The sequence below is a fragment of the Paraniabella aurantiaca genome, assembly GCF_050309965.1.
Classification (GTDB): domain Bacteria; phylum Bacteroidota; class Bacteroidia; order Chitinophagales; family Chitinophagaceae; genus Niabella.
This window is the reverse complement of sequence record NZ_JBLOSY010000001.1, coordinates 980413-1095755: the sequence shown is the minus strand read 5'-3', so window position 1 is coordinate 1095755 and position 115343 is coordinate 980413. Positions and strand designations below refer to the sequence as shown.

92 protein-coding genes (2 of these 92 only partly in view) are annotated in these 115343 nt (G+C 40.4%); 37 read left to right on the top strand and 55 right to left on the bottom strand.

All coding sequences use genetic code 11. The annotated features are described in order from the left end of the window. The 3 genes from ACLOAU_RS04825 to ACLOAU_RS04815 all read left to right on the top strand — a co-directional run. Window positions 1-1059: the 3' end of a SusC/RagA family TonB-linked outer membrane protein gene (locus ACLOAU_RS04825; RefSeq protein WP_427860716.1), read on the top strand. 2181 nt of this gene lie to the left of the window's left edge; the window shows 1059 of its 3240 coding nt (coding positions 2182-3240); its start codon lies off the left edge, out of view; its stop codon occupies window positions 1057-1059. A gap of 11 nt (window positions 1060-1070) precedes the next feature. Continuing rightward, on the top strand, window positions 1071-2825 hold the full coding sequence (locus ACLOAU_RS04820; RefSeq protein WP_427860715.1) for a RagB/SusD family nutrient uptake outer membrane protein: 1755 nt from the start codon (window positions 1071-1073) through the stop codon (window positions 2823-2825). Between the two features lie 139 nt (window positions 2826-2964). After that, entirely contained in the window at window positions 2965-3387 is a 423-nt protein-coding gene (locus ACLOAU_RS04815) for a DUF2541 family protein (protein ID WP_427860714.1), read from the top strand. A gap of 65 nt (window positions 3388-3452) precedes the next feature. Here ACLOAU_RS04815 and ACLOAU_RS04810 read toward each other — a convergent pair whose 3' ends face one another. Then, the gene (locus ACLOAU_RS04810) at window positions 3453-5273 is read right to left on the bottom strand and encodes a M60 family metallopeptidase (protein WP_427860713.1); all 1821 of its coding nucleotides are present in this window, start codon (window positions 5271-5273) and stop codon (window positions 3453-3455) included. Between the two features lie 218 nt (window positions 5274-5491). On the opposite strand from ACLOAU_RS04810, the gene ACLOAU_RS04805 reads away from it, so the two are divergent. Beyond that, window positions 5492-7588, top strand: coding sequence for a glycoside hydrolase family 97 protein (locus ACLOAU_RS04805; RefSeq protein WP_427860712.1), 2097 nt, complete (start codon window positions 5492-5494; stop codon window positions 7586-7588). Window positions 7589-7779: 191 nt separating this feature from the next. Continuing rightward, the gene (locus ACLOAU_RS04800; protein ID WP_427860711.1) at window positions 7780-16452 is read left to right on the top strand and encodes a GH36-type glycosyl hydrolase domain-containing protein; all 8673 of its coding nucleotides are present in this window, start codon (window positions 7780-7782) and stop codon (window positions 16450-16452) included. A 306-nt stretch (window positions 16453-16758) separates the two neighbouring features. On the opposite strand, the gene ACLOAU_RS04795 is transcribed toward ACLOAU_RS04800, so the two are convergent. Further along, complete coding sequence (locus ACLOAU_RS04795; protein ID WP_427860710.1) at window positions 16759-17265, bottom strand: hypothetical protein; 507 nt, start codon at window positions 17263-17265, stop codon at window positions 16759-16761. A 262-nt stretch (window positions 17266-17527) separates the two neighbouring features. On the opposite strand from ACLOAU_RS04795, the gene ACLOAU_RS04790 reads away from it, so the two are divergent. Further along, on the top strand, window positions 17528-19111 hold the full coding sequence (locus ACLOAU_RS04790) for a glycoside hydrolase family 28 protein (RefSeq protein WP_427860709.1): 1584 nt from the start codon (window positions 17528-17530) through the stop codon (window positions 19109-19111). Between the two features lie 71 nt (window positions 19112-19182). On the opposite strand, the gene ACLOAU_RS04785 is transcribed toward ACLOAU_RS04790, so the two are convergent. Next, window positions 19183-21552 carry a TonB-dependent receptor gene (locus ACLOAU_RS04785; RefSeq protein WP_427860708.1) on the bottom strand — a complete coding sequence of 790 codons (2370 nt, stop codon included), beginning with the start codon at window positions 21550-21552 and terminating at the stop codon, window positions 19183-19185. 196 nt (window positions 21553-21748) lie between these two features. On the opposite strand from ACLOAU_RS04785, the gene ACLOAU_RS04780 reads away from it, so the two are divergent. Then, complete coding sequence (locus tag ACLOAU_RS04780; RefSeq protein ID WP_427860707.1) at window positions 21749-22693, top strand: LytTR family transcriptional regulator DNA-binding domain-containing protein; 945 nt, start codon at window positions 21749-21751, stop codon at window positions 22691-22693. Here ACLOAU_RS04780 and ACLOAU_RS04775 read toward each other — a convergent pair. The 7 genes from ACLOAU_RS04775 to ACLOAU_RS04745 all read right to left on the bottom strand — a co-directional run bounded on the left by ACLOAU_RS04775 (window position 22690) and on the right by ACLOAU_RS04745 (window position 34300). Continuing rightward, window positions 22690-23679, bottom strand: coding sequence for an FAD:protein FMN transferase (locus tag ACLOAU_RS04775; RefSeq protein WP_427860706.1), 990 nt, complete (start codon window positions 23677-23679; stop codon window positions 22690-22692). The genes ACLOAU_RS04780 and ACLOAU_RS04775 overlap by 4 nt on opposite strands. Window positions 23680-23877: 198 nt before the next feature. Continuing rightward, window positions 23878-26067: a PepSY domain-containing protein gene (locus tag ACLOAU_RS04770; RefSeq protein ID WP_427860705.1), complete on the bottom strand. Its 2190-nt coding sequence runs from the start codon at window positions 26065-26067 to the stop codon at window positions 23878-23880. A 74-nt stretch (window positions 26068-26141) separates the two neighbouring features. Further along, the gene (locus ACLOAU_RS04765) at window positions 26142-26621 is read right to left on the bottom strand and encodes a DUF2271 domain-containing protein (protein ID WP_427860704.1); all 480 of its coding nucleotides are present in this window, start codon (window positions 26619-26621) and stop codon (window positions 26142-26144) included. 9 nt (window positions 26622-26630) lie between these two features. Further along, window positions 26631-28181, bottom strand: coding sequence for an ankyrin repeat domain-containing protein (locus tag ACLOAU_RS04760; protein WP_427860703.1), 1551 nt, complete (start codon window positions 28179-28181; stop codon window positions 26631-26633). A gap of 330 nt (window positions 28182-28511) precedes the next feature. Continuing rightward, a complete protein-coding gene (locus ACLOAU_RS04755) occupies window positions 28512-30155 on the bottom strand; it encodes a S8 family serine peptidase (RefSeq protein WP_427860702.1) in 1644 nt (547 codons plus the stop codon). Window positions 30156-30387: 232 nt separating this feature from the next. Continuing rightward, the gene (locus ACLOAU_RS04750; RefSeq protein WP_427860701.1) at window positions 30388-31800 is read right to left on the bottom strand and encodes a DUF4374 domain-containing protein; all 1413 of its coding nucleotides are present in this window, start codon (window positions 31798-31800) and stop codon (window positions 30388-30390) included. Between the two features lie 73 nt (window positions 31801-31873). Beyond that, a complete protein-coding gene (locus ACLOAU_RS04745) occupies window positions 31874-34300 on the bottom strand; it encodes a TonB-dependent receptor (RefSeq protein ID WP_427860700.1) in 2427 nt (808 codons plus the stop codon). Between the two features lie 286 nt (window positions 34301-34586). Here ACLOAU_RS04745 and ACLOAU_RS04740 point away from each other — a divergent pair, with 286 nt between their 5' ends. Beyond that, on the top strand, window positions 34587-35651 hold the full coding sequence (locus ACLOAU_RS04740) for an AraC family transcriptional regulator (RefSeq protein WP_427860699.1): 1065 nt from the start codon (window positions 34587-34589) through the stop codon (window positions 35649-35651). Window positions 35652-35656: 5 nt separating this feature from the next. On the opposite strand, the gene ACLOAU_RS04735 is transcribed toward ACLOAU_RS04740, so the two are convergent. From ACLOAU_RS04735 to ACLOAU_RS04725, 3 genes are all read right to left on the bottom strand, one after another. Then, window positions 35657-36436, bottom strand: coding sequence for a hypothetical protein (locus tag ACLOAU_RS04735; RefSeq protein ID WP_427860698.1), 780 nt, complete (start codon window positions 36434-36436; stop codon window positions 35657-35659). A gap of 145 nt (window positions 36437-36581) precedes the next feature. After that, window positions 36582-37547: a Fic family protein gene (locus ACLOAU_RS04730; protein WP_427860697.1), complete on the bottom strand. Its 966-nt coding sequence runs from the start codon at window positions 37545-37547 to the stop codon at window positions 36582-36584. Window positions 37548-37832: 285 nt separating this feature from the next. Then, on the bottom strand, window positions 37833-38714 hold the full coding sequence (locus tag ACLOAU_RS04725) for an alpha/beta fold hydrolase (RefSeq protein WP_427860696.1): 882 nt from the start codon (window positions 38712-38714) through the stop codon (window positions 37833-37835). Window positions 38715-38978: 264 nt separating this feature from the next. Here ACLOAU_RS04725 and ACLOAU_RS04720 point away from each other — a divergent pair, with 264 nt between their 5' ends. The 3 genes from ACLOAU_RS04720 (at window position 38979) to ACLOAU_RS04710 (ending at window position 41456) form a co-directional block, all read left to right on the top strand. Then, window positions 38979-39428, top strand: a complete 450-nt coding sequence (locus ACLOAU_RS04720; protein ID WP_427860695.1) for an SRPBCC family protein — start codon at window positions 38979-38981, stop codon at window positions 39426-39428. Between the two features lie 272 nt (window positions 39429-39700). Continuing rightward, on the top strand, window positions 39701-40555 hold the full coding sequence (locus ACLOAU_RS04715) for an AraC family transcriptional regulator (RefSeq protein WP_427860694.1): 855 nt from the start codon (window positions 39701-39703) through the stop codon (window positions 40553-40555). 70 nt (window positions 40556-40625) lie between these two features. Continuing rightward, on the top strand, window positions 40626-41456 hold the full coding sequence (locus tag ACLOAU_RS04710) for an NAD-dependent epimerase/dehydratase family protein (protein ID WP_427860693.1): 831 nt from the start codon (window positions 40626-40628) through the stop codon (window positions 41454-41456). Window positions 41457-41754: 298 nt separating this feature from the next. Here the strand turns inward: ACLOAU_RS04710 and ACLOAU_RS04705 are convergent, their stop codons facing one another. The 4 genes from ACLOAU_RS04705 to ACLOAU_RS04690 all read right to left on the bottom strand — a co-directional run bounded on the left by ACLOAU_RS04705 (window position 41755) and on the right by ACLOAU_RS04690 (window position 44526). After that, window positions 41755-42249, bottom strand: a complete 495-nt coding sequence (locus ACLOAU_RS04705) for a hypothetical protein (protein WP_427860692.1) — start codon at window positions 42247-42249, stop codon at window positions 41755-41757. Between the two features lie 47 nt (window positions 42250-42296). Then, complete coding sequence (locus tag ACLOAU_RS04700) at window positions 42297-42713, bottom strand: OsmC family peroxiredoxin (protein ID WP_427860691.1); 417 nt, start codon at window positions 42711-42713, stop codon at window positions 42297-42299. Window positions 42714-42798: 85 nt separating this feature from the next. Next, on the bottom strand, window positions 42799-43653 hold the full coding sequence (locus ACLOAU_RS04695; RefSeq protein WP_427860690.1) for an AraC family transcriptional regulator: 855 nt from the start codon (window positions 43651-43653) through the stop codon (window positions 42799-42801). A gap of 342 nt (window positions 43654-43995) precedes the next feature. Further along, window positions 43996-44526, bottom strand: coding sequence for an NAD(P)H-dependent oxidoreductase (locus ACLOAU_RS04690; RefSeq protein ID WP_427860689.1), 531 nt, complete (start codon window positions 44524-44526; stop codon window positions 43996-43998). 76 nt (window positions 44527-44602) lie between these two features. Between ACLOAU_RS04690 and ACLOAU_RS04685 the strand changes: the two genes are divergently transcribed. Beyond that, on the top strand, window positions 44603-44965 hold the full coding sequence (locus ACLOAU_RS04685; protein WP_427860688.1) for a winged helix-turn-helix transcriptional regulator: 363 nt from the start codon (window positions 44603-44605) through the stop codon (window positions 44963-44965). A 518-nt stretch (window positions 44966-45483) separates the two neighbouring features. Here ACLOAU_RS04685 and ACLOAU_RS04680 read toward each other — a convergent pair. From ACLOAU_RS04680 to ACLOAU_RS04650, 7 genes are all read right to left on the bottom strand, one after another. After that, window positions 45484-47202 (bottom strand): autotransporter outer membrane beta-barrel domain-containing protein, encoded by a 1719-nt coding sequence (locus ACLOAU_RS04680; RefSeq protein WP_427860687.1) that lies wholly within the window; start codon window positions 47200-47202, stop codon window positions 45484-45486. Between the two features lie 712 nt (window positions 47203-47914). Further along, the gene (locus ACLOAU_RS04675) at window positions 47915-48514 is read right to left on the bottom strand and encodes a hypothetical protein (protein ID WP_427860686.1); all 600 of its coding nucleotides are present in this window, start codon (window positions 48512-48514) and stop codon (window positions 47915-47917) included. Further along, window positions 48495-48740, bottom strand: coding sequence for a hypothetical protein (locus ACLOAU_RS04670; protein ID WP_427860685.1), 246 nt, complete (start codon window positions 48738-48740; stop codon window positions 48495-48497). Before ACLOAU_RS04670 ends, ACLOAU_RS04675 begins: the two co-directional genes overlap by 20 nt. A gap of 22 nt (window positions 48741-48762) precedes the next feature. Continuing rightward, window positions 48763-49548, bottom strand: a complete 786-nt coding sequence (locus ACLOAU_RS04665) for a DUF4339 domain-containing protein (protein ID WP_427860684.1) — start codon at window positions 49546-49548, stop codon at window positions 48763-48765. A 56-nt stretch (window positions 49549-49604) separates the two neighbouring features. Beyond that, entirely contained in the window at window positions 49605-50114 is a 510-nt protein-coding gene (locus tag ACLOAU_RS04660; RefSeq protein ID WP_427860683.1) for a hypothetical protein, read from the bottom strand. A 436-nt stretch (window positions 50115-50550) separates the two neighbouring features. Then, on the bottom strand, window positions 50551-51810 hold the full coding sequence (locus tag ACLOAU_RS04655) for a hypothetical protein (protein ID WP_427860682.1): 1260 nt from the start codon (window positions 51808-51810) through the stop codon (window positions 50551-50553). Between the two features lie 225 nt (window positions 51811-52035). Then, window positions 52036-52428: a hypothetical protein gene (locus tag ACLOAU_RS04650; protein ID WP_427860681.1), complete on the bottom strand. Its 393-nt coding sequence runs from the start codon at window positions 52426-52428 to the stop codon at window positions 52036-52038. 373 nt (window positions 52429-52801) lie between these two features. Between ACLOAU_RS04650 and ACLOAU_RS04645 the strand changes: the two genes are divergently transcribed. The 11 genes from ACLOAU_RS04645 (at window position 52802) to ACLOAU_RS04595 (ending at window position 73480) form a co-directional block, all read left to right on the top strand. Then, on the top strand, window positions 52802-53689 hold the full coding sequence (locus ACLOAU_RS04645; RefSeq protein ID WP_427860680.1) for a MerR family transcriptional regulator: 888 nt from the start codon (window positions 52802-52804) through the stop codon (window positions 53687-53689). A gap of 230 nt (window positions 53690-53919) precedes the next feature. Next, window positions 53920-55467 (top strand): recombinase family protein, encoded by a 1548-nt coding sequence (locus ACLOAU_RS04640; protein ID WP_427860679.1) that lies wholly within the window; start codon window positions 53920-53922, stop codon window positions 55465-55467. Between the two features lie 208 nt (window positions 55468-55675). Continuing rightward, window positions 55676-56932, top strand: a complete 1257-nt coding sequence (locus tag ACLOAU_RS04635) for a tyrosine-type recombinase/integrase (protein ID WP_427860678.1) — start codon at window positions 55676-55678, stop codon at window positions 56930-56932. Between the two features lie 463 nt (window positions 56933-57395). Beyond that, window positions 57396-58121, top strand: coding sequence for a DUF6577 family protein (locus tag ACLOAU_RS04630; protein ID WP_427860677.1), 726 nt, complete (start codon window positions 57396-57398; stop codon window positions 58119-58121). A 22-nt stretch (window positions 58122-58143) separates the two neighbouring features. Further along, complete coding sequence (locus ACLOAU_RS04625; protein ID WP_427860676.1) at window positions 58144-58314, top strand: hypothetical protein; 171 nt, start codon at window positions 58144-58146, stop codon at window positions 58312-58314. 4 nt (window positions 58315-58318) lie between these two features. Further along, window positions 58319-60391, top strand: a complete 2073-nt coding sequence (mads2, locus tag ACLOAU_RS04620) for a methylation-associated defense system DNA methyltransferase MAD2 (protein WP_427860675.1) — start codon at window positions 58319-58321, stop codon at window positions 60389-60391. A gap of 8 nt (window positions 60392-60399) precedes the next feature. Beyond that, entirely contained in the window at window positions 60400-61788 is a 1389-nt protein-coding gene (gene mads5, locus ACLOAU_RS04615; protein ID WP_427860674.1) for a methylation-associated defense system restriction endonuclease subunit S MAD5, read from the top strand. After that, window positions 61776-65873: a methylation-associated defense system protein kinase MAD6 gene (gene mads6 / locus ACLOAU_RS04610; protein ID WP_427860673.1), complete on the top strand. Its 4098-nt coding sequence runs from the start codon at window positions 61776-61778 to the stop codon at window positions 65871-65873. The genes mads5 and mads6 overlap by 13 nt, the downstream gene beginning before the upstream one ends. Before the next feature lies 1 nt (window position 65874). Further along, the gene (mads7, locus tag ACLOAU_RS04605; RefSeq protein ID WP_427860672.1) at window positions 65875-67425 is read left to right on the top strand and encodes a methylation-associated defense system protein MAD7; all 1551 of its coding nucleotides are present in this window, start codon (window positions 65875-65877) and stop codon (window positions 67423-67425) included. Between the two features lie 6 nt (window positions 67426-67431). Next, window positions 67432-72780, top strand: coding sequence for a methylation-associated defense system ATP-binding protein MAD8 (gene mads8 / locus ACLOAU_RS04600; protein WP_427860671.1), 5349 nt, complete (start codon window positions 67432-67434; stop codon window positions 72778-72780). After that, a complete protein-coding gene (locus ACLOAU_RS04595) occupies window positions 72752-73480 on the top strand; it encodes a PP2C family protein-serine/threonine phosphatase (RefSeq protein ID WP_427860670.1) in 729 nt (242 codons plus the stop codon). Before mads8 ends, ACLOAU_RS04595 begins: the two co-directional genes overlap by 29 nt. A 78-nt stretch (window positions 73481-73558) precedes the next feature. Here the strand turns inward: ACLOAU_RS04595 and ACLOAU_RS04590 are convergent, their stop codons facing one another. From ACLOAU_RS04590 to ACLOAU_RS04575, 4 genes are all read right to left on the bottom strand, one after another. Then, window positions 73559-73930 carry a helix-turn-helix domain-containing protein gene (locus tag ACLOAU_RS04590; protein ID WP_427860669.1) on the bottom strand — a complete coding sequence of 124 codons (372 nt, stop codon included), beginning with the start codon at window positions 73928-73930 and terminating at the stop codon, window positions 73559-73561. Between the two features lie 112 nt (window positions 73931-74042). Next, window positions 74043-79670 carry an Eco57I restriction-modification methylase domain-containing protein gene (locus ACLOAU_RS04585; RefSeq protein ID WP_427860668.1) on the bottom strand — a complete coding sequence of 1876 codons (5628 nt, stop codon included), beginning with the start codon at window positions 79668-79670 and terminating at the stop codon, window positions 74043-74045. Between the two features lie 79 nt (window positions 79671-79749). Then, complete coding sequence (locus ACLOAU_RS04580) at window positions 79750-80439, bottom strand: hypothetical protein (RefSeq protein ID WP_427860667.1); 690 nt, start codon at window positions 80437-80439, stop codon at window positions 79750-79752. A gap of 17 nt (window positions 80440-80456) precedes the next feature. Then, entirely contained in the window at window positions 80457-81443 is a 987-nt protein-coding gene (locus tag ACLOAU_RS04575; RefSeq protein ID WP_427860666.1) for a DUF4099 domain-containing protein, read from the bottom strand. Between the two features lie 55 nt (window positions 81444-81498). Between ACLOAU_RS04575 and ACLOAU_RS04570 the strand changes: the two genes are divergently transcribed. Next, window positions 81499-82086, top strand: coding sequence for a M23 family metallopeptidase (locus tag ACLOAU_RS04570; protein WP_427860665.1), 588 nt, complete (start codon window positions 81499-81501; stop codon window positions 82084-82086). On the opposite strand, the gene ACLOAU_RS04565 is transcribed toward ACLOAU_RS04570, so the two are convergent. From ACLOAU_RS04565 to ACLOAU_RS04475, 19 genes are all read right to left on the bottom strand, one after another. Beyond that, complete coding sequence (locus ACLOAU_RS04565) at window positions 82087-84033, bottom strand: type IV secretory system conjugative DNA transfer family protein (protein WP_427860664.1); 1947 nt, start codon at window positions 84031-84033, stop codon at window positions 82087-82089. A 4-nt stretch (window positions 84034-84037) separates the two neighbouring features. Continuing rightward, on the bottom strand, window positions 84038-84523 hold the full coding sequence (locus ACLOAU_RS04560) for a hypothetical protein (protein ID WP_427860663.1): 486 nt from the start codon (window positions 84521-84523) through the stop codon (window positions 84038-84040). Window positions 84524-84534: 11 nt separating this feature from the next. Continuing rightward, window positions 84535-85428 carry a conjugative transposon protein TraN gene (gene traN / locus ACLOAU_RS04555; RefSeq protein WP_427860662.1) on the bottom strand — a complete coding sequence of 298 codons (894 nt, stop codon included), beginning with the start codon at window positions 85426-85428 and terminating at the stop codon, window positions 84535-84537. Beyond that, complete coding sequence (traM, locus tag ACLOAU_RS04550) at window positions 85418-86683, bottom strand: conjugative transposon protein TraM (RefSeq protein ID WP_427860661.1); 1266 nt, start codon at window positions 86681-86683, stop codon at window positions 85418-85420. The genes traN and traM overlap by 11 nt, the downstream gene beginning before the upstream one ends. A 31-nt stretch (window positions 86684-86714) precedes the next feature. Then, on the bottom strand, window positions 86715-87299 hold the full coding sequence (locus ACLOAU_RS04545; RefSeq protein ID WP_427860660.1) for a hypothetical protein: 585 nt from the start codon (window positions 87297-87299) through the stop codon (window positions 86715-86717). Beyond that, complete coding sequence (traK, locus tag ACLOAU_RS04540; protein ID WP_427860659.1) at window positions 87277-87891, bottom strand: conjugative transposon protein TraK; 615 nt, start codon at window positions 87889-87891, stop codon at window positions 87277-87279. Before traK ends, ACLOAU_RS04545 begins: the two co-directional genes overlap by 23 nt. Window positions 87892-87910: 19 nt before the next feature. After that, window positions 87911-88969 carry a TraJ family protein gene (locus ACLOAU_RS04535; protein ID WP_427860658.1) on the bottom strand — a complete coding sequence of 353 codons (1059 nt, stop codon included), beginning with the start codon at window positions 88967-88969 and terminating at the stop codon, window positions 87911-87913. A gap of 4 nt (window positions 88970-88973) precedes the next feature. Next, window positions 88974-89741 carry a hypothetical protein gene (locus ACLOAU_RS04530; protein ID WP_427860657.1) on the bottom strand — a complete coding sequence of 256 codons (768 nt, stop codon included), beginning with the start codon at window positions 89739-89741 and terminating at the stop codon, window positions 88974-88976. Window positions 89742-89773: 32 nt separating this feature from the next. Beyond that, a complete protein-coding gene (locus tag ACLOAU_RS04525; RefSeq protein WP_427860656.1) occupies window positions 89774-90463 on the bottom strand; it encodes a hypothetical protein in 690 nt (229 codons plus the stop codon). 10 nt (window positions 90464-90473) lie between these two features. Next, window positions 90474-91124 carry a hypothetical protein gene (locus ACLOAU_RS04520; RefSeq protein ID WP_427860655.1) on the bottom strand — a complete coding sequence of 217 codons (651 nt, stop codon included), beginning with the start codon at window positions 91122-91124 and terminating at the stop codon, window positions 90474-90476. Window positions 91125-91135: 11 nt separating this feature from the next. Continuing rightward, on the bottom strand, window positions 91136-91798 hold the full coding sequence (locus tag ACLOAU_RS04515) for a hypothetical protein (protein WP_427860654.1): 663 nt from the start codon (window positions 91796-91798) through the stop codon (window positions 91136-91138). Further along, window positions 91795-94257, bottom strand: a complete 2463-nt coding sequence (locus ACLOAU_RS04510; protein WP_427860653.1) for a TraG family conjugative transposon ATPase — start codon at window positions 94255-94257, stop codon at window positions 91795-91797. The genes ACLOAU_RS04515 and ACLOAU_RS04510 overlap by 4 nt, the downstream gene beginning before the upstream one ends. After that, complete coding sequence (locus ACLOAU_RS04505; RefSeq protein ID WP_427860652.1) at window positions 94254-94559, bottom strand: hypothetical protein; 306 nt, start codon at window positions 94557-94559, stop codon at window positions 94254-94256. The genes ACLOAU_RS04510 and ACLOAU_RS04505 overlap by 4 nt, the downstream gene beginning before the upstream one ends. 15 nt (window positions 94560-94574) lie before the next feature. Further along, window positions 94575-94880, bottom strand: coding sequence for a DUF4134 domain-containing protein (locus ACLOAU_RS04500; protein WP_427860651.1), 306 nt, complete (start codon window positions 94878-94880; stop codon window positions 94575-94577). A 36-nt stretch (window positions 94881-94916) separates the two neighbouring features. Next, a complete protein-coding gene (locus ACLOAU_RS04495) occupies window positions 94917-95102 on the bottom strand; it encodes a DUF4134 family protein (RefSeq protein ID WP_427860650.1) in 186 nt (61 codons plus the stop codon). Continuing rightward, a complete protein-coding gene (locus tag ACLOAU_RS04490) occupies window positions 95103-95369 on the bottom strand; it encodes a DUF4134 family protein (protein WP_427860649.1) in 267 nt (88 codons plus the stop codon). A gap of 22 nt (window positions 95370-95391) precedes the next feature. Then, window positions 95392-95775 carry a hypothetical protein gene (locus ACLOAU_RS04485; RefSeq protein WP_427860648.1) on the bottom strand — a complete coding sequence of 128 codons (384 nt, stop codon included), beginning with the start codon at window positions 95773-95775 and terminating at the stop codon, window positions 95392-95394. Window positions 95776-95904: 129 nt separating this feature from the next. After that, window positions 95905-97017 carry a relaxase/mobilization nuclease domain-containing protein gene (locus tag ACLOAU_RS04480; protein WP_427860647.1) on the bottom strand — a complete coding sequence of 371 codons (1113 nt, stop codon included), beginning with the start codon at window positions 97015-97017 and terminating at the stop codon, window positions 95905-95907. Window positions 97018-97076: 59 nt separating this feature from the next. Next, window positions 97077-97445: a hypothetical protein gene (locus ACLOAU_RS04475; protein WP_427860646.1), complete on the bottom strand. Its 369-nt coding sequence runs from the start codon at window positions 97443-97445 to the stop codon at window positions 97077-97079. A gap of 300 nt (window positions 97446-97745) precedes the next feature. Here ACLOAU_RS04475 and ACLOAU_RS04470 point away from each other — a divergent pair, with 300 nt between their 5' ends. Next, a complete protein-coding gene (locus ACLOAU_RS04470; RefSeq protein WP_427860645.1) occupies window positions 97746-98090 on the top strand; it encodes a hypothetical protein in 345 nt (114 codons plus the stop codon). A gap of 20 nt (window positions 98091-98110) precedes the next feature. Next, window positions 98111-98824: a P-loop NTPase family protein gene (locus ACLOAU_RS04465; RefSeq protein ID WP_427860644.1), complete on the top strand. Its 714-nt coding sequence runs from the start codon at window positions 98111-98113 to the stop codon at window positions 98822-98824. 308 nt (window positions 98825-99132) lie between these two features. Here ACLOAU_RS04465 and ACLOAU_RS04460 read toward each other — a convergent pair whose 3' ends face one another. After that, a complete protein-coding gene (locus ACLOAU_RS04460; RefSeq protein WP_427860643.1) occupies window positions 99133-99591 on the bottom strand; it encodes a JAB domain-containing protein in 459 nt (152 codons plus the stop codon). 275 nt (window positions 99592-99866) lie between these two features. Between ACLOAU_RS04460 and ACLOAU_RS04455 the strand changes: the two genes are divergently transcribed. From ACLOAU_RS04455 to ACLOAU_RS04440, 4 genes are read left to right on the top strand one after another with little or no spacing between them, the layout of a single operon-like run. Continuing rightward, window positions 99867-100160, top strand: a complete 294-nt coding sequence (locus ACLOAU_RS04455) for a hypothetical protein (RefSeq protein WP_427860642.1) — start codon at window positions 99867-99869, stop codon at window positions 100158-100160. Further along, window positions 100157-100420, top strand: coding sequence for a hypothetical protein (locus ACLOAU_RS04450; protein ID WP_427860641.1), 264 nt, complete (start codon window positions 100157-100159; stop codon window positions 100418-100420). The genes ACLOAU_RS04455 and ACLOAU_RS04450 overlap by 4 nt, the downstream gene beginning before the upstream one ends. Further along, the gene (locus ACLOAU_RS04445) at window positions 100421-101305 is read left to right on the top strand and encodes an SOS response-associated peptidase (RefSeq protein ID WP_427860640.1); all 885 of its coding nucleotides are present in this window, start codon (window positions 100421-100423) and stop codon (window positions 101303-101305) included. It abuts the gene before it with no gap. Between the two features lie 23 nt (window positions 101306-101328). Next, a complete protein-coding gene (locus tag ACLOAU_RS04440; protein ID WP_427860639.1) occupies window positions 101329-102213 on the top strand; it encodes a hypothetical protein in 885 nt (294 codons plus the stop codon). A 180-nt stretch (window positions 102214-102393) separates the two neighbouring features. On the opposite strand, the gene ACLOAU_RS04435 is transcribed toward ACLOAU_RS04440, so the two are convergent. From ACLOAU_RS04435 to ACLOAU_RS04420, 4 genes are all read right to left on the bottom strand, one after another. After that, complete coding sequence (locus ACLOAU_RS04435) at window positions 102394-102834, bottom strand: hypothetical protein (RefSeq protein ID WP_427860638.1); 441 nt, start codon at window positions 102832-102834, stop codon at window positions 102394-102396. A gap of 31 nt (window positions 102835-102865) precedes the next feature. Next, window positions 102866-104005, bottom strand: coding sequence for a hypothetical protein (locus tag ACLOAU_RS04430; protein WP_427860637.1), 1140 nt, complete (start codon window positions 104003-104005; stop codon window positions 102866-102868). A 66-nt stretch (window positions 104006-104071) separates the two neighbouring features. Further along, window positions 104072-105229, bottom strand: coding sequence for a DNA polymerase IV (dinB, locus tag ACLOAU_RS04425; RefSeq protein WP_427860636.1), 1158 nt, complete (start codon window positions 105227-105229; stop codon window positions 104072-104074). After that, a complete protein-coding gene (locus ACLOAU_RS04420) occupies window positions 105216-108170 on the bottom strand; it encodes a DNA polymerase III subunit alpha (RefSeq protein WP_427860635.1) in 2955 nt (984 codons plus the stop codon). The genes dinB and ACLOAU_RS04420 overlap by 14 nt, the downstream gene beginning before the upstream one ends. 111 nt (window positions 108171-108281) lie before the next feature. Here ACLOAU_RS04420 and ACLOAU_RS04415 point away from each other — a divergent pair, with 111 nt between their 5' ends. Then, entirely contained in the window at window positions 108282-108524 is a 243-nt protein-coding gene (locus tag ACLOAU_RS04415) for a DUF6965 family protein (protein WP_427860634.1), read from the top strand. An 80-nt stretch (window positions 108525-108604) separates the two neighbouring features. On the opposite strand, the gene ACLOAU_RS04410 is transcribed toward ACLOAU_RS04415, so the two are convergent. Continuing rightward, window positions 108605-109501: a helix-turn-helix domain-containing protein gene (locus ACLOAU_RS04410; protein WP_427860633.1), complete on the bottom strand. Its 897-nt coding sequence runs from the start codon at window positions 109499-109501 to the stop codon at window positions 108605-108607. 200 nt (window positions 109502-109701) lie between these two features. On the opposite strand from ACLOAU_RS04410, the gene ACLOAU_RS04405 reads away from it, so the two are divergent. From ACLOAU_RS04405 to ACLOAU_RS04380, 6 genes are all read left to right on the top strand, one after another. After that, entirely contained in the window at window positions 109702-110265 is a 564-nt protein-coding gene (locus ACLOAU_RS04405) for a sugar O-acetyltransferase (protein WP_427860632.1), read from the top strand. A 9-nt stretch (window positions 110266-110274) separates the two neighbouring features. Next, window positions 110275-111321 (top strand): alpha/beta hydrolase, encoded by a 1047-nt coding sequence (locus ACLOAU_RS04400; protein WP_427860631.1) that lies wholly within the window; start codon window positions 110275-110277, stop codon window positions 111319-111321. A gap of 4 nt (window positions 111322-111325) precedes the next feature. Continuing rightward, window positions 111326-111808, top strand: a complete 483-nt coding sequence (locus tag ACLOAU_RS04395; protein WP_427860630.1) for a cyclophilin-like fold protein — start codon at window positions 111326-111328, stop codon at window positions 111806-111808. A 127-nt stretch (window positions 111809-111935) separates the two neighbouring features. Continuing rightward, entirely contained in the window at window positions 111936-112352 is a 417-nt protein-coding gene (locus tag ACLOAU_RS04390) for a cupin domain-containing protein (RefSeq protein WP_427860629.1), read from the top strand. An 81-nt stretch (window positions 112353-112433) separates the two neighbouring features. Continuing rightward, the gene (locus ACLOAU_RS04385; RefSeq protein WP_427860628.1) at window positions 112434-113096 is read left to right on the top strand and encodes a carboxymuconolactone decarboxylase family protein; all 663 of its coding nucleotides are present in this window, start codon (window positions 112434-112436) and stop codon (window positions 113094-113096) included. A 100-nt stretch (window positions 113097-113196) separates the two neighbouring features. Continuing rightward, window positions 113197-113556, top strand: coding sequence for a putative quinol monooxygenase (locus ACLOAU_RS04380; RefSeq protein WP_427860627.1), 360 nt, complete (start codon window positions 113197-113199; stop codon window positions 113554-113556). Between the two features lie 365 nt (window positions 113557-113921). Here ACLOAU_RS04380 and ACLOAU_RS04375 read toward each other — a convergent pair whose 3' ends face one another. Both ACLOAU_RS04375 and ACLOAU_RS04370 read right to left on the bottom strand, forming a co-directional pair. Continuing rightward, window positions 113922-114725, bottom strand: a complete 804-nt coding sequence (locus tag ACLOAU_RS04375; RefSeq protein ID WP_427860626.1) for a PRTRC system ThiF family protein — start codon at window positions 114723-114725, stop codon at window positions 113922-113924. Continuing rightward, a protein-coding gene (locus tag ACLOAU_RS04370; RefSeq protein WP_427860625.1) for a PRTRC system protein B crosses the window boundary here: on the bottom strand, window positions 114722-115343 show its 3' portion. The gene runs 92 nt beyond the window's last position; 622 of the gene's 714 nt are visible here — the last part of the coding sequence; its start codon lies off the right edge, out of view; the stop codon is at window positions 114722-114724. Before ACLOAU_RS04370 ends, ACLOAU_RS04375 begins: the two co-directional genes overlap by 4 nt.

Sequence of the window (115343 nt, the reverse complement as noted above, 5' to 3'; positions counted from 1 at the left end):
GATGTACCCATACCACCCACTTCAGGTTATACTACCCAATTGCAGAATGTAGGAAGCTTGTCGAACAGAGGTCTTGAAATACAGCTAAGCGCTACACCCATTCAAAAAACAGATTTCACCTGGGTTGCAGAATTTAATATTTCATTCAACCGTAATAAAATTGAAAAGTTAGCGAATGGGTTAGGCCAGTATTTTGCTTATTCAGGCTTTGGCATTTCTGGTCAGCCGGCAGATTATATTGTGAAAGCGGGAGAGCCATTAGGTATTATGTATGGCTATGTATCAGATGGCTTTTACAGAACCAGTGATTTTAATTATGATGCGGCAACCAGTACCTATACATTAAAAGAGGACGTGGCAGATGTGGCGCAGGCCATTGGTATAGCACAGCCGGGTTGGATGAAGCTAAAAGATCTGGATGGAAATAATATAATTGATGAGAAGGATAAAACCATTATTGGTAATGCTAACCCGAAATTTTCAGGGGGTATTAACCAGCGGTTTAACTACAAGAATTTTGATTTAAGTGTGTTCCTCAATTTTGTTTATGGTAACCAGGTGTATAATGCTAACAAAATTGAATTTACCAATGGTTATGGTTCTCATACCAATTCCCTTGCTTTGATGAAAGATCGCTGGCGCACCGTTGATGAAAATGGTAATGTATTGCAGCAGGTAGTTACGGTGTCCGGTAATCAGGTCGTAAGAGGCGTTGCTCCCGGGCAACTGGAGGCCATTAACAAGGATGCACAATATTGGATTCCCATCAGTGGCGCGGGTGCCTGGTATCCTACTTCATGGGCTATGGAAGATGGATCCTTCTTGAGAATTAATAATATTACCCTGGGATATACATTACCCAGGAATATGCTCAACAGGATCAAATTTAAAAATGTAAGGGTATATGGTACTGTCAATAACCTTGCGGTGCTTACAGGTTATTCCGGTTATGACCCTGAAGTGAATACAAGGATGGCCACACCGGTTACGCCGGGAGTAGATTACTCTGCCTACCCCAGGAGCCGGACATATATTGTCGGATTAAATATTTCATTATAATAACACAGGCTATGACATATAAAAGATTAGGAATATCGATGCTGATTGCCGTTACATTGCTGTTTACGGCATGTAAAAAATATCTTACCCTGGAGCCGGAGTCTGCCTTTGGTGAAGATTACATGTTCAGCAGTACTATTAATGCAAGAAGCGCTGTGTTGGGTGTATATGATCAATTGGCAGGTGACCAGGGATATGGCAGTCGTTTTAGCCTCATCTATCCTTACGATAATGATGAAATGATTGGTGTAACCAATGCTTCCGCACCTGACAATAGCTCCCGCGATATGGCACGCTACAATGTACAGCCAACCAATGCTCAATTACTGGCCCCGTTTAACCAGTTGTATGCAGGGATAGAAAGGGCCAATATCTGCATCAGGAATATACCGGCTATGAGTTTATATAAAGATGGAGCTGAAGCTGACAAAAAAGAGTTGCGAAGATTGTACGGCGAAGCCTTAACACTAAGAGCGCAGTTTTATTTTGAGTTAATTCGTAACTGGGGCGATGTACCTGCCTCATTTATTCCGTCTATTGATCAACCCAATCTGTTCCTGGAGAAAATGGACCGGAATGTTATTTATGATAGCCTTATCTCTGATTTAAAAAGAGCTGAAGACCTGGTGCCATGGCGTACCGAAGTAACATCAGATGAACGCATTACCAAGGGGGCAGTAAAAGCACTCAGGGCAAGGCTGGCCTTGTTCAACGGAGGATATTCACTTCGTAAGTCAGGAAGTATGGAGCGGCGGCCTGATTATACAGCATACTATAAAATTGCACGTGATGAATGTTACGAGTTAATGCAGAAAAGAGATCAACATACATTAAATCCCGGTTTTCAATCGGTGTTTAAGGATGCTTTGGATGCGTACAAAATAGATCCCTATGGAGAAGTGATGTTTGAAGTGGCTATGGCGAGGGAGGTGGACAGTAAGCTGGGGTACTACGATGGTCCGCGGTTTTATGTACCGGGAAATACAGCATTGTTGGGGAATGGCTCCATCCGTGTTATACCGGTATATTTCTATTCCTTCGATTCTGTAGACACACGTCGCGATGTGACCTGTGCGCTTCACTATAATAACGCAGATAATTCAAAAACGCTTCAAACGCTGGTTAATATGACGAGTGGTAAATTCCGGTCAGACTGGATAACGCCTGCATTAAGCTCCGCAATCCAGGCCACTGGCATTAACTGGCCGGTTATTCGCTTTTCAGATGTTTTGCTGATGTTTGCAGAAGCCGACAATGAATTAAATAACGGTCCTACAGCTGATGCGAAAATCGCTTATGAAGAAGTACGGAAAAGAGGGTTTAAAGGCAATGAATCTAAAATCGGCACAACACCCGGAGATAAGGAAGGCTTCTTTAAAGCCCTTGTTAATGAGCGATCTTATGAGTTCGGGGGAGAAGGTATCCGCAAGTATGACTTGATCCGCTGGAACCTGCTGGCTGAAAAGATCATTTCGGTTCGTAGTAATTATACAAAGATCATGAACCGGGAGGCTCCCTACAATAACTTACCGCAGTATATGTTCTTTTTACCGGGAGCACAACAATTAACACTGGGTAATTCATTGTATAAACCATCGCCCACAGCTATTACAGGCTATACACGTGTTAACTGGACGAGAGCCATTACCGAGGCCTGGATCACTAATGTGGCACAACTCTACAAACCGAATCGCAGTGAACTCCTGCCCATACCACAGGCGGTTATTGATGCCAACCCGAAAATTACACAGGATTATGGATATTGATACCAGCTACATAAATTCAATGAATTACCGCCCCGGGGCGGTAATTTTTTTGCAAAATCTTAAGGACTTGCACACAACGTTAATGAACTAAGTGCTGTCTGATAAATGTAGAACCATTAAGAAAAATAAAACTGAGTATATGAACAAGCAATTGAAATGGATAGCGCCGGTGTTGGTAATTGTTACACTATTGGTAAGCTGTGGTAGTCCGCAGTATGTTCAAAATGACAGGGATTATGGTCGTGGGCGTAACGACAACTGGGCGCTCCTGGGTGAACGCCGTGCAGATTCAAGAAACAGAAGTGAAGCTATTTATCCGCGCGGACGATACAATAATTTTTCACAACTTCGGTTTACAACAACAGGGAGGGATATTAATTTATATGGCGCAACGGTAATATATGATAACGGCAGACGTGAATCTTATAAACTGAACGGAAATAATCGAACTGTAAGGTTAAGAAACCGCAATAGTAATATCCGCCAGATCGATTTAGATTATAATACCAGCAGGTACGACCGGCGGTCTAACCAGGGTTCTATTTTAGTTTACGGCAGATAAAAGAAAAAATAGGAAAACAGCCGCTGGGGATGAACCGGCGGCTGTTTAATTTTTCCATTATTGACTTATAGCTTCACCAGTTTGAATTTTTGCGCGTTGCCGGTATTTTTACTCCATATTTGAATTTTAGTTCCGTTGGTACTAAAGCCTCCGTTAACATCCAGGTTTTTATCGGTGGCACAGGCGGGCGATAAATTATAGTAGCCGTCACCTACATAAGCAGGTGTCCATCGTTGAGCTGCAGCATTGGTATAACTGTATACCTGTATTTGTGTGCCATTAGCAGATGCACCACTCCTTACATCCATCGCTTTAGCGGTATCCGCCAGGGTTTTTAAGGCAAACTCACCATTGCCGAGGCTTCTTAATAACCATTTTTGATTATTGGATAGTGGATTGTTAGCTGTCCATAAAGCTACAACAGTGCTATTGGCCGGAACGCCACCACCGCTTACATCCAGAATGCTGCTATTATTTACCGCAGATACGATCTTATAAGTAGCTCCGTTTTCTATAAGCCCTGCGTTATCGTCTGTTAATGTACTGGGCTCTGTGGCTGGTGCCGGCAGGTTCAGGGCTGCTATTTCGGTATAAACGCTCTCGTTAACTTTAAAACCCCATTTTCTGAAAAAGGTCGTCAGGTTCCTGCCGCTGATAGTGCATGCTTTCAACATAAAGTACCGCATCTTTTGTTCATCGTTAGTTACCACAGGCTTCTCTACACGGGTTTGTTTATGCAGGTTAATATAAAAGGCATCTCCAAAAGCCAGCCACAACTGGTGAAACATGAATAAACGGATAAAGTTTCCATCCGACATATAGGTATTGGAATTGAAGTCCTTGTCGGTATTGGTATTGGCGATATAGTTTAATGCGTTAGTGGTGGTCGTCCCTTTCAAACGATTAACACCGCCCCCGCTTATGGCCCGTTCTGCTGCAAGAGAATAGATATTCACGGTTACCTCTCCCAGCGTTGACCATTTCCAGGGTTGTTGCTGGCGCATATGCCCCAGCTCATGCCAGGATCCCCAACCATTGTTCACCATACTAGGGTAGGTTAGGCAATCATTCCACAGGCCCGGCGCAAACCAGGTGCGGTAGTAGCTGGCAGCACCCCATAAATTCCGGGCCGGTGATTCAACCATAGCAATCTTATGCGTCGGTTTCATGTGTTCGGGAGCCGAGTTGTCGAAGCCGGAGATATAATCTTCACCAAATTCTACAGCCCTGTCTATAATCTGCAGAATGTTATTGGCATCGCTGTTGCTGGTTGCACCGGCACGGCTCCTGCCTGTTACCAGGTAGGTACTGTTGTTTACCAGTAGCACATCCGGGGAGGTAGTGTAAGCGGCTACCTGGGATTCCCAGTCGGTGGTCTGGTCTTTTATAAACAGAGGCGCCCGTACAGCCCCGCTATTGAAAGTAATTTTAACTTTACCCGCCGGGGTACCGCTGGTAGTATAGCGTATCCAGATTAACCCGCCATAAGTATCTGATGATATGGTATTGCTGCCGGCTGTCAGCTGCACCGAACGTGGATCCCATCTAAGGGTATCCCTCGAATAAGTGCCTATGAGTAGTTTGGGCAGCGCGGTGCCGCTTAGCTGTTGTACGGTAAGCGTCATGGCAACACCCGGTGGCAGGTAAAAACCAGTGGGGTCAAAATCCGACCAGGGATTGCCTAATTGCAGCCTGTTAAAGGACTCGGTGGTTCCCATGATTTTTTCACTAAATTCCTGTTCTGTGCTACCTAATGCACCTAATGGCACAGGGTTGACGGATCGCCTGATTGTGTTTTCTGACCCGGTGGTTTCCGGAATCTGGCTTTTCTTACAAGACACTACAGCAAATGCAGTGATCATTACTACGGTTAGTAATTGTTTCATTTTTTGGTTTTAAGAGTTTAAAAAAAGACATACAGCAAACTACCGCGGGTAGTGCAAGAGCAAGGCAACATTGTTAACCTAAGTTATACACAAGACATGCTGATTCGCTCAGACAAACGTTTGCGCATATTTGAGAACGATCTTTGTATTTGTAATGTGTTTTTGGTACACATTAATTAAAAAAACCTATTTTCGCTGGCACATATAAAAATGGACACATGAAAAAATGGATTGCGATTGCGTTAATGATGCTTGCTGCTATTACAACAGATGCTCAAAAGATATACTCACCGGATGGGGCGCTGCAACTTACGTTCGCGATAAAGGACAGTGTTCCTGTTTATAGTGTAAACTATAATAACCAGCCTGTCTTATTGCAAAGCAAGCTCGGCCTTGAGATCGACAATGGGCCTTCTTTTACAAAAGGATTCGGTATTAGGGATTTCAAGATCAACAAAGCGGATGAAACCTGGCAACCGGTTCTGGGTGAGGTAAAACAAATCAAGAATCAATACACTGAATTAATTGTTTACCTGGCGCAACCGGCCCAACAGCGGGATATCGCTATACGCTTTCGCTTATTCAATGAGGGCCTGGGCCTGCGTTACGAGTTTCCTGAACAGGCCAACCTGAACTATTTTGTAGTGAAGGAAGAAGCTACGGAATTTGCGCTTCCCGGAGATGCCAAAGCCTGGTGGATACCGGGCGACTACGATACACAGGAGTATAATTATACTACATCGAAATTATCAGAAGTGCCTAAGTTATTCGATAAAAGTTATGATGGCAATGCATCACAAACCATTGCACCGGGAACCCTGCAAACGCCGTTAATGATGAAGACCGACAATGGTTTTTATCTTAACTTTCATGAAGCAGCGTTAACGGGTTATCCTGCTTTACACCTGAGCCTGGATGCCGGTAAATTTATATTGACATCTCATTTAACACCTGATGGGCAGGGAAAGAAAGGATATATACAAACACCTTTTCATACACCCTGGAGAACCGTTATTATAGCGAAGAAAGCTGAAGATATACTGGCTTCTAAGTTAATACTTAACCTGAACGAACCCACAAAATATGAAAGCACTGACTGGATCAAACCCGTAAAGTACGTAGGAGTATGGTGGGAGATGATCATGGGTAAATCTACCTGGAGCTATGCCAATATTAATAATGTGCACCTGGGCAAAACGGATTACTCCAAGTTGCAAACCAATGGTACGCATGCTGCCAATACCAATTATGTAAAGAAGTATATCGACTTTGCTGCAAAACATGGCCTGGACGGTGTTTTAGTGGAGGGCTGGAATGAAGGATGGGAAGACTGGTTTGGTAAATCGAAAGAATATGTATTTGACTTTGTAACGCCTTATCCCGATTTTGATGTAAAGACATTAACGGATTATGCCAAAGCCAAAAATGTACAACTGATCATGCATCATGAAACCTCCTCTGCCGCAACTAATTATGAGCGTCATCTTGATACAGCTTTTGCCTTTATGGATCAATATGGTTACAAAGCCGTAAAAACAGGTTATGTAGGCAATATTATTCCGCGGGGAGAACACCATTACAGTCAGTGGATGATACAGCATTACCAACGTGTGATTGATAAGGCTTTACAGCATAAAGTAATGGTTAATTCTCATGAATCGGTGCATCTTACCGGTCTGCATCGCACCTATCCTAACTGGATTGCAGCAGAGGCGGCGAGGGGTACTGAATATGAGGCTTTTGGTGGTAACAACCCGGAACATACCACCATATTGCCTTTTACAAGGTTAATAGGTGGCCCGATGGACTATACGCCCGGTATTTTTCAAACCCAACTGGATTACTATTTCCCTGGAGACAAGCGTTTTGTGCAAACCACGCTAACCAAACAACTGGCTTTATATGTTACCATGTATAGTCCTTTGCAAATGGCTGCGGATATAATTGATAATTATGAAAGATTTCCTGATGCCTTCCAGTTTATAAAAGATGTAGCGGCTGATTGGGATGATACTAAAATACTAAGCGCAGAACCAGGTGATTATGTTTTAATTGCCCGTAAGGCCAAAGGAAAAGATGAATGGTTTGTTGGGGGTATTACGGATGAGCAGGCAAGGACTTTGAACATCGATTTTAGCTTTCTGCCTGCCGGTGGCAATTATGAGGCAACCATTTATGAAGACGGTAAAAATGCTGACTATATAACAAATCCGCAGAGCTATCATATTTACAAAAAGAAGGTAACCAGTAAAACAAAGCTGGCAACTAAACTTGCCCGGAGTGGAGGTGTTGCTATCAGCATTCGAAAAATCTAACTAAACATAAAATATTTTTATCCGCAGGCTGCCTCTATTAGGGCGGCTATTTTATTGATTAATAGTAGGATTGCTTAATCTCGGCTTGAAAATTGTAATTGTGTAAACCGTTAAATAATTGCGGTGGAATTGGAGAGTGTGTAAAAATTTCCACAGTATAAACTATTAAGAACTTTATAAATAATAGCCGGATGAGAATTACAAGGCCCGTTGATGATTTTGTGGCGAGGATGAGGGAGTATTTTACCTCCGAAGGTACCTATCCTTTTAAAAATGAAGACCCTTTTCGTTTAGACCTGTTGAGCAACGCCCAAATGGAGTCTCACGGTATACGGGTGGCTGCTCAGCACGAAGTACTAACGACCAGGCAGCCGGATAAAGTGTTGAAGCGCTTGAATGATAACGAAGATGTAATCGTAAAAGTGCAGGAAATGCTTGCTGAAACAATAAAAGAAAAACAAGCGATAGCCCCTGCAAGTGAATGGTTTTTAGACAACCTCTATCTTATTAAAGAGCAGATCAATATTGCACGGAAACATTTGCCGAAAGGCTATAGCCAAACGCTGCCTATTCTGGCCAAAGGCAAATCGACCGGTATGCCCCGTGTATATGATATAGCGCTTGAAATCATTTCTCATAGTGATGGCCGCATTGATGTAGCCAACCTTACTGCTTTTATCAATGGTTATCAAACCAAAAATGTACTCACCCTGGGTGAACTATGGGCGATTCCTATTATGTTGCGGTTTGCTATTATAGAAAACATAAGGCGTATCGCTTCAAGAATTGCTATCGACCGGCTGGATAAGAACGACGCTATTTACTGGTCTGATGAATTTATAAAAATTGCACAAACCGAACCCCGTAGCATTATTATAGCTACTGCTGAAATGGCGAAGAGTGATGTGTCGTTGAACAGTGCTTTTGTGGCTGAGTTTACCAGGAGGATGCAGGGAAAAGGTCAGGGATTGGCGATACCCTTATCCTGGATCGAGCAGCAACTTTCTGATACCGGTCATTCTGTAGCAGAGCTGGTGAATGTACACAACCAAAGCCAGGCGGCAGACCAGGTGTCTATGCGTAATAGCATCGAAAGTATCAGGCTTTTGAAAACAACTGAATGGAAGGAATTTGTGGAAAGCGTAAGCGTAGTGGAGCAGGTACTGCAAAAAGATATTACAGGCACCTACCCGCTAATGGATTTTGAAACCCGTGACTGTTACAGGCACGTAGTGGAATGGATGGGTAAAAAATCAAAAATTGCCGAGCACGAAGTAGCTGCATTGGCCATCAATCTTGCCACAAAAAGAAAAGAAACAGGAGCTCCCGAGCGGCAACATCATGTGGGCTATTTTTTAGTAGATAAAGGACGGGATGAGTTGCTGAAGACGGCCCGCACGCAATTAGATTTTAAAGATCAGCTAAAATACTTTTTAAGAAAGAACAGGCTGTCCATCTATGCGGGTTCAACCTTCCTGTTTGCGTTTGTTATAAGTATTTTGTTGGCACGAAATGTTTACTATGAAACAAGAGTGATCTGGTTAAGTATCGTAACAGGCATTTTACTATTCGTGATATTGGGTCATTTCGCAACGGTGGTTATCAACTGGCTATCTACCATGATGGTAAAACCCAGGCCATTGCCCAAGCTCGATTTCTCAGGAAGGATACCCGATGTGTATAGCGCGGTAGTTGCTGTTCCCTGCCTGATCGGAAGCAAGGCAGGTATTGACGAATTGGTGAGCGACCTGGAGGTAAGATATCTTTCCAATCCTCAAAAAAACTTATACTATTGTTTGCTGACAGACTTTGCAGATGCGCCGCAGGAAAAAATGCCCCAGGATGATGAATTGCTGGATTATGTAAAAGATGAAATTAACCTGCTCAATAAGAAGTACGCCAGGCAAAATACCAGTGACCGTTTCTTCTTAATGCATCGTTCGCGTAAGTGGAATAAGAAAGAAAAAGTTTGGATGAGCTACGAGCGTAAAAGAGGAAAGCTCGGAGAACTAAACAGTTTACTCAGGAATACAGGACATGATGATTTTTCTGTAATAGTGGGCGATGTATCTGCATTGTCCAATGTAAAGTATGTGATCACTTTGGACGCCGATACTTTACTGCCGCGGGAATCGGCCTGGAAGATGATTGCTACTATGGCCCACCCGCTCAATCAGCCGGTGATCAACAGCAAGAAGAAAAGGGTAGTAGAGGGCTATGGTATTTTACAGCCCAGAACGGCGATTAACCTGCCTGCCAAAACCAGCTCTGTTTACGCGCGTATGCATAGTAATGATTCAGGTATTGATCCTTATACTCAATTAGTATCAGATGTATACCAGGATCTTTTTGAAGAAGGTTCTTTTATCGGCAAAGGTATTTATGATATAGATGTGTTTGAGCAGGTATTAGGAAAAGCGTTCCCTGAAAATCGTATACTGAGCCATGATCTTTTAGAAGGGTCTTATGTGCGATCGGGTTTGCTGACAGAGGTACAGTTATTTGAAGATTATCCTGAAACCTATTGGACGGATGTCAGTCGCAGGCATCGGTGGATCAGGGGCGACTGGCAAATAGCTACATGGGGTTTGCCTTTTGCGCCCGATGAAAAAAACAAACTGAGACGGAACTATATTTCTTCCTTATCCAAATGGAAAATATGGGACAATATTAAACGAAGCCTGCTTACACCGGCCATGCTGGTTTTGTTGGTACTGATCTGGCTGCTATTCCCTAACCCCGCCATCTGGATGATTGGTTTTATAGTGTTTTGGTTTTTTATGCCCGTAGTTACGGGAGCCATACAGCTTTTCAGGAAACCCGATGACCTGGACACCCGGTCGCATATAACTGAAGTAGCAGATGCATTTAAAAAGAGTGTAGCGCAGGTGTTGTACAACATTGTAGTATTGCCATTTGAAGCCTATAAAAATGCGGATGCCATTTTTTTAGCCAATTGGCGTTTATTGTTTTCCAGGAAGAGATTATTACAATGGACTCCTTATGCTGCTCAAAAGGCCGGCGGTAAAAAAACAGTTGCCGACGCATACAGTTATATGTGGCAGGCCATCTTGCTGGTAATAGCGATCGCCGTATTGATAATGATCTTTCAGCCTTCTTCTGTTTTTATAGCTGCTCCTTTTTTATTGGTTTGGTTATTTTCGCCGGTTGTTGCCTGGAGCGTGAGCCGCCAAAGAACCAGGAGCGATTTTGAACTATCTGATTCCGAAGCCAATTTTCTACAAGTGATCAGCCGTAAAACATGGGCTTTCTTTGAAGACTTCGTGGTAGCAGAAGATAATTACCTGCCACCCGATAACTATCAAGAAAAGCCCATCGAGGTAACGGCGCATCGTACTTCTCCTACTAATATAGGCCTGTCTACACTGGTAAATTTATCAGCCTATGATTTTGGATACATTTCGTTATGCAAGCTGGTAGAGCGCACGCAAAATACTTTTAATGCATTAAGCGACATGGAGCGTTACAGGGGGCACTTTTATAACTGGTATGATACCACTAATCTGCAACCCCTCTATCCACGGTATATCTCAGCGGTGGATAGCGGCAACTTTGTGGCAAACATGATTGTGTTAAGACAGGGCTTGTTAGAGCTGCCCCATCATAAAATCCTCAGTCAAAAATTTTATGAAGGATTACATCATACCTGGAAGGCCGCAATAAACGCGGCACCCGACGCTGCAGCGATTTTTGAAGAGACGGACGCTTACCTGGATCGCCTTTCCCAATCACCGGTGCAAACAATCGATATTCAGAAAACCTATTTTGACAAATTACTACAACAGGCCGGATCGGTAAAAGCCGAGAAAGTCGTAGCGGCCAATAAAGAAGTGCAAAGCTGGCTATCAAAGTTTGAGGCGCAGATAGCGGATGCAGAATTTTCATTATCGCTTTTAACACCATGGGTGGATTTGCTACCAGTGCCGGCTGGGCTTGAAGCATTGAGCGCCTTAGATGATATTCCTTCCCTGGTGGAGATCAGGGATCTGGATCGTACTATATTGCCGCAAATCAGTCAGTTGAAGGAAGAGCGGTCTGAGCATCGCGAATGGCTTCAAAAAGTAGAGGGAGCTATCCAATCTGCACATAGTCATGCACTGGAAAAATTAAGCAAAATTGAAAAGCTGGTGAATGAGTGTTTGGGCTTTGCTGAAGTAGAGTATGACTTTCTGTATGACGAGGATAAGCACCTGTTCCATATCGGCTATAATGTAAGTGAAGATGTAAAAGATAAGAGTTACTATGATATACTTGCGTCAGAAGCCCGCCTGGGTATTTTTACAGCCATTGCACAGGGCAAAATACCACAGGACAGCTGGTTCGTATTAGGCCGCCTGATTACCAATGACGGCACTGCACCTGTATTGCTTTCATGGAGCGGGTCGATGTTTGAATACCTGATGCCCGAGCTGGTAATGCCATCGTATGAAAATACTTTACTTGAACGTACAGCCAGGGGTATTATACAAAACCAGATTGATTACGGACGTAAGAAAGACATACCCTGGGGTATATCAGAGTCAGGCTTTAACCTGGTAGATGCTCATCTGAATTACCAGTACCAGGCTTTTGGCGTTCCGGGTACCGGTCTGAAACGAGGACTGGGACAGGACCTCGTGATTGCACCTTATGCTACTATGCTGGCATTAATGGTGGAGCCGGAGCCTGCATTGAAAAACCTGTTGGTGTTGTCGAAAAACGGCTTTGAGGGGCGTTATGGGTTTTATGAGGCAGTAGACTATACGCCTTCCCGTATGCCACGCGGCACAACCAATGTGATCATACGATCTTTTATGGCACACCACCAGGGTATGGGATTTTTATCTATAGCTCGTTTGCTGCTGGGCGAGAAAATGCAGCAAAGGTTTGAGCGAGATCCGCAGTTTCAATCGGCCCTGTTGTTGCTAAAGGAAAAAGCACCCAAAGCAACTAACTATTACACTCAGGATGATAGCGCCACAAGCAAGACGGTGGCCAGCCATGAGTCACATATACGCGTAATCAGAACACCTAACACTACAACTCCTGAAGTACAGCTGTTGTCGAACGGTCGTTATCATATGGCGATCAGCAACTCAGGCGGCAGCTATAGTCGCTGGAAGAATTTAGCCGTGTCGCGCTGGCGTGAAGATGTGACAGAAGATAACTGGGGCACTTTCTGCTATATTAAAGAAGTATCCAGCCAGGAACTCTGGTCGAATACCTATCAGCCTACGCGCAAAAAGCTGGATGTAGATGAAACCATTTTCTCACAAGGTCACGTTGAGTTCAGGCGTGTGAACAAAGACTTTGAGACAAAGACCGATATTGTTGTTTCACCGGAAGACGATGTTTCTATACGGCGCATTAAGATAACCAATAAAAGTAACAGTGTCAAAGTACTTGAAGTAACAGGTTATACTGAAGTAGTAATAGCGCCACAGGCGGCAGATGAAGCGCATCCGGCATTTAGCAACTTGTTCGTCCAAACAAAAATCAGTGAGGACAGTAAGGCTATTCTTTGTACCAGAAGGGCAAGGTCTAAAAATGAGCAGCCGCCATGGATGTTTTTTATGATGAATGTGACGGGCGTTGAGCAGGAAGAAATTTCTTTTGAAAGCGACCGGATGCGTTTTATTGATCGAACACGCTCGTTAGCGTCGCCGCAATCGGTAGTTAATAACGGACCTATGTCCGGCACTGATGGATCTGTACTGGATCCTGTGGCTGCAATAAAATATAAGATCACGCTGAAACCAAGACAAACAGCTACGTTTGAAATTGTTATTGGTATAACCGAAACCCAAGACACCTGCCAGCACCTGATAGGCAAGTATGATGACATGTATCTGAAGAACCGTGCTTTTGAATTATCATGGACACATAGCCAGGTGCTGCTAAGACAGATCAATGCCAGCGAAGAAGAAGCGCAATTGTTTAATTCCATGGCAGGGCATATACTATATGCCAATGGTATTCATCGTGCCGAAGCTAATATTATTGCAGGCAATAGAAAAGGCCAGTCGGGGCTATGGGGCTATTCCATTTCTGGTGATCTTCCTATTGTATTGGTAAGAGTACAGGACAGTGATAATACAGCATTAGTAAGGCAGCTGATCAAAGCACATTCTTACTGGCGGATGAAAGGATTAGCTGTTGACCTGATTATATGGAATGATGACTTCGGTACTTACCGGCAGTTGTTGCACGATCAGATCATGGGCTTTGTAACGGCCATGGGTGGCGCTACAGTGGATCAGCCAGGAGGTATATTTATTCGACAGGGTGACCAGCTTTCTACCGAAGACCGAATTTTATTTCAAACCGTAGCCCGCCTGATTTTTTACGATAATGCCGGTAGCCTGCAGGAGCAGATGACAAGGCAAAAACCAGCCAAGGCGCTCCCTCCTGCATTGAAGGTCACGGGGCATAACCTGTTCGATTCAGATGAGCAGCTAAGCCTGCCGGAGAATCTTGTATTCAATAACGGTATAGGCGGCTTTACCGAAGATGGTAAAGAGTACTTTATATTAACCAGGCCGGGGCAAACTTCTCCGGCACCCTGGGTAAATATTATAGCCAACCCGGAGTTTGGTACTATGATATCGGAGAGCGGATCAGGATACACCTGGGCCGAAAATGCCCATTCCTACAGGCTTTCACCCTGGAAGAATGATCCCGTTTCTGATAAAACAGGAGAAGCTTTTTATATCAGGGATGATATCAGCGGTAAGTATTGGTCGCCATCTCCGCTGCCTTCAACAAGCGGTAAGCCTTATATAACCCGTAATGGTTTTGGCTATACGGTTTATGAGCACGTCGCGTTTGGCATTAAATCGGAAATGTGGGTTTTTGTTGATGTGGAGGATGCCGTGAAGTTTACGGTTATAAGAGTGAAAAATATATCAGCCAAGCCAAGGAAAATTTCTGTTACCGGATATGTGGAATGGGTATTGGGAGATACTGCTACCAGCACACGCATGCACGTGGTTACGGAGAAGGACCTGGAAACAGGGGTACTCTTTGCACGTAATCATTACAACAGCACATTTGCTGAAAGGATTTCTTTTTTTGATGCTGATGGCACCAGCAGGTCTTATACCTGCGACCGTACGGAATTTATTGGCAGAAACGGGTCGCTGGCTAATCCGGAAGGATTGTTTAGGGAGAAGTTGTCCAATAGGTATGGTTCGGCACTTGATCCTTGTACCGCTATTCAAATAGGCGTAGAGCTATTACCGGATGAAGAAAAAGAAGTTATTTTCAGGCTGGGTAGTGGCAAGTCAGAACATGATACGAGGGTACTGGCCACGAAATATAAAAATACAGATAAGGTTCATGAAGCACAATCGAAGATACATGATGCCTGGAACCAGGTATTGGGTAACGTGTATATTAAAACACCCGATGAAGCATTTAATGTAATTACCAATGGTTGGCTGGTTTATCAAACACTGGCATGTAGAATCTGGGGCAGAAGCGGCTTCTATCAGTCTGGTGGCGCCTTTGGGTTCAGAGATCAGTTACAGGACACCTTGGCATTGATGCATACCCGTCCGGATGTTACAAGAGGACAAATATTACTGGCGGCATCCCGGCAATTTAAGGAAGGTGATGTACAGCACTGGTGGCATCCGCCAACTGGGCGCGGGGTACGCACTACCTGTTCCGACGATTACCTCTGGTTGCCTTATGTAACCGCCCGTTATATTGAGGCAACCAATGATAAAGAAGTGTTAGATGAATATGTGTCTTACATAGAAGGCCGGCCTTTACGTCCCGATGAAGAAAGCTATTATGATCTACCTGTGTTTTTGAACGAGTGGGAAACGGTATATAATCACTGTAAAAGGGCGATCGAATTCGGATTGAAGTTTGGCGAACACGGCTTGCCGCTGATCGGATCCGGAGACTGGAATGACGGAATGGATAAAGTAGGTGAACATGGTAAGGGCGAAAGTGTATGGCTGGGCTTTTTCTTATATGATGTATTAATGAAATTTGCAGTAATTGCCAAAGATTATGGCGACCAGGAATTTCATATTAAGTGCATCAGCCAGGCCGAAAAGCTCAAAGAAAACATCAATCATAATGCCTGGGATGGAGAATGGTACCGCCGTGCTTACTTTGATGATGGTACACCTCTGGGATCATCTCAAAACGAGGAATGCCGTATCGATTCCATTTCACAAAGCTGGTCGGTAATTTCAGGGGCCGGTGAGCCAGAAAGGATTGAGCAGGCAATGGCATCCTTAAACGAACATTTAATAGACCGCGAGAACGGTATCATCAAATTGTTGACACCTGCTTTTGATAAGTCAGATCTGTATCCGGGTTATATTAAAGGGTATGTACCCGGTGTAAGAGAGAATGGCGGACAGTATACCCATGCTGCTGTCTGGACGATGATGGCTTTTGCGATCAAGAAAGACAGGGAAAGAGTTTGGGAATTGTTTTCTATGGTCAACCCGGTTAACCATGCGGTGAATAATGTTGAGTCTCAAAAATATAAGGTAGAACCTTATGTAATGGCAGCCGATGTTTATGGCGTAGCTCCGCATGAAGGCAGGGGTGGCTGGACCTGGTATACAGGTTCTGCAGGCTGGACCTACCAGTTGGCATTGGAGCATATATTGGGACTGAAGAAAAAAGGAAATGAACTTTATATTGATCCTTGCATACCAGATAGCTGGCCGGAGTTTGACGTGAACTATAATTTTGGAGCTACACTTTATAAGATTAAGGTGGTAAATGAGCTGAAGAATGGTAGTGTTCGGATAACGATCGATGGAAACGAGACCAACGATTCATTTATATTGTTGACTGATGAAGGAGGGGAACATGAAGTGCTGGTAACATTATAGGTGCTTGCATCACATAAACAACCGTTAAATCAAAAAGAGGCGAATCATGCGCCTCTTTTTGATTTAATAGCCAGGGTAAAAATTTTTAGAACCTGCTAGTTGTAGTTTGCAAGCTTCCTGGTTGACTTCTGAACGAGCGGGGACATCGGTGTAATGCAGTTCTTATTTTAAAGATGCGGAAATGCTCGCTGGAAGCATCAGCTGGTATCAGCTATTTATAAGTTTAAATATGCATAAGCAATAGGGAAAAAGCAAAAAGCGGCCGAAGCCGCTTCTCAACATATTTATTCGGGGGAATCAGCACAATTATTGATTGATCGTAAATCCATTGTCAGCGGCAAATTTAGCCTGAGCCGATTGCAGGTTGGCCATCACTGCGGCCTGACCGTTGATAATATTGGTCATCTCATCAGCCCCCTTCATTCTTTCCTCTTCGGTTTTCGCTTCACCTATTTTCTTGTAGGCAGTATAAATGCTTTTGATATATTCGAAATAACGGGTGGCGATCAGCTTAAAATCCTCGCCTCCTTTTCCAACAGGTTCCAGTTTCTTCAATGCGTTGATCCTGAGATCAACAGTGTCTTCCATTGCTTTGGCAGACCGGGCTATCCCTTCAAAATCTTTTTTATCGCCTCTTGCTTTTATGGCAGCTTCTGTTGTTAACAATGGCTCAGACATGGTTTCTTCCAATTCTGCTACTTTTTCATAATACTGGCTGGCAGTAGCCGGCGCTTCGCCCGTTTCCGTCGATTTAGACTTGCAGGCTGTAAAAGAAAATGCGGCAATGGCAGCAATTATAAATAATTGTTTCATTTTTAATTTTTTTAAGAAATAAGAATTTCAAAAAGTATGCCCGAAAGATAAGGATATTCAGAATCAATAAGGTATAACTGTTAGTTTATTTAAATAACAAGATAAGTAAGGATGCCCGGGGAATAATTTCTTTCGCAATCGATTGCGTTTTTTGTAAGGGCTGTAGCCCGTGAATCGTTTATTTTTGAATCAATTCCGGTTGGTTTGCCATAGCTGTCATCGATTGAAACCGATTCCGGTTTTTCTTAACAAACAAAGTGAAATGATCAAAAACATTTTTGCAGCCATCACCCTTGCTGCTTTTTCTACAACGGTTCATGCACAGTTTAGCTGGAGTAAATTACCTGAAGTAAAGCCAACCTCGTTTAAAAAAGACAGTTTTAATATAGTAAAGTATGGAGCAGTATCTAACGGAACCATATTGAATACGGAAAGCATTAGTAAGGCTATTAAAGCCTGCAATGCCAATGGAGGTGGGGTAGTGGTAGTGCCATTTGGTATCTGGCTTACCGGCCCACTGGAGCTGAAAAGCAATGTAAACCTGTATGTGCAAAAAGGCGCAATGCTGCTGTTTACAGACGATAAAACAAAGTATGAAATAGTAGCCGGTAGTTATGAGGGCAGAAGTTCAGCACGTAACCAGTCGCCCATATGGGCCAAAAATGCAGAGAATATTGCAATCACGGGTGGTGGTGTGATAGATGGCAATGGCGATATATGGAGGGGGTTAACCAAATCTGCGGTTACTGAATCATTCTGGAATGCCAGGGTAAAGTCTGGTGGAGTTTTAAGTACGGATGGCAAAAAATGGTATCCTTCAGAACAATTCAAACAGGTAAGCGAGAGTAAGCGAAGTATGCTGCTCGAACCAGGTAAGCCCTTAAGCGACTATGCCGACATGAAGGATTTTTTAAGACCCAACTTACTGGTGCTTACGCAGTGCAAACGTATTTTGCTGGAAGGTGTCACCTTTCAGAACTCAGGCGCATGGAACCTGCATCCGTTGATGAGCGAGGATCTGATCATCAGGAATGTAACAGTTAAGAACCCGGACTATTCACATAACGGAGATGGTTTGGATATCGAGTCCTGCAAAAATTTTATCGTGGAAGATTGTGTATTTGATGTGGGTGATGATGCTATCTGTATTAAGTCGGGCAAAGATGAGGAAGGGCGCAAACGCGGCATGCCTACTCAGAATGGAATCATCAGGAACAACCTGGTGTATAAAGGGCATGGTGGAGTAGTAGTAGGTAGCGAAATGAGTGGTGGTACTAAAAATATCTTTATAGAAAACTGCCTTTTTATTGGAACCGATAAAGGACTGCGATTCAAATCGGCGCGTGGCCGTGGGGGTGTGGTAGAAAAGGTTTATGCCCGCAATATCCAGATGCGCAATATAGACCAGGAAGCTATTTTCTTTGATATGCATTATGCGGTAACATTCGCCACAGATGGTGTGAGAAAAATAGATACTACTTTTGGAGAAGGCACACCTGTTTTCAGGGATATGGAGTTTGAAAATATTGTTTGTGATGGAGCAAAGAAAGGCATTTTTGTACGCGGGCTACCAGAGGCAGCTATACAAAACATTCGTATTAAAAATACAAAGCTGATTACAGATATAGGCGCAGAGCTGATCCTGGCTGATGGGATTGTTCTTGATCATGTAACATTCGAGAGTAAACAAAAAGACCCGGTGGTATTGGTGGATAACAGTAGCAATATTGAGATCAATAAATCTCTTTATCCAACTGACACTAAATTATTTCTCAAGGTTTTGGGCAGTAAGAATATCAAAGTAGACAAGACCCTGGTAAATACAAGGGATGTTGCGAAATGGTAGCAGGTAGATCGGTTAACGCAAAATATTAAAACCCCGGAAACTCTGTACTCCGGGGTTTTGCATGCTATTGGTTAAAACTGTATACGGTAATTGAAATTAGGCCAGAAACCCAACTGATTTTGAGTACGGATGGTACCCGAACGGCTGTCGTACCATTGATTGAATATATTTTTATGATTGGTTACGTTCTGGAAGTCCACAAAAAACTCCTGCATAAATCCCTTATTGTTCATGCGATACGTAAGCTTAAAATCCAGGCGAAAATAGGCCCGTGTTTTTTCTTCAAATGACCGGGACTCGTAATAAATAACCCTGCCGGCAACTTTCGAAGCAGCCTCATCGATTGCGGTGAACCTTCTGCCTCCCGCAGTAACTACTTTCAGGTCAGCACCGATGGTATGCATCCCGGCAAGGCTCCATTCTTTTCCTGCCAGGGCATTGGCTACATAGTTCCCGTTAAATACAGTATTGTGTTCCATACCATTGCTTCCTTTATATTTCGAATCAAATACAGAAACGGTTGCCAATGCGTAATACCCCTCAGCAAAAGGTCTTTCCACCGTTAATTCCAGGCCATAATTGGTGCCGGATCCTTTGTTGACCAGGCTGTCTTCCAGTCCCGATCCATACCCGGCTCCTACATTAAGGGCCGACCAGTCAGACAATCTTTGTTCCACCGGTACTTTACGCAACAATTGTGTGTAGGCTTCCAGTTTATACTTCCAATTATTTTTTAAAGCTTTTTCCCAGCCGGCCACCATATGATGACTTTGGGTAAAATCCAGGTCGCGGTTGGTTTGTATATATTGATCTCCTGCTCTGGTCTCGTGGAAATAGCTCATAAGTGATTGCATTTGGCTGTGTTTGCCGTACGCCAGGGTAAGGACGCCGGCTGCCGTAAGCGCGTACCGGAGCCCCAGGCGGCCTTCGACTGAAGTGTTGCTGTTGAGCGCCAGGTATTGGCTGTACACTCCTGTATTCAGTGTAAGCCGCGAACTAAAACGGTGCTGCCATTGCGCAAAGCCGCGTAATAGCTGTGTATGGTTTTTTTCAACCGCAAAAGGAATAAAACCGTAATCGGCATTCCTGCTGCTATCATTATAGCTGTAATGCAGTTGGTCGACGGTAATACCGGCAGTGAGCCTGTCGCTGGCCGAAAACTTTTTATTTGCTACTAAACTGACGAGGTACCGCCACTCATTGCCATTTTGCCTGAAGTTTTTATGAGCTATTCTTTCCGTATCCAATGAATCCTGCCTGGTGGTGACATTAGTGCCTGTAGCCGCTACAGTTAAAGTATAAGAGGTAGTGTTATTGAAAAAATAACTGTGCTTTATACCTACAACGCCCATTTTTGTAGCATTGTACAAATTGCTATAAGGATCATTATAGAAATTAGCTGTGTCTTTCAGTTCTCCTTTAAAATCAATATTACTGGTGCCTCCCATCCCAAACAGTGTGAATTGTCCGGTTTTTTTTGTAGGTAGATTCACCTTAAAACTAATATCCTGGTAAGCCGGAATGGCAGCGCCGGTACCTACATCCAAGCCTAATGAGCTGATCAGTCCGGGGATACTATACCGGTAATAAATCAGGTAAGAGGCTTTGCTCTTCTTGTTGAATGGACCTTCTGCGCCCAATTCCAGACCATTAAAGCCGATCTGGCCTGTAAATTCTCTTTTGCTGTTATTGCCGCTTCGCAGGCTCAGATCAAAAGCGCCGGCCGTAGCATTCCCAAACTGAGCCGGGAATGCCCCTGTGTAAAAGGTAGACTGACCAATAACATTATTATTCAGCATGCCTACGGGCCCGCCCGTGGCGCCCAGGCTGCCAAAGTGGTTGGGATTAGGAATATCCACGCCTTCCAAACGCCATAATAAACCAAGTGGTGAGTTGCCACGGATAATGATGTCGTTACTGCCATCATTCAGGCTGTTGACCCCGGCGAAATTGGACGCCATACGGGCCACATCATTACGGCTGCCGGCAAACCGGCGGGTATCTTCTGCGTTAAATTCCATAGAACTTGCTGTGGCCATTTGCCGAGCCGCCAGTTTTTCATGTCTACCGGTAACCAATACTGCTTCTTCCGATACCCCTATTTTTTCGAGCAATTCAATATTAACAATCGCTTCCTTCCCCGCTTCAACAACGATGTTGAACAGGTGCACAGGCTCATAACCAATATGAGTGACTTTCAGGCTTACCCGCCCAAGAGATACCTGTTGTATAGAAAAATAACCCAGGCTGTCGGTGGCAGCCCCTAAATTAGTACCTGCAATCAGTACGGATACCTGCGCCAGCCCCTTTTTGGATTGCTGGTCAACGATCCTGCCTCTCACGGTTTGATGTTGTTCCTGGCCATGCGTAACAAGCGCTATTGATACAAATATTAGTAATAGTAAACATGTTTTTCTTTTTAGTTTTCCTGGCCACATCATTTTTTGTTTTTGGAGTGATTTTTTGATTTCCGCAAAACTAGTTTTCCTGTAACCGGCCGGGCTTTTTTAGGGGCAGATAGCAAGCTCTAAGGGGTAAATGGCATTTCGGGACGAACGGTGCGGTCAAATCCCTCATAATTAATAGCTTTGTCAGCGCTGTATAGAAAATTGTTGTTTCAGTAACCCTCCAAAAATCATGCACTGGAAAATTTTAAGCGAGCCTTTCCCAATCAATACCTGGAAATGGTACCGGCTGCGGGGACTCGGATTCGGTTTGTTTGTGTTTCTTTTTCTCCTCTTGTTCCAGCCTTTTAGTTTGAACCTGTTTGATACCCCAAAGCTACTATATGTTACCCTGGTATATGGAGCCGCTACGGGTGCCGTTATTTTATGTGGCGGATGGATATTTAGTAAGTGGATAATCCCAAGACTGGACGACGAGAAATGGACCCTGGGCAGACAAATTTTTTGGAACCTGTTGTTAATGATTGGTATCACATTATTGAATGTTTATGTAACCCAGTTGATGCATCAAACTGTTTTGCCTTTATGGTGGTGGTTTGTGATGTTAAAATGGGTGCTAATGTTGGGTGTGTTACCCGTAGTTGTGGCAGAGCTCATTGCTTATAACCAGCATTTGCGTTACAACCTTAAAGCGGCTACCCAACTGTCTCAATTAGTACAACAGCAAACGATAATTTCGGATGGAAATTTATACAGCGCCTCCTCTTCAGGGAGTTTAGCACATCAGAATTTTACTACACCTTTACCCGATCACAAGGCGCCCATTATATTAATGGGCGAAAACCAGGGAGAAAAGCTCGAATTATTGCACGACAATTTACTGGCGGTTCAGGCCCTGGACAATTATGTAAATGTTTTCTGGGAGGCAGACGATCAGCTGCAGAGTGCCTTGTTGCGCAATACGCTTACCAATATTGCCGAACAGGTGAGTGATGCTGCGTATATATATCGTAGTCATCGAAGCTGGCTGGTAAACGTGCAACGTGTGGCCCGTGTAGATGGTAATGCGCAGGGATTAAAGCTTTCTGTTGAGTTGATGGACCAGCAGGTACCGGTGTCGAGAAGTAATATTCCCGGCTATCGACAGCTAGCGGAACTGCAGCACCAGGTGAATTAGCGATTAATTTTTTCCATATTAAAACCGGGACTGGTTATATATTTTCCGGCGTCAGTGATCATAAAGGCTTTGTACTCCGGAAAATTTTGGAGTAGTTTCAGCCCCGCGTCTTTCCCCAAAACCATAATAGAAGTACTGAAGGCATTAGCCATTTCTGTGTCAGGTCCCGTAATGGTTACACTGGTCAGGCCTGTGGCCGGATACCCGGTTGCGGGGTTGATGATATGTGTGTAACGCTTGCCGTCTATCAGGGCGTATTTTTCATAGCTGCCTGACGTAGTGATAGCACCGTTGACGGCTATGGCACCCACCAGGTCGTTACTTTTAAACGGATCATTAATACCGATACGCCAGGGCCTGCCATTGGGTTGTTTACCCCAGGCCTGTATGTCCCCGGTTGCATTGATCAGGCCGGCTGTGATGCCTCTTGCCAGCATCATAGCTCTGCATTTATCAGCAGCATAGCCCTCGCCCAGTGCACCAAAACCTATTTTCATACCGGGCAATCTTAGGAAGATGGTCGAACTTTCTTTGTTGATGATAATATTTTTATAACCCACTTTTTGCCGGGCTTTTTTTACAGCTTCCGGCGATGGCATGGTAGTCATGGTTCCGTCAAACTTCCATATCTTTTCCATAGCAGCAAAGCTGATGTCGAAAGCGCCGTTTGTGATTTCGGAGATCTTCAGGGCGCGCTCGGTGAGTTCCAATACTTCCTGGTCTACTTTCACTGGTCGTATGCCTGCGTTCTGGTTTACCCTGGAAACCTGGGTTTCAGGCTTCCAGTCGGAGATCAGGTATTCAATCCTGGATATTTCTGCAATAACCGTATCGATATATTGTTCGGCAGTAAGCGAGTCTTTAGCTACTATAGTAATGTCGAAACGTCCGCCCATCAGGAAGGCATCGCGGGTACGCTTTACCTGAGAAAAGCTATTGCCTCCTGCCGCTACAACTAAAGCCAGTAAAAGAAATAAACGTATCATTAATCGTGATCATTATAAAACGCAAGACCTGTTATTTGTCGTCTCAGCCTTGTTCTTTATGCAGCTGCAAGCCTTTGAAACCACATTGCCAGTAAAAATAATATTGTTAAACGAATAAGCATGATGGAACTTTCTGATATCTCCGCGTCATCTCCATTTCTCATGTTTTCCCCGGTTAATACACTGTATGGCTGCTCACTAATAACAATCCGTCAAAATCCTACCCTGCTTAAGCAACACTTCTGTACTAAGGTTGTCTTCAGGTTTATAAATATCTTCGAGAATCTCAAGTACATCTTTCTGCATCGATAAAGATCCGCAAAGCATGATGACGCCACCTTCTTTCAGGCATTGTAAAACCGCATCGCTATCTCTTAATAAACGATGGCTTACATATTCTTTTTCTTCTTCCCGCGATAATACCAGGTTGAGCCCGGCGAGACTCCTCTTGCTCAACTGTTCTTTTAAAAAAGGTTCATACAAAGTAAAGGAAGACCGGTTACGAAACCCGCAATAAAGTTGAATGGGAATTTTCCTGCGGTTTTCACTGATCATACCTAAGAAGGGTGCAATGCCCGTTCCGTTGGATACCATGATAATTTTTTTAGCCATCTTAGGAAAACGGAAGTGCTGGTTTTTCACCAGTTTTGCTTTCATGACGTCACCCTGTTGTAGATTATTAAGGAAAGAAGAGCCTAAACCATGCTCGTGAAGCTTAATGCTTAGCTGGATATTCTTATCAACCTTCCCGATTGAATAGAGTCGCTCCCGATGGTCATTCCTGGGATAAATGGCCAGCAGATCGCCAGACATAGCGTGCTTTAGTTGGGCAGATTTAAACTGAATGATAAAGCTGGATTCCTCATCTAGGTTGGTGCGGCTGGTTACTAAAAGTTTTTTTAAATCAGCGGTATTGGGTTCCAGTAATTCGCGGGGCATGATCATGCTAAAGCCAGTTTTGCGGGTCCACTCCGTTATCCAATCACTAAAGTCCTGGGGCGATTTATCGTTCACAGTATAAACAGGCAGGATTGCCTTTGCCCATGTAGTGTTTTGCAATAGCTTTTCCACATCGAATGCAAATTGACAAAACTGGCTGTAACTCCTGGATCCGAAACCTATAACAGCATATTGAATGCTTTTGCTTTGCGGATTTTGTTTTATTCGATCCGCCAGTTTTTTCGCATTGGAGGGCGCATCACCCTGGCCATAGGTACTGGTCATAACAATCAAGTGCTCGGCATTGGGGAATGCTGTAAAATTAGAAAGGTCGGTTAAAAATACTTTTTCGCCGTGCCTGATCAATTGTGTGTAAATGGCATCAGCAAATTTAAAAGTACCCCCGTTTTCGGAGCCTACCAGAATAACGATACGGGCCTCTTTAGCTTTGAATTTGTTTTTAGACCGGCTACGCCTGCGTTTTAAAGTAATGGCGAAGCCGGAGTAAATGAAGAACAGTATATAAGCGGATGCCAGCGCGAGCAATAGCGACCAGATAGTTCCCGACCGGCCTGTATGCCAGCGCAGGCTGAAATTAGCTAATTGATAGGTTTGGGTATAGTTCTGTTGGGCAAGTACATCGCCGGTAAACTGGTTGATACATAGTTCGCGGTCTTTTAGCTGAACAGTGTAATAGTCTTCCGGGAAGTCGGAGAAAGGATATTGTAGTTTCTGAAGGTTGGTAAGCGCGGTTTCGCGGAGAACCGTGAAATCAACCAGATTCTTTAAAGGCTCTTCCCTGATTTGTGTTTCATCAACCAGGGCGCTGGCTTTGCCCGGTGTTGGCATAAACCGGTAAACCGCCATATAGGTTCCGGTGAGTGCAATAGCCAGGATAAAAAATAGTGATAACCGGCCCAATACTACATGATAGTACTGAGCAAAGCCGGTTTTTTCTACGTTAGAGAAGAAGTTTTTCCAACCGTTCTGCCTTTGCACTACCAGGAAGATGCCTGACACCGCAATCAGTATGAGTAGAAAGGCGGTTATGCCCATTAGAATCCTTCCCGTTTCGTGTATGAACAGCGAGCGGTGTAAAGTGGTCATCCACTGGAATAGCGGCAGTTTTTCCGTAGGTGTACCTAATACCTTGCCCGTTGCAGGATCCACATATACCTGCTTATCGCCGCCTTCTTCAGTGGCGTATTTAATCAAAACAAAACTGTGGTCGTCTACTGATATCTCCTGTATACCGGGAAATTTTTCCTTTAATAAGGGTACGGTTTGGGCTAAAGTGAGCGTATCAAAGCCAGTAGCTTTATAGTCACGCGATTTTTCAATAACCGGTTCAAATGCTAAAAAAATACCAGTTACGGATGCAACTGTCAGTAATAAAAAAGAAGATATAGCCAGTGTTAAGTGGCTATATCTCCATATGGAGATGATCATCGTTATTTATGAATGGTTAACTAGTTAATTTGTTGACTTGTTAACCAGTAAACCAGTCAACTTTTCTCTAACCTTTAACTACCACTAAACCTCACATACCTGATATAACCTTTACCATCTGTTTTTGCCGCCAGGCCTGCGGTAGTTAAAGGCACTTCTGCATCTTTGGTGTGATATTGCTTTTCTTCTACAGCAGTTTCAAAACGCAGGGTGTAGCCGGCATTTATTTTTTTGCTGTCGATTGCCAAAGTCACTACAGCACGATCGCCACCGCCTATAGAAGCACCGGTTACAGCGCTTATCTTTTCTTTGCTTTTGGTCTGGAACTTATACCATTCTTTCAGGGTATTAAACCATTGCTTATCCGGACCCATCACCCTGAGCGTTTTTTCGTATGCTCCATTAGGATTGATCAATGATATAATAACGTAAGCTTTTTCGCCCTGGTAACTATTCATCTGTATCATGCATTTGTAGGAGCTGGTTTGCGCCATACATGCAGGGCTAATGAAAAACAAACCAATAGCTACTATGCTTTTTATAAATAATTTCATGTTTATATTTTATTGTAAAAAAGTTATAGAGACATTGTTGTTTTTCAAAAACTCATTTTCCTTCGCCAGGTCATAAGCTGTTTCTTCAAATCCTGTTTTCAGATCTTTCTTTACACCTAATGCAATTAAGGATTTTAAGATCTGGTCGTCTTTGGCAATTAATGCCGCCTTATGTAATGCCGTGGCTCCTTCTTTGTCCTGCGCATTAATATCAGCACCCAGTTCCGCTGCTTTTTTGATCAGGGCCGCATTTTCTTTGGCTACTGCCAGGTGAAACAGTGAGCTGCCATCACCCTGCGGAGCTGTTATATCAAGGCCTTTGCTTTTTAATATAACGAGCTTCTCAGCGAAATCATCACCCTGTGGTTGTGCCTGGCCACCCCCCATTGGGCCGCCGGGTCTGCCTTCCCTGAAGGAGTTAAACCAGTGATAAGCCAGGTTATGACTATCTTTATCTACCACCTTAATATCAGCGCCTTTTTGCAATAGCAAATTCACCACTTCTGCCGATCCATTGGCAACCGCCTTGGTTAAAGCCGATTCGCCCTTATCGTTTACTGCATTGATATTGGAAGTCTTAGCCAGTAAGGTTGTAATCAGCGCTGCATCGCTTCCGGCTGCTGCATTGATCAGCACGGTATTGCCTTCACTGTCTTTTTTGTTGATATCAACACCTTTGGCCAGGAAGTAGTCAATCAGCTCTTTGTTAGGGCGACGTACCAGGTTGTGTAAAATGGTAGCGCCATCTTTAGAATTGATAGCTTTTGGATCCAGTTTTAACTGCTCTACCAGATATTGATAAACCTCGATACCATTTTGAGTCATCCTCGAACCTTGTGTAGCAAAGAACAATGCACGGTTAGTAGGCTTAAGACCCTTCGCCATCAGCTTTTGCATGATATCGCGGTTACCTAGTTTTGCGGCATAGTCAACTGCAGTGCTGCCATACTCATCTTTATCGTTAAAGGATAGCCCTTTTTTTACCAGGTAATCAGACAGGCTTAAATCTTTGTCATTCGCAACACCCATTAACAATAAGGTGGCGCCATCATCGTATCTTTTTTTAGGGTCTACTCCGGCTTTAAACAGGGCTTCCAATACCGGAATGTTTTTACTCCCTCCCGTAAGCGCATTAGCCACAACGGAAGTACCGTGGCTGTCGTTAAGATGTACGTCTGACCCTTTTTCGATCAGGTAGTTGATCAGGTCTATATTGCCCCTGGATGCAGCCCAATGTAAGTAAGAAGCACTGTGGTGTGTTTTCTTCTTTACGCCATTGCCTTCCTGCTCCACCATAAATTTAATGGTTTCCAGGGGCGCTTCATTTAAGATCGCTCTCGCTGTGGGATCCCATGAAGCAGCGTCGGGTTGTGAGGGACTATTGCCTTTTGCGATTTCCGCTTTTACCTGGTCCACCGTCGGTTGCGTTTTCCAGAAATCAGGGCTCATCAATGTATTGGTTGATTGAGCTGCTGAAGGGCCTCCCGGGCGACCACCCCCTGGCTGGGCGTAAGAAATAATAGTAAGGAGCGTGAATGCGCTCAAAAATATTTGCTTCATGTTGACTTATTTCAATGTTTTTTCTGGTTTCCTGTAAAGGAAAATTGAAACGCAAAGGTAAAACCTGTTGGCGGCGGGCAGGTTACGAAATACGGAAAATTTAGGACGTAGACCGGAAGAATCTGAATTGAAATAAATTGTTGGTATTCAATAAGATGATGTTTAAATGCCTTGTGAAGTCGTCAACTAATCTGGCAGGAGTCAACGGCGGGGGGCATGAGGGTGCAGCCGGGATGATACCATGAATGTTCATTAACCCCTAAATGGTTAAAAAAAATATCAGCATTGTGATCGGCAAAATGCTCTCTTTAAATTGACCGGATCATCAAACTAGTTTAGATGCTGAGCCAGGGTATAGGCCTTTTGCATATCCGGCAGACCGTAGCCATAGGGCAATGCAGGATTGGCATATCTGTCGGATGACTGCCGTATAATATCTCTTATTTGTAGATTGGTTAGATTAGGGAAAGCCTGCCATAAACAGGCGGCCATGCCGGTGATCGCCGGTGCGGCGAAAGAAGTGCCGGTTCCGGTAGCAATGTTACCCAGGCTGGTAATCCTGTAGCTGCCGGCGCCCATGGCTATTACATCCGGCTTGATGCGGCCATCTACCGTCATGCCCCTGGAGCTGGCAGTTGTTACTGTCCCTGCAGCGTCAGTCATTCCTATTGTCAATGCGCCGGGCGAGTCGGCAGGACTTCCTACAAAGCTGCCATCGTTTCCCGCAGATACTACTACCAATATACCTTTTGAGAAAGCCATAGATACACCCCGGGAAGCGTGGGCCGTTGCACCATTTAGTATTTCGAATGTATTGGTCATGTCCGGGAAAGAATACCCTTTATATCCCAGGGAGGTATTTACAATATCCACACCCACGCTGTCTGCATATTCCAATGCGTTTACATAATAATCTTCCTCAATGGGATATTCGTCGGTATTATCTTCTGATGTAAGCAATAAATAACTGGCTTCGGGAGCAGCGCCAACATACTGGGTCGGTTTCGCACCCCCTATAATAGATAATACAGCAACCCCATGCTCATCCATAAAAAACGGGTTGGGCTGCTCGTAAATAAAAGATTTAGCCCCCAATAGGTGAACATTATTGAACATCGCGTTTTTATCAACATCCTTGTAGCCCGCATCAATTACCGCGATGGCTATATTACGGCCTTTAAAACCCAACTGGTGTAAGGCATTGCCTTTATTTTGCCTGATATTTTCGTAGGCAGGTCCGTAAACGTTATTGTCGGTGGATATAGTTATGTTGGGAGCCGCTGATGCGTTACTTCCGGGAAAATTCCAGCCAACTGAAGGACCCTTGTAAACATTGCTTCTTTTGGCCCATACTACTTTTACATCTGCTACAAAAGGAAGTGCTTTATATTTTTGGAGTAAGGTGGGGTCGCTAACATGTACACTAACTGTTTTGAGCCATTTGCTTTTGGCCACAATGGTGCCACCAATTTTGGTGATCTCCTGCAGGTATTCATCTGCGATGGGCAGGTCATTTTCGTCTACGTTGATCGATTGTTTTTGCCTGCGTTGCAGGGCTTTGGCCGAAAGAAATCCCGAAGGATTACTTAATGACAATGTCGTATGCTTTCCTTTATCCTTCAGTATGAGTCGTAGTTTATAAACATTAGAATCGGTAACAGTTACGGCACAGCGGGCCAGTTCTTTGCCGTCTTTGCCCTGGGCTATAACATTCGTTTGTCCGGCCCATTTGGCTGTTATAACACCCGGAGAATAAAACCCTACGATCTCGTCATTCTCCGATTTCCACACTACTTCTGTTGCAGGCAGGGTGTCTTTGTCTTTAAGCACATAAAGTGGTATCAGGTAAGAATCATTTAAATTGAGTGTGATGCTGGAGGGTGTGACAGAGAAGTTCGGTGCAGGCGGTTCTGCTTCCGGCAGCTTTTCTTTTTTACAGGCGGTAAAGTATAGCAACATCAAAAAGGAAGACATTACTCCAAAAGCAAAACGCTTAGAAGTTTTTGTAATTGTTATTAGATGGGTACTATTTGTGAAGGGCCTGTTGTTCAATTTGTGTTAGTGTTTATACAATAAAATTACGACAAATTTTACATCTTGTTTTTGCAATAGCCTGTTCTTCCATCAGCTCTACTGAAGTTGCCATAAAAAAGCCCGCTGCATCATGACTAGACGCAGCAGGCTCTTATGATAATGAGAGGTATTGTTAGTAAGCGCCTAGGTAGAAACTACCAGATTGGTTTTTCAATTTCGCACCTTTGGTAACCTGTTTCGTTTTCCAATTAATCAAATACAAATTCCCATCTACGCCGTTTGGAGTCATCGGAACATATGCATAATCACCTGCCAATCCAATATGTTGGAATTGACCAAATGTTCCGGTTAAGGCTTTCCCGCCATTTTGAGCTGCAGTAAGTCCGGAGAATCCGGCATCTGTCTGGTTGTCTGTTACCAGTTTAGTAGCTGTTCTTGCATTTAAATCAACCAAAGCAATGTATCCGCCGGCTACTCCTGTTTCTGTATATAAGACAATGCCAATGCCATCTTTAATATATCTCCATGAAGCAATAGCTACGTTATTGGCAGCTCCTAAGGCAGTTTTTAAATTAAAATTATAGCTGTTGTCATATTCATTAGTAGTGCTGCTAATTCGTAGGATTTGAGAACCTGAAGTAGCCGTTGCCTGGTAAACGTGTCCGTCAGTACCTACATACTGGGTCATCGTGCGGTAAGAGTGATTGTTAACTTTGCTGATAGCCGGATCCACATAAATCAATTTAGGATTAGATAGAGACGGATAATCAACAACCAAAGTAGCGGTTCCTAGCTCTCTTGTTCCTGAAGTCCAGGTTTGAGCACCTGTAGTAGCATTAACGCCTGATTTTTTGGTAGGATCCGTTCTGCTTAAGTTACATCCAATAAAAAGTTTAGTTTTTGCTGCGTTTAATACAGGTACATCAATGCGACCTATCTGATACCCGGCTTTAGTTTGCTCCGGAGTAAACGGAATAGTAAATTCAGTTTGGCGGGTAATTTGAGGATCATTTAAATTAAGTACCGCGATTTTTGCTGTGCTTTTTACATCAATGAAGTCTGCACCCGCACCTGCACCCGAAGCTTCTATAACGGTAGAAGCGTATACACCCACTCCAATACCATCGGATGCAACCACCCAACGTGGAGAAGATCCGAGGATAGGTTCTGTGTTTACTTCTTCGCGGGTATCAACAAAATTCTTTTGACCTTCCACTTTGTATTTATTAAAAATACCGCCGTCGGTTCCGGTATACTGGATATTATAGAGGAAGTTGCCATTGGCAGATCCTTGCACACGGGCCGTACGCTGAGATCTTAATCCATAACCATTTGCGATTGCACTTACTTCAAAATTAGGATTGATGGCCTGGTCAAGGGTAATCGCATACGCCATGGTACCGCCATTTCCTGCTGTGCCTTCACCGTCAGGAATAGCAGCGGTTAATGTAATATATTTTCTGTCCCATGCATCAGGACCTGACGGGCCTTCCGTAACAGGATTATCACTTTTTTTACAAGCGCCCAAAGCACCGGCTACCAGTACTGCGCCAAACATAACTTTTGTTAAAAGTTTATTGTTCATAATTATTGGTTTTATCTCATGGAATTGCCCGAGCGAACATTGAACATTGTATATCCTGGCTTATTCCACATTTTTATTTATTAAAATTGTTGATGGTATAATTTAATTTTATGAAGAAGGCTCTTCCGGGTTTTTGAACTCCGAAATTGTCATATACTTCTGCGTTGAAAATATTTTTGCAATCGAGGCTCACCACCAGTTTGCCGGTAGGGAAGCGATAGCTGGCGCCCATGTCATTGGGAAATTGTGCCGGTGTGGTAAACCATTCCGATTCTATCCAGATCGTACTAAAAGGAGCTACATAGCCAACATTATAGTAAAGATTCAACACCGAGCGTTTCTGAAAAATATTGTTCAAACGGTACTGCAGATTGCCGTTTACAGTGAAAAAAGGTTCATTAGGTACCTGTCTGTCATACAGGCTATGAGGATTTCCCCTTTCGTCAGTTTCTACTTTGAACAGGGAGTTGAACTTAGACAGGTTGAACATGGCATTCAGCCGGTTGTTGAAAATGTAGTTCACTTCCGCCTCAAAACCCACGGATTGAGTTTTGGATAGATTCACAAATTGTGTCACCTGTATATCTTCTACCTGGTTTTCACGCCCTTCAATTACCGGATCTACACGGGTTTGCTGAATGATTTTATCGTACCCGTTTCTCCAGAATGCATTGGCATAGAATGACCATTTATGTTTAGTGGAACGTGAAATATTATAACGGGCTCCCAGGTTATAGTTGATGGCCATTTCAGGCAGAATATCCGGGTTAGGTAACAGGTTGTTTTCCGGCTCACCATAAATATGACGGTCGGTAGGCATGATAAAAGACTTTTCTGCAGATATGATTAAAAAACCGTTTGTAATGGGCTGGTAAGAAAGGGTACCACCAAAACCCCGGTTGTCTCGTTTTGTTTTATTGTTTTCATACACCAAAACGCCCTCTGTTTCCCTTACAGGGATAGTCTGGTCGGTTAGATAAACAGCATATTTACCAAAAACATTCGTTCTTAACTTGCCTTTAAAAAGCTCTGATTCATAGTTCAGCGCCCAGATATTCGTCGTTAACTCGTTCTGGGTGATCCATCGGCTTCTTGCGGGGTTCAGCAGATCTTTATCGTTTCTGTTAGCGTTCTCAAACTTATGATTTAATGAAACCCGGTGACCTGAAACAATCGTATAAGCCAGGTTGGAACGTATATTGGAAATGGTACGGTCAATATCACTGATCACAGCCTCCCCCTGCTGACCTCTTCCTGGCTCGTAGCCATAAGTTTCGGGCGGACCTTCTGAGTTCTTTACCAGCAAGGTTCCATCCCAATTGTACCTTAAGCTAACGGTATCCTGCAAGTAGGTATTCCGCATGCTATGTACAGCGTTTACTGTTAAGGCAAGCCCATCTACAAAGAGATTCCTTTTGGTATAGTTTAAGCTGAACACATGCGCCTGGTACTCGTTGAAGCGACCAAAATAAGGTTTGGTCATAGTAACACCATGAGGAATTTCTTTATAGGAGTCCGATATATTATAGCCAACAAAAAACTGGTCAGCCCATTTTACATCGGTAAAGCCCAATTCAAAATGTCCGCCGATGGTTTCAAATTCGTCGTTAGGTCTGCGGGTACGGTAATTACGAATAATGCGTCCTCCCGGTAAGGTGTACTTCGAGAATTTACCCCACATTTCATAGTTGTTATCCGAATGACTGAAGAAACCTGACGCGCGTCCCGTTAGCCCATTTTTTTGATTGCGGTACAAAGTGCTTACGTCGGCCCGGTAGGTATTAAAAGATCCGTAGGAAAGGGCCGCGGTAATATTATTGGCCGATGCGTCTTTCTTCATTACCACGTTGATCGCTCCACCTATATAGTTGCCGCTCAAATGCGCGGGTAATACTCCTTTATATACTTCTATCCGCTCAATCATCGCCGGAGGGATATTATTCAGGTTAAAAGAAGAGCCATAGGTAGATATTTCTATACCATCGAGAAATAAGCCAATGGTGCTTCCCGACATACCGTTCAGGTTATATTCAATAGGCGAACCCTCGCCGCCATTTTGTCTCACCCGCACACCCACAGCCCTGTCGAGCAGCTCATTAGTAGTTAAGTTTCTCAACGAAGCCTCTTTAGTTTCGATAACGGTTACTGCAAACCCCTGGGTTTCCAGCGCTCTCTTTTTAGTAACGCCTCCAACTGTCACTTCCTCGAGGTCTTCTGGCTTAGACTTTTTAAGCCGGATATTCAGGATAATGGTCTTGCCTTCGGCTACTTCAATATCGGCATGCTGCGATTCGTATCCTACCATCGTAGCGGTAACAGTGTGCTTGCCGGCGGGAAGAGATAATTGGTAACCTCCTTTGGCATCGGTAACCGTAAAATTGGATTTTTCAGAAACGCCGATGGTTACTTTTTCTGCAGGTTGTCCTTTTTCGTTGCTCACCGTGCCTTTTACCACAGCGGGTTGTTGCGCCTGCAGGTTTAAGCAAAAAAAGATTGCCATGCTGCAACCTATTACCCACACCATTGTTTTGTTATATCCCATCTGCTTACGCTATTTATTCCAGTGGAGGGTTGTGGAGTCTGCCCGGCGTTTGAAAACGGAGCTTAGTGGTTGCAGATCCTCCAGCCACTTTCAGGGTGCAAAGGTGAAATGGTTCATTTACTGGAAACGGAAAAGCAATAACGCAATCGGGAATTTTGAAAAAAATTCCGCATCCCGTAAATGCCCGGGAAGAAAATAGCGGATTTTTGCAATGAGATCGAAACCTTTAAGGCAAGAATAAGTAATGGAAAGTGTAGAAACTATGCTTAATGGTGAGGCGTTGAAAACAACTGTTGTTCCCTACTCAGACCTGTTCCGGATGGAAGAGCATGAAGTAGTGGAATCGCATAACAGCGACCTTTTCGATCCTTATAACTGCGATTTTTACGAGTTTCTTACCAAAGACATTCATTTTATACGCATATTGGGTAATTCTGTTCAAACCCAGTCTTTCTCCATTAAAAGCTGTAAACCGTATGTAAGCCTGGTGTTTTGTTTTAAATGCCGCGGCGTTTTTAACAACGGGCTTACAGGTAAAAGCTTTGCAGATGTGCAGCATAACCAAAGTGGCCTGATATTTATCAATACCCAGGTATTTGATAACGTCTGGACCCGGGAGGCAGATTCGGAACTGTATATAATCAACATCGAGGTGGATTATTTTAAGCGGTTCCTTTCGTCAGACAACCCCATGCACGAAACTTTTTTCAGTAGTCTGAAAGAAAATAACCCCGTGCTATTGAATGAAAGAAGCATAGAAGTTACTTCCCGCATGAAGTCGCTTTTATACGATATGTTTTTGTTTGAGCATAAGAACTACTACAAAACGCTTTACTTAAAATCAAAATTTATTGAGTTGCTGATGCTGCAGTTCCAGGAGTATGAAGCGCTCTATAAAGCGATGCCTGAAATTTATACCAGCGACAGCAACCTGGAGAAAATGTACGATGTAAAGGATATTATTGATGCTGATATAAGCCGTTCGTGTACCTTACTCGACCTGGCACAACAGGTAGGTACCAACGAGTGCTATTTGAAGAAGCATTTTAAGCAGGTATTTGGAACTACCGTTTTCGGGTATGTACATACCCAGCGCATGAACCGCTCCAAAGAATTGCTGATTAATGAGGATATGAAAATTGCAGAGGTAGCCAGGCTTTCAGGCTATAAACATGCTTCGCATTTTACCACGGCTTTTAAAAAATATTTCGGTTACCTGCCTCACCAGATCAAATTGTTACTCGTAACACTATTGCATGAATCTGAATTGTTGTTGGGATTGGAAAGTGTACCGATGCTTCCTCTTTAAATAAGCTATTCTGCCGTTTTTGACGAGTCTGGTTGCTGCATGGTCGCTTCTTCAGGCTCTACGTCTGGCTCATCGCTTTCTTCGTGGTCTCTCTCTAATTCCTCTTTGGTATATTGATGATAAGGTTCAAATGTTTTTAACTGGCTATTGTATACCAGGGCGTCCTTACTGTATTTGAATTGTATGATGATGCCATCCAGGGGCGATGGCTCCAGGGTAGGCTCGTCTATAAATATTTTGCTGCCCTTTTTGAAAGCATTAATAATAGGAAGGTCTGAGCTATACTCTTTCCAATATAAAATATCACCCAGGCTCGAAATAACGAAGAGTGCGCTGCTCTGAAAATCCTGTTTCTCTAATAAGAAAGCCATATCGGGTTTACCTTCCTGGCTACGGCCTGTAAAATTGCCAAAGGCATAAATTTTCGGCGCCCGGTCCTTGATGGATGTCAGGTGGTATTGATCTTCCCCATCCCTTTCGTAATATTTATTATCCATAAATATTTTCACAATAGCTCTTTTATAATTAACAGGGATATTATCATATTCGCTGATACGGAAGGTAGCGCCTTTCCAGTATTCATAATCCTGCATGGTAGCCAGGCCATGCTCATCTGCAGTTGCATCTGTTGCATAAGCTACATTATCGCCTGATAAGGCATCTATTTCGCCATTTCTTTTGCCAGCATTATAGATAAACCATCCAGCCACTATAGCTACAAGTATTATTATGATGGTTAGCAGTACTTTCTTTTTTGCGTTGCCATTTTTCTTTTGCTCTTCCATGTTTAGCGTTCCAATTTTTTGATAAGCGTTGAATCGGGCAGCAAAATAAGTAAGTTTTTAATAATAACAGTTTTGGTAATAATTTTTTCGATGAGCCCATATATTATAGCCATAAGATGTCTTCTAAACTTTTGTAGCTATCCGGTTAACTTTTATACCTTGTTGTTTTTTTATCTCCCGTTTTTATTAATAAACCATTTTCTACTCCGTTTTTTAAATCCCGGCTGGCAGTAGCGCTGGATATTTCGGTGTAATGTTTCATATAATCCTGTCGGGTGAAGTGTTTTTTGTTTGACTCTAAAAATACAGCCAGGCGTTCTGTTTCATTTAACTTTTTAGTACGATGCCTAAGTAACTCGTCAAGCGATTGATTGATGATATCGAGCATGAACTCAATAAACCGGGTTGATTTTCCTTCTTTATCCGAATTAGAAAGTGCCTTATAATAGGCAGTTTGATTTTTGGAAATTAACGTTTCAAAAGGAAGGAATTCAAATAACGGATATTCGCTCATTAATATAAGGGTTTGCCACAGGCGACCCATTCGACCATTGCCATCCATAAAGGGGTGAATGAATTCCATTTCATAATGAAATACGCAGCTTTTGATAAGTGTGAGTTCCGAAGGGTCTTTTAGATAAACGAAAAGATCTTTCATTAGATGCCCTACATTTTGTGACGGGGGAGCCAGGTGTGCGAGTTTAGATCCTTTTACAATCCCAACACCCTTGGTGCGGTACTTGCCCGGATCTGCAACCAACCCTTGCATCAGCATTTGATGGGCTTTTAAGAAGTCCTTTGCGGAGTAATGTTTAAATAGGCGGATACCCTTATAAACATCCAGGGCGTTTAGTACTTCTTTAATATCCTTTTCAGGTCCCACCACTCTTTTATTCTCTATAATAGCAGTTATCTGTTCTTCCGACAAGGTATTACCCTCAATACTTAAAGAGGAATGAATCGTTCTGATACGGTTTTGCTTACGAAGTTTCGGATCCTGTTTAACAAGAAGGCTAGCGTTTACTGCTCCTATTTTTTGCGCAATAGCAGTGATCAATGCAAGGATGGAAGACGTTATTTCGTATGGAGGTTTCAATTTTGATACTATCATTTGATACTATCAAAATTACATAAAATGATCTTATGAAATTATCGCACCAGGGCTTGAATGAATATCGCCGCCATGCGGATCTGTATACCCGGGGTAATTCATAATGCTATTTTAAAAGTGTACATGGAATGATTTGATAATATTATTGAGGTTCAGTAAACCGCATAAATGCCGCGTAGCGGTATAATATTAAAAGCAGTTTTTTTCACGAAGGTGTTCTGAGCCGCATAGCGGCGATATATTGTCTACGGATCAAAGTGACGTCATCATCTTTTGCAAATAGCCTTAATCATCCTCCAAAAACCGCTCTACCAGTGGCACAATAAAGTCGCTGCTTTGGTAACCGGGTTTCAAAGTGGTAATTTCTCCCATGTAAGCGCCATGTCCGCCGGGTATAATGGCCAAACGGCAATGGGGTATCAGTTTCGACATAGCTACTACATGTTGTGATGTGGCTACATCCTGGTCGCCGTTCACCAGTAACACCGGTGCCTGTATGGATTGTATCTCAGCATCGCTAAACTCTTTAAAATAGATCATTCGATTGGCGCACTTCTGGTACATCGTCATCAGTTTGGCACTATCTGGTGTAACGGCTAAAAATGCGTCTTTGTAGGCCTGCGGCATTTGGTCGAATGTGCCTTGTTTCATAAACTCCCAGAACTGCGGGAAACTGCCATCTTTTTTCAGCAGTGGAGAACCCGCAATAATTCTACGGCAAAGCTGCGGATGCTTGATAGCTATTTGCAAGGCTGTGTTAGCGCCGTTGCTGAATCCGAAAATATCGGCATGAGTAATGTTCAGACTTGTAAGTAATGCAGCCACGTCATCGGCATCCTGCTCAAAAGAAAGTTCGATGTTGCGATCGCTGGTGCGGCCATGAGCCTGCAGCTCTACGGCAATAACCTGGTGATGAGGTGCCAGTAAGGGAATGATCCTGCCAAAGCTGGTTTGAATAGTAGAGCCGCCACCGTGTATCAGCACCAGGGGCCGGCCTTCTCCATATATTTCATAGTACATGCTAATGCCGTTTACTGCGGCGTGGCCGGCTGTCATGGTGGGGGTGTCGTTGATAGTCATATTATTTGTTGCTTTTAGAATGGGTTGGTTATTACAGGCTGTTACAAACAAAACTACAATTAGAAAGATAGTGATTTTATGGATCATGATAGTGAGTGAAATAGTATTGGTTGTTTGACCGCGAAGGCGCGGGGGCGCAAAGTTTTTTGTAAACGATATTATGTTACTCCTTGCGTCTTGGCGTCTTCGCGGTTCAACCTCTTTATAAAGCGGATATCACCCCTTAATTGTCGCAGATACACTCCCTGTTTGTTCATTTTAGATGCCATCTTTGTGTTGTCAACGAGTGGAGCAGCAACCACATAAACGGGCGAAACCGAAAAGCCATACGAGTAGGATAAAACTAATATTATGTCTGACAACAACGTATCATTACACAGGGTTTTGAAAGCCTCCCCTGAAAAAGTATTCCGTGCTTTTACCGATAGCCTGGCCATCGCCAGCTGGTTGCCTCCTTACGGATTTCTTTGCACTGTTCACGAAATAAATGCCGAAACCGGGGGAACTTTCCGCATGTCGTTTACCAATTTTACAACAGGCAACGGCCATTCTTTTGGTGGCAAATACCTGGAGATAAAACCTAACGAGTTTTTACAATATACCGATCAGTTTGACGATCCCAACCTTCCGGGTGAGATGGTCACTACTGTGTGGCTTACAAAAAGCATCGCTGGTACAGATATTAAGATCACCCAGGAAAATATTCCACCCATGATACCTGCTGCTATGTGCTATCTCGGTTGGCAGGAGTCACTCGAAAAGCTGGCGAAGCTCGTGGAACCTGAAATTCCTGATGCATAATGCTTCAGCGATTTGAATAGAAGTTTGCGAAAAGATCGGCCGGGGGCTGGTCTTTTTGTTTTATCAAGTGTGAGTTACTATTACACGACCTGACCGGCAAAGGAACAGGCTTATTGCGGGTAATAATAGATATCTATCTTTGGTGTGATAAAAAATTTATTCATCGGCGATAGTATGATAGCAGGGTGCCGCAGGGCTTTGCCTGGTTTTCTCTTGAATAATTGCCTGTCTGGTTTATAACATTAAAAGTCCGTACTGTAAGTAGTTGTATTATGGGAAAGATCGATTCGTTATTGAAGCATTTTAGTCAAAACAATCAGTTACCTATTCGGATTGTTTCTCCTGGTTTTGGGCATCTATCAGAAGAGGATGCCGCACCATATCAGCGTACCAACCGTTTGCCCTATTACTTTTTTCTTTTTGTAGTAGATGGCAATACGCAACATGGCGTTGACCTCGAAAAATTTGATGTAGGAAACCACGAACTACTTTTCTCTTTACCTCATCAAATGCAACAATTACCGGCTGCCACACATGGAACCGATTATTATAAATTAGGTTTCGATGAAGAATGTCTTTCCCGGTTACCTAAACAATACCCTTTTCTGCTAAACCCGCTCCATCAGCATAAGATCAGTTTTAAACCAGCTCCGGCTACCCGGCTGAAGGCCATTTTTGAAATCCTTTTAGACCTTTTAGCTACTCCGGATACAGAACCCGAACTTATTCTGGCGCATCTCAACAGTTTATTAACGGAAATAAATACAGCCTATTTTTTCGAACAGCAAAAACCGGCAGAGGAGAAGCTTTCAAAATTTATTGGATTCAAAGTGTTTGTCGAAAATCATCTTACCGATCATCCTGCTATCAGCCAGATTGCAGAGAAGCTGGCGTTGAGCACTGATAGCTTATACCAGATTGTGAAGCAATACTCTGGCCTGTCTCCCAAAGCATTTATCACCAATCGCCTCATATTAGAGGCAAGACGCCGCCTGCATTATGGCGAACCTTCATCTGTTAAAACACTTGCTTTTGAACTGGGCTTTAATGACCCTGATTATTTTTCCCGCCTGTTTAAAAAAGCAACGGGGAAAACGGTAGCTGGTTTCTTCCGGGATTTGTCCTGAACTCATCAACTTTTGTCCGGGTTTATTGCCGCTATACTTTTGAACTTTGTTTTTCATCAATTAAAAATATATGATTAAACAATCTCAAAAAATACTGGTTACCGGTGTAACCGGATTGGTCGGAGCGAGGCTTTTGCCAAGGCTTGTCAATGCAGGATTTGATTGCTATGCATTAATACGTGGTGGTAAAATGCTACCTGAAGGGGTGACCGCAGTGAACGGGGACCTGCTTGATACAACATCCCTTTCAAACGCAGTTAAAGACATGTCAGCGATCATCCATTTGGCAGCTGTGTTTCGCACCCACGACACTGATATGATCTGGAGGGTTAACCTGGAGGGTACGCGCAACCTTATCGAAGCGGCAAAAACGCATGCACCTGATGTACGATTCATTATGGCAAGCACATCTAATGTTTATAATAGTAACAATCCACACCCCGGCAGGGAAGATGATGTTGTTGAAGCAATACATGCTTACCCCGCGAGTAAAATAGCAGCGGAAAAAGAATTGCGTGAAAGCGGAATCAACTGGGCGATCTTAAGATTTACTTTTGTTTATGGGGATGGCGACGGGCACCTGGAAATGTTACCCCGCCATGTTGTTGACGCAAAGTTCCACCCGGCCATGAGGATGAGCACGATCCATCATCGCGACATTTATACTGCTATAGCCATGGCTTTAGACGGTGTAATGGACCGAAAGACTGTTAATATTTCTGATGAAGCTCCCACAACCATTTACGAGTTGTTGCAAATTCTCGGAGAGAAGATGGAGTCATCAGCAGAGCCATTGCAGAATCCCTGGCAGCTGCATGCCGATAGTTCGCTTGCCCGCAGTCTCGGTTTTAAGCCAACCGTGCGTACGATTCAACAGGCTGCACAGGAGGGGTTACTGTAGATCCAGCCCGGTACATCTTTTAAATGGCTTAAGCAATTATACTTATGACATTTGTTCTGCCAATATACCTTTATACCTGGCAGGTATGCATAGTTAGTTAAAGAAGAAGGGCTTTCGACACTTTATGAAAGGTATGGTGTGCAAGAATAGTTGTTTTACTAAACGCCTTTATCCGCAGGGAGTTTACAAAAAAGGAAAGCGTTCTATCTTGCTTTCCTTTCATAAAGGACCGGTATATTTCCTTAAATCACCATCTATACCAACTGTTTATTGCGAAAACGCTGCCTTCAGTAAAAGGCTATTTAGCCAAAGCTGCATTTATTTTCTTTTGCTGCCTGTATTGATAAACAGACCCGGCTACAAACAGTACGAATAACGCCAGAAGTGTTTTAGTAATTATCGGATCGGTAGGCCCTTTTGCCAGCGGGTGCCCAATCGGTACCCGGGTAAGCGTTTCATTGATGGTGGGCACCCAGGATAGGAAGAAGCTAAAGGATAAACAAAAGTTCTCTATAAAGCGGGCTTTGCTGTTTTGTTGTTGTCTGGCATATAGAAAGTATGCTATCCCTACCAGGATTACAATAAATAGGGCGAATGCGTGGCCCGGATTGAAGCCTCCGTTTTTGGATATGCCCAGCGCTGTCAGCGAAGTGGCTACTGTTAGGTAGAAGTATATTTTGCCCGTACTGTGTGCTAAATTTATTTTACCAAAACGCAGGTACGAAATGATTGCGGCCACAATGGCTATTACGCCAATGAGGGTATGAAAGATGCCTAAATTAGATAATCCCATAGTAATGTCTTTAGTGGAGAGTGAACCGGATTTTAAACAGAGTTTACTTAAGATAATAACTGAGCTTCTGAACTGATGGGTATTCTTAACACCTGCGATATCAAACAGTTTTGCTCCGCGCCTTTAGTAATTGCTTCGAATCCTTCGGCATCAATGTCAGCCACAGAGCCGGTAATAGAGAGGTGTACAGAGGTGATACTTAAGTGTTCCATTGTCACAGTCGCTACAGTGTCCAGCGATAAAGGGGCGAATCCTTTTTCTGTTAGCGCAGCACTTACGGCCATGGTAAAACAACCTGCGTGTGCTGCTGCCAGCAATTCTTCGGGGTTAGTTCCCGTCTCTTCTCCAACAAACCGGGTTTTAAAACTATAGTTGGTTTGGTTCAGAATATTGCTTTGTGTGGTTATGGTGCCTTTGCCTTCTTTAATGGTGCCCGACCAATGCGCATTTGCTGTACGTTTCATTTTTTTTACTATTTAATATGATTGCCATTATTGACAATGCAAAATTGTAGTAACTAATGAAAGATGGTTTTGTGGATTAGTTCAATTATTTGGCAATTTGGTTCAGCCGGTAATGGGTAGGTGTAGTATGATATTTCTCACTAAAACTTTTGGTGAAGTTAGCCAGGTCGTTAAAGCCACAGTTAAAAGCAATATCGGTTATACGCTCATCAGAAGCCCGTAACAGTTCGGCTGCCTTTTCAAGTTTTTTTGTCCTGATGTAATTGGCGGGCGTATCATTATACAATTTCGAAAATTCCCGTTTAAAAGAGGATAAGCTCATATTCGTTTGCTGCGCCAGTTCTTCGATGCTCACTTGTGAAAACAGGTGCGCTTCAATGATTTGTTTGAATGTATAAGCTGTAGGTGAAAAGAGCTGCGATAAGATGACCTGTATGGTTGCTGCATTTTGTGTTTGCGAAAGCAACAGGATCACCTCCTTTAATTTCAATATCAATATGTCCTCGTTTACCAGCGTGGGGTTTTCAAAATAGAACAACAAGCCCTCAATGTATTTTTGAATCAGGAAATCGTTATTTATTTTTTCGCTTGATTTATTGGTGATGAGTTTTTGAGAAGGCTGCAATATGAGGGGAAGCTCCCTGTCGTAAACTTTTTTCAGGATCTCCGGATGGAAAGTGACAATTACTACCTCACAGCTATTTTTTGATTGTGTATGCTGCAGTTGCTGTGCGGAATGGATACAATTCAGTAGCAGGGCGTAATGGGTGGAAATGTTTATTGACTCATCATTGATATGATAAGCAAATGCTCCTTGTCGTACAAATAAAAAGCATGCTTGTTCTGCAACGGGGAAGTCATATTTAAAAGGTGGCTTTAACACAATCCGCTGCATCAATGATTTTCCAAACAGTTCCATTTTTTTGTAGTCTTCTATCATTTGTTTTCATTTAATGCGTTACCCACGTGTTTCGCTGTTTTACGTTTAAGAAGAAGTAATTAGCTCATCAATCACAATGATCGTGCTATTCCAACCTCGGCCTTGTTGAAGGCAGTAAGCCAAGACATGCTTCAACTCTATAAATGTACAAAACTTCAATACAGCCACAAAAGCCGAAGTTTTGCGCTTCAGTCTTGTTTTGCTAATATCTTGTTAGCATCTGCTACACGCCCTATGCGATTTTCAGTAATTGAATCAATCTATCTTTGAATGCATAATGATAGATCATTATAACCGGATTTCCGGGAAGCTTCAGTATGAATTTCTGTAACAGGACATGGTTTAGAATTTCCGCAAATAATCGAGATAATCTGCTACACTTTGTTCCAGGCGTTCGTTGGTCAGGTGATATTCCAGACCGTAGAAGGCAAAAAGTGGACGGTAGTCAGCTTTGACATATTCAAATGTCAATTCAAAAGGTGCGGTTAGTGTTTTTATATCATACCGGTAACGCGCACCGGGTGCGTATTCTTCTTCATCAACACCGATACTCATCGCCAGCGCTATCTTTTTTCCCTGTAATTTGTAACCGCTTTTGCTGCCGTAAGCCCAACCGTGCAGCAGTACTTCGTCAAACCATTTTTTCAATAGCGGCGGTGCATAAAACCAGTAATAAGGAAACTGGAAAATGATGCGTTCATATTTTTCTACCAAAGCCTGTTCGGAGGCGATATCGATGATGCCGTCCGGATAGATTGCGTCGAGATGATGAAGGGTGAATTGGTCCGGGTACTTCTTCAATTCTTCCATCCATCTTTTATTAACAACCGAATTCTCTATATCCGGGTGGGTAATAATGATCAGCGTTTTCATGTTACAAAATTAAAGAGGTTGCTATGCATCTGGTATCTTTGCAGCGGATTGTAGGGTACTATAAATAAAGTAAGTGATGGGACAAATAAAAGTGAGTTCGACCAATTTCGAGAATAAGAAAATAATGAATGACGCCTGTCCGGAAGTATATGCGGCCAGCATATTGGGAACGCAGTGGACACTGGCCATCTGCTCTTATCTGGTGCTCGGTAAACACCGGTTTAGTGAACTGCGGAAAAAAATACCGGGTATAACAGAACGCATGCTAACCTTAAAACTGCGCGAACTGGAGCAGCAGAAGATCGTGAAGCGAACGGTGTATGCTGAAGTGCCGCTACGCGTGGAATACGAGCTTACAAAGATCGGCAAGGACCTCGAGCCGCTGATCCGGCAACTGGAGACCTGGGGCAAAAAGCACAAAAAGCTGATGGGAGCTTAATGAATAAGTAAATAAGAAAAGGGTAACTACGGGTGGTTGGATGGGGCATTAAAAAAGGCCGACCTTAGTTGACCTTTTGGCTCCCCTTTTGGACAGTTATCTAACCACTTGTCCGAGGATTTACTAGAATTTTGCGGGTTACCAGACAACTAAATGTATTGCAGTGAACGTAGTTCTTGCCTGTAGATTTTGTATTTAATTTTACTTACTGTTCATCACATTACGAGACTCGGCAACATTTGTATTTGTCGACGTTTCAATTCAATATTTGCAGTATTGTCAAACCCTCCGGTGAGATTTGTAATGAGCATTTGATCCGAAAAAAGAATCATAGGGAACGTATTGCGTACCGCCGGCTTTATTGTACTTCTATCGTTTTTTTGAACTTGCCGCCAATCCCGGTGGTTTGCGCAAAGGCAGTTGTAGCCATTATTGTGGCTAAGAAAAGAATGATTTTTTGCCTCATCTCAATCAGAGAGGGGCAAGAAAGTAAGCATAAACTTTAGACCGATGGTGTTTTACTCCTGCACAGCCTTAACTATTTTAGAATAATATGCTGTTCCGTCCTTATCTACCTGCGCAATCCTTATAAAAACATTGTCTGTAACACCACTGCTTATTTTATCCGTATTCTTTTTACACGAAATAAATGAAACTATACAGGCAAATGTCATCACTACAACCAGCCTGCCCTTCTTTGTGAAGGGTAATAATAATATGGTAAACAAGCCCACGCCTGCCATACCCAGGCCGCCATAGTTCATGCTGAAACTGTACTGTAGAGGAACAGTAGAGGTGCCATCTTTTGCAAGGGATGTGATGATACCTGTTTCTTTAAAATGTATTCCGTCTTTTGATGCTTCGATGATAAACCGGTCGTTATTTTTTTCGGAAACGGTGGTGAAGTTTACCAGCAGCTTAGTATGTTTAATGGCAGCTGTGATATCTCCAAATGTTACCGGCAGCACATTGATTGCACCCAGCTTCACTACCCAAAAATCTCCGTTGTCATGATTATTAGTAACATCTCCATCTGTGGAGTTAGAAAAACCGGCTGTAATAAAGCCGCCATCGGCGGTTTGACTGATGGCATATCCGTAATCGCCCCCTGTTCCTCCAAATGATTTTTGCCAGGTAAGATTGCCTGATGTATTCAATTTCGCTAACCAAAAGTCTCCGTTACCATGGGTCCCGGTTACATCGCCGTCGGTAGAAGTTGAAACCCCCAATGCCACATACCCGCCATCAGTAGTTTGTTGTACAGCATAACTCCAGTCAGTACCGGAGCCTCCCAGTGTTTTTTGCCAGGTGATACTGCCCGATGCATCTAATTTGACCAGCCAGTAATCATCGCCGCCATGATTGCCGGTTACATCGCCATTACTAGAAGCGGTAGTCCCTGCTGCAATATAGCCGCCATCTATGGTTTGCTGTATTGAATTGTATTCGTCATTGCCGGTTCCTCCCAGTGTTTTTTGCCAGGCAATATTGCCTGAAGCATCTAATTTGGCCATGAGGCAATCTCTTGCCCCAGTTATAACACTCGCAGTGGAGCCGGTTATTATATAGCCGCCATCTGCTGTTTGTTGTAAAGCACGTGCTCTATCGTCCTGGGATCCACCAATCATTTTGTACCATGATATATTTCCCGAAGCATCTAATTTTATCGTCCAGAAATCGAACGAGCCATTGTTGCCGCTTGCATCACTATTGTTGGAAGAAGAATATCCCCCTGCTACATAACCACCATCGTTGGTTTGCAGTATGGCTGTAATAAAGTCTCCGCCTACACCGCCAATGGCTTTTTGCCATACCAGGTTTCCTGATGCATCTAATTTTATCACCCAGCCATCAGAATCCGGATTATGGTTGCCGCTTACATCGTTGTCGTTGGAAAATGTAGTACCGCCCACGATGTAGCCACCATCACTTGTTTGTTTTATAGAAGTAGCATAATCATTTGCAGATCCACCAAATGATTTTTGCCATACTTTATTGCCGGCAGCATCTAATTTAACAATCCAGTAATCCGCACCGCCATGATTGCTGCTTACATCACCATCATTGGAAGATGAATTTCCTGCAACAATATAACCACCATCAGTAGTTGGCTGTATATCTGAGGCGATATCGCCATCTGCACCGCCCAGCGCTTTTTGCCATTGAATGGAGGGCGCCTGGGCAAACAATGCATCCGCACTTAATATGAAAGCAACAAGTAATAACAGTTTTTTCATTTGCTTTAAGCTTTTATGCAGTAAAAGTAGCTTCAGTGAAAAGGCCGGCCAATCGTTAAAAAGGATGATTTTTGGCCGCTCCCAGCCCCTGTTACTGGCAGGAAGTGAACTATATAAACTCGCTCAACGAGATCAGAATTGCAAACTGGCGTAAATAAATGCTGCGGTCAGAAGATTTGAATTAACAGCAGAATACTTGCTGTCCCAATTATTATTTCTTTGTCAAAAAGACCAATTTACTCCACAACTTTTGGTCTTGATTCGTAATAAGCAGTATGGGTAAGGGTTTGAAAAAGAAAAGCCCCGCAAGTAATGCGAGGCTGTCTACTTTAGCTCCCCTAAGTACCAATTTATTAAACCATTTGGAGCAGGATTTGGCTAAAATATACGCTTTAAGGGAGTTAATTGCCATATAAACAAGGCTAAATACCTCTGCTGCACAGTGTTTTCAATAGTAATTACCCTATATATTGCATGGATAGCCTTAAACCATAAAGCTCCCTTACTTTAAGTCTAAGTAAACTAAAAATTATGCTATATTCTTGTTATAATAACAACCTTTTAATGCTTCCAACAAAATAATTCTACAATTCTACCCTTTAAAACTACCTTTCAACTCATATAAAAAAAGTGGGGGGTATCCCCAAACAACCGTTTTCTTGTGGCGGAGTGGTAATAACCAACACAACGTACACACAGAAATACAAAATTTTCATTTACAGATATTCGGGCAATTATCATACAACATGATAAATTCCGAAGCAAGCGAGCTTGTCCTGTGAGTGGTTCTGAGAAATTCATACAACGGTTTAAATACATATACCCATGTACTTTTTCTGTCTTCGTCTGCTACGGTAAAATCCTGTAACCCCTTGTAATCTTCAATGGCAATTTGGCAAAGGGTCAAAAAATTAGTTTCGTCGGGAGCAACGGCAAAAAAGGGGTAGGGATGTATTTGCATTGCTCTAACCGAAATCCCTTGCATTTTTATGGCTTCAATCCTATTGTCTTTACACAATACCGTAAGTATCTTGGTTTCGTATTTTCGGGTTAATCTACCAATACTAACCCCATAAAAATATTCTGCTGTAAATACATGGCTACTATATGGGTGCTTACGCTTTTTTTCTTTACCTAAAAAGCCCTCAAAATATTGTAAAACATTTTGCTTTCCTTTACCGGTAAACCCTTCGGTGGTAGATTGGTCCCTGAAAATTATATCAGGGGCTAAAACAGGCTCTAATAGCCTTGTACTGCATACTTCAAAACAATAGGAAAGCCTACTACAAATTTCAAAGTGCAGGGGGTTCATCTTCCTTGTTATTATCAAGCGTATCGAAATTATTGGTACTGGTCATGGTTATCTCTGACCATATTCTTTTTCTTATAATTTCTATATCTGCCAAACGTCCACGATACGGATGTATTAAGCCAAACTTTAGTCGCTTTCTGCAATGCTTTTCATACATTGCTAACGCTTTATCTAAAGTGGCAACTTCGCCCAGATCAAGCACAAACATTGATGCGTATGTTGTCATAAAGTTGTTTTTAGTTGAGTGATTATTTTTTCCATGAGAATAACGTGTTTTCCTCCCAGCTATTCATGTCGACTACGGCTCCGTCTTTAACTACAAGTTTCACTGTGATATTATCTTCTACACTATATTGAACAGCCCCGTTATGTACTGGATTGCCTTCTATCCAAACCTTAGCACCTATTATCCGAGTACCTTTAGAAACAACTCGTACCAGCTTCCCATCATTAGTTCTATGGAAAACTTCCACCTCCGTACCATCCTCCTCCTGTTTTGAAAAGTGGGCTAAGCTGAAAAAAACAAGGTATAATATGCAACAATCCAGTATTGAGAAAAACATTAGTTTGAATGTTAGTATTCCTTTTTTCGTTACATAAAATTCCGTTTCTGTAAGCAAAACCCTAAAAGGTGCAGAAATACTTTGCAGTAGGCCAGTTTCTTTTTCTTCGTAGTAACGTTCCTCATTGTACCAGTAAGCTGAATTATAAACCGATTCAGAGTGATTAATTTCACCAATTTTCTGGTTTGTCTTGTATAAGCAAACAAAGCCTAACAAAAAACCTGCTGCAAAAGCAACCCAAAGCCAACTCTTAAAGTTATTCACAAAATCTTTCCGTTTAATTTCTCGCTTAGTAGGCGGGGGCGTTAGAACAATAAATGGTTGCAGTTCTCCAAATTTATTGACGGGCAACCAATCTGTATTGTCTTGTGTCCAAATTAAATCAGTCTCTTGTAACTGCATTTCTTTTAATTGCTCAAAATTATACGGTCCGAGTTTTTGGTTTTTACGATTGATAAAGTAATACTTCATAGGGAGGCTTCCTTTAAACTTTGGTAGTTAAAATAATTTGTAAGTAGTGTTCTTTGTTACTGAAACCCCGTATAACTTAATTCAAACCTTACAGGTTTAACGCTAACACAGTTTCTGCTTCCAACATCGGCTCTTACGGTTATCGCTTGTGTACTATTACCAATTAGCAACTTATCATTTGATAAACTGGAAGATGCTTCAATTCGTTTGTTATCAGATGTTGTAAATTCAAAAATTATACTTGATACAGAATGTAGGCTATCAAAACGGGTTCCTCTAATTACAGTATAACCTCTTACAAACATTGCTTGCCTGTCTAACACTTTATTACCGATATTGGTAAGGATAAACTGTGCCTTACAACCGTTGTTTATATAACCAGTTTCCCCAACTTTGTAATCCATTTCCACTTCGAGTTTATGTCCAAAAGGTGTTGTTAATACATACTTGTCATTAATATGCTGTTCTGTTTGTTTAGAGGTAGTTACTTTCTGTAAACCCCTTTGAGGTGAATAACAGGCACTAATCGTTAAAAGTATTGCTGTAATAGTAGTTAGTTTTCTCATGGTTGGTAGTTTAGTCCTGAATCAGATGTAACTGTGGATGCAAACCGTCTAAAAGTAAATATTTGGTAAACTGTAGATTTGCGGGTTTCCGTATTACAATTGTGGTGGTTATAGGTAGGGGGCGGTAAATAAATTAATAGCCGTTTCATAGTTCAAAATATTCTAAAAGGTTACAAAAAATAAAAAAGCGTGTCCAATCATTTGCTTGTCTTAGAGGCCGTCGAAAGCCCGAACTACAAAGCAAAGAAAGGATCACGCCGTAGCGTAACCCTTTACTTATACTTTCCTGTAGTTCTTGAAGTTTCGACGTTTCTAAGACAGGTCTATATAAATAAAGACTTTAAATATTTTATACGCTATTATTTGGTTAATAGCGCATTGCAAAAATAGTTTTTTGAACTTACAATACAGGAGTTTAATCCTTTATTCTGTTCGGCTATTTCCTATCGATTAATGTTCTATATAGTTTTTGCCGCCAATAATCTCTGGAAATAACATCATCGTTTTCGAAAAGCTCATCTACCTCTCGTAATAGCTCAAAAAGTTTATATAAGCTATCCACACTAATACTCATTCGCTTTTTAAATTGTTCTTTATACTTTTTGCTGAACACTTCCTGCCTTGCGAATTTTATTTTATCAAAGATTAAGCTCCTTACAGAGTCTGGGCTTTTAATAAGCGCAATTTTTTTTGCATCTTCGCTTACCTGCTTTATAAAGTAGTCTATTAAGGATGGCAATTCACTTATTTTTTCCATTACAGTATTTCCATTACCTCTATGGGCATAGGTTAGCAAATCAGTTTCGGTATAGGCTTTGTCCTTTTTTATCCCTTCTGGCTTTAAGTAGATTTGGCTGGTTTTACCCTTTTCCGTTATAGTTAGTTTAAATAATCCATTAAATGAAACTGCACCACGCTTTAATTCATCGTTTTCTAAAATCAAGCTAAAGGTTAATGAAATATTACTTGCTACTGGTACTGGATTTTTAAAAGTAAAACATACATAAATACTTGAGTCATCAACACAATAATTACTTATATAAATATCATGCTTCGCACTTTCAACATATTTATCAAGCGATGCTAAAGCCACTGCAACAGAAAAGTTAATTCCAAAATTTTTGTACTCACTTGGTGACGTGGTCGCTCTAATGTAAAATTTTTTATCGTCCGTCTTATGCAATATTCTCAACTTTACACCCTCATCATTATTTTGATTTACTTTTATAAGATACCTGTTAATTGTTCCTACAAGGTCTTCATATTGCAAATCACTACAGTAGTTTGCAAACTTGTTAAAATGGTAATAATCCAACAAGTCCGTCTTAGCAGAGTAAGTTGTTTCAGCTTCCAGTAAATCCGACTTGTTTTCTTTTAAAAGATACTTGTTATCTATTCCAAAAATTTCAAATATTGCCTTCTCGCCTTCAAGTAGTTTCTTTAAGTGTACATTCTTTCTTTTTACTACTATATCTTCTTTTGAACACTGCTTATCAAGGATATTAATAGCCTCTAACAATTGTTTTGAATTGCCGATTTTGTAAACCTGAGTATTTTTCTCGCTAATACCTAATACGGTTTTAAGTTCTTCTTGATAATCTGTTCCATCAAGCATTTTTAAAACTTGTTTACTCGTTGTAAAGTCGCCAGTACCAAACTCTTCTGAATGAAATGTTTCTTTTTCTAAAATTGCCATTTTTTACTTTTTAATGGGTTAATTGCATTTTGTTCGTTCTTGCAGGAGTACCATAAAAAGGTAGCAATTTGTCTATCTCAAATTGAATACATACATTTACAATACGAAACAGAAAAGCATTCTCAAAGGTGATGAGCCTTTGGTTGTAAGATTTAGCCGTCCACTGCTACTTAATTTAAATGTTTTCTGAAAAGCCGTTTGCTGCAAACAAACGGCTTTAATTTTTTAATTTATCTCATCTTCCATTTTCTTTTTATTAATAACTCTTTTTTTGAATTTGAACAATTTTTGTCCATCCATTTCAATTTCTTCAATATCAAAAATTATTTTGTCTGCCTTATAGTCTATTTTTAAACTATCAAACAGCCCACTTGCGTTTATGTAGTAATAGCCTCCCGACTTTTTAACCTCGAAGGATTCTTCATCTATTTTCTTTTCAATAACGGCGTACAAATTTTCATCTCCATCATCTTCGTTTGTGGCAATCTTGATGGCTGCGTTTTCATTTAATGCAAGCATATTTTCCGCCTCAGAAGAAAAACCTAGTTTCCCTGTTGAGTGAATTGTCGCCTTTGCCTTTTGCCTTGGGCCAATTGGTTTATGAAAAATTAGCTTCATGAAACAAATTTACAAAACAACCCAAATACTTTTACATCAATTTTATAAAATGTGGATAGTTTATTTGTAATTTTATCTTGTATATTTTTAAAAAAACCACCTCCCTTTTAATTTCCCTTTATATTTTTTTTCATATTCTCTTTCTCTTCCCTTGCGTAATTGACTTTAATGTATTGTTTTTCAAATAGTTAATTTTAAGTCCCCTGCAATCACTGAAACTTACTATAGAGTATATTTTTCTACTTTCTTTATTAAACTAATTATTGAAAAATAAGAAGTTAGAAATTTTATTATAAAAATTAACTTATAATTATGAATGTTAACATTCATTTTTTGTAATTTTCATCGTACCTTTGATTTTAAATAGCATAAAATGAATATCAAACAAAAATTATTGGAGGAAACAGTAAATCTGTTCACAAATACTAAAATGGATGGGGTAAATGAAATGACAAAGAAACACATGGACAGTTTAGTTGCATACCTCCTTAATCCTATTGTTAATCCCAAATCGCTGGGATTGACGTATGCAACTATAAAATATTGGGAAAATAAAGGATACTTACTTTTATCCCTACCAAAGGACGCAGATGAGTGGCGTAAATATTCGGTAATCGAATGCCTGTGGTTTGAATTGTTAAAGAAGCTGGTATCGATGGGCTGCAACCTGGAAAACGTAGTACCCAAACTGTTATTTGCCTATTCCAACTTCCAAGGGCTAAACAAAGGAGTTCAATTTAAAGGAGAGCAGCAGCCTGTATTATTGCTAAACGGTATAAGAGTGAATACCCTAAACAATTTTTTAAACCATATACTTCTTACGGTAATGGCAAGATCAAAAGCAACCCTATATATTGGTGAAAATGGCTGCCAATTTTTGTTCTCAGAACAAGCTGACCGAGGAAAAATATTTAATATAGTTTATGACCAAATATTTACTACTGGAATTGGTGTAAGTATCTCGGATATTGTATTTAGTTATGTTTTAAATATTAAAGGGCAGGAACAAGCAGGACTAAAATTACTCAACGAAAATGAACTAACTGTTCTAAATATGCTCAACAACAAACAAATAAATCAAATTACGGTAAAACAGGATGACGGTAAAATATATGAAATCCAAAGTGTTGAAAAAATGACTACTCAAGAGGCACATCAATACCTGAGTAGTTTTATAACAAGCCCATATCAGGAGTTAATCTTTAGAACAAACAACAATAAAGAAATATCAATAACTCGTACGACAAAACAACAACCATAAATGAATTAATATAAATGTACCGAACAACACGGACATATTTGAAGTATGCAAAACTTACTGAACAACACAGAAGTTTGGCGCAGTTTAATTCAAAATGTTATTATTAAATGACGCAATTAAAATTTTAAACAAAAAACAAAAAAAGTACACAACAGAACAAGTAAAACAAATTTTACAGCTATTATACCAATTTGGAGAAATAGCTTATGAACAGTTTAAACACGCAAAGAATGAAAAAAGCAATATTGTATGCACGAGTATCAACAGATGAACAGGCTGAGAAAGGGTACAGTAGAGAAGAACAGGTACATCAAATCAGACGGTTTTGTAGCGCAAATAACATAGAGGTCGTAAAAGAATATTTAGAAGACTTTTCGGCAAAAACCATCAACAGGCCTGAGTTAAATAACTTATTAGCTTTTGCTTACGATAAAAAAAACTCCATTGATGCAATTATTGTAACAAAAATTGACCGATTTAGCAGAAATGTATTTGATGCTTACAATTTGGCCAATCAGCTTTCAAGACAAAATATTAAAGTGTATTCATTAGCAGAGGGGGTTTTGGACTTTACCGAAACCTCCAAATTTTTGCCTTTGTTAATACAGGCCGGTGCAGCACAGCATGATAATATGATGCGTAGTGATAATACCAAACGAGGTATGCGTCAGGCAATGAAAAAGGGAAAGTTTGTTGCAAAACCACCTAAAGGCTACATAAAAAATAAGGAAACTGGGATTATGGAGGCTGACGGAGAAATAGCAAAAGTTGTTACTTGGGCTTTTGAACAATACAGCAAAGGTATTTACTCCGCCGAAGAAGTAAGGAAAGATGCAGAACAACGAGGATTACGCTTAACTAAACAATCCTTTTTAGATATGCTTAGCAATCAATTATACATAGGGAAAGTATTGGTACCTGCATATAAAGATGAACAAGAAGAGTTGGTAGAAGGTCTACATGAAGCTATAGTAGATGAACATACTTTTTATACTGTACAAGATGTATTAAAGGGTAAACGAAAACCTTACAAGCAACCTAAAAATGCTGTTAATGAAGCCTTGCCGTTAAGAGGGCATTTAATTTGTCCTCAATGTGGAAAGGTTCTGACTGGCAGCATAAATAAGAACGGTCATGGAGGCAGTTTTCCATATTATCATTGCCAACAACAAAAATATGCCTGTAATCACCGTGTAAATGCCGATAATGCACACATTGTATTACAAAAATACCTGCAAACTTTTCAACCATCAGAAGAGGTAATAGAATTATTTAAACATGTTTTAGCTGATGTTTTCAATACAAAAGATGGAGATAGGCTCGGCCGTAGAAGGCTGGTTGAGGTAAAAATTGAAGAAGTGAGGGGGCGCATTAATAATATGGATGATAAGTTTGCCGATGGCAACATATCTGATGAAAACTATAGCCGTATTATAAAAAGGCTAAAGGATGAAGAAAACGAGCTAATAATGCAACATGCTACCTTTACAAAAGTTTCTCCCGACCTCAATAAATATGTTAGTTATAGTACAGGCCTTTTACAAAACCTTAGCGAATACTATACTACTGCTACATTCAGCACCAAGCATAAGCTAATTGGTGTAATATTTCCTGAAAAACTAACATTTTCTAAAAACGAGTATTACACCACAAAAACCAACGAGGTTTTTAGCCTGATATGCAGTCTGGATAAGGGTTTGCAACAAAAAAGCCCCGCAAAAATTGCGAGGCTGTATAGTGAGGCTCCCCCTGCTGGACTTGAACCAGCGACCCTCTGATTAACAGGAAAAGGCTAAATTAAAAACAAGGAAAAGAAAACAATATAAAATAACACATCTTATTGATAATGTTAGAATTAGGAGAGCAGGTTGTTCCAGTTGCTTTTTGATATTTGTTGTCAATTCTTAATTATGTTTCTACATTGTTTCTGCACATACAATATGCATATAGTGCATAAATTATATCTTTGGTGCATAATTTTGCATCATGGTCACCACAAAACCTATATTAGATACGACTCGCCCCAACGATCAAAATCTGTACTGGGCTAAAATAAGAGTGACTTTCAATAGAAGGTCGAAATATTATGAAGCTTACAATAAAAAGCTTAGTCCTGAGCAATTTGAACGTATCATAAATGGCAAGAAAAGGACAGCTGATGAAATGATAATTTATAAAATTATCGAAAGGGCGCAAAGAAAGATAGATACCTGCATTGAGGGTTTAAATGTTTTTACATTCTATTTATTTGAAGAGGTCTATAAACAAAACTCGGCGGTTACCAAAGGTATAAGCGGAATTTTTGAACAACGGATAGAAGAACTTAAAGTGGAAAAACGAATTGGAACAGCCACTTTGTTCGAATGTGCCCTGGCATCTTTGGAACAATTTAAACCAAGAATGCAATTTGCAGACGTCACTCCTAAATGCTTAAAGGATTACGAAACCTGGATGTTAGAGAAAAAAAACAAGTATTCAACAATCGGAATTTACCTAAGAAATTTGCGTGCTATTTTTAATATTGCCATAAGGGCAAAGCTTGTTCATAGGGATTTGTACCCATTTGGAAAAAGGCAAGAGGGGAAGTATGAAATTCCCGCAGGCACAAATGTTAAAAAGGCTATGTCTAAGGAAGACATATCTGCGCTCTACTTTTTTGAACCAAGTGAAAATGACAGATATAAAGGCAACAAAATTTTTGCTCTAGACATGTGGAAATTCTCTTACCTATGCAATGGGTTGAATGTCACCGATATACTTAATTTGAAATGGGAGAATATTGATGGGGAGTTTGGTAGCTATATCCGGGAAAAAACTAAGCGTTCCGTAAAAGTTGTCAAGAAAGTCGTATTCTCTTTGAAGCCAGATGCCTTAGCTATTATTAAATCCTACTCAGTTGAACCGTGTGAATTGACAGATTATGTTTTTCCTTTCTTTTATGAAGGCATTACTGAAGAGGAGAAGAAACGGGTTGCGTATAATATTACACGTAGGATAAACAAGAATCTAAAATCCATTGGAAAATTATTAGCGTTTAAAGGCAAAGTTACCACCTTGTCAGCTAGACATAGTTTCGCAACAATTCTTAAAAGAACTGGTTCAAGTTTAGAATTGATTAGAGAGCTGCTTGGTCACGAAACGCTTAAAACAACAAGGAACTATTTGGATAGTTTTGAAAACGAAACAATATTTCAAAGTACACAGGCTTTGATACCTCAAAGGCGCGAGATAAGCGCTGCTTAAATTAGACTGATGTACATCTGTTTCAAAAATAATTCATCACTATTCCTTCCGACAAACTTTTACTTCTTCAAAAATATTATATTCTTTTTATTTACTGTCTTTACTTAAAAGGCTTTGAATGTTAGTCATTTAGAGGTAAGTATGTTCGGGTGTTTTCAACGTTATGACCATTTTCACTTCTAAAATATTTACGGTTTTTACTGATGAGATTGGTAAACAGCGATATCATTTAATATGATAAAAATTGGATGTCAACAATAGCTTTGATGTCTTTCTTGCTACTAAAATGAAAAATATTTTACATAAATCTTTATAAACCCAAAATACTTTTCTGGAAAGAGGAAAAGGAATTTTCATTATTAGGGAAATTATCTGTTGTAGTTAAATTAAACTTTGGCAAAAAATGTATGATTTTGCCAAAGTTTAGTATTTTGCTAATGATTTTAACCTTTTATGAATCTCGATGACAGACCATAACCAAGTAATTTTAGATGCTTTGCATATCCAAAAAACATTGTCCAAAAGGGACCTGTTTTCTTATGTCTACTGCGCTGATCCTGGTGTCACTCCTTCTTCATTTACATGGAGGTTACATCAACTAAAAAAGAACGGTTTAATTAACAGTCCTAGGCAGGGGCTATATAGTATCATTTCAGAGAATAATTTTCAACCAATAGTTTCATCTTCTTTAAAGCGAATTCACAATAAAATTATCAAAGAGTTTCCCTATACCCAAATCTGTGTTTGGGATAGCAGATGGTTAAATGACTTTATGTTACACCAGTTATTACCCTACTACCTTGTAATTGAAGTAGAAAAGGATTCGGCAGAGGTGGTATTTGATACTATGACAGACGTCAGTAAAAAGGTTTTTTTGAATCCCACTGAAGATATATTCAATAGGTATATAGCAAACTTCAATGAAGTCATAATAGTTCAGTCACTGATATCGGAGTCCCCCATTATAGAGCAGAGCGGTATTAAGATCGCACCACTTGAAAAATTGCTTGTGGATTGCATTGCAGATAAAGATCTGTTTTCTGCACAGCAAAGCGAAATTGAGTATATTTTCAAGACAGCGAGATCAAAATACTCAATCAATACTAGTAGAATCAAACGATATGCTAGAAGGCGAAACCAGCTACCTAAAATTGAATCACTCATAAACAAAACATTGGCAAATAATTAGATAATTTGCCAAACATTAGTAGATGATAAAACCTTCAACACATACACTAGATATAGGGATTAAAAAATTTAAATCACCTGTCAAAGTCAAAGAAATAACAATAACGCCTGAATTTAACTGGCTAAATAAATTAAAGAAATCAAACCCTGAAGCTTTTTTCTATTGGGAAAAAGCAATAGCACTAAAAAACTAACTGTATGGCTAAAACAAAAGCAGAATCAACCGCTGAATTGCAAGAGGAAGTTGTATTGGAAGATAACCAGATTATTTGTCTTTTAACAGGAGACATAAAAGCAGCGAAACCAAAAGAGGAAACTTTGCAATCTTTAATTCGTATGCTCAATGAAGAGTATGGATTTGACATGACGGATATGCAACGAGATTTCACAATTGCAGGCTTTGATCCCGACTCCGGTAAGGCAAAAAAACAAAGGATCGATCTTGTTGTCTTTGACGAGGGTAAGCCACATGAACAGGAACATTTGGCAAGGGTATGTATTGTTCAAGACGAGAAAATCAAGGAAACTGATCGTAGGAATGGCTTGGAAGCTACTATTCAAAATGCATTAAGCGTATCAGACAACTGCGAATTTGGTCTTTGGACAAACGGACAAACTTATCATTTTCTTCAAAAAACAGAAGATGCCTTTGGAAATATTGATTTCGAGGATTTATCAGATTTTCCTGGTGAAGGACAAACCATAGAAGATCTTGATAGATCAGATAAAATGGTTGCCCGTAAGCCAGCCAATGATTCACTGATCCGAGTTTTCAAACGATGTCACGATTACATCTATGGTAATGAAGGAATGAAAAAAACAGCATTTTGGGAGTTACTCAACCTGATCTTCTGTAAAATCTACGACGAAAAACGAAGATTCATTTGCATTGAGACAGGTGAGTCTTATAGAAGAGAATTTTGGGTTGGTGTTAAAGAGCAGAACACATCTGAAGGAAGAGCAAAAGTAGCAAAGCGAATTAAAAGCATTTTCTCTAAGTTAAAGGAAGATGAATTATTTTCAGAGGTCTTCGATGGTAACGAGCAAATTAGCCTTACTGATAAAGGGTTAGCATACATAGCTTCGGAACTAGCCAAATATTCGTTTTTAGATGCGACCGTTGATGTAAAGGGTGTTGCATATGAAACAATCGTTTCAAATACTTTAAAGCAGGAAGCCGGACAGTTCTTTACTCCCCGGAACATCGTTAAATGCATGGTTGAAATGTTTGATCCGGAAGAGAACCAGCGAGTACTAGATCCCGCCTGTGGTTCGGGTGGGTTTCTGGTAATGGTTTTGGATCACGTAAGAAAGAAAATCGTGAAACGGCTACACCCGAAATTAGAAGGTCCTTGGCTGCAGGAAAAAATGAACAGCCCGGAGGTTAATAAATTAGTTAGAGACTACGCAGAACAATATCTTTTTGGATTTGATTTTGATCCGGATCTAAAGAAGGCAGCTAGAATGAATATGGTGATGGCCGGTGATGGACATGCAAATATCTTCCATATTAACTCCCTTGCGTATCCTAATGGGGATAATGAAAACGAGTTACAAAAGGTGAAGGAAGCAGTAGCGAAAAGTGTAAAGAAAAGTGCAGATAAGAAATTCCCGTTCACTTTTGAGGATGCAAGAGGAAAGTTTGACTTGATCTTTACCAACCCTCCCTTTGGAACGAAGATCCCAGTGAACGATCCTGAAATTTTAAAACAATTTGAGCTCGGACAAAACTGGAAAAAGAATGGGTCAGGTGTATGGGATAAAACAGGCATCAGCGCTAGCGAACCTCCGGAAATACTCTTTATCGACCAGTGCTGCCAGCTTTTAAAATCCGGGGGTAAAATGGCAATAGTACTGCCAGATGGAATACTCGGTAATCCAAACACAGAGTACGTAAGAGACTGGATATTAAAAAATTTTAAGGTACTGGCCTCCATCGATTTGGCTGTTGAAGCTTTTTTACCACAGGTGGGAGTACAAGCTTCTATTTTGTTTCTCCAGAAGAAAACACTTGATGAAAAACTTAAAAATATCACTTATGATGTATTTATGGCAATTGCAGAAAAGTTAGGCAAGGACAGACGAGGAAATCCTATTTATTGCAAAGACCAAGATGGGGCAGAATCACTTTATGAAAATGAAAAGCAATATCTCATCACGAACAAGTATGGTAAGAAGGAATTAAAATCAAGAATCGAAAAAATTAGGCAATTAGACGACGATCTCCCAGCCATCGTAAAAGAGTATAAAAAAGCAGTTAACCACCTTTAACAATTCGTATGAAGTCAGCGACTATCAATATAAAAGAAATTGAAGTGAATGGCAATATAATCAAGCCGACCTATCACCTTAATATAGGGAAATTGCGAATCTCAGCTTCTAATAAGAACGGTGTCAAAAGTCGAACATTAAAGGATGTTACCAGTGACGTTTTTACCGGAGGAATATTCAAAAGGGTGTTTATTGAGAATTCCGAATTTGGAATTCCTTATATATCAGCCCAGCACATGATGCATTTTAATCCCCGGGGGGAAGCAAAAATAATATCCAAAAAATATACTCCTCGGGTAAGTGAAATGACACTGACTGAAGGACAAATACTGGTTAGTTGTGCTGGTTCACCAGGATCGATCGGAAATATCCGTTACATATCGAAAGACATGAATGGATTACTGGGATCGCAAGATATTATTAGAGTAATGCCAGATGAGGCAAAATTACCTGCAGGTTTTCTCTATGCGTATCTAGCATCTTCTACCATTTACAACTACATCCAGTCTTACATCTACGGATCAGTAATCCCAAGAATTGAACCAAAAACTTTATCAAAGTTACCGATACTCGATTTCCCAAAAAAGCTAATAGCAAATGTTGACGAGCTGATTAAACAGTCAAATGAATTAAGAGCGAAAGCAAATTTAGATTTGGCAAAAGCCCAGCAGATACTTGAGGATAATATTTTTGAAAAAAGCCAAGAGAAATATTACTCAACAAAATTCATGTCATCTAGCAAGTTGTTGAGCGGCTTTAATAAGCGAATCGATGCAAATTTTCATATTTATAAAACCCAAATTGAACAAAGGTTTAGAAAATCAATTAAGAAGGTTCCATTGGTTGATTTGGTAAAAACACCAATGTACACTGCTCAACGTGGAAAAAGGAATTACGTTACCAATGGTATTCAATTTTTATCGACTGGTGACATTTCAGAAATAAACCCTTTGCTAGTTAATAAATTCTTAAGTTGGCAGACCGATGGTTTAAAAACGTTAATTGTTAATGACAACTGGATATTGGTTGCTAGCTCAGGTTCGGAAATTTTGGGTAGTGCATTTTTAGTCGATCAGACTTTCGACAAATCCGCCGTTAATCAACATTCGATACGAGTGATTATTGATGAATCAAAAATTTCACCACTTTATGTTTTTGCCTATCTAAGCTGCAATAAAATAAAAGATTATGTCCGCTCTGGAATCTATGGGTCTGCCATCCTAACTATTAATGAAACTTTTCTAGGAACAATAGATGTTCCGATACTAGGTGAAGAAAATTCTAAGACAATTATTGAGCTAGCTCAGTCATTCAAAACCAAAAAACAAAAGGCAAGTTTTTTAGAAAAAGAGGCAATTGACTTAATAGAAAATCAAATTGAATCATGGCAGAAATAAAATTTTGCGGCAAATATCAGGGCCCAGTAAATAAAGGTGAAGAAAGACTTTTAAATTTTTTGAAAGTCAATCTTCCAGATGACTATTATTTGCTACCAGGTATTGAAATACCAAACCTGAATCCCAAAAACAACCAGGTTCAATATCTTGAAATGGATTGCCTTGTTATAACCCCGCACGCCATTTACAATATTGAGAATAAAGATTATGCCGGACGCCTGGAAGGGGATGATAACTTCTGGTATCATAAGGATAGGGAAATGCGCAATCCGCATAAAACAGTAGGTTTTAAAAGCAGAGTTCTTGCCAGCAAATTAAAAGCCATCAATCATAGTTACGGGCGGGCTTGGATTCAATCCCTCGTTACACTTTCTCACCCATTGCAAAATACGTCAGGTATTTGGGGCGATCATGTAAAAGCAACCTTTCTATTAAACGAAAAGCTCGTACAGCATATCACCAACCCATACAATGTTTCAAAGTTAAAAGATGATATAAAGGACATTTATTTATCTATCCGTGATGAGATATGTGGAACCGCACAGCAAAGAAAGCCATCTCAAAAAAGAGAAATTGAGGGTTATGAGATTATTGAAATTCTTGATCAGGAACAAAACTATACTGAGTATTTAGCTAAACCGAAAGGTGTCACCTCCGCTGTTAGAAAACGTATTAAAGAGTATGCACTTGATTTACCAAGTTTGCCAGAAGAACTGCGTGAAAAGAGAGAAAAGCAAATAAAAAATCAATTTGTAGCATTAAGCAAAATCAGGACTAATCCTTTTATTCTAAATGTTTCGTTTATACCGAGCAATGATAATGATCGTTTTTTTGAGATCACTGATTACTTAGATGAAAGTAGTTTAAGGGCAGAATTGAAAAGAAAGACTTTTACATTTCAGGAAAAACTGTCGATCATTGATAATTTAATCACTGCCCTAACTGCGGCTCATGCGGAAGGCGTTTACCATAGAGATGTATCTCCCGAAAATATTTATCTAACTGGCGGCTATGCATGTCTGGGCAACTTCGGAAAGTCTTTTTTTATCGATCATCATTCTGAAGGATACACAGTTCAGGCCACTCTAACGGAACAAACTGCAACAGCTTACCATGCTGTAGAATTACTTCAAAAGGACTCATACCCTTCCTCAGATATTTATTCACTTGGCGTATTGGCTTATGAGTTGTTTGTAGGCAAAGTACCTTTCGCATCGCCATTTGAATTGATAAAATTAGGTAGTAAGTTACCGGAAAACCTTCTTCCCTCTCACGTAAATCCAGCGCTTCCAAAATGGCTGGATGAACTATGTAATCATTGTATTAGAACCTCCCCGGAAGATCGTTGGGTAAGACTGAAAGAAATGCAGGACTTTCTTGCAAAACAATCCATTACGGAAGTTCCAAAGGAGGAAACCAAATCGGCTACGTTACCTGCTGCTGAACAAACATTTGATGTTGGCAGCCGTATTCTGGACTATACCATTTATGGAAAATTAGGAAGCGGCGGTTATTCGCAGGTTTATAAAGTAAAGCACAGCCTTCGCAGTAATACAAATTATGCGCTGAAAGTTTTTCATGAAAGTGTTCATGCTTCTTCGGTGATGGACGAATACCAGGCCTTGGTTAATTTACAGCACCCCAACATTGTAAAGTTTGTATGGAATGGCACTTTGCCATCCAGTCAATTTTATACTTTAATGGAGTATTTAGACGGCGAGAATTTAAAGGATTATGCAAAAGGTGAAAAGCGCTTGCCTTTATTTAGGGTTTACCAGGTTGCCAAAGATATTTTAAGTGCATTGGTAGAAATGCAGGTGAAAAATCCGCCGCTTTACCATAGAGATATAAAGCCACAAAATATTGTTTTTGATAAGGAAGATAGATTTGTACTGATCGACTTTAACGTTGCATCTGCACTTGAAAACAATAAAGAGCATGTTGGCACCCATCCTTACCTGGCTCCTGACCTTGTAGCAGATGGTTACAAAGTAAATTGGGATAAATCTGCAGATCCCTTTGCATTAGGTATTACCCTGTATGAATTGGCTTGTAAAGCTTATCCTTGGAACGGCTCTATTAAAATGCCTTTGCTTGAAAAACCGCCCGTACATCCAAGAGAAATTAATCCCTCACTATCAAATGAATTTGCTGATTTTTTGTTTAAAGCGATACAGCCAAGATTTGATGATAGGTTTAAAGATGCAGTTGATATGCTGGCTGCTCTTGAAGCTATTGGAGATAAAAATATTATAAAAGCAGAATCTACGTCAGTCGAAAAAGGAAAGAAAGATGCTTTTGATGGAGAGGATTTTGTGTCTTATTTAAATACATTGTTCAGTCAATCACGACATGGCAATGCAGGCACTCGTGCTGGTGCGAAGGAAGAGCCTTTTGATGAGCTTACGTATACACCCACCAAATTAGATAATAAACTTATTCCCGATATACTGGATGGAAAATACAAGCTTGTAATCATCACCGGAAACGCAGGTGACGGTAAAACAGCATTCATTAAAAAGATTGAAAATAAGGCGCAAAATAAACAGCCGCTGCAAAATAAAAATGGTGCAAAATTTATTATACAAGGTGTAAATTATCAGAGCAACTATGATGGGTCGCAAGATGAGGCAGAGCGAATAAATGACCAAGTGCTTAAAGAATTCTTTGAGCCTTTTGAAAACTTAGCATCATATAGTAAGTCTAAGGAAGGCAGGATCATCGCTATAAACGAGGGAAGGTTGGTAGAATTCCTAAAAACCTCTGGCAAATTTGAAGGCCTTGCAAATAAAATAGACGAATATTTTTATAAAGCTGGTAGCTTAGACCTACCAAAGGGTTTACTCATTATCAATTTAAACCTTCGATCTATAGTAGCTTCTACCAGTAACACTATAAGCTTATTCAAGGCACAAATACAAAAGTTAACTGATAAGCAACTTTGGACGAAATGTACTACCTGCGCTTTAGCTGAAAAATGCTTCATCAAATACAATGTTGACACTTTAAGTGACACTGCAGCTGGCGATGAAATTATAAACAGACTTGAATGGCTGATCCGGATAGTTGCCTTAAAAAGGGAATTGCATATTACGATGAGGGATTTAAGGTCCTTTATCTCATTCTTATTAACTAGAGATTATAATTGCACCGAGATTCCAGCATTGTATGATCGCATACAAAATAGTTCAGAGTGGTGGAAACTGCATTACTTTAATGTAACCGCTGCAAATGCTGATGATAATGGCAATCAGGATCGATTGGTTCGTCTGTTAAGGGAAACTGATATTGCTGCAGTTTCGTCTCCTAACTTGGATAGGGATTTATTTTTCGGAAATCACAAGGACAAATCCTTTATTGAATTTGCCGATAGAACGTTTTCATTACTGTCTCAATTTAATGCAAGCAAGGAATTTGTTGCTTCGCATGACCAAACGGAAGACGTCTTAAATAATATGCTTGAACTTCATAGGATATTCAAAAGGCATCAGTTTTTTGAAGGTAAAATCAATTTTTTGCAAAGGCTTCCTTACAGGTCAGCGCCGGTCTTTCATAGTATATTAATACCCGGTACGGTTGCTAATGGCAAACACGAAGCTATGCTCAGTGCTACTTTAAAGAATATTTCAAAGGCGATTTCATTGAATGAAGGTTGTGACAGGGTGGAAATTTATTCGAAGTACCTAGTGCTGTCATCTGCACACATAAATGACCCATTTGGGAAATCGTTCAGGCTATTTCCGCTTAGTGAATTCGAATTAGTTATTAATGAATCCACACATTTGGTTGATTATCTAGAGTATGAACCAGATAGTTTGACCTTTAGAAGTATTTCGGATAAAAAAGTCAGTCTCTCAATCTCATTAGACCTTTATGAGATGTTAAGCTTTATTGGCAAGGGCTACAGCCCGTCTTTAAACGATTTGAAAGGCCGTTTTGTAGAGCTGCAAATATTTAAAAATCTGCTTGAAAACAATCCGTATAAGGAAGTGGTGGTTACCAGGGATAACAGGGAATTGTATATGGTGAGCTACAATGACACTAACAAGCTTCAAATAAAAGCCTTAAACCTATCAGCATCTTAACATGAAAATCAATCAGCAGGAAGCCATATTTCGAAATGAATTAATTTTTGCAGCGGACGCAAAAGCTGTGAATGTTGAAAATATTCTACTCAACTTGTTTATGTTGCTTAATACTAATGGAGTTAGGCCAAAGCAACTGACTGTATCTGGAAGTAAAAAAGATGTTGATATAGATTCGGTGAAGAGAATATTTTCTGTACTGGAAGAACGTGGTGAAATTATAGGTTTTAAAGAAAATCCGGAAGCTGTTGAGTTTTGGCTGCGTTGCAATCTTCTTAACATGGTAAACCGTGGCAAAATCGACAAAGAAAAAATATCATCATTGCGCCCGATACATTTAGAAAGCTACAAACTGCGAAATGCTTCGAGTGCAAGGGATTATAATACTGCCGATCAGGTATACAATATGCTCAATTTTGATCCACTTGTCAGAGATGAGCTTAAAAAATTCCTCTCAGATGGTTGGGATAAAAATACTAACAAGATTAACCTCTATGAGAATATTGATGTTGATAGTCTCGGGATATTAATGCTTATAAAAGATATTAAATCTAGAGATTTTATTCAAAGTGGTACTGGTGTTCAAAATATTACACCAATTCTTGAAAAGCAAGCTTTGTTATTTTGTGAGGACGTAAGGAGACTGCTTTTATATAAGAAAATTATACCCCGAAATGTCCTTCTAGATTACTTTAAAACTATTACTGCTTTTCACCTTTCACTTTACATACAGAAGTTAATAGAAGTATTGCCGAAAATGGTTAGTCAGGGTGTAATTAACATTGAAGATGATTGGAGTATCGTCTTGGATGTAACTGATAACTACGAGTCTAAAATAGCGGCTATTTCCTGTTCGGATGCGGACAGGATGAATAACGGATTGTATGAATACATAAAGTCGACATTCCAAATTAATGCCGCTTTAAGGTTTCTTAAATTAGAAAAGAATAATACAGCCAATGTTGAAGCAGCCTTGTCCGCACTATTAAAACGCCAACCTGAATTGGAAATATACTATCAAGTTCAATGGGATTCCCTATATGCAGCCTGGGATGAAGACGACAGAGCATTGGTAAGTGAATTTGCAGATTATGAAGATTCAAGCTTTTCGAAATATACAGAGTTACTAATGCGTTTGAGGGGGAATTATCAATACAGGTATCATGTACAAATGATTGATAATCTATCCAATAAAAATAACGAGCGGGGTTTTATGGCTCAAGGCCGAAGTAAGCGTCACCCCAGAAGATTTGTTTTAGGAACTCGCCTTTTAGAAACTCTTACTCAAATAAATTTATTGGATACAACTGATAGCCAACTTTCGTCTAAGACTGTTTCTATTGAGGAGTTAATGCAACTATTTAGAGATCGGTATGGACTAATTATTAATGGCTTAAATGAACAAAGGTTTGAAAATGCAGATTTGAACACGATAGAGGCATTCAAAGAAAATGTTGAAGCGTTCAAAAACAAGCTGCGCCAAATAGGATTTTACAATGACTTAAGTGATGCATTCATTCTTCAAAAAATAAGACCCCGATACGAAATATAATAACCCATGATCCATACGCAAAAGTATTACGAATATATAGTTGAACTTATCATTGAAAAATATAAGGATGAGTTAACTAACTGCCTTCCTGGTCATTGTGTTAAAATTACAGGGCTTGGTAAAGAACAGGTGTTGCCATTACTAATAAAAATCAGATCCAATTTTCCTAAAATTGATTCGTTCATACTCTCAGACAATATTGAAGGATCTGATTTTGTTTCACCAACTAAACTTGTCGAACTAAGAAACATAGAGGCAAAGCCACTTCTTGTTGTGATTCCTGCAACTAGCAGAACTGCCGCCGAAGACTCCTTTGGCAGTGCAACTTTTAAGGATATAAGTTTGCAAGGAATAGATGCAGACCTTTTAACTCTGCTTCTACTTAAAGCGCCACCAGCAACAAAATCGCTTATCGAAGATGTCTTTAACTACCTTGGCTCAATCACACTGAGTGACCGCATTCAATTTTTGTTAGGTATTGAAGAAGCAAAATGGGACAAGATCGCTGTAGGGGAAAATTTAAATCATCTTGGCTTAATACCAGATGCGATTTTGTCATGTGAAGAAGCAAAAATTAGAGCGAGACTGAATTTCAATAATATTAGTACACAAAAACTATCCGACTTTAATCGTACAATTTTTGAGCGTATTAAAGAACTGCCTTTAGAAAAAAACTCAATTCAAAAAGATATCGTTAACTTTTTCAAGTCATCTGGTAATATATTAAGTAGAAAGGAACTTGTTACAAAAATTAAAACTTTAGAACCAAAACTTAATTTTTCCAATTGGCCAATTCCGGATTTGAATGTAAATACTGTAAGGTTGAATGTGGAAGAAATAAAGTCTTCTGATTTTAAAATAGTAGAAGGTGTGAAATGCCTGCATGTACCGATGGGAAAAAGCTCCAAAGCGAAAATCCGCATAACAACCACCCCTACAATCAAGGACATCCAGGAATTAGCATATTTTAGGCTAATACTTATGGCATCAAACGGTGCAGCTGGTGAATTTGTTCAGGAATTAAAAAAGGTTAAAAATTCAACTAGCAGACTTCTTTACAAAGATTTGAATTTTACTATTGATGCAAACATTTTAACAGAAGGCACGTATTTCATAAAGGTGCTGGCAGAGGACGCAAATAATGTCGTTTTAAATTCTGACGACAGATTTAAGGATGATTCAGTTGAAAAACATTGGCAAGATTTAAAAGCAAATAACCGAGATGCAGATAAGAATAGTATTGAAAGAAAACTCACTTGTGATAGTGAAGACTTTTATTTAACTGTCACCGATGAAAAGGAGGAAAAGGAAAGTGTTCGAAAGGATAAGCTTAATAATGTTTTTCAAGCTTACTTTAAATTCAGGATAGACCAATTAAAAAATGGGATAATCCTCACTGAGCCGATTACTGAGGATGGCACAAACCAATGGATCGGAAATCCATCGGAAACAACGAATAAAATTTTCCACGTTCGTTATGACTCAAAACACGACTACCAAATAAATCTATCTGGTAAACTTTATCAAATTGAGCGACTATTTATAAAATATAGCGATCAGTTAGGTCGTGCTATTGCAGTGGCGTCAAATAACCCTTCTCAGATATCCCTGAGCTCGTTAAAATTTGAATCTTTTGATTTATTAAATCAGTTAGCCCCCTCAGCACTTCTCAATGCGAGGAAAGAATTATTTGAAGCAATAAATAATTCAGCGCCAGGCAAATCCGGCGTTCTATTTACTACATCCATTAATGAATTTTATGTTTTAGCGCTCACTTACCTGGATGAAGTATTTAACTGGACTAATTTATTAAAAGAAAAATTTAAACAATTGTCTCCTGAAAATATTCAGGAAGCAAAAGAACTGCATACTTTGTTGCTGCAATTGCAGTCCCTTGATATTACATCGCTGCAGACAAGGTTGGATGACAACAGGCCGCTTTCTGTAAAATTGCTTTCTCCTTTACATCCACTCAGACTTGCATGGTTCTTGAATCATATTGATCTGTATAGCGATTGGGAAGGTAAAACCGTAGACAACCCGAAATTTAGAAAAGAGTGGTTTAATAATCTCAACAATTTCTTTTTACAGGATCTCACGCCGGAAAATAATCCGCTAATTTTACTTGATGATGAAAGCAAACATCCATATCAGTACGCAGGGGAATTATCTTATGGATGGGGCGTGTATCTAAGTTCGGTAGAGGATGATAAAGAATCCCATGCACTAACTTCAGTCAACAGGCAAATCAAAACGTTCCTTTCAAAAATTCTAAATATTAGCAAAGAAAACAGAATTGATAATGAAGTTTCTGAAAAGCTCATTATCCGGCATCTTAAAAATTACATTTCTCAACACCCTTATACGGATTGTTTGGTTATTAATATTTTCAATGCTGGTGATGCGATAGCATTTTCAAATGCACTGATAGATCTTGAGTCAGATCCCCTATACAAGCAATTAAGATATGAAATCAGGCTGTTTAAAGGTGACAATAGTATTATTGATCAAGGGGAAGGGTTTAAAAATCTATTAAACCCAGAGTTCAATGTATCTGAAGAGGCTGAAGCATATTCACAACCTTCATCAAATCGCCTCTTTCCCAAATTGCGATTTTCAATAAATTCTATAAGAGAATTTTTAGTAAACCCCGGTGACTTTAGCTCGCATATTAGCTTTGTGATAAGTCCCTTTCCTTCAAAGACTGAACTTTTTAAACCTACCAGAAAAGAAGTATCCTTTTTTTTAAATGGAATTATAGTTTCACCAGCGATTGAGGTAACTGAAAACGGAGGTGAAATTCAGTGGAATAAATTTATTTTCCCAAATAAATTTGACTCTGAGCAGGTCAACAAATCTGTGAGTATTTTTGAATCAATTCAAATATTTGTGGCGGGTGCGCTGGCATCTAAATACACTGAAGCTATTCCTGCAACCTCTCTATTGCTACGAGAGGCCGATAAGGTTTTGATTAATAATATTCATGATTATTCAGATTGGGTTGTGACGTTTGACAGGAACCTTGGTCCTGAAGTTTATGATTTACCTGGTAAAGATGGCGAGATTCCATTTTTGCTTGATTATATACCAGGGGAAGAAATTACGGGAGTTTCAAGCTATCTCACAACAAGACCTACATCTGAAATTGTTGGATTGTTAGGGCCTCACTTCAAAGGCTATGACATCCCTATTGACAGTGAAGGGCATAATGGCATGTTGAGAATGCTTTTGGAAGATCTACGGGCAGTTAGCAGTTCACTTGTAATGCAACTAAATTCTGGAAAGAACAAAGCTTTTGAGGTAGTTGGTGCTGCTTTCACAAAAAGAGTACTGGAAAAGAAAGGCATTTTAACGAATTCTTTTTTAATTCCTATCGATCTACACCAAAATTTATTCGCAGGATTAAATTCTGATAACAAAAGCCGTGCCGACCATTTGCTTGTCAAGATTGATACTGAGAAGAGGTCGATTGATTTTACAGTAATTGAAGTGAAATGCAGAAAGTTTTTATCAACTGCTGATGCAGCAGATTTGAAAGATAAAATGAAGGAACAAATGGATAATACCATTTTGGCTTTGAAAGAACATTTCGATCCACAGAATTCCGTTTTATCTAATCGATTGGATCGTACAATTAAAAACAAAGAACTTAAATCCCTTTTGGAGTTTTACATATATAGGGCAATTCGTTACCAGCATTTGAGCCCAAATACTTCTGAGTATTATTTAACTTTCGTTCAGTCACTAGACTCAGGATTTCATATGACTTTTAGGGAGTTAGGATTGATTTATGATTTTTCATCTTCCAAAAGGCATCATAAGGAAGTGATAAATAGTGATCTTACCTATTTTACTTTTGGGTCAAAGCTTATTTCTGAGATTTTAAATCCGGATTCGGATTTGAATACAAAAAGACTGGAAAAAGCAGATGAAGATTTGGCTATAACTGACTACTTCGGATCCACTGAAGAATTATCTCCGTTTATACAAAAATTTGCAATCGCTAGTACTGAACCTTATTCAACTCCATTAAAAGCTACGCAACCCCAAACAGTTGAAAAATTAGTAGAAGAAGTTGAAATACCAACAATTGGTAGCAAAGAAATAATAAGTCAGGACAAACAAGACAATAAAGAGACCATAATCAATTATCCAATTTATGACACCATAATAGGCAGTACAAGCGACAGCGAACAGTATGGAATTATTGGAAAGTCTATCCAGGGCAAAAGTATTGCCATCGATGCAAATGAAACAAATACGATTAGTCTTTTTGGTGTTCAGGGAGGTGGAAAAAGTTATACGATTGGCACTATAACTGAAATGATGTTGAAACAAATTCCATCAATCAATAAACTACCGGCACCATTATCAGGAGTAATATTTCATTACAGTGAAACAATGGATTATTCACCAGAGGCAACTTCAATGATTTATCCAAATGATAAAGAAAAGGAAATGGCAATGCTCAAATCGAAATATGGAGCAGATCCAGACAAGTTAGATGACATTATTTTGTTTGTACCGGCAGATAAAATTGAGGAAAGGAGAAAGCAATTTTCTTCTATTGAGATTAAACAAATTGCATTTAATTCAAAAGAATTGAATGTACAAGATTGGATGTTTTTGCTCGGGGCCATCGGCAATGACGCAACCTACGTTAGGCAATTGAAAGCAATAATGAGGGAGATAAGACCCAACATAACAATTGCTGAATTAAGAACAAGAATTGATGCTTCGTTACTTTTAACTAACGCCCAAAGAGCGCTAGCCCAGCAAAGATTAAATTTTGCATCGCATTATATAGACGATACTTACAGTCTTAAAGACAATTTAAAAGCCGGCAGGTTACTAATAATAGATCTGAGGGATGAATTTATTGAACGTGATGAGGCTCTGGGACTTTTTGTTATTATGCTGAATATTTTCTCCGGTGTAAGAGAAGTTGCTGGCAAGAGTTTCAATAAGTTTATTGTATTTGATGAGGCTCATAAGTATATGGGAAATAAGGACCTTACGAGTACAATAGTTACAGCAATACGTGAAATGCGGCATAAAGGCGTATCTATCATGATTGCAAGTCAGGACCCTCCAAGTTTGCCAAATGAAATTATCGAACTAAGCAGTATTCTGATTATGCACAAATTTAATAGTCCGCAATGGTTAAAACATATTCAAAAGGCAATTACTCCTGCTGCTGAAATTAATGCAAATGATCTTGCCTCACTAGCGCCTGGTGAAGCATTTATATGGGCAACCAAATCCACTGACAAATTGATTATGACAAGACCAATTAAAATATTCACACGACCACGAGTAACTAAGCATGGAGGAAGCACAATTGAAGCAGTATAAACTTGATATTATTTCCTTTACCAATCAGGGGCTTCGTCAGTCGAATGAGGATAGGTATTACCATTCTCAGATAGATGAGCGTTCCTATCTTCTTTTGTTAGCTGATGGTATGGGGGGATATATTGATGGTCATTTAGCAGCAGAAATGGCAATTGAAGAAATTTCTAATTATATCAAGAAGGGCAAAGAGATTGATGTTGAACAAAGGATTGAGTTTGCATTTTTGAATGCCCACAGAATAATAAAAGAAAGACTACACAATGCAGGTGCAACAGTTGGTGGAATATTATTTACCGACGACAGTATTTTTATATTTTGGGCCGGCGATATTAAAATTATGCTGATTAGCGGAAGTAATTCTTACAGTTCGAAAGAACATACATTATTGAATGTATTAAAAGATGCGCAGATAACAATTAAGGCAGAAGAGATCAATAGGCTTAGCCATACTGTTGTTCGCTCTATTGGCGGTGATTCGAAATCTTACTTACCTGAAATAATAAAGATGCAAAAGGATGAAACTTTTAAAGGAGTGTTGTATTCAGACGGCATGCTTCCATACTTTTCTAACGATGAATTATTAAATGTATTAAATGTAAAAAATTACATGGATATAAGGGAAATCTTTGATCCGTCTATATTTGACGCAGCTAAGGATAACGTAACAGGTCTATTTTTTTTCGGAAAAAAGGTGGACTAGGAATAGACTAAGATTCTAAGGTGCTTAAATCGAACAGGTCATTGTTAAATACTTTAAACTTAAAAATGTAAAGAGTTGCTATTTCTTTTCCAGTTTTAACAAAGTCTCAATAGATTGTGTATTCTCCAATGCCGCTGTCAAAAAACTCTTTAATTCAGTTAGGCCTTCCCCAACATTCGCAGCAATTTTCTTAGGCAATTTTGTGTGGGAAACCGCTTTAAACTCTTCAATGTTGAAATCTTTATAGAAAAGGGAGTATGCCGGATACCCCTTTTGGTAGAAATAAGCTACGATTTCAAACAACAACTCAATTGTTCCTCCAAGTCCATTTTCAAGGCGGGATACTAACGGTTGGATAACTCCAAGTTCAGTTGCAAGTTCTCCTTGGCTCATTTTCAACACATTACTGCGTACGGCTTTTAGCCGCTTTCCAAACTCGGAACGGTCCATTTTGATCAATTTAATTAAAATAAAAGTACTTCAATTTGCTGAAAATTTATTCTACTACGTCGATTTTGAAGAATCATACCCTGATTCAGAGGTTCTTCCTATAGGCGCTGCACTACAATTTAGGTCTTATTTTGACATTTTCTTGGTCATCCATCTTCTCTTCCCCAGCTGTTTTTTCCGGTTTTTCCCGGGTATTCCGTTCCACTATGATGTTATCCACCTCCGCCAATCTTTTTTCTAAAACCCTCATTTCTTTTTTATAGGGGTTTGGTAGCAAAAGTTGTCGGTCGTAATCTTCAATATCCTTGGTTAGTTTTTCGATTTTCTGATTGAGCAGAGAAAGCTGTTGAGGCATCCCACAGATAATATTCTTTATTTGTAATCCCGCGGCCACCTCTCCATCGGGGAGAACTTCGTCTTTAGAAATTGTCTCGCCCGCTGGAGAAACAACTGTTCTGATAATGGCACTTGGAACACCGAATATGAAACCAATATGACCAATTACTTTAAAGCCCCAAAGTTCGCCCAATAAGAAATTTTCTTTTGAAACTGCGTTTTTCATTTTTTCAAATCCGAGTTCAAGCATCGCCTTACCAAACTCGCCGACCTTTTGGTAAGTGTTGCCTTTTACTGACGCTGCAATTATTAATTCTCCATTCTTTTGGGGTAAAGTATCCAATAACGGAATATTACGATTTAGTACAGCAGCCTGATCCAGGTAATAATCTTTCAGCCTTTTGGAAGACTTTAATTCATCCTGAATGGTATTGAGCTTATGAATAAACGACCGGTTTAGTTGAGCAAATTCATTTATCTTTTTTGTCAAAGTTGCCTTTTCTTTAAACACGGGGTCTCCTGAAAGTTCGGCCGCCATCTGACCCATATCCACGTCTTCTTCTAAATCTTTCATCATTCTGATAGATGGATCATCCAGTGTTTTCATCTGGGAGATAAAGTGAGCTTTTAGGCTAACTGTATTATACATTGAGGCATCCAATGTTCTTTCCGTGGCATAATAGTAAGCTTTAACCACGTTGTTAAATTTGTCTTTGGCTAGTTCATTGCCTGGTCTCTCAAACCTGCCATTGCGTTGTTCAAGGTCTGAAGGACGCCATGAAATGTCCAGGTGATGACCTGCAATGCATCGAGTTTGAACATTGGTCCCTGTACCCAATTTCTTAGTGCTTCCGATAACTAATCTGATATTGCCTTTATTTACCGCTTCGTATAAATCGGATTTAGCCTTACGGGTGTTGTAATCATGAATGAATACTATTTGATGACCAGGTACTCCCCGGATTATCAGTAAACGTTTCATTTCAGCATAAACATTGAAGTTTTCTTTTGCATTGGCCGACTCTATAAGGTTGGAGATATCTGGATCGGATAAGGACAATACTGCGGAAAGTCGATCTTTAATGTATGGTAAGGCTGGCTTTTTTTCGAGCTCCCAATAATTGCTGGAGAATATGGCTGCATGGTCTTGTTCACTAATGTCTCCTTCTAAATAGTTGAAAAGATTATCTACGGGATTTGAACTTTTAGGTGTTCCTATATCACAAAAAATGAGCTGCGTTGCCTTATATGGTGTGGATTCATGGTAGATCGTTCCAACGTTGTCGGCAGCTTCCAATAATTTTGACCCGGGAGAAAGTGAGGGGTCTATTAGTCGGGGATCAATCGATAGTTTTCTTGCATATCCAATCGCGAGTACAGCATATGAAGGATTGACTTTTTTCTTGTAATCATATCCTGCCGTGAGGCCTAACTCATCTCTATAGGAATTTCCTTTTGATTCGATAAACTCCTGCAGCATTTCAATGTGCTTCAACTGAACACTGGAGGGAGAAACTTTAACTAAAATGTGTTCTGCCTTTGGTTTATCTATGATAAGGTTGTGATTATTGCGGACATCAGCAATTTCCCTGTAAAGTCCTATCAATTCAGGAAGGTTAGCAAATTCACGGAACCTATGAACTTCTTTAAACTTTCCCATATAGTATTCCAACTCTGAAAAATCGTTTGCAAAGTTGGCTGCCCATTTATCAAAGGTGTCTAACCCCAGCCATTGCATTTTTTGCGGCCGTAAGTATTTAAATAACAGGTATAGCTCAGCCATTGTATTACTAATAGGTGTTCCCGAGGCGAAGAGAATACCTTTATCCCCTTTATGAAACTCCTGTAGGTACCGGCAAGCAATCATCATATTGAATGCCCGTTTACTTCCTGTCGGATTACCGATTCCCCTGATGTTTGATTTACGGGTAAAGAACTCAAGGTTTTTAAATTCCTGGCTCTCATCTACCATTAAAAAATCGACGCCTAACATCGAGAAGTCCAAAACGTTGTCATCCTTTTTTTGTTCCTTAAGACGATTCAGTTTTTGCTCATAAGAGTAAAGCCTATTCTCCAATTTCTTCTTTTCTTTCTTATCGTCGGTCAGACTAGCTTCTTCTTCAATCTCTTTTTTTAACGCATCTATCATTTTTTCCTGAATCGAAATCGGCTGCCTGATCATATTAAACTGGTCATGCGTAATAATAATAGCATCCCAATCGTTCGTGGCAATAGTATTGAGGAGTTTGTGTCTGTTCTTTTTTTCAAAATCCTTTTCAGATGGAAATAAAACTCGGGAAAAGGGATAGACCCGCCTGAATGCCTCATAGAACTGGGGGATTTGCGATTTAAGGCCAATGATCATGGGCTTGTGGCAAATAGAGAGTCTTCTAAGTTCCATCGCCGTGCAAATTTGAACCAGTGTTTTCCCAGATCCAACAATATGGTCGTTGATGCCTCCTAGCTGTTGGATGTTTCTAAAAATTGCATTCCTTTGGTGTGGGCGTGGGGTGATTCCGGTTAATCCTGGAAGTCTCAAATGTGCTCCGTTATAATCTCGAAGCCTGGTATTATTAAATTTTTGGTTATAAAAAACCTCGATGGATCGGCGCCTGTCAGGATCAGCAACTTTAAAATCGTCCCATTCCTGTTTTACTTTTTTATATAATTCTTTTGCGTAGTGGGTGTCAGAAATATCTACAAGCGTTTTGATGTTTCCATTTTCTTCTTTGATTGTATAGGTAACAACAGGTTCAATTCCATTTAATGCATGTTCTATAATCCAGGCCGCTGATCGACTTTCTGATTTGAAGGCATTGATGATGGCTGAATCTGAATGAATTTGTAAATCATATAAGCCCAGGCTTTTCGAGTACTTTAAATGGATATTGTCAGTTTGTAATAGTGATTTCAGAAAATCATTAATATGCCGGCTATCTAACCAGGAGGCATGAAGAGGGCAATAAATGTCTACAATCGGAATTGGTGCAGGTTGCACCTTTTCCAGGCATTCGACGTTTACTCTAAACTTTGGGTCTTTCTCTGAGAGAGCCCGTGCGTGGTCCAATTTTTCGACCACGTTGCCTGACAAGTACTCGTCCCTGATAACATGGTCATATTCTTCATTAATAAAAATTTTTGTATCAGGGCCAATTTGTGTTGCCATTAAATCCTCATACGATGTATTTAATAGTTTACATACGTAACTCATCTGTAAGCGACCATATTTTTCGAGGCTCAACAATATGGCGTCGGAAACGTCTTCTACTGACGAGACTTCTTCCTTCGGGTGAATCGTCCGCTTTACCAGAATATCAGCTGGGCTGATTTTACCTGTTAAATTATCTTTTATTTCCAGGGCCTTAATTAAAAAACAATCAGAATCGAGTGCCAATAATTTATCATTATGACGGGAATTTATATTGCCGTACCGGATCGTGAAATTTGTATACGCTCTCTTTAGCTTGGATCGAATACTTTCAAGTTGAACTGAATCTGGTTCATTGGATTCTCTGAATAGAAGTTCTTTTAGCAGCGATCTTATTTCTATCAACGGTTCTACCTTGGGCTGGTCGGATTTATTAATCCTGACGGGTTCTACTACCTTATAGGTAAATTCATCGGGATTAATCCTGTGGATTAGAAGTGTTTCTCTTTCTAAATCGCTTATTCTATTATTACGAATATTATAAGGATTAATTCCAAGCTCCCTGGCTTTGTTATCCAAATCCTCATTTATATAAAAATCATTACTGATTACGGCAAATTCGTTTTTGTTAAGCGCTACAAGGTTTCCGATTGATTCAAAGGCACCGGGTTGAATTAGAGCTCCCGGAGAGTTTATTGTATCTCTTTGAATTGATTCAATGATAACACCTTTAAATAATTTTTCACAGAGTTCGAGGACCTTGGAAGGTAGATTTTCTGGGTCGCCAGATAAATTAAACTCATCCTTGCGGTATAAACCACCAAACTCTGGCACGCCAAGCATATGTTCTGGGTGAGCATGAAAATATTCGTTATAAGATAATATACCTGTGGTTCCTTTTTGGTCGGTAAAGGGAATGGATTTTATTGTTTGGAACTCCTGTGTCTGTATACGATCCTGATTTTCGGAAAACTTTTGCAGAAAAATAATGTCTGCTACGACTTCCGTCCCCGCCAGTCCTTTAAATGTAGTATCAGGGAGCCGAAGGGCGCCTAAAAAAAGAGCTTCATCCGCTATTAACGATCTTAAATTTTCAGCGGCATTGCTATCCAGCGTGTAGCGTGAAGTAACCATCGCAATTATTGCTCCCGGCCTAGCCAGTAGCAATGACTTTGCAAAGAAATAGTTGTGGAGTGACGCACTGCTTTGAGAAAAGCGTTTGTCCGCACGTTGTTCAAGTTGTGGATCATATACTTTGACATCGCCGAAAGGAACATTTGAGATAATGAGGTCATAGTGCTCCTCGGGTAATCGGACTTGTTCAAAAGGAGCAATTCTGATTTCGGATAGGGGATAGAGCTTTTGCAATATTTTGCCAGTACATTCGTCCATTTCAACAGCAGTAATAGAGGACTTCTCGGAAATCTCCCTGGGCATAAATGCAAGGAAGTTGCCAATGCCGGCGGCAGGCTCTAAAATTCTTCCCCCGTTAAAGCCGGACTTTTGTAAGGCAGAGTAAACGGCTTCAATGATAAAATGGGGCGTATAGTGTGCACTTAAAACGGATCTCCTGGCGGCCTGCAGATAACTGGCGTTCCCGTTATTTAAGGATATAAGTAGTTGTTGAATTTCTTGTACTGTGTTGCGGAGAGCAATCTCATCTTTGGTATTCCATTGCTGATCTTTGGAGGGGTCTAATAGAATTTCTTTAATGCCACCAAAGCCTTTGTAACTGGCTAAGACATTTTTTTCGTGTATCGTAGGAAGTCTATTATTATTTTGTAAGTCGAGTAAAATAGTTAACGCATCAATGTTATCACGAAGGCTTTGTGTTTTGTTGAAAGATTTCCGGTTTTCATTCCCCTTAGGGCTATGATAGTTTTCAATAATGGCTACTCGAGTCCTATCCTTTTCATCAGATCTGGCCATAGTAGTTCTTCCGCTTCCATCTGATTCATCCCTACTTCTATCAACTTCTGTACTTCCTTCAGGTACGTCTCCGCCATTTTGTTTAGCACTCGAACCAGGGTCTTGGGAGAATCCAGCTCCTGGCTCCAGGCTGGATTTGCTTCTTTCACCAATTGATAAAGAAGACGGGCTTTGTGACTTTTCAGATTCTTTTTCACGAGTTGGTCTTGCGCTATCTTTAAGTGATAGACTATCCCCTTCGTTGATGTTACTTTTTTCATTTATTGTATTTGATTGTTCAAATAGATTTAGTTGCAGACCACTGGTCAGCTTAGCTTTCTTTCCCATTCTTCACTATTCAATTTCTTCTAAAGAATAAGGCCACCTTTGTTAAGTGTGGCCTTTTATACATTTGTAAACCGTCACATTATCTACCCATAGATCTGGCGTTGTTTTGAGATTGCGTCTGCTGATCAGTAAGGTTTATTTCGGCACCGTTTTCGTTTTTGGGGATACAGGTTTTCAATTGTGGACAGGCTTCTATAAAATAACTTTCCGACTTATCCAGGTTAGTGGCTTCAACGGCTTCTCCTTTTTTAAGTCTTTCCATGACATTATCCAATGTAGTAGGAAAAATCAGGCCTTTGCTATTGAGTTCTTTCAGTGAGTTTTTGACATCGAATCCATAGTTGTCATTATAACGATTGAAGGCTAGCTTTTCGGGAACTGATTTTTTAAAGTCTATTTCAATCCAGGCGCTGTATTTTTTGTTATCTTTTGTCGTCAGCTCCTTGTATACCGGCCGCTTTTCCAGTAAATTAAAAGCTTCTTTGGCGGTAATATTCTTCTGCCCTTTATTGATGTAGAACTTTGCGTCGCCCTCTGGATCGCGGAGGCTAAAGGCATTGAAAAAATAGTTGTCCGTTTTACCCTTGTTTAAGTGTAAAAGGTAATCCACAGTTTGAATACCTCCTTTTGATTTAAAGTCTAGGGAAATTGGGTAGTCTACCTTGTTAGCTCCGGTCGATAACGCTTTGTTTAGGTCTTTCACATTAACATCGCCAAAACCGGTGTAGAGCAGTACTTTAAGTAAGCGGTCTGTGTTTTCTTGATTCATGGTAAAGTTTTTAAAAGTTATAATCCAAGGCTAGAGCCATTGTTTCGAGATTTGGGTATGTCACCTTTCCGAATATCCTGTTGTGATGGATCATGTGAGTTTGGGAAATTGATTTTGCTGACATGTTTGCCCGCATGGTGTTTTATTGTGTTAATTACTTTTTCACTGTTTTCGATTGATTCTTGTTTATCTGTTGCATTTTTTGAATCGAGTGGTGCTCTTTCAATCAACCCTTGGGCTAACATATCTGTTTTGGCTGCGGCCAGGGCATTTCGAAATTGTTGATTCTGGAGACTTTTTTGCGGGTCATAAAAAACAAGGTTTGAATGCAGGAGCACATTTGCCAGGTGGTACAGCAGAACAAAGTGTCCTAGCCCGCAGGCAAGCAGTCCGAGATCTATCAACATATGTTGAGATCGGTATGTAGAGTGGCTGAACTTAAAGTCTTTTAATCCCTGTCCGGATATACCTTGTTCATCGTTCGGATTTAATTGATAGTTTTTGCCCTTTATTTGAACCGGATAACCGGCGGTAAAATTCTTTTTTTGGTCTTCTGATAAGGACTGACCGTTAATTTGATCTGGCGCTTTAAGTTTTTCTCTTTTAATGGCAACCAGTTCGTTAGTCGATTTATCATAAGTAATCAAAGCATCGGCCAATGAGCCATCCTTTAGTGATACTAGTTTTGGAATAAAGCTTGACTCCGACGTCTGTAGGCGCTTCAAATCTGTTTCTGTTAAATCGAATGTGTTTTTGAGTTGTGCCTGTACAGGATGCACAAAGAGCTTTAACTTTCCAAGTTTGTTGACCTGGAGCGATAGTTTTGCATCCATCGAAAAGGCCCCCATCCCTCTAATAGGAACCTTCTCAAACCTTATAAGAGAGGTTCTGTTTCCGGATAACAAAGCTTTTAAAGTTGATTCGGGCAGGCTCATTACAGCCTGCTTGTCCATTCCGAGACGTTTGAAGTCTTCAAGTGGAAGTTTGTTTATTGGATACTCCATAGATTATAATCTTTAAGCATAAAATTAGCTTAAAAGATGCATATATTGCATAAAAATGCCTATTTTTTATATTTTTATTGCAATCAGTTTTTGCTATCCCAGTTGGGGGCAGTTGAATACAATTGATCGGCATGGGACATTGCGCTCACAAAGCCCCAATGCTATAAAGGATTCCAGCAAGATTGGGCGAATGCTTGATACGATCGGCCTAAGAGTGGAAAAGAAAACAATCACAAAACCAATCGGCAAAATTTCAGCACCTTTAAATGTGATTCAGATTACTTCCGGGTTCGGGGTAAGAAAGCATCCAGTTTTCGGTCGTTTACGAAGGCACAATGGTATAGATTTAAAGGCTCATTTTCTTCCTGTATATAGCATTGCAGATGGTATGGTCGTCAAATCAGACAAGGGGGTACTGGAAGGGAATTTTCTTGTTGTAGCGCATGGTGCACTACAGTCCATATACTGTCATTTACATACCAGTTTTGTGGAACCGGGTCAAACGATTAGAGCCGGTGAGATAATTGGAGTGTCAGGCAATACAGGTACAACCAGCGGCCCGCATTTGCATTTCGGATTAAAATATAACAACAGGTTTATTGATCCTGAACCGTTTTTAAAATTGTTTATGCCTGATCGATAATTACAAGTCTTCAATTTCTTTATAAATGCGCTTCAGGTTCTCCAATAGAAATTGTTCCTTTTCTTCCTCGGAGCCAAAATCATAGTATTTTGGCATATCAACATAATGTTTTGATTCTTCCTTCAATTGTTCCAGGTCTACTATAACCTTGCAGCGAAAAGCATTAGATTGATATTCCTGAAAATCTGGGGAATTATCCCGGGACACTAATGCAACGACCTCACCAGTATTTTGGTTGGCAATTTTTGATGCCGGAATTAATGTATCCATTCGTTCATTTAAATTAATGCCGGTTCTGGAGCGATCAACATTTAATCCCTGAGAAACTTGCTTGATTTTACCAAACAATCTTTCCAGCCAATCAAGCGTTTCCTTTGATCGAACGGCCCCGCTTATAACTGTTCCCATAATGGCAGAAATAGTAGCGGCAGTTTCCTTGCCCTGTTGCTGCTGCAGCATGGCTAACTCTTGCAATCCAATAATAACTGCCACCTTGTTGGACCTGGCCGTTGCGATCAAATTGTCCAGTTTGTGCATATATAGTGTGGGTTGCTCATCTACTACAATTGCACAAGGATTGTTCCCCGGACTATTCACTAACCTGATTGTTCTTTGAAGGATAGCGGCAAAAAATGCACTATTCACGTTTTGGCTGTCGGGGCTATTGGCTAAAACCACGATGGAGGGTGGGTTTGAAATTTTCAGATCAAAATCACTTTTGCCGAAAACCCAAAATGTTTCTTTTGTGGCTAGCCTGCTCAATTGAATCCGCAAACTACCAATCTGTCCTTCCAGCTGTTCAAAAGCCTTATTTTGAAAAGCAGACGCAAATGGAGCCAATAAGCTGTGCAGTTCAATATTAGAAAAAAGGTGTTGAAACAAGGTATTGTATGGTAGTCCTACAAGTGCTATCAAGTGGCCAAGTGTTGAGTACTTGCCTTTCTCATGTTTGGCAAGAAAGTACATACACGCTGCCAGGAAGTTGATCGCACTTTGCGTAAAAAACTGATCATTCCCTGATGGTTTATCGCCCTTTTTTAATGCGATAACAAATGCTTCTGCAGTTTCTCCGGCATCTGCAAGTGATTTGATATACCGGCTATCAATAGGATTAATACATTGAGAATACTCCAATTGGTCCATATTGATGGTATGAAAGCTAAAGTTAGCTAGCGGTCCTCCATTAGCCAGGTTCCTTAAATAATGGTAATAGGTGATCTTGGCCAACGTTGGAAACTTAAAATCATAGACTAACATGGCAAATCCTTTTGAAAGGTAGTGTTTGATATAGGGAACAATTATAGATTCCGTTTTACCTGAGCCAGGAACTCCTAATACCATACACCCTCTAAATGGCTGAATATTCATCCAGCCATTTTGCAATTTCTTTTGGTAATAAAACTGAATTGGCACGTTAAACATATATTCATTTTGTACTAAAGTTTTGTTTTGTGCGAAGCTTTCCTCCTGCTCATTCCATATGTCATTTTTGAGCCTGTTTCTAAAATGTTTTGTAAGGTTGCTAAAGCTAACCTGGATCAATAATGCCCCAAAAACATAACAACCTGCGAAGGCATACATAGTAATGGTGGTCTTTTCAACAGTTCTTTCATTTGGTATATTAAAATAGAAGCCAATAGCACTGAGGATAAATAGGGGGGCGCCAAGCAGGAAAGGGTAGATAAAATGTTTATAGACGCTGAACTGTAGATTTTTCTTTGCTTTGGCGGCAAGAGATATAACTACAATGATTGAAAAGATGGTAATGTGACTCCAAATAGGGTTATATAAAAATGGTACCTGGTATAATTTTTCATGCAACCTGGTAGCAATAGCATTTTTATAAAAATGTGAAAACAGGTGGAGATAAATATCTAAAAATATGAAAAGGTAAACCCCTGTTTGGAAGAAGCTATAGAGTTTCTGTTGTTGATGATTTTCCTCCATTAAATTAAAGTCTGAGTTTTAATCCGGTTTTTAAGAGTGGCTGCCATTTGTGGTCAAAGGCAGGCACATAGTTTACCTCTTCCGCGAAAAAGAATTTGGTGTTCGTGCTTAAATAGAACTCTTGCTCAAGGCCAATATTGGGATAATATAAAAACTGTTTTCTTTTCCATCCCGCATCAACACCCAACATAAAATGATGGCCAAAATTTCTTGAGGTATATATGATCCTCTTGTAGAAGATACCGCCAAAGTAATAAGGAGTATGAGCCTTCAAATCAAGTTTAACATATGGACTATAGAAGTATACTGATGCGGACAGTCCCGCTATATCTTTATTGCTAACTTTTTTCTCAATGAAAAGTTCTGTTGTTTTGGAATTCATAAACGAGTAGCCTGCGCCTGCTCCCAAATAGGTTTCCGATGATTGCGCCCCGCAGGCAACAGACGATAAAATTGCAACGAGAGCTACTATAAATTTTTTTCGGGTCATAACTGCATTATTTAATATAGTAAAGTGGCTTCTAGTACCTGGTTATAGTCGATATGTAAGGTTATTTTCCTGCCGGAAATCTGTTTTTCGGTTAACTCGATACTTAGTACTTTGTCACTGGGAAAAGTAAACTTTTGAAAGGCGTAAAAGTTTCTCCAACGTCGTTTGAAGGATGTTGTTTCATCATCATATAGCTGATATATTGGCAGCAGATCGATATCCTGGCTGACGGTTGATTTTACCTGCTTTTTATCAATGATTTTAAACCGTATTTCATCTATATCAAACTTTAGCTTACTACGATTAAATACTGAAACATCTAATAATACGAAGTCCCCAACAATAAAGATGTTATTGGTGATAAGGCTAAGGGCGTAAGCGTCGGCTCTTAAATTATGTATGGTTCGTTTTTTTCCTAATGCACGAATTGCAAGTTTTTCAAAATCCTGTTCAGTAAGGGAGTTTAATGCCCGAATGGGAATCGTTTTGGTGGGATCAATTGCCATGATGTAAGTTTCCTGACCGTTCACTGACAGTTCGGAAAAGATCAGGCGATAGCTAATTAAAAATCGGGCTGTAACAATTGTTATTGTATAACTGTCGCCTTCTTTCATCATACCCTGTAATGGCTTTAACCTGCAGATTCTTTTTTCTTGTAAATCGCCTTCGACATGAGGGGTTGAAATATCAACATACAGTATCGTTTCAGGAGAAATAATATGTGTACTACTGCTTAAGGGTACATAGTATTTTTCCATGCTTGCTTCTGACACAAGCGTTTGATGACCTGGAGTGGACTGCGCACTGTCCAAATTGCGGGTAACGTTTTGTGCAAATGATACTGAAGATATACAAAGGATGCTGGCGCACAGTAAAAGGATTAGATTGTAACGGTTATTTTTCATAGTTTGAGTTTTGCTTTAAGTAAATGATATAGTTATATTTTAAAAATGCCTTTTCTTTTTGTATCAACTTAGTCACAGTTGAGGAGGTTGTTTGGAATAACTGGCTAATGATACCAGAGGTTATATTTGAGTTATCTGATGTCCGAACCTGAGAGAGGCCTTGGGTACCCTGAGTGCCTACGGCTTTTGTAAATTCTCTAAATGAAGAACCTGGTACGTACAATCCTAAATAGCCATCATTGTCAAATACGTCCAGCTTTATCGGAAGGGGTTCGTTTTCATACATCACCTGGTTGATTGAAATATTAACGCGCTGAGTTTGAAAACCGGTTACAATTCCATACAAATACGTTCCTTTCGGTATTAGCTTATCTGAAACGAATATGTCACTTAATAACCTGATTCTGATTCTTGCTGCGGCAGTAGCTTTGCCATCCTGATCTATTATAGCTTTTATAGCCTGATCTGGTCTAAACTGATGAATGGTATTAAATGCTGAGCTATTGTTTCGGTTTTTTCTTACGGGGAGAGGTTTAAAGGTACTATCAGTGTTTGGGTCAAATGCAGTGGGATCAAAATTATTAGTCACAGCTTTTGGATTACTTTGTTGTTTATCTCCGGATTCGCCTTTTTCGGTATATGATCGCTGTATACTATCCATTACCATCATTTGATCTCGAAATAGTTTCATCTGTTCACTGTAGCTGTCTGGTTGCCTTTTATCAACCTCCTGGTAAGGTTGACCTGCGAGTTCTTTTAGTAGCTGTTCGGTCGAAATAGCAGCGTTATTAGTTGATGTTTTATTTTGTTTATCAGGCCGCGTATTAGCATATATCTGGGCCATTTGCCTGTCTATATCCTTCTGACCATTCTTTAAAACTTGTTGAAGACTGTCCATTCTGTTTTGGGTGCCAATTCGTTTAAGGTCTTCAGCAGAATATGCACTGGAGAAATCCGTTTCCCCAATGTTTTTTTCAAAGTTGTAAATATTGTCTAGTGCACTAGCATCCTTATTGTGTTTGTAAGCCTCCAAATAGGCACCGAACTTATCTTTTAAGGCAGCGTCGGTAACCTCGTTTGAAACACCGGGCATTCGTGGGTTCAGTTCGTTTGCAGCAGTTGTATCTTGAACAAGACTTGCAGCTGAATTATTTTTACCGCCCCAGGTACTAAAGATGTAATAGAATAAAACGATAAACGGCAAGAGTATGAGGGGGATTATGAATCTGGGCTTTTTGAAATTAATCTTCTTCATAGGTGATACTTTTGATTTAAAAGTTATTTAATTAGTGTTTCCAGGACCGGAGAATAGAGTCTTTCAATCTTTTATCTTGGTTGATCGGAAGCCTGCCACTGTTTGGGCCACCTGGGTTTGTATTAGGTAAACTGTCTTTTCTGTTTTTAACCTTGGCCTTTGTTTTTGCCGAATCCTGCTGATTTTTAAGTTTTTGATCAATTGCCTTGAAAAAGCCCGGATCTATTTTCTCAATACGTTCAAACAGGCGAAGCATGATGAGGGTATCGGCTGCCGATCTTGCCTGCTTGGAAGCGAGATAAGCCAGCGTGTCTTGAATGGCGCTCATCATTCGGTAATTCTCCAAAGTAAAGGGGATACCCATACTCGGGATCTGATCGGGCTCCCGGTGCCTCATTTTTGTTGAGAGTTCAACAATCGATAGGGGTTTGAAGTGATCGGTAAACGAGAATAATAATAGGACGTTTATTAGTACTATACTCATTAAGATCGCAACTGTTCTCTTTGGTCGTTTGTTGACAATTGCGCGAAAGCGTGCCCATTTACTATTGGCATTTGGATATATACGATGAACAGCTTCCTGGGTTTTCCTTTTAAAATAGCTTCTTAGTTTCATTTAACAAGTCTTTATTTTCAATAGTTCTCCAATTTGTAATTAGCACACCGTGGGAATTGTTGATGGTTCTGGGAATGTCCTGCAGGCCGCCTTCGGTGACCAGGGATCGTATGGTGATCATGGATGGCCGTTCAATTTTCTGTTTTCCATAAAAGGCCCAGGTTTTTGTATTTAGATCAAGACGGATACTATCTACAGTACATGTGACAACGGAGGATGTAGATACCAGGTTTGTATAATATCCTTTTTCTTTAAGCGTATTGTATTGAGCGATGCCGGACGCATCTACCAGATACATTGCTTTATTCATTTGCCGCTTTATATACTCATCGTCAGGAGGCATACTGAAAAAGAAGTCATGGAAGGCTGTGATATGCGCCCTGTATTCGGCTTCCCTGTTATCCTCAATTTGTGACTTCGTTGCAATTAGAGGTATGTTGTTGTCCAGGACATAGATTTGCTGGCGCTCCTTTGCAATCATTTTGGATGCGTAAGAAAGACATAAAAAGCAAATAACTATAGCCATTACAAAGCTTCCAAGACTTACGGCAAAAGCCAATCTTATCTTTTGTTCAATGTTTTTGATTAACATGGTATTGGTGTATATAGGTTTATGATTTAATAAGTGTTGTTCCTGTTCTAAGGCCTGCTCTGGCTGTGTTTACAGCAGTTCCAAAGAAGGCTGATCCTGCGCCGGCGGTTTGAATGATCCAGGTGGTAATCACAGGCACCGATACTATACCGGCTATGGCAACCACGATGGCTATTAATAGAAATCCAATAAAGTTGTCCGTTCGGTTCACGGCTTGTATAAACATTTCCTTGTAATCTTTCAGGGCAATAATTTGTTCCAGCCGATTAACCTCCTGGTGCAAACCATACATAATTATTGCGATAGCTATATTTAGTACAATGAATCCAATACAGGTATAAAAGGTCACACTGATATACCGGGCTGTCCAGGTAACCCATGAATCTTTAAACGCCCCGGCAATACTAAAGGCAAAGGAAATAGGCCCCAGGATAAGTAGAATGTGAAGTAAAATGAGTTCTATAAAGAATATACAATAGCATACTCCTTTGAAAATTCCCATAACAATCCACATAATGAAATTTTGCAGCCAAATGGAGATTTTTATCCAGAATAATTTTTCATACACAGTTATGGAAGCCTGCATGTTTAATAGGGCTTCTCTTGTACCCAATGAAGCAAAGTTTTTAACATCGGACCAAGTTGAATTATCTCCATCAGCATCATAGTACAGCTTTCGGATTTCATTTGTATTTTCCAATACCACGTCGAAAAGATTGTCCACAAGTTTCACTTTCTGTTCGTATAACTCTTGTGTAGCAATAGCATTTGCCTGAAACTGTGTTTTGGCTGAGTTCCCAGCTGCCTTCCCAGGAGTATTTACTAATGAAGCATAGAGGCCAAAATTTATGATGACCATTGTAATAATGAATGGCCGGAACAATTGCATTACTTCTAACTTCCCTTCCCCTACGATCATGGCATAGGCCCGGACAGATAAGTATATTAATGAAAGCAAAGCTGCAATGGAACGGGCAACTCCAGCGATAGGAGAATCTGGCAAGGCATCTTTTATTCCTGAGATCAGGTCTAAAATGTTTTCATCCCAAAAAGGGTTTAGCGTATCAAGTAGTTCCATAAGGTTAAAACTTATAATTCGATAAAATGTATTTGACAATTTCCCGGTCATTGTTTAATACCGGTACCTCTCCTTTGAGTTCCAAATCCTTTGGTGTTGGGATTCTTGAAAGCAATACCTGTGCAGATAGATAATGACTGAATACCTTGTATTTTTCACTTAGTTCTTTGTAAATAGTTAGATAGGCTTCCAGGCGAACCCCTTTGTCTACAAAAGCTTCATGAGTGGCTTTTACCCGGTCTTTGGTGACATCGAGGTATTCCATAAATTCTTTGAAATAGCTTGAATTAAGGCAGGCTTCCAAGGCACGGGGTGCCTCTTGCCGCATCCCGTTAATGTATTCTTCCACCTGTTCATAAATCTGGCGGAATTTTTTATTGAAGAAAAGAGTGTAGGCGATATCCGCTTCGCCTCCGCTCATGTTGAGATAGGTTGCCAGATGCGTTTTGCTAATCTTTTCGGTAGTGTCCATGATTTTATCATCTGTTCTTTCTTGTAAGGTCAGGTCTGCATAATTGAGAATAAAGGGGCCGGTTGGTAGGCGAAAGGGTCGCTGATCCTCACCTCTATAATACCTTCGGTTCCCGATTTGCCAAAAGAGCATACCCATTATATCGCTCTTTGGTGAGGGCTGCCAATCGTTCCATTTTTGAAAGACCATCCGCTTTAATTGGCCGTTAACCATTTTATCTCTAACAACTTCAAATGTGAACTGGCTGTAACTGCAATGGTAAGATGCCAGAATAATTGCTATCAGGGTGAGGTGTTTCATGATTTTCTTTGAGGTTAACATATGTTGTGTTTTTAAAATAATTTAATGCGGGTTAGAATGTCTTTAATTACCATTCGGTCAACATTATAAAAGGTGGACAATGGAACTACGGAATCAATAGCATCCTGAAGATTATGCAATTCGTATTGATTGCAAATAGATTTGCTCATCTGCTGTAATACATTGAGTTCGTTGTAAACATCGGTTACAAAGCGGTGTCTGCGAACTGGGTCGATCAGAATCTTTTCATCGTTACTTAATACTACCTCTTTCAGGTAGTCTGTCAGTTTGAGGATTCTTATATAGAAGACCTGGTATATATCTTTCACGAGGACAAGCATATATGGTTTTCCCGCGGCCAGTTCAACAGACTTTTGAAGGTTATCAAAGATGATAGGAACTTTTTTTGTAATGGCTACCATTGTCTTGCCATCTTTGACTGCGCCGCTTACATTGGACAGCGTATTGAATACTTTTCTCTGTACTTCCTCAATGATTCCCAGGTAGCGTAGTGTGTTATCGCGATTTTCCTTTATTTCCTTTAACTTGGAACTATACATCTCTAACCAACCTATTTTAAAAGCAGAGTTAGCAATCTGTGTACCGGGTAAGTCGGTATGTATTACCCAGGTTACAAATTGAGCTTTAGCACTATAAGTAGCTACTGTGGCCAATAATGCAAAGAGCCATGTTCTTGTGGTATTATTGATCGGTGATTTCATCAGGTATTTTTTATAGTTTGAGATCTTTTAGTATTTCCTTTATTAATTCCTTGTCCTTATTAAAAAACTGGTATCCCGATGTGTTTTTGTATAGCTGGGCAAATTCGACCTGGCGCATCTTCTGGTAAAGACTGTAACATTGAGCTCGAAGGACAGCGACAAGGGTATTGAGCTCAAAAAAGACCATTTTGCGAGATGAAACCTTCATTTTATTGATATCTCCATAGGAGAGAATAATTACAGTAATAAAACCTACCAGATCAACTGCTGATTTATATACCTGGCTTTGTTTCTCGTAAAACCAGCCTGCAGCCCATGGATATTTATAAAGTATTTGAAATGACTTTTGTTGATAGTCTACCATCTCATCAAGAGAATTGTAAATGTTATAAAGTGTGGTAATGTCTGCTGCAACGATAAAGGCTTGGGTCAGATGCTTGTCGATTTTGTCAACTATTTTCTTGAAATCGTTTTGTGCAGACCTCCATGTTTCAACGGTAGCATGTGACAAAAGTTGGTTCCTCAGCGCTTCTTTATTGTCCTTGTAATTTGCTTTGTTTTGTTCTACAAGTATTTGCGTTACTACCGGATCGGCATATTCAGTTTGCGCGTATATATTGGGAGATACAATAATTAATGTTAGTATTAGGAGTGTTTTCATGGTAATTGGTTTTAGTGCTTCCACCTGGAAAGAATGTCACGCACAATTTGCGCATCTCTATTTACAAAATTTCCGAAGGGGTTAAGTGTTTTGATAATACCATTCATACGTGCATAGCGGACCTTATAATAGGATGACACTGCATATCCTTCAATAACGCGAAGACTTTCGAGTATCTGGTTTAATAGTAGGGTGCGTTCACCTGCATCCATTAACAATTTTTCATCACCGGTCTTTAAAATGAACTGTTGAATTTGCGTGTAATATTCAATTGCCTTAATCACCATTTCCTTTTGGTACTTTACTGCAAAGGCAAGGGCAAGTGGTTCTTCTTTTGCCTCCTCCATTATTTTACCTTCCAATTCATAAATGTTGGCCAGTACTTTCGCTGCTTCCCATACCTGAAAGGCGTTGTTTACTGTTGAGCTGACATACAACAGGCCATTATAGATTTTCTTCTGCCAGCTGTTGATAAACTCAGTGGTGGCTACTGTTGCTAATTGCAGGCGTTCTATTGCCCGTTGTTTGTCTTTTATGTTGTCATAGCTATTGTTTTCAATAATGGCATTGGCGGTTGTAATACCTGCCATTACGGGATCTATTACCACCTTCTGTCCTTTGACGGTTGAGGACTGGATCAGCAAAATCAGAAAGAGTATTCCGGCGATTTTCATATGGTTTCTTTTTGAAGATTTAGTATTTGACCACTGGCATTAATAGCCTTTATAAATTTGGGAAATGGATCTCCTTGGTTTTTGTAATCGGCAATAAAGGAATCCATTGCGGCTATGAACTGGCCATGCTCACGTAAATAGATTTCAAAGGCTTCCTTTTCTGGCCTCTCGGTTGTGAAGGCCATGTATTCTTCCAGGCTTACTTCTAATCCGTAAACTTCGCCCACCATACCGCGCCGGGCGTAGAACTCTTTGAAACGTCCACGATCGGCCCGGTTGTCCAACTTGTTAATAGTAAATATTTTTCTTCGTTCAATTTCAGTTATTGATAGCAGTTGGGCTATACCGGTGAAGGATTCCTTAAATTTTGATTGGTCTAACAGAAAGATAGTATCGCTGTTGGCAATAATAGAATTTTTGACTACTTCGTTCCCTATGATGTCATCAAGTTCCTGTGTGACAACAATGGTTTCGCCATTAAATTTTCTACCTGTTTTGTATTGGTAGACCAGGTATCCGGCCATTAGTTTCGTAGCAATAGCCTTCCATGCTTCTTCAACTACTAATAATTTCCTGCACTTCTTATATCTCATTTTTTGCAGGTAAACGTCCATAATTATGAGGGTCGTGATCGGGAACAAAAGTTTTGATTCCTTTATGGAATCAATTTCAAAAACTATAAATCGTTCGTTAAATAATGTGTTATCAAAGTCATCATTTAGAATTGTGTCATATTGGCCTCCTCTATAGAACTTTCGTAGGATGAATTGATATTCATGGTAGTCAAACTTAATTCCAAGATTATTGACCAGTAATTCAATTTGCTTGCAGCTAAAATCGAAAAAGGAATTGAAATTAAGTTCGGTTACTGTTTCACGTTTGCCAAAATATTCAGCATAGTAATCGGAAATACATTTCGATAAAACGGAATCTTCCACTTGTGTAAAACTTCCTTCGGCTCCTTTCCATATAAGGCCCATAAGTGATTTGAGCATTTCCCTTTTCTCTTCAGTATTTTCTACCGGTTCAATTTTGAAAGGGTTCATCGTTATTGGCTTGTCTTCCCTGTAAGTAATGTATTTGCCTCCCACGTAACTGCAAATTCCTGAATAGCTGTGACCGGTATCAACAATGATGATATCGGCTCCTAAGTCATAAGTCTGTTTCAAATAGCTATTCATCAGAAAACTCTTTCCAGAACCCGACGGGCCCAATACAAACCGGTTGCGCGAATTTATCCGACCATTTTGCATTACTTTCTCAGAAGTATCAATGCCGCAAGGTATACCTTGACGATCTGTAAAGTAGATCAGGTAATCTGAGTCCTCCGTTTTGATGAGGCTCTCTTTAAAGAAAAAACATAGGGCTGCCGGCCTGCTAACGGTAAACTTATCCCACACTTTCAGTTCATCTGCATTACCGGGGATGGCAGCCCTAAAAAGTTCCATTTGGTTATAGGTGTTTCGCCCTGGAATAATGCCCAGGCCAAAAAGTTGCGTATCAATGTTGTTGCACACTTTTGCGATTTTAGGTTCGGGAGCTGAAACAATGATGCTAAAATGTGCTTTTACTACCAGTTCATTGTTCTGCGCAACATCTACGAACATGTCTTCGATATCGCCAACAGAAAGTTTGTTCTCAGGATCAGGCATAGAGGAATGACGTTTCTTTTTCAATTCCATCTCCTTTTTTATCTTGGTTTGGTCAGGTATAAAAACAACCTGGTTGTAGAGGACAGTATCAGCCTCAGGTACATTGAGAAGAAAGCTGAAGTTATCAGTTAATAAATGGGAACTGCTGTTAGAGTCGCTTTTATATATTGTCATCTGGTTGGGCAGATTCATATATTCTGGATCAACTATAGAAATAACCCTGGCAGCGTTATCACCGAACTCCAGTCCATTTGCATCACAGGCAATATTGCCAAGTGCGTAATTCTCTCCGCTAAAATTGAACGCCAGAAACGCTCTGTGAAGGAGGTCTATCTGTTCCTTGGTTAAAAGTGTTGCCTGCAATCCATAGCTATTAAGGGTATCGATTACCTTTAGGATGTTATTGTAGAAGTCTGATGTGTCCTTTTCACTGTAACTGAAAAACTTCTGTTTTTTGTTTTGTTTTGTAATGGTGACGTAGGTTAAAACATCCCGGTATTTCCTTCCTTGGAAATGTTGAAAATATTTTTCCTGTAAGTAATCTCCGGTAGCGTGATTTTCTTTATAGGTTTTTAAGGCAACAATATCTGTTTTCTGCAAAATGTAGTTATCGGCAAGTAATTTGATAATTTGTCCAAAGCATGTATGAAAGATCTCATAAGCCTCCGGATCGCCTGCATATTGTTGGGCATTATTCTGAATAGCGATAATAGCTGAATAGTTCCCATTATTACTATGTACCAGGGTCATTTCTTTTATCTGGCTAGTTCCAATGAATGGCTCCTTGAATAGCTTTTTCTGTTTCATGACAATTGTTTTCGTTGCTTGGAGGGTTTATACCTGGCCGGTATCATGTAAATGCAGGATTCTCTTGTTTTAGCATACAAACCACTTTTTTGTTTATGTATGGTGAAAAACAATAAAGGGACGGCAACCATCACCATTACAATGGCGCCAGCAATGGATGAAATCATGATACTTGCCGCCCCTCCGGCAATCACTCCAGTTACAATACTGCCGAGTGCCCAATAAATAAATTTTCCCTTAAAGATTTTAAATATGAGCGGACGCTGTAATCCTTTATATATTTTAAATGATGGTGTTTCCATTTGCGCGCCTTCACTTTAAATACCAAAGAATAGTTTTAAGGTAGTTCCGCTTAGCAGGAGAAATACGCAGGCACCTGCCCAGCCAATAAGTTCCTTTTGTACATCCTGGTCTCCGTTGTTCCATTTATTATAGACACGTATTCCTCCAGCCAGGCCTACAATGGCTCCCACCATTAGCACAAGGTTGGACACATTACTAAATACGCCTTTTACCGTGTTTGCGGCGCCATCCAGGCCTGTGGTAATGTCAAGGAGATAGGGATTTGCTTTACTTATAGATGTAATGCTGAGAAGCGTCAGCAATACAAAGAGGGATTTCATAATCCTGGTGTTTTTAGTCATAGCTTATGTATTGAGTTAATAAAAAACTGCCTTTATGAAGAACTGGATGAGGACAAGGAAAAGAATGCCTCCTGCCCAAACCATAATTTCCCGTTCGATGTTGTCAGCTCCGTGGGACCATTTATAATAAATTCTTAATGCTCCTATTACAGCGAGAATGGCGCCGCCTGCTAATAATATATTAGATATCTCGCTATGCATTTAGCCCAGTAATGCTTTAATGAAAGCCTTTGCCAGGATAAAAAAAATCGCAGCGCCGATCCACGCGTATACTTTAGTGTCCACTTGTAGGTAGCTCCGGCCATTGAGGTTCCAAAGCGCATACACGCGCAGCGCTGCGACAAGTCCAAAAATTCCGGCCAAGGCCCAACACAATAGTGTAAGGGGAAAATAAACGTTACTCCTCATCTGTCCTGCAACTCCACCCCAGGACCCGGCCGGAAGAATATCAAGTAAGGTGTTAACCATAGGGCTTAAGGTTTTACTTTTATTATTGCGGGGTTGTAAAGTACTTTTCAAGATTTTCCTCGGTCACTTCTATACCAGTATGGTCAGTAATAGTTTCAAGCCCGAGGTCTGCAAAGAGGTTCTCACCTTCGTTTTGTTCATAGTCATCCGTACTATCCTCTATTTCATTAGCATCGGCTTCCGCTAATTGCGATATAGACTGATCTTTTTGGTTGGACTCGGCTTTAGCCTTAATTAATGACTGAACCGGAGTGATCGGGGCAACGGCAAACTGGATTTTGTTTGAAGGCTTTCCTGTTGAGGACGGACCTTTTGCCGATAAATATTCTACAACGAGAAGCAAGGTGTAATAAATGGCATATGCTATTAGTACTAACAACAAAAAATTTCCAAAGCTCATCATCATTTATGCGTTTTTGTTATAATTCTATGCTAAGTTATAAATTAAATGCATAATTAATTAAAAAAATATGCGCCTAGTGTATAATTTGTGTGCTAGATGAAATTATTGGTTTGATTTTCAGGACTATACGTTCTAAATAAATTTTCTTCTGGAACCTTTTCGTTTTCCTTTCTGCTTTTGTAATTCTTGTTCTCCTTCCTGAAGGGATTCGGCGATCAGTTGATCGAATTCCTCTGTGATTCCACTTGAACGGCTATTCTTTTGCGTTGTATGTGCGTCGGTGTTCGCAACGCTTGGTTCAGGTTCAGTGACACAGGACTTGGTCGGTATCATTGGTGACTCTATTGAATGGAAGAGTTGAGCTTGGATTACAGTATCAGAGAGTAATTCAGCTATTTTCATGACCTGGGAACCCTGGTAAGATATCTTCTGGTTGTGGTCAATGATGGTGTACCCGTATGGCATTTCATGATCCTTGTGTTTAAAAAACAAGAATTGGAGTCCGAATCGCTGATGCAGAAAATCGGTTAATTCAGTTTTATATTGAAAGGTTGCTGTTGAATAATTGGCAGGTAAAGGCTTAGGTTTAACAGCGTAGTGATTTTTATATTTATAAAGTAATGCCCTAATCTTCTTGACACCAGTGCTTATGTTAGCGGCTTTTAAAAAGGATTGTACCTGGTCGTCTGTCATGTAACCTGCAATGGTTCCATACTTAAAGAGCGTTAGCCCCTTTTCCGATGCCTTGACCTGGTAGCCTTTTAATTCCCATAATAGTTGTAATTGACTCATAGTAGTACCCCGGTGCATACTCACTTCGGCCAGGTCATGTTTAAAATTCTCATTCCGGTCGGTACCTAAAAGCCAGCTCAGGATCTCTGCGGACCGTTTACGTTCAAAATGATGAGAAATCTTTCTGCCGTTTACATCAACTCTGGAAGTTATAATATGTACGTGATTATTGTGAGTATCGGTATGACCGTAAATTAAAACGGGGTTTTCTCCATAACCCAAATGTTGTATCATTTCCAGTCCATAAGATTTTAATTGATCTAAGGAAATGCTCTTCCCCTTACAGCTCATAATAGCGTGGAACTGTTTGTTTCTAATCCGTGTATTGGTCGAACTATGAAGCTCCAGGTAAAGCTTTGCCTGTTTGCTGGTCATTGTAGAGGTCTTTTCTGACAGGAAGCCAAATCCTGTAGCGTGGAGTAGCATGGCCTGCTTCAGTTTTTCTTTTTTCATGTTATATTGGACTCCATGAAATGTTAAGCTGGGTTTTAGTATTTTAAAAACCAGTAAGCTCATGAAAGGACCTTTTGAATTTCCTGGATTAACTGCTCCCGCTGTTTTACAAAACGTTCAAACAGGCCTGTAAATCTTTCAATCTGTATAGCTGACGGAGCCTGGCCCTTAGGAGGTTCGGCTAATAGTTGCCAAAAGGCTTCAATCAGTCTGCCGGTGTCCGCCATCTCCATATGGATTCTTCTTATTGCGTGAAAAAGATCCCTATAACTTTTTCGATCAGGAACATTGGCTTGTTTAAGTGAGGCAAGTACATAGGAGGAAAGGCTGTGCCCGGACTCTTTAGCCCGAATTTTCAACAGACACTTATCATTTTCACTTATTCTAATAAACAGCCGGTGCGCTGATTTTTCAGGACTTTTTTTCATAGATTCCAAATATAATAAATATACATATAGTGTATATTTAAGAGGGGAGTTGCGACCCGTATTCTCCGCCTACTGGCGGCAGGATCACTTTTGTAGGTACGCACAAAAGTACATCCTGCAACAAATTTTGGGGTGCCTTTAGTTCTTTGTAGTGCTTTACTATAAAGATTTACAGTGCATTTTATTGAATCTTTATAGTGCAATTTATTTTATTATCGTGCATTATCGTGCATTCATTTTCTTTTACGGGCTTGTTCGTGCAAAAAATATGCATATAGTGCATATTTTTGTTAAAATGTTATGATGAGTCCGGAGATTAAAAAGGCACGTGATACTTTTTTGAACAATGCTTATGGCAAGTTCGACCGCATAGCGTCCATTATTCCAAAGGAGTTGCTGGAACTGGGAAAGCCCAGGAGGGTAAAAGAGTGGATGGTAGAGGTACTGGAAATTCCCCTTGACAAGATCAATACAAATTCCCTTAACTCCTGGTTCTTCCGGATTCGCGGTGTGAAGGGGTATATGCCAAGTAAAAACGATCGGTCCAATGTTATAGATTGGAAAGACTTTCAACCCTCGGAGATCAATAGGGATGATAAAAGTGAAAGAAACGGTATCATATTAAAGAAAGTAAATCCTCAATAGTGTCCAAAAAAAAGAAAACAATGAAAAATTATCATTTTAACCTCCAGTCTAAAGGGGGTGCAGGTAAATCCATGTTAACCTATCTACAAGCGTTGAAACAGGAGGAGAATGCTGGTGCCGCTTTTGTAGATTTAGACAGTGCTTCCAGGACAAGCTCAACCCAACTGGCTTTCCTCTCGTTAAAAAACCGTGTCTTTGAAATTGAGATCCTGGATGATATAAAAAGAATAGACCGGGAGAAGCTCTTTAAGGTTTTAGAGGCTTTGAATGAAACGGAGTATGAGGATATATACATAGACTTTGGTTCGTCAGAAAGCGATCAATTGTTACGCCTGCTCACACTTGATTTTACAATCGATGACTTTGTGGAATTTGAAAAAACACTGAAGGCGCATTTCTTTTTTAATATAGTTATAGCAGGAGGGGCTGCTTACGGTCCAAGTTTTCTCTTTTTGAAAAAGATGACAGAAGCGGTAAAAGGCTCCTTCCCGGTATATATATATGCTAACGAGTTTACCTTTAAGAATAACCGTCAGTTGATTGAAGAGCTAGGACAGTTTGTAAAAAGTACAAAGGGTTTGATACGCGAGGTTAGGCCATTTGGAGACATTAATACAGATCGGGCTTCCGGAATTGAAATCAGCGCCAACGTTAAGGATGGCAAAGGGATAGTGGCATACAGATCATTTGCCGCTAGGATTATCATCAATAAGGAACTCTCAAAAGTTATTTAAGATGAATGTATTTGAAAAGAAGGTCGAAGAATTCCGGCATCATTACAAGGTTAAATACGGCGTTGAATTGGACGACGTGACATTGTACTTTTTTATCAGGGTAAATGAGATGCAAAAGGATCTAAAAAAAGAGATCAAAAGTATTCCTAAAATCACTTTTCGTAGTCGGTGGGATTATTTTTTCTATGGCATTGGTAAAAATATGCTTTACATTTTTATTGCCGGCTGCATTTTTGCACTCATACTAATATTAAAGTAATCCTGTTCTCTAAAAAAGGTGTTATATGAGATTTTGAACAAAAAAAGGGTTATATATACCCTTTGTCGCTGAATGAAAAATAACCATCTTCCGATATAATTAAATGGTCCAAAAGTTCAATTTGCAAGAACCTTCCGGCTTCAGCAATATTTTGGGTTATTGAGATATCTGCATTGCTGGGAGATAAGTTTCCACTCGGATGGTTATGACATACTATGATCTTTGTCGCAAGGCATTTTAATGCAGTGGCAAAAATCAATCGAATATCCACCACGGTGCCTGCAATAGAGCCCGAACTCAGGTGATGTATTCCCAGCACTCTTGAAGCCCGATTCATGTATAATACTTTAAAATCTTCCATCAGGTTAATTCTCTTCGGATTCCAGGACTCCATTAACAATTGGTAGCAATCCTTCGACGTTTTCACAGTTGGAAGCTGCGATCTTTTAATTTTCGGTTCATAACTAATTGAAATTTCGCAGATGTTTTCTAGCATCGTAGTTTCCATAAATGACATTTTTTAAGTGTTAAAAATTATTATGGAACCAGTTCCGTGTTTTGGGGATCAAGACCAAGAAGCACACGGAATAAAAAGCGCAGCGGTTTATGCCGGAATTTCTTGGGCGCTTCAGATACCAAAAAACGAGATTTGCGTAAGAATAATTGTGAAAAAAAAGCAGCCCTAAAGCTGCCTTAATATGAATGGGGTTAGTAAGTATGACCATAAAAGTATGGTTATTATGGGATATTTTAAAAAGATCGGAAAAAGGTATAAATTGAATAATGAAAATTGACCTGACAGCAAAGGGGAGTATAATTGTTCCACTCGAAGAGAGCAGAGGCAAATTTTATGCTTCTTTAAATTTCCACTATAGTCCTGATACACATGGACCTGAAGTGGATTTAGATATTGTACATGTATATTTATTGCACCCAGTTTTAGGAAGCATTTTGTTTACGCTTAGGTATGATAGAAGCTTTAACATCTATTATCCTACTGAAGATATACGCGGTGTCGATACTATAATTTTGGATAAAATAAATACTGCAATTCAAAGGTACATTCAGCATTTATGACAACAGAACTCTTTGGAAGAGATGATCGAGCATTTTCATTCCAGTCACATAATGTTACGATTACCTGTGAAAGGCTAAAACTATCTGGCTATTTGGCCTACCATGTAACTTTTAGCAGCAGCCGAAAGCCAATTGTGGTAGCAAGAGCAGAAGGCGTTAACCAGCCATTTTTCTGGACCTCAATTCCGGAAGGAAGACAAAAGGAAGCTGAAGGAGTTGGCAAACTAATTGAAGAATATTTGAATCAAAAGGAATTATAAATGTGTTACTATAACGGACAAAAGGTTACTACGGATGAGTTTATTCGTCTAAAACGTCTGGAGAAGATGGTTGCAAGATATCCATTTCTAAACAGGGATGTCATTTCCGGATTTGATTTTGGCAACACTGCGGTGTTGGTGCCGTCCAAGGATGGAGGAGGGAATGACGATTTTGCGTTAAAAGAAATGGAGTGGGGGTTTATCCCAGATCCGATGGTGTGGCCTTTTTGGGAAACACGCGACCAGGTTAACCAGGGGAGGGTACCGCACAAAGACCATTATGGAAAATTCGTGGATGGTTTGAATTTTTTGAATGCTATCTCTGAAGAGGTGCTTAAAAAAGGGAAGGTTTACCGGCAGGCTGCTTTGACCAGACCATGTTTATTTCTTTCTTCCGGTTATTACGAATGGCGGCATATTTTCCCATTGAATAAACGCACAAAAGAACCAAGGAAAATAGCTGAGAAATATCCTTATCGAATTTTCCTGGCAGACAGGGAATATTTTTTTATTGCTGGCATTTGGCAAGAGTGGATGGATGCAGAAACCGGCGAGGTTGTTGAAACTTGCTCAATGCTTACTACTGCTGGTAATGAAGTGGCAAGTGAAATCCATAATTCAAAGAAAAGGCAACCGACAGTACTTACGGATGATCTGGCATATGAGTGGTTGTTTGGAGAGCGAACAGAAAAAATGGTCCAGGAAATTGCATCATTTCAAATCCCTTACGAACAAATGCGATATTATACCTTGAAAAAAGATTTTTTGAATTCCTTTGATCCTCTCAAGCCTCATTACTACCCGGATCTTCCGGCCTTAAATGTACCAGGAGGAGATTTGAATACGGCGGCTCCTACTGGTGATCAGCAATTAGGATTATTTTAAAACCAACTATAAATGAACTGCATATGATGACATTCGATGAAGTCATTGTGTTAAGAGACAAACTATCAAGTGGCGAAATTGACCTGGCGTTCGCACAGGAGCAATATTGGAAGGATTATAAAGAGGGACAAAAGTCATGGGATACCAAAGACTGGAAAGAAAGAAGGGTTAAGGTTCTCAAAGATAAATGTGAAATATGCAGTAGTACCGAGGTCTTAACGATACAACACCGTTCACACCCCAAAAAATATTCCGAGTATACCAGGGAAGTAACAAGAAAATACACGAACGAATACGTCAACACTAATTCAGGTGTTGATAAAAACGAGTTTAGTAATTACGTAATAAATAACTATAAATATATTCCGGTTCCTCTTTGTCCGAACTGTAAAAATAGTAATCCCTACAAAAGGGTCAGAAAAACCCCGCATTATCGTTGCACATCTTGTAAGCATGAATTTGATACACCTGTTTATCGATCTATTGAAGACCTCGTTACCATTTTTTTTCAGGACGATGACGCTCTAGAGGTTCGGGATAAATGCTTTGTATCAAAGAATCAATGGAAAAATAGAAACAACCTTTCTAGTATTAGATATTGGTTGCAAAGAGAACAAGCAACACAGAAGGATGATGAGAAGATTAGCAAAGAAGCTTTTTTGCTTTACCTGACGGATAGTATTAAGTATCTTTCTTTTGAGGACACGATAACCGCCTGTAAGAAATGTGCATTTAACTATGATATCAAAAGGATGGAACTATGTCCTAAATGTAAGGAGTATTACAAAGGGATAGAGTATCCAACCTGCATACAGTGTTTGCCAGAGGAAAAGCGAAAAGCTGCGTATGAAAGTATTGAGTTTGGTAAGCAGTGGCACCAGATGCATAAAGATCTCGGAATCGAATAAACTATAGCTTCAGAATGACTGATAAATTTCATTATAGATTGACTAATGTACAGAAGACCAAAATAGCTCAAAACCTGATTGATATTTTGGAGAAAGATGCGGTTCTTACAAAAGAAGCAAAAGTAATCATGGGTAATTGGTTTATCTTGCAAGACTTCTATTTGCATTAGGAGGCACAACTTAAAATGTTTTATTTTTTAGGCGAACTATTCTTTTAGCATGGTTCATAAAATCAGCGTCTAAAAGTTTTATAGGCGTTTCTGCCGAGCAATAATTGGTCGTTGATATTACAAACAGTTCCCGCAAATTGGTTAAAGGCTCAATCCATTCAAAATAAGGTTTCAGATGTGCGTATATTTGTTCAACAGTAGTGTTTTCTTTTTCTTTAAGGACAAAAATTACGATCCCCTTCTTTTCTCCTGTTAGGTACTTAGCGGCCTTTATCATGCCCCCAACAAAACCTTTTCGAGTAGTACCGGTATCGCATTCCATAATGATATAGTCATTGCCAGACCTGAGTACACAGTCTGGCTTGTAGCCTTTTGAAATCTCCGCTCCGATTGCAATAATCTCATAGTTTTCAGCTGAGTGCGTCAATTTTTTAAAAATATTATCTCTCACTTGTTGTTAGTTACTTGGGTTGTTTTGACATCTAAGGAATTGACTTTTTTACATTTTCGATAAACATAGAAGGGTTGTGTCCTCTTAATAGACCATCTATTACATATTCTTCTAAAAGGTTAAATCCGTAACCAACGATAGCTGATGCTGTGGGGTCGAGGAACTTTGAAGTAAGTGCGGTACCCAAACCATAGATTGCAGCATTTTTAAAAAATCTCGGTGCGCCACTATCAAAATATTTGTAGGTCCCTTTTATTTCACTAAGGTATTCACTCGTTATATATGCAGCATCTGTATAATCACCTATTTCATTAATCCATTTACGATAATATTTTGCGCCTGCCATGTGTCTTATTTTGAAGACCGCATCGAAATCATTATGCAATACTTTATATATTTCTTTTAGGTCCGGAACTTTTTCTAATTCGAATAGATGGGATGTGTTGCTTGCAACATTGTATCCACGACCAATATTCTCTAGATTTTTTTCACAGATCTTTAAGTGTTCAAAATTATTATAGCTTTTTAAATTATATTCAGATAAAACTGCTGTTTCTAGGACCTGGTGTCCCAAGGTAAGCAGTTGCCCTCGTTCATTAAGGTCCAGTTGTTCTGGCTCCTTCGCATAAGGTAGGCCGAGTTCACTGAGTGTGTTACTTTGATAGGCCTCTATTATGAGATCATAAGTGTTTGTAGAAAAATCCATTCCATCTACATCTTCATAGGCGTCTCTAGCTTTTTTAATAAACTGCCTTTTTCTTTTTTCAGCAATATTACCAAAACGATCTAAAACCCTTGTAATATTATGCTCTGGATCAAGGTCTTCATCAGCTAGGGTTGCCGCATGTATTGGCGGGGTTCCATAAATCTCTGACTCATCAACAGTTCCATCATCTCTTGAGCGCCCAGTACCAGTAACTAACACTGGAGCCCATATCATGAATTTAATGTATCCACTTCTAACCAGTCTTTCTACTGTATCGAACCCGAGATTTTGAATAAGAATGCTTAACGCCTCATTGGTCCTGTTTGTTCTTATGGTAACCTTTTCAAAGATGAGTAATTGCTCAAACAGTGTCGTCAGCATATCTTGCTGCTGGACCTTCGTTAGACGTTCAGCGCCAAGTGCATTAGTGCTGGTGATGTGACCGTTTAAAACTTGATTCGTCATTTCTGTAATACAGTTAGTAGGTGTTCAATTGAAGTAAAGTTACGAAATGTGGAAAAGATATCTGAGCTACTGACGACGATCCGCCGACCCCCGAAACAACTTAGCTTCTCCAAATTGCTTTTTCACAGAATCTATAGCCTGGTATAATCTGATGGTTTCCTGCGTGTCTTCAAAAAGATTGATTTGGTAGGTCCCAGGAATTAGGTTGGAAAACCGCACGCCAATTAACCGCACCAACACCCGACGTGTATAAAGCTCCTGGAATAGTTCTTTAGCAATAGCAAAAAGAACATGGTCACTGTTTGTATACGGGATTGAGCGTTGAGCGGTATGAGTTTCAAAATCGCTGTAACGTATTTTTATAGTCACGCAACCGGTCAGCCGCTGACCTTTTCGCAATTCAAAAGCGATAGCTTCAGTCATACGCACCATTTTGGATAACAGCGCATCAATATCAATGCTATCAGTCTGAAAGGTTTCTTCTGTAGAAATAGATTTGGATTCGCGGTAGGGGATAACGGGCGAATCATCCTCACCGTTGGCCCTGCGCCAAAGCTCCAGTCCGTTTTTACCCAGTGCTCGTGTCACTTCGTCCGGGTCCTTGGCTGCCAGATGTTTGGCTTTATAAAAGCCCATCTTTATAAGCCGAATGCTAGTCTTTTCTCCTACACCTGGTATCTTGTAAATGTCCAGCGGTGCCATAAACCCCTTCTCATTTCCAAAAGGTATTTCCAGTTGGCCATTCGGCTTAACTTCATTGGTGGCTACTTTACTGATCAGTTTGTTGCTGGCCAGCCCCCAGGAGATGGGCAGCCCACTTTCCTTCACCACTTTGGTTTTTAATTCTCCTGTAAACCTGAGGCAACCAAAAAACTTATCCATGCCGGTAAGGTCTATGTAAAACTCGTCGATGGATGCTTTTTCAAAATTGGGAACGGAATCTGCTATAACATCGGTAATCAGTTTTGAGTACTTTGTATAGTTTTCATAGTCACCTCTAACAATGATCGCTTCTTTACAGAGTCTTTTTGCTACTGCCATCGGCATGGCACTGTGAATACCAAACTTTCGAGCTTCATAAGAGCAGGATGCAACAACCCCACGGTTACCATCTCCACCGATAAGTACAGGTTTGCCGATCAGTTTCGGATTATGCAACTGTTCTACCGATACAAAAAATGTATCCAGGTCAAAGTGAGCAATATGTCTGTTAAAGCTCAGCATAGCTTCGTTGTTTATAGGTTGCTTTTTCCATATGATGTACTTCCAGGCTGTAAACTCCGAAATCATCCGTGACTTTGCCGGTGATCTTGTAAAATCCGGCCGTGTGCAGAGGATATTTTTTAGCGGTATCGGGGAAGTGAACCGTATCCAGCCAGTTGAGTTCGGCGTCTAGGAAGGTACCAAAGAACATCTGATCATCGTTCTTGGTAACTGCTACTTTACGGGCTATATAATAAACGAGAACGGTAATAATCTTTTTATGGTAGTGCTCCAGGTTGCCGGCCTTTATAAATAGGGCTGGATCTGCATCTACCAGGTTAAAAGGATTTGTCAACGGAAAGCCCAGGATTTCCATTTGATCGTATAGGTCATCCAATGGATGATCGGTTTGTTGTGATTCCTGGAACTGTATAGGGGCTTCGTCAAAAAGTGCGATTGCTGTCTTACTGTTATTTTTAGGTTTTGCAAGGAGTATGCTGGCCTCCCATAACATTTGTTTTTTCGAGCGGCCGGTGAATGCAAATGCACCTACGCTGATTAAAATCTCTACTTGTGCCAGGCCAGGTCCAACCCGCCTGATAAAATCCTGTAGGTCCAGGTAAGGGCCATTTGTGTTGCGTTCCTCAATCAGGCCTTCCCGAAGTTGTTCCCGCAAATCTTTAACATGTACAAGACCAGTATAAACCTGGCCGTTTACGATACCGGTAAGTATTTGGCTGTTATTGACACAGGGGGGAATGATCGTTGCGCCGGTTTTGAGCAGTTCAATAAAATATAGTTCAGTTGAATAAAAGCCGCCGAAATTATTGATAACCGCCACCATAAATTCCTTGGGATAATAGGTTTTCAGATAAAGGCTCATATAGCTTTCAACGGCGAAACTGGCACTATGGGCCTTATTAAAACTGTAACCACCAAAGCTCTCCATCTGTCTCCACACTTCAGCGCTGTCCAAATGCTTGTGTCCCATTGCCGCGGCTGAGCGCATAAATTCTTCCTTAATCATCATAAACTGGTTGTTCGACCGGTATTTACCGGACATGGCACGTCTCAGTATATCGGACTTACCAAGTGACAGCCCACCATAGTAGTGAGCGATCTTAATAACATCCTCCTGGAACACCATTACGCCAAAAGTTTCCGAAAGGTGTTCCTCAAATAGGGGATGGATGTATTTAATTTTGTCACGATGATGATACCGGTAAATGTACTCTCGCATCATACCGCTTTGGGCTACGCCGGGCCGGATGATACTGGAGGCTGCTACCAGGGTTATGTAATCATCGCAGCGTAATTTTTTCAGCAGCTGTCGCATGGCCGGTGATTCAATATAAAAACAACCGATGGAGTTAGCGTTGCGGATTTGGGTAGCCACATTTGGGTCCTTCATAAACTTATCGGTATCATGAATGTCTATTGAGACATTATGTTGTTCTTTGATCAATCGTTGTGCTTCCCGGATATGGCTTAGTCCCCGCTGGCTTAGGATATCAAACTTATTGATGCCGATATCTTCAGCGGTGAACATATCCATCAATGCGGTAGGAAATCCTTTTGGTGGCATGAACAGCGAGCAATAGTTCAGGATTGGCTTTTCTGTGATCAGCATCCCGCAGGGGTGCAGGGATGGGTTACTCGGGAACCCATACATCAGGCGACCATATTGATAAATCAGTCTTGTAAATTCGTCAACCGGGCCATTGGCGTGACGCATTGCCTTAATTTCCTCTTCCGGCAGGCCGAAGACCTTGCCCAGCTCCAGGTTAATTTTATCACGTTTAAAAGTTGGGAATGAACCAAGCAAGGCGACATGCTGCGTGCCGAACCTTTTGAAAATATAGTCCATTACTTCATCACGATCAGTGTGCGCAAAATCAATATCAAAATCCGGAGGGCTGGTTCGCTCTGGATTTAGGAAGCGTTCAAAATACAGGTTCAGCTTAATGGGGTCAACGTTGGTAATGTTTAAGCAATAGGCCACGATTGAATTGGCGCCACTGCCTCTGCCAACATGGTAAAACTTTCTGAACTGTGCATATCGGACAATATCAAGATTGATTAGAAAATAGGCATTAAACCCCAGATCGTTAATAATCTTTAGTTCGGCCTGCAGGCGTTGCCAGGCCACCTTATCGGTTTTCTTATACCGCCTGCTAAATCCATCTGTAGCCAGCTTTTCCAGTAGGATACGGTCGTCTTCACGGGAACCTCCATAAACCTGTTTTGTCTTGTCGGTTTTAAAGTCCATTTCAACTTTACAACTGTCAATCAGTTTATAGCTGTTGGTAACGATAAAGGGGTACTGTTTAAAAGCCTGAATCAATTCACTTGGAGAAACAAATGTTTCATCAGGGTCGCAACATTCATCAGCAGGCAGGTTGGATAGCAGGACATTGCAATCTATCGCTCTCAGCAAACGATGGAGGTTATAATAGGTTTTGTTTTGCACTGTTACCGGCTGACGTACCACTAGCCTGTCTGAGTAAGGCTTCCAGTCTACGGAAAACAGTTTTGTTATTTCTGCCGGCCTTATACCCATTCTTTCGTTTGGCAACAGTTGGTCAAGCGGTTTGCCGCCAAATGGATAAATCACAAAGCCGTCCCATGCCTCTTCAAAAAGCTTTAACGAAGATGCGGGTTCAGGAAAAGGCAGTTTGGCCATTTGGTGCCGGGAAATGAATTGATGAATCCAGGCCAGACCGTTATTATTTGCTGCGATTAGGATATAAAGCAGCTTGTTTTTATTGCGGATCTCAACCCCAACAACCGGTTTAATTCCTTCTTTCTCGCAAGACTTTACGAAAGGCCAGATATCATAAGTGTTATTTATATTGGTTAACGCAAGGGCGGTCACACCCTTATCAATAGCGGTTTTCACCAGGCCTTCTGTAGAGAAAGTGCCGTAAGTAAAGGAAAAATATGTTTTACAATTAAGATACACGCCTCAAATATCACTAAATATTTTAGTATTGTAAACTAAATAATTTAGCTTTATTGTGAATATCAAATTACAATATTTTATATATGTCTGTAAATCATTAAATTGCGTTTTATGCGTCAAACCCCGTCCCCTCAGGAAATAAAACTGCTGGAAGATTATTTTAAAAGTGTGGAGCTGCCGGCTCAAATAAAGTTAAATAAAGCCATTACTGTACTTGACGTGCCTTCGTTTGTACAGAATTGTCTTAATTTTTGTAAGGATGCGAATGCAGCCAGCGTATTGGTTGATCCCAGGTACGAAGATTTGGTAAACTTAAAGGCTGTCCTGGAAGAACAAAGCAAAGTGAATGGATAAAGCAAGTATTGCCACATACCCATATCGGGAAATGTGATCGTTACTTTTGAAATGGAATAAGCACTGAAGAATAATTATTGTCAATTCAAATTGCGGTACTCAACAGGTGTTACGCCTGTTTTTTGTTTAAACAGACGGGTAAAATGCTGCTGATATTTAAAGCCCAATTCGGTCGATATTTCGTTTATCGTTTTAGAAACATCATATATTCTCGTTTTTGCCTCGTCAATTACGCGTGATTGTATATAATCCATAGCCGTATTACCGGTCTCTTTTTTTATCAGGTCGCCAAAGTAATTGGCGGACAGATGCAGTTCTTCTGCACACCAGGTTACCGTAGGTAAACCTGAATCCTGTGCTTTGCCAGATTTAAAATAATCGTCCAATAAATTTTCAAATCGCACCAGGATGTCCTTATTAACAATACTACGGGTAATAAACTGGCGGTCGTAGAACCGCTGGCAATAATTCAGGAAAAGCTCAATATTCGAAACAATAAGCGTTTTGCTATGCTTATCAATATTCTGTTCAATTTCTTCGGCTATCTTTTCCAGGCAATCCACGATTGTTTTTCGTTCCTTTTTTGACAAATGCAGCGCTTCATTCACTTCATAAGAAAAAAAAGAATAATCCTTTATCGTTTTTCCCAATTGTGTCCCTTTAATCAGGTCCGGATGAAAGATCAATCCATAACCGGACGGTTTAGTAACCACACCTTTGCTGTCTATCCCATACACCTGCCCAGGGGAAACAAAAACCAATGTACCATCCTCATAGTCGTATGGCTGGCATCCATATAGCATATCGCCACATTTAATATTCTTGAGAAACACAGCGTAAACACTCATGTAGCGTTTAAAATGCTGGATGGTGGGCAATTCATTGAAATTTACAACACTTACCAACGGGTGCAAAGTGTCTACACCCGCATAGTCATTGTATTGTTTTACCGTATCCATTCTTTCAATTCGTTCCATATCATTAATGATTACAATACAAATTTAGTACACGGGAACACCTCATCTTTCAAACCATGGCAAAATCAGTAAAACTGGTAAAAGGAACTGTATTCTGTATAAAGCCCATTCAGGGAATACTGTCGAAATTTGCAGATGTATTTGAACGGACATATAACCGCACATAATCAAAGGATTGGTTTACAATAGATTAATAAAATATGACAAACGGAAAAGATATTTTTGAACGATTAAGGGCTGGAGAAATTATCCTTTCTGCAGACCCGCAAGCCAATAGAATGCGGGAGGCTTCCTATGCTACGAAAAAGCTGCTCCTCCAGATGAACAATGCTTCAGATCCGGTGGCGATCCGGGAACTGTTAAGTCAGATCACGGGAACGGACATCGATGAAAGCGTTGCTGTATTTACGCCCTTATACATCAATTATGGTAAGCATACCAGAATCGGCAAAAATGTATTTATAAACTTCGACTGTACTTTTCTGGATCTGGGGGGTATTACCATAGAAGACAATGTACAGATTGCGCCAAAGGTTAGTTTATTGTCGGAAGGGCATCCTGTTTCCCCGGAAAACAGACATTCACTTGTACCCGGACCTATTCACATTAAAAAAAATGCGTGGATCGGTGCCAATGCCACCATTCTACCCGGAGTAACTATCGGCGAAAACTCCATAGTCGCAGCTGGGGCAGTCGTCTCCAAAGATGTTCCGAATAATAAAGTTGTTGGCGGGGTTCCGGCGAAAATTATTAAGTCGATTTAAACTATATATATGAAACGCAGAACAGCACTCTCAATCATTGTAATGCTCTTAATTACACAAGCATTTAGTCAAATAAAGTCAAAACAAAAATCAGCAACAATGACTCCTACTGAACATTACACTTTTCAACTTAGCGATAAAGTTACCCGTCAAAAGGTGACATTCAAAAACCGTTATGGCATTCAACTTACCGGCGATTTGTATCTGCCTAAAAACGAGGGCAGCGCTCCTTTACCGGCTATTGCAATCAGCGGGCCCTTCGGTGCTGTTAAAGAGCAATCATCAGGATTGTATGCCAATCAAATGGCAGCACGCGGTTTTGCTGCATTGGCATTTGACCCGTCGTATACCGGAGAAAGTGGTGGAGAACCCCGCAATGTTGCATCGCCCGATATTAATACCGAAGACTTTAGTGCAGCAGTAGATTTTCTTGGCATACAGAAAAATATTGACCGTAGCAAAATTGGCATCATTGGCATTTGTGGCTTTGGCGGATTTGCTTTAAATGCCACTGCGGTTGACAAGCGGGTAAAAGCGGTTGTTACCACCAGCATGTACGACATGTCCCGGGTAAACGCTGAAGGCTATTTTAGGTCACTGACACTGGAGCAGCGAACAAAGATGTTAACCGAAATGAGCTTGCAGCGTTGGGAAGATGCTAAAAATGGCACTCCTAAATATCCTGCAAATGGATTAGGACAAACCAACGAAAAATCACCGCAGTTCGTAAAAGAGTATTATGATTACTACAAAACGGAAAGAGGTTTTCATCCACGGTCGCTCAACTCTAATGCCGCCTGGACAGCAACAAATACCTTGTCATTCATGAATATGCCTCTCTTAACGTATATCAAAGAGATAGCGCCAAGACCGATGTTGATGATAGCCGGAGAAAAGGCCCATTCCCGTTATTTTTCAGAAGATGCATACAAGAACGCAGCCGAACCCAAAGAGTTGATGATCATCCCCAATGCCGTTCACGTTGATTTATACGATCAACTGGATAAAATTCCCTTTGATAAATTGGAAGCATTTTTTAAAGAACATTTAAAATAGGACCATGAAATTTTCAATTTTAATTTTTGCATTTTTCATATTAATTACCGGTTGCGGCGCTATTGCCTGCAATAAAGAAGATAACAGCATTAAGACTGAGAGCAACATAATGGATAATAATAATGGTTCTATGACAGGCAGTACAATCAGGATAAAGGTTGGTTCAAAAACTTTCGCAGCCACAATTTTGGATAATAATTCAGCTAAGGCATTTAAGGAGCTATTACCGCTCACCATTATTATGACCGAGCTGAATGGCAACGAAAAATATTACGATTTGTCAAAAAGTCTTCCAACAAATTCATCCAGCCCAGGTAATATAAAAAACGGGGACCTGATGCTGTACGGCTCCCGAACATTGGTATTATTTTATAAAGGGTTTTCAACCTCTTACAGTTACACAAGGCTTGGCACTGTTAATGATGCTTCCGGACTGGCCGCGGCTTTGGGGTCTGCAAATGTTACGGTCACTTTTGAGTTAGAATAAGGAATTTGATGACGCGTAAAAAATAATCCGTAATATGAAAATGGGTTTAAAAATTATATTAGTTGCCCTTCTTACAGGAAACCTCATTTTCCAGGTAGCGTGCAATGAAAATAAAAAACAAAATACAATGGAAACAACAGTCCCAAAGATCAGTGACTTTCCCACGGGAGCGGAAAACACAGCATACGCTCAATACTTTAGCGGAAAATCATGGAACGCACCGCTAACGTCCAATAAGGACCTGAACGTGCCTATGAACAACATTACTTTCGAGCCGGGATGCCGCAACAACTGGCACAGTCATACCGGCGGACAAATACTCGTGGCCGTTGGTGGTATAGGTTACTACCAGGAGCGTGGAAAACGCGCCGTTCGTATGGAGCCGGGTGATGTAGTAGAAATAGCACCAAATGTGGAACACTGGCACGGAGCAGCACCTGACAGTTGGTTTTCGCATCTTGCCATCGCCTGCAATCCCCAGACTAATCAGAATAACTGGCTGGAGCCTGTTGCCGATGACCACTATAAGGAAGCTGTGAAATAACAACAAATATTTAAGATGATGAAAGTGCGTGAATTTCTAAGATGGATGCTACCCCTAGTTGTCCTCTTCAATACAATAAATATGGATGCACAGAATAATAAAAATACAAACCAACAGTTAGATGCTCGTCAGCAGAGCCTAGCTGCTATTTCAGCATTAACTGCAACCGGAAATATTGAAAAACTAAAATTACATTTAAATACAGGACTGGATACCGGGCTTACCATAAACGAAGTAGAGGAAGCCCTGGTACAATTATATGCTTATTGCGGTTTCCCACGCAGCTTAAACGGCATCAATACTTTTATGCAGGTACTGGAAGAAAGGAAGGCTAAAGGGATAAAAGACGAAGTCGGCAAAGAAGCAACGCCGGTAAAGGACAGTTCGGACACCTATGAACGTGGAAGAAAAACGCTCGAAGTATTGACCAAATCACCACAGGCGAAACCGGCACCGGGTTTTGGGGAGTTTGCTCCACGTATTGATGCTTTCCTGAAAGAGCATCTTTTTGCAGACATTTTTGACAGCGATGTGCTGGATTATCAGCAAAGGGAATTGGTCACCATTTCCGCTTTGGCAGCCATGACAGGTACAGCCGGACAACTGCAGGCGCATATTGGAATGGGTATGAACACAGGAATTACAGCAGAACAGTTGAAAGCGGTGTTCGATATCATTGAAAAAAATGTAAGTAAGGAGCAGGCTGAAACTGCACGCGCAGTTTTTTTAAAAATGAAGAAATAATCCAAAAAAAAATGATAAAATGACTAGGCATACTTTTCAATACCCAATTTGTTTTAGCAATTCCTTAAAGGCTATCCTGGCAATAATAATGTTTATCAGTATGAATGAGGCTGTTCAAGCGCAACAAGAGGAAATGATGGTACGCATTTCAGAAATCGAGATATATCCCGAACACCTGGATGAATACAAAACGATCCTGAAGGAGGAAGCAGCGGCATCTGTAAGGCTGGAGAGGGGGGTAATTGCCATTTTCCCGATGTTTCAAAAGGACAATCCGGCTCAGGTACGGATATTGGAAATGTATAAAGACCAACAAGCCTATCAGTCGCACTTAAAGACCGAGCATTTCAAAAAGTATAAAACAACGACGGTTCATATGGTTAAATCGCTGAAGCTTGTGGATATGGAGGCAATGGATTTAGAAACGGCGAGATCAATTTTTAAGAAATTAAAAAAATAGGAGTATCGATAATTTTCTGCATTGTGACTACAACAGATAACAAATGTGGATGATTTTAAAATACCTACTTTTCGGGCAGATATTATCGAAAGAATCATAAACATCAAATCTTATTGTTGCTGGTTAAATGTTAGAAGTTGTCTTGTTTTACTAAATGTGTCATTTTACAAAAAACGGTTGAATCGTGGAACAGCATCTTTTTTCAAAGGAAAAAGTACAAACAAATACCGCGACCTGTTGATTAAAATGAGGGCCGCCCTGAAGCCTGGCTATTCCATTTTAATCAAGTGGTTGCTCCGCTTGAGCGCCGGGAGGTCAGCCCGACCAGGGGGAGGGCTGACCTCCCGGCGGCGCCAGGCACCCCGTCAGCCGATGGGGATGGCCTTTGACCGGAACTCTTTGAGGTTAAGAAAAAAGCCCCGGTGTTCCGTTAACCCATTGCGGAACATTCCCCATAGTAAAGAACTGCCCAACTGGGCAAGCGCACCGTTAATATATAAATCCTGTTGTTCTAATGCTTGGGCAAGACTACAGCTTGGTGTATCGTCTTTTGTTTCAGATTGTTTCAACAGGTCGGGGTATTCATCGGTTATAAAGGGAAGATTTGCTACGGGTTCATATTTGCGGGACTTGGGTTGTTGGATTTTTCCGACGGTGGACAGGATGACCTGCCCGGTGTAGCGGCTGTTACCGTAGTCCATCCAATAGAGTGGCTGGTCATAGCTGTATCTGGGTCGGGGTATTTTCAGGAACTCCGCCATTTCAAAGCGGGTAGCAACATTGTCTACGCAGGTAATGTAAATATTGGCGGCTACGTTTTCACCCGACTGTTTTAATGTGGCTATTCCAAACTTTCTTGTTTCTGCCTTCCAATTAGTACCGGCCCAACGGTTAGCCCGGTTGATGAGTGCCACTGCTTTGTTCATGCCGGTTTCAGATTCAGCGAACCGTTGCCGTCCGAGGTTGGCATTTGTCACTATATCATCATCCCATAGCCTAACGTCCAAACCGGGGTGGCCCAGCATGATTAAGCTATGGTTCATTTCAACTAAACAGGTTAATACTTTGGAGCCGGTGCCGCCTCCGCCTATGAGGTTTACGGTTAGCGGGTTGGTCGGTTGCAGCAATTCATTGTCCGTAAAATGGACTTTTAATTTTGATGTTTTCATGAAATAAAGTTTTTGACTGTTTTTTTAGAAGGGGTTAAGACTTCCATCGGGAAGGGCTTATCAGTACCAACAAGGCTATCCCAAAGCTGTACACAGTTGCCATTTATGGGGTTATGGGCTTGCATCAGGTGACTGAACTTACTATTAAAGAAACTGGCCTCCCAGGCGCTGACAAACTCCTCTAGCGAAGCAGTTTTTTTGATGGTGGTATCTACGGTGCCCATACATACCCCGCCGCTTTCATACACATTGAAAAATGGGGCGTGAAAAAGTTTTGTTGTTATAGAGGGTCTTTTATTATCTGCTAAAGCGAAGATGTGTAATCCCTGATCCCCAGCTATCCATACTAATGGCGGGATGTTCGCTATACCATTAGCAATACCCGATAAAGGGGTAAAGTATAATTTCTTCTGTTGCGCCTTAGTGTACCAAATCACTTTTCGTTGCTGCTGGTCGAGGTATAATACATTCGCATCCATTATGCCAGCGGGCTTTAATAAGGTTTCCTTTTTTTCAACGGTTGTATTTAAAGCCTTTGCCAGTTGCCGGGCTTCGTTCACTGAAAGGGGGTGTGCATTGACAGGGCTGCCGTTTTTATCTATATCAAAATACTCAACA

What these genes read in the sequence shown, in the direction of transcription:
- ACLOAU_RS04625 (WP_427860676.1), top strand. Translation starts at nt 58,144, where the DNA reads ATGATAAAACCTTCAACACATACACTAGATATAGGGATTAAAAAATTT.
- ACLOAU_RS04690 (WP_427860689.1), bottom strand. Translation starts at nt 44,526, where the DNA reads ATGAAAACGCTGATCATTATTACCCACCCGGATATAGAGAATTCGGTT.
- ACLOAU_RS04590 (WP_427860669.1), bottom strand. Translation starts at nt 73,930, where the DNA reads ATGGACCGTTCCGAGTTTGGAAAGCGGCTAAAAGCCGTACGCAGTAAT.
- mads7 (WP_427860672.1), top strand. Translation starts at nt 65,875, where the DNA reads ATGAAAATCAATCAGCAGGAAGCCATATTTCGAAATGAATTAATTTTT.
- ACLOAU_RS04760 (WP_427860703.1), bottom strand. Translation starts at nt 28,181, where the DNA reads ATGAAGCAAATATTTTTGAGCGCATTCACGCTCCTTACTATTATTTCT.
- ACLOAU_RS04430 (WP_427860637.1), bottom strand. Translation starts at nt 104,005, where the DNA reads ATGACGAATCAAGTTTTAAACGGTCACATCACCAGCACTAATGCACTT.
- ACLOAU_RS04755 (WP_427860702.1), bottom strand. Translation starts at nt 30,155, where the DNA reads ATGTCTTCCTTTTTGATGTTGCTATACTTTACCGCCTGTAAAAAAGAA.
- ACLOAU_RS04715 (WP_427860694.1), top strand. Translation starts at nt 39,701, where the DNA reads ATGGGAAAGATCGATTCGTTATTGAAGCATTTTAGTCAAAACAATCAG.
- ACLOAU_RS04655 (WP_427860682.1), bottom strand. Translation starts at nt 51,810, where the DNA reads ATGGCAATTTTAGAAAAAGAAACATTTCATTCAGAAGAGTTTGGTACT.
- ACLOAU_RS04570 (WP_427860665.1), top strand. Translation starts at nt 81,499, where the DNA reads ATGCCTATTTTTTATATTTTTATTGCAATCAGTTTTTGCTATCCCAGT.
- ACLOAU_RS04450 (WP_427860641.1), top strand. Translation starts at nt 100,157, where the DNA reads ATGACAACAGAACTCTTTGGAAGAGATGATCGAGCATTTTCATTCCAG.
- ACLOAU_RS04705 (WP_427860692.1), bottom strand. Translation starts at nt 42,249, where the DNA reads ATGGGATTATCTAATTTAGGCATCTTTCATACCCTCATTGGCGTAATA.
- ACLOAU_RS04595 (WP_427860670.1), top strand. Translation starts at nt 72,752, where the DNA reads ATGGAGGAAGCACAATTGAAGCAGTATAAACTTGATATTATTTCCTTT.
- ACLOAU_RS04445 (WP_427860640.1), top strand. Translation starts at nt 100,421, where the DNA reads ATGTGTTACTATAACGGACAAAAGGTTACTACGGATGAGTTTATTCGT.
- ACLOAU_RS04770 (WP_427860705.1), bottom strand. Translation starts at nt 26,067, where the DNA reads ATGATCATCTCCATATGGAGATATAGCCACTTAACACTGGCTATATCT.
- ACLOAU_RS04810 (WP_427860713.1), bottom strand. Translation starts at nt 5,273, where the DNA reads ATGAAACAATTACTAACCGTAGTAATGATCACTGCATTTGCTGTAGTG.
- ACLOAU_RS04645 (WP_427860680.1), top strand. Translation starts at nt 52,802, where the DNA reads ATGAATATCAAACAAAAATTATTGGAGGAAACAGTAAATCTGTTCACA.
- ACLOAU_RS04725 (WP_427860696.1), bottom strand. Translation starts at nt 38,714, where the DNA reads ATGATCCATAAAATCACTATCTTTCTAATTGTAGTTTTGTTTGTAACA.
- ACLOAU_RS04795 (WP_427860710.1), bottom strand. Translation starts at nt 17,265, where the DNA reads ATGAAACAATTATTTATAATTGCTGCCATTGCCGCATTTTCTTTTACA.
- ACLOAU_RS04585 (WP_427860668.1), bottom strand. Translation starts at nt 79,670, where the DNA reads ATGGGAAAGAAAGCTAAGCTGACCAGTGGTCTGCAACTAAATCTATTT.
- mads8 (WP_427860671.1), top strand. Translation starts at nt 67,432, where the DNA reads ATGATCCATACGCAAAAGTATTACGAATATATAGTTGAACTTATCATT.
- ACLOAU_RS04730 (WP_427860697.1), bottom strand. Translation starts at nt 37,547, where the DNA reads ATGATAGTATCAAAATTGAAACCTCCATACGAAATAACGTCTTCCATC.
- ACLOAU_RS04560 (WP_427860663.1), bottom strand. Translation starts at nt 84,523, where the DNA reads ATGACCCGAAAAAAATTTATAGTAGCTCTCGTTGCAATTTTATCGTCT.
- ACLOAU_RS04670 (WP_427860685.1), bottom strand. Translation starts at nt 48,740, where the DNA reads ATGACAACATACGCATCAATGTTTGTGCTTGATCTGGGCGAAGTTGCC.
- ACLOAU_RS04470 (WP_427860645.1), top strand. Translation starts at nt 97,746, where the DNA reads ATGATGAGTCCGGAGATTAAAAAGGCACGTGATACTTTTTTGAACAAT.
- ACLOAU_RS04480 (WP_427860647.1), bottom strand. Translation starts at nt 97,017, where the DNA reads ATGAAAAAAGAAAAACTGAAGCAGGCCATGCTACTCCACGCTACAGGA.
- ACLOAU_RS04800 (WP_427860711.1), top strand. Translation starts at nt 7,780, where the DNA reads ATGAGAATTACAAGGCCCGTTGATGATTTTGTGGCGAGGATGAGGGAG.
- ACLOAU_RS04530 (WP_427860657.1), bottom strand. Translation starts at nt 89,741, where the DNA reads ATGAAACACCTCACCCTGATAGCAATTATTCTGGCATCTTACCATTGC.
- ACLOAU_RS04700 (WP_427860691.1), bottom strand. Translation starts at nt 42,713, where the DNA reads ATGAAACGTACAGCAAATGCGCATTGGTCGGGCACCATTAAAGAAGGC.
- ACLOAU_RS04775 (WP_427860706.1), bottom strand. Translation starts at nt 23,679, where the DNA reads ATGATACGTTTATTTCTTTTACTGGCTTTAGTTGTAGCGGCAGGAGGC.
- ACLOAU_RS04675 (WP_427860686.1), bottom strand. Translation starts at nt 48,514, where the DNA reads ATGAACCCCCTGCACTTTGAAATTTGTAGTAGGCTTTCCTATTGTTTT.
- ACLOAU_RS04520 (WP_427860655.1), bottom strand. Translation starts at nt 91,124, where the DNA reads ATGAAAACACTCCTAATACTAACATTAATTATTGTATCTCCCAATATA.
- ACLOAU_RS04785 (WP_427860708.1), bottom strand. Translation starts at nt 21,552, where the DNA reads ATGATGTGGCCAGGAAAACTAAAAAGAAAAACATGTTTACTATTACTA.
- ACLOAU_RS04510 (WP_427860653.1), bottom strand. Translation starts at nt 94,257, where the DNA reads ATGAAACAGAAAAAGCTATTCAAGGAGCCATTCATTGGAACTAGCCAG.
- traM (WP_427860661.1), bottom strand. Translation starts at nt 86,683, where the DNA reads ATGAAGAAGATTAATTTCAAAAAGCCCAGATTCATAATCCCCCTCATA.
- ACLOAU_RS04405 (WP_427860632.1), top strand. Translation starts at nt 109,702, where the DNA reads ATGACAAACGGAAAAGATATTTTTGAACGATTAAGGGCTGGAGAAATT.
- ACLOAU_RS04680 (WP_427860687.1), bottom strand. Translation starts at nt 47,202, where the DNA reads ATGAAAAAACTGTTATTACTTGTTGCTTTCATATTAAGTGCGGATGCA.
- ACLOAU_RS04580 (WP_427860667.1), bottom strand. Translation starts at nt 80,439, where the DNA reads ATGAATCAAGAAAACACAGACCGCTTACTTAAAGTACTGCTCTACACC.
- ACLOAU_RS04665 (WP_427860684.1), bottom strand. Translation starts at nt 49,548, where the DNA reads ATGAAGTATTACTTTATCAATCGTAAAAACCAAAAACTCGGACCGTAT.
- ACLOAU_RS04650 (WP_427860681.1), bottom strand. Translation starts at nt 52,428, where the DNA reads ATGAAGCTAATTTTTCATAAACCAATTGGCCCAAGGCAAAAGGCAAAG.
- ACLOAU_RS04465 (WP_427860644.1), top strand. Translation starts at nt 98,111, where the DNA reads ATGAAAAATTATCATTTTAACCTCCAGTCTAAAGGGGGTGCAGGTAAA.
- ACLOAU_RS04535 (WP_427860658.1), bottom strand. Translation starts at nt 88,969, where the DNA reads ATGGAACTACTTGATACGCTAAACCCTTTTTGGGATGAAAACATTTTA.
- ACLOAU_RS04500 (WP_427860651.1), bottom strand. Translation starts at nt 94,880, where the DNA reads ATGAAATCCCTCTTTGTATTGCTGACGCTTCTCAGCATTACATCTATA.
- ACLOAU_RS04460 (WP_427860643.1), bottom strand. Translation starts at nt 99,591, where the DNA reads ATGGAAACTACGATGCTAGAAAACATCTGCGAAATTTCAATTAGTTAT.
- ACLOAU_RS04455 (WP_427860642.1), top strand. Translation starts at nt 99,867, where the DNA reads ATGAAAATTGACCTGACAGCAAAGGGGAGTATAATTGTTCCACTCGAA.
- ACLOAU_RS04805 (WP_427860712.1), top strand. Translation starts at nt 5,492, where the DNA reads ATGAAAAAATGGATTGCGATTGCGTTAATGATGCTTGCTGCTATTACA.
- mads5 (WP_427860674.1), top strand. Translation starts at nt 60,400, where the DNA reads ATGAAGTCAGCGACTATCAATATAAAAGAAATTGAAGTGAATGGCAAT.
- ACLOAU_RS04780 (WP_427860707.1), top strand. Translation starts at nt 21,749, where the DNA reads ATGCACTGGAAAATTTTAAGCGAGCCTTTCCCAATCAATACCTGGAAA.
- ACLOAU_RS04640 (WP_427860679.1), top strand. Translation starts at nt 53,920, where the DNA reads ATGAAAAAAGCAATATTGTATGCACGAGTATCAACAGATGAACAGGCT.
- ACLOAU_RS04475 (WP_427860646.1), bottom strand. Translation starts at nt 97,445, where the DNA reads ATGAAAAAAAGTCCTGAAAAATCAGCGCACCGGCTGTTTATTAGAATA.
- ACLOAU_RS04495 (WP_427860650.1), bottom strand. Translation starts at nt 95,102, where the DNA reads ATGCATAGCGAGATATCTAATATATTATTAGCAGGCGGCGCCATTCTC.
- ACLOAU_RS04515 (WP_427860654.1), bottom strand. Translation starts at nt 91,798, where the DNA reads ATGAAAATCGCCGGAATACTCTTTCTGATTTTGCTGATCCAGTCCTCA.
- ACLOAU_RS04815 (WP_427860714.1), top strand. Translation starts at nt 2,965, where the DNA reads ATGAACAAGCAATTGAAATGGATAGCGCCGGTGTTGGTAATTGTTACA.
- ACLOAU_RS04440 (WP_427860639.1), top strand. Translation starts at nt 101,329, where the DNA reads ATGATGACATTCGATGAAGTCATTGTGTTAAGAGACAAACTATCAAGT.
- ACLOAU_RS04390 (WP_427860629.1), top strand. Translation starts at nt 111,936, where the DNA reads ATGGAAACAACAGTCCCAAAGATCAGTGACTTTCCCACGGGAGCGGAA.
- ACLOAU_RS04720 (WP_427860695.1), top strand. Translation starts at nt 38,979, where the DNA reads ATGTCTGACAACAACGTATCATTACACAGGGTTTTGAAAGCCTCCCCT.
- ACLOAU_RS04525 (WP_427860656.1), bottom strand. Translation starts at nt 90,463, where the DNA reads ATGAAATCACCGATCAATAATACCACAAGAACATGGCTCTTTGCATTA.
- ACLOAU_RS04635 (WP_427860678.1), top strand. Translation starts at nt 55,676, where the DNA reads ATGGTCACCACAAAACCTATATTAGATACGACTCGCCCCAACGATCAA.
- ACLOAU_RS04695 (WP_427860690.1), bottom strand. Translation starts at nt 43,653, where the DNA reads ATGATAGAAGACTACAAAAAAATGGAACTGTTTGGAAAATCATTGATG.
- ACLOAU_RS04415 (WP_427860634.1), top strand. Translation starts at nt 108,282, where the DNA reads ATGCGTCAAACCCCGTCCCCTCAGGAAATAAAACTGCTGGAAGATTAT.
- ACLOAU_RS04410 (WP_427860633.1), bottom strand. Translation starts at nt 109,501, where the DNA reads ATGGAACGAATTGAAAGAATGGATACGGTAAAACAATACAATGACTAT.
- ACLOAU_RS04545 (WP_427860660.1), bottom strand. Translation starts at nt 87,299, where the DNA reads ATGAAACTAAGAAGCTATTTTAAAAGGAAAACCCAGGAAGCTGTTCAT.
- ACLOAU_RS04385 (WP_427860628.1), top strand. Translation starts at nt 112,434, where the DNA reads ATGGATGCACAGAATAATAAAAATACAAACCAACAGTTAGATGCTCGT.
- ACLOAU_RS04575 (WP_427860666.1), bottom strand. Translation starts at nt 81,443, where the DNA reads ATGGAGTATCCAATAAACAAACTTCCACTTGAAGACTTCAAACGTCTC.
- ACLOAU_RS04630 (WP_427860677.1), top strand. Translation starts at nt 57,396, where the DNA reads ATGACAGACCATAACCAAGTAATTTTAGATGCTTTGCATATCCAAAAA.
- ACLOAU_RS04380 (WP_427860627.1), top strand. Translation starts at nt 113,197, where the DNA reads ATGAATGAGGCTGTTCAAGCGCAACAAGAGGAAATGATGGTACGCATT.
- ACLOAU_RS04660 (WP_427860683.1), bottom strand. Translation starts at nt 50,114, where the DNA reads ATGAGAAAACTAACTACTATTACAGCAATACTTTTAACGATTAGTGCC.
- ACLOAU_RS04820 (WP_427860715.1), top strand. Translation starts at nt 1,071, where the DNA reads ATGACATATAAAAGATTAGGAATATCGATGCTGATTGCCGTTACATTG.
- ACLOAU_RS04710 (WP_427860693.1), top strand. Translation starts at nt 40,626, where the DNA reads ATGATTAAACAATCTCAAAAAATACTGGTTACCGGTGTAACCGGATTG.
- traK (WP_427860659.1), bottom strand. Translation starts at nt 87,891, where the DNA reads ATGTTAATCAAAAACATTGAACAAAAGATAAGATTGGCTTTTGCCGTA.
- mads2 (WP_427860675.1), top strand. Translation starts at nt 58,319, where the DNA reads ATGGCTAAAACAAAAGCAGAATCAACCGCTGAATTGCAAGAGGAAGTT.
- ACLOAU_RS04565 (WP_427860664.1), bottom strand. Translation starts at nt 84,033, where the DNA reads ATGGAGGAAAATCATCAACAACAGAAACTCTATAGCTTCTTCCAAACA.
- ACLOAU_RS04740 (WP_427860699.1), top strand. Translation starts at nt 34,587, where the DNA reads ATGGAAAGTGTAGAAACTATGCTTAATGGTGAGGCGTTGAAAACAACT.
- ACLOAU_RS04505 (WP_427860652.1), bottom strand. Translation starts at nt 94,559, where the DNA reads ATGGAAACACCATCATTTAAAATATATAAAGGATTACAGCGTCCGCTC.
- mads6 (WP_427860673.1), top strand. Translation starts at nt 61,776, where the DNA reads ATGGCAGAAATAAAATTTTGCGGCAAATATCAGGGCCCAGTAAATAAA.
- ACLOAU_RS04735 (WP_427860698.1), bottom strand. Translation starts at nt 36,436, where the DNA reads ATGGAAGAGCAAAAGAAAAATGGCAACGCAAAAAAGAAAGTACTGCTA.
- ACLOAU_RS04400 (WP_427860631.1), top strand. Translation starts at nt 110,275, where the DNA reads ATGAAACGCAGAACAGCACTCTCAATCATTGTAATGCTCTTAATTACA.
- ACLOAU_RS04485 (WP_427860648.1), bottom strand. Translation starts at nt 95,775, where the DNA reads ATGATGATGAGCTTTGGAAATTTTTTGTTGTTAGTACTAATAGCATAT.
- ACLOAU_RS04750 (WP_427860701.1), bottom strand. Translation starts at nt 31,800, where the DNA reads ATGAACAATAAACTTTTAACAAAAGTTATGTTTGGCGCAGTACTGGTA.
- traN (WP_427860662.1), bottom strand. Translation starts at nt 85,428, where the DNA reads ATGAAAAATAACCGTTACAATCTAATCCTTTTACTGTGCGCCAGCATC.
- ACLOAU_RS04765 (WP_427860704.1), bottom strand. Translation starts at nt 26,621, where the DNA reads ATGAAATTATTTATAAAAAGCATAGTAGCTATTGGTTTGTTTTTCATT.
- ACLOAU_RS04395 (WP_427860630.1), top strand. Translation starts at nt 111,326, where the DNA reads ATGAAATTTTCAATTTTAATTTTTGCATTTTTCATATTAATTACCGGT.
- ACLOAU_RS04490 (WP_427860649.1), bottom strand. Translation starts at nt 95,369, where the DNA reads ATGGTTAACACCTTACTTGATATTCTTCCGGCCGGGTCCTGGGGTGGA.
- ACLOAU_RS04745 (WP_427860700.1), bottom strand. Translation starts at nt 34,300, where the DNA reads ATGGCAATCTTTTTTTGCTTAAACCTGCAGGCGCAACAACCCGCTGTG.
- dinB (WP_427860636.1), bottom strand. Translation starts at nt 105,229, where the DNA reads ATGCTGAGCTTTAACAGACATATTGCTCACTTTGACCTGGATACATTT.
- ACLOAU_RS04375 (WP_427860626.1), bottom strand. Translation starts at nt 114,725, where the DNA reads ATGAAAACATCAAAATTAAAAGTCCATTTTACGGACAATGAATTGCTG.
- ACLOAU_RS04685 (WP_427860688.1), top strand. Translation starts at nt 44,603, where the DNA reads ATGGGACAAATAAAAGTGAGTTCGACCAATTTCGAGAATAAGAAAATA.
- ACLOAU_RS04790 (WP_427860709.1), top strand. Translation starts at nt 17,528, where the DNA reads ATGATCAAAAACATTTTTGCAGCCATCACCCTTGCTGCTTTTTCTACA.